Origin of the sequence: Mycoplana rhizolycopersici, from assembly GCF_013378445.1 — a bacterium.
Lineage (GTDB): Bacteria > Pseudomonadota > Alphaproteobacteria > Rhizobiales > Rhizobiaceae > Mycoplana > Mycoplana rhizolycopersici.
This window is the reverse complement of record NZ_JABXYK010000001.1, coordinates 111724-227066: the sequence shown is the minus strand read 5'-3', so window position 1 is coordinate 227066 and position 115343 is coordinate 111724. Positions and strand designations below refer to the sequence as shown.

Annotated in this window: 103 protein-coding genes, 1 pseudogene and 1 riboswitch (2 of these 105 only partly in view); of the genes and pseudogenes, 69 read left to right on the top strand and 35 right to left on the bottom strand. The window is 63.8% G+C overall.

All coding sequences use genetic code 11. The features are described 5' to 3' along the window. Together ftsY and HV823_RS01065 are read left to right on the top strand one after the other, a co-directional pair. Positions 1–1528, top strand: partial view of a signal recognition particle-docking protein FtsY gene (gene ftsY / locus HV823_RS01070; RefSeq protein WP_176947896.1) — the 3' portion only. It extends 152 nt beyond the left edge of the window; the window shows 1528 of its 1680 coding nt (coding positions 153–1680); its start codon lies off the left edge, out of view; the stop codon is at positions 1526–1528. Beyond that, positions 1525–2181 (top strand): septation protein A, encoded by a 657-nt coding sequence (locus HV823_RS01065; RefSeq protein ID WP_210270654.1) that lies wholly within the window; start codon positions 1525–1527, stop codon positions 2179–2181. The genes ftsY and HV823_RS01065 overlap by 4 nt, the downstream gene beginning before the upstream one ends. Before the next feature lie 45 nt (positions 2182–2226). Here the strand turns inward: HV823_RS01065 and HV823_RS01060 are convergent, their stop codons facing one another. Together HV823_RS01060 and HV823_RS01055 are read right to left on the bottom strand one after the other, a co-directional pair. Continuing rightward, positions 2227–3612 carry a sensor histidine kinase gene (locus HV823_RS01060; RefSeq protein ID WP_176947895.1) on the bottom strand — a complete coding sequence of 462 codons (1386 nt, stop codon included), beginning with the start codon at positions 3610–3612 and terminating at the stop codon, positions 2227–2229. Beyond that, positions 3609–4283, bottom strand: coding sequence for a response regulator (locus tag HV823_RS01055; protein WP_176947894.1), 675 nt, complete (start codon positions 4281–4283; stop codon positions 3609–3611). The genes HV823_RS01060 and HV823_RS01055 overlap by 4 nt, the downstream gene beginning before the upstream one ends. Before the next feature lie 143 nt (positions 4284–4426). Here HV823_RS01055 and HV823_RS01050 point away from each other — a divergent pair, with 143 nt between their 5' ends. From HV823_RS01050 to HV823_RS01030, 5 genes are all read left to right on the top strand, one after another. Beyond that, positions 4427–5494: an ABC transporter substrate-binding protein gene (locus HV823_RS01050; protein WP_176947893.1), complete on the top strand. Its 1068-nt coding sequence runs from the start codon at positions 4427–4429 to the stop codon at positions 5492–5494. A 238-nt stretch (positions 5495–5732) separates the two neighbouring features. Further along, complete coding sequence (locus HV823_RS01045) at positions 5733–6677, top strand: Bug family tripartite tricarboxylate transporter substrate binding protein (protein WP_176947892.1); 945 nt, start codon at positions 5733–5735, stop codon at positions 6675–6677. Then, entirely contained in the window at positions 6674–7165 is a 492-nt protein-coding gene (locus tag HV823_RS01040; RefSeq protein WP_176947891.1) for a tripartite tricarboxylate transporter TctB family protein, read from the top strand. The genes HV823_RS01045 and HV823_RS01040 overlap by 4 nt, the downstream gene beginning before the upstream one ends. 12 nt (positions 7166–7177) lie before the next feature. Beyond that, positions 7178–8695, top strand: a complete 1518-nt coding sequence (locus tag HV823_RS01035) for a tripartite tricarboxylate transporter permease (protein WP_176947890.1) — start codon at positions 7178–7180, stop codon at positions 8693–8695. A 150-nt stretch (positions 8696–8845) separates the two neighbouring features. Continuing rightward, the gene (locus tag HV823_RS01030) at positions 8846–9007 is read left to right on the top strand and encodes a hypothetical protein (RefSeq protein WP_176947889.1); all 162 of its coding nucleotides are present in this window, start codon (positions 8846–8848) and stop codon (positions 9005–9007) included. A gap of 174 nt (positions 9008–9181) precedes the next feature. Here the strand turns inward: HV823_RS01030 and HV823_RS01025 are convergent, their stop codons facing one another. Next, complete coding sequence (locus HV823_RS01025; protein ID WP_176947888.1) at positions 9182–10267, bottom strand: DUF475 domain-containing protein; 1086 nt, start codon at positions 10265–10267, stop codon at positions 9182–9184. 399 nt (positions 10268–10666) lie between these two features. Between HV823_RS01025 and HV823_RS01020 the strand changes: the two genes are divergently transcribed. The 11 genes from HV823_RS01020 (at position 10667) to ppa (ending at position 23183) form a co-directional block, all read left to right on the top strand. Next, entirely contained in the window at positions 10667–12730 is a 2064-nt protein-coding gene (locus tag HV823_RS01020) for a M3 family metallopeptidase (protein WP_176947887.1), read from the top strand. A gap of 210 nt (positions 12731–12940) precedes the next feature. Next, positions 12941–14500, top strand: a complete 1560-nt coding sequence (locus tag HV823_RS01015; protein ID WP_176947886.1) for an alkaline phosphatase D family protein — start codon at positions 12941–12943, stop codon at positions 14498–14500. 145 nt (positions 14501–14645) lie between these two features. Then, a complete protein-coding gene (gene typA / locus HV823_RS01010) occupies positions 14646–16475 on the top strand; it encodes a translational GTPase TypA (RefSeq protein ID WP_176947885.1) in 1830 nt (609 codons plus the stop codon). 219 nt (positions 16476–16694) lie between these two features. Continuing rightward, positions 16695–17201, top strand: coding sequence for a GNAT family N-acetyltransferase (locus HV823_RS01005; protein WP_176947884.1), 507 nt, complete (start codon positions 16695–16697; stop codon positions 17199–17201). Positions 17202–17479: 278 nt separating this feature from the next. Further along, positions 17480–17860 carry a c-type cytochrome gene (locus HV823_RS01000; RefSeq protein ID WP_176947883.1) on the top strand — a complete coding sequence of 127 codons (381 nt, stop codon included), beginning with the start codon at positions 17480–17482 and terminating at the stop codon, positions 17858–17860. Positions 17861–18003: 143 nt separating this feature from the next. Beyond that, on the top strand, positions 18004–18855 hold the full coding sequence (locus tag HV823_RS00995; protein ID WP_176947882.1) for a cytochrome c oxidase subunit II: 852 nt from the start codon (positions 18004–18006) through the stop codon (positions 18853–18855). 39 nt (positions 18856–18894) lie between these two features. Beyond that, positions 18895–20670, top strand: a complete 1776-nt coding sequence (ctaD, locus tag HV823_RS00990) for a cytochrome c oxidase subunit I (RefSeq protein WP_176947881.1) — start codon at positions 18895–18897, stop codon at positions 20668–20670. Then, entirely contained in the window at positions 20667–21386 is a 720-nt protein-coding gene (locus HV823_RS00985) for a cytochrome c oxidase subunit 3 (RefSeq protein ID WP_176947880.1), read from the top strand. The genes ctaD and HV823_RS00985 overlap by 4 nt, the downstream gene beginning before the upstream one ends. A gap of 12 nt (positions 21387–21398) precedes the next feature. After that, complete coding sequence (locus tag HV823_RS00980; RefSeq protein WP_176947879.1) at positions 21399–22145, top strand: heme-copper oxidase subunit III family protein; 747 nt, start codon at positions 21399–21401, stop codon at positions 22143–22145. 9 nt (positions 22146–22154) lie between these two features. Next, positions 22155–22532 carry a cytochrome C oxidase subunit IV family protein gene (locus HV823_RS00975; RefSeq protein ID WP_176947878.1) on the top strand — a complete coding sequence of 126 codons (378 nt, stop codon included), beginning with the start codon at positions 22155–22157 and terminating at the stop codon, positions 22530–22532. Positions 22533–22649: 117 nt separating this feature from the next. Continuing rightward, positions 22650–23183 carry an inorganic diphosphatase gene (gene ppa, locus HV823_RS00970; protein WP_176947877.1) on the top strand — a complete coding sequence of 178 codons (534 nt, stop codon included), beginning with the start codon at positions 22650–22652 and terminating at the stop codon, positions 23181–23183. Between the two features lie 26 nt (positions 23184–23209). On the opposite strand, the gene HV823_RS00965 is transcribed toward ppa, so the two are convergent. Together HV823_RS00965 and HV823_RS00960 are read right to left on the bottom strand one after the other, a co-directional pair. Beyond that, positions 23210–23506 (bottom strand): DUF167 domain-containing protein, encoded by a 297-nt coding sequence (locus HV823_RS00965; RefSeq protein WP_176947876.1) that lies wholly within the window; start codon positions 23504–23506, stop codon positions 23210–23212. Between the two features lie 7 nt (positions 23507–23513). Next, entirely contained in the window at positions 23514–23810 is a 297-nt protein-coding gene (locus HV823_RS00960; RefSeq protein ID WP_097141185.1) for a YggT family protein, read from the bottom strand. A 140-nt stretch (positions 23811–23950) separates the two neighbouring features. Between HV823_RS00960 and HV823_RS00955 the strand changes: the two genes are divergently transcribed. Further along, positions 23951–25198 carry an MFS transporter gene (locus tag HV823_RS00955; protein ID WP_176947875.1) on the top strand — a complete coding sequence of 416 codons (1248 nt, stop codon included), beginning with the start codon at positions 23951–23953 and terminating at the stop codon, positions 25196–25198. Positions 25199–25229: 31 nt separating this feature from the next. On the opposite strand, the gene HV823_RS00950 is transcribed toward HV823_RS00955, so the two are convergent. From HV823_RS00950 to hemC, 6 genes are all read right to left on the bottom strand, one after another. Further along, positions 25230–25946, bottom strand: a complete 717-nt coding sequence (locus tag HV823_RS00950; RefSeq protein ID WP_176947874.1) for a glutamine amidotransferase — start codon at positions 25944–25946, stop codon at positions 25230–25232. Positions 25947–26102: 156 nt separating this feature from the next. After that, positions 26103–26579: a tellurite resistance TerB family protein gene (locus tag HV823_RS00945; protein WP_176947873.1), complete on the bottom strand. Its 477-nt coding sequence runs from the start codon at positions 26577–26579 to the stop codon at positions 26103–26105. Positions 26580–26704: 125 nt separating this feature from the next. Next, positions 26705–28327 (bottom strand): heme biosynthesis protein HemY, encoded by a 1623-nt coding sequence (locus tag HV823_RS00940; RefSeq protein WP_176947872.1) that lies wholly within the window; start codon positions 28325–28327, stop codon positions 26705–26707. Between the two features lie 14 nt (positions 28328–28341). Then, complete coding sequence (locus tag HV823_RS00935) at positions 28342–29616, bottom strand: COG4223 family protein (RefSeq protein WP_176947871.1); 1275 nt, start codon at positions 29614–29616, stop codon at positions 28342–28344. 117 nt (positions 29617–29733) lie between these two features. Further along, on the bottom strand, positions 29734–30462 hold the full coding sequence (locus HV823_RS00930; protein ID WP_176947870.1) for a uroporphyrinogen-III synthase: 729 nt from the start codon (positions 30460–30462) through the stop codon (positions 29734–29736). After that, positions 30462–31391 (bottom strand): hydroxymethylbilane synthase, encoded by a 930-nt coding sequence (gene hemC / locus HV823_RS00925; protein WP_176947869.1) that lies wholly within the window; start codon positions 31389–31391, stop codon positions 30462–30464. Before hemC ends, HV823_RS00930 begins: the two co-directional genes overlap by 1 nt. A 73-nt stretch (positions 31392–31464) precedes the next feature. Here hemC and tsaD point away from each other — a divergent pair, with 73 nt between their 5' ends. From tsaD to HV823_RS00875, 10 genes are all read left to right on the top strand, one after another. Then, entirely contained in the window at positions 31465–32559 is a 1095-nt protein-coding gene (gene tsaD / locus HV823_RS00920; RefSeq protein ID WP_176947868.1) for a tRNA (adenosine(37)-N6)-threonylcarbamoyltransferase complex transferase subunit TsaD, read from the top strand. Next, positions 32556–33560, top strand: a complete 1005-nt coding sequence (locus HV823_RS00915; RefSeq protein WP_176947867.1) for an NAD(P)H-dependent glycerol-3-phosphate dehydrogenase — start codon at positions 32556–32558, stop codon at positions 33558–33560. The genes tsaD and HV823_RS00915 overlap by 4 nt, the downstream gene beginning before the upstream one ends. A 3-nt stretch (positions 33561–33563) precedes the next feature. Next, entirely contained in the window at positions 33564–33857 is a 294-nt protein-coding gene (locus tag HV823_RS00910) for a YciI-like protein (protein ID WP_176947866.1), read from the top strand. 5 nt (positions 33858–33862) lie between these two features. Beyond that, positions 33863–34294, top strand: coding sequence for an EVE domain-containing protein (locus tag HV823_RS00905; protein WP_176947865.1), 432 nt, complete (start codon positions 33863–33865; stop codon positions 34292–34294). 6 nt (positions 34295–34300) lie between these two features. After that, entirely contained in the window at positions 34301–34957 is a 657-nt protein-coding gene (locus HV823_RS00900) for a 50S ribosomal protein L11 methyltransferase (RefSeq protein WP_176947864.1), read from the top strand. A 402-nt stretch (positions 34958–35359) separates the two neighbouring features. Continuing rightward, positions 35360–38473 (top strand): helicase-related protein, encoded by a 3114-nt coding sequence (locus tag HV823_RS00895; protein WP_176948171.1) that lies wholly within the window; start codon positions 35360–35362, stop codon positions 38471–38473. Between the two features lie 4 nt (positions 38474–38477). Further along, positions 38478–38912: an RNA-binding S4 domain-containing protein gene (locus HV823_RS00890; RefSeq protein WP_176947863.1), complete on the top strand. Its 435-nt coding sequence runs from the start codon at positions 38478–38480 to the stop codon at positions 38910–38912. 194 nt (positions 38913–39106) lie between these two features. Then, positions 39107–39445, top strand: coding sequence for a ferredoxin FdxA (gene fdxA / locus HV823_RS00885; RefSeq protein ID WP_176947862.1), 339 nt, complete (start codon positions 39107–39109; stop codon positions 39443–39445). 382 nt (positions 39446–39827) lie between these two features. Then, positions 39828–40397: a CarD family transcriptional regulator gene (locus tag HV823_RS00880; RefSeq protein ID WP_176947861.1), complete on the top strand. Its 570-nt coding sequence runs from the start codon at positions 39828–39830 to the stop codon at positions 40395–40397. Between the two features lie 408 nt (positions 40398–40805). Next, positions 40806–41660: an RNA polymerase factor sigma-32 gene (locus HV823_RS00875; RefSeq protein ID WP_097141201.1), complete on the top strand. Its 855-nt coding sequence runs from the start codon at positions 40806–40808 to the stop codon at positions 41658–41660. A gap of 96 nt (positions 41661–41756) precedes the next feature. On the opposite strand, the gene HV823_RS00870 is transcribed toward HV823_RS00875, so the two are convergent. From HV823_RS00870 to thiB, 5 genes are all read right to left on the bottom strand, one after another. Then, positions 41757–43817 carry a mechanosensitive ion channel family protein gene (locus HV823_RS00870; protein ID WP_176947860.1) on the bottom strand — a complete coding sequence of 687 codons (2061 nt, stop codon included), beginning with the start codon at positions 43815–43817 and terminating at the stop codon, positions 41757–41759. Positions 43818–43973: 156 nt separating this feature from the next. Beyond that, a complete protein-coding gene (locus tag HV823_RS00865) occupies positions 43974–45482 on the bottom strand; it encodes a M48 family metalloprotease (protein WP_176947859.1) in 1509 nt (502 codons plus the stop codon). A gap of 280 nt (positions 45483–45762) precedes the next feature. Beyond that, positions 45763–46503 carry a thiamine ABC transporter ATP-binding protein gene (locus HV823_RS00860; RefSeq protein WP_176947858.1) on the bottom strand — a complete coding sequence of 247 codons (741 nt, stop codon included), beginning with the start codon at positions 46501–46503 and terminating at the stop codon, positions 45763–45765. Continuing rightward, a complete protein-coding gene (thiP, locus tag HV823_RS00855) occupies positions 46496–48109 on the bottom strand; it encodes a thiamine/thiamine pyrophosphate ABC transporter permease (RefSeq protein ID WP_176947857.1) in 1614 nt (537 codons plus the stop codon). The genes HV823_RS00860 and thiP overlap by 8 nt, the downstream gene beginning before the upstream one ends. Before the next feature lie 56 nt (positions 48110–48165). Further along, positions 48166–49176, bottom strand: coding sequence for a thiamine ABC transporter substrate binding subunit (gene thiB / locus HV823_RS00850; RefSeq protein WP_176947856.1), 1011 nt, complete (start codon positions 49174–49176; stop codon positions 48166–48168). A gap of 38 nt (positions 49177–49214) precedes the next feature. After that, a riboswitch (TPP riboswitch) is annotated at positions 49215–49325 on the bottom strand. A gap of 96 nt (positions 49326–49421) precedes the next feature. Between thiB and HV823_RS00845 the strand changes: the two genes are divergently transcribed. Then, the gene (locus HV823_RS00845; RefSeq protein WP_176947855.1) at positions 49422–50084 is read left to right on the top strand and encodes a thiamine diphosphokinase; all 663 of its coding nucleotides are present in this window, start codon (positions 49422–49424) and stop codon (positions 50082–50084) included. 3 nt (positions 50085–50087) lie between these two features. Further along, positions 50088–51914: an ABC-F family ATP-binding cassette domain-containing protein gene (locus HV823_RS00840; protein WP_176947854.1), complete on the top strand. Its 1827-nt coding sequence runs from the start codon at positions 50088–50090 to the stop codon at positions 51912–51914. A 33-nt stretch (positions 51915–51947) separates the two neighbouring features. On the opposite strand, the gene HV823_RS00835 is transcribed toward HV823_RS00840, so the two are convergent. After that, a complete protein-coding gene (locus HV823_RS00835) occupies positions 51948–52817 on the bottom strand; it encodes a hypothetical protein (RefSeq protein WP_176947853.1) in 870 nt (289 codons plus the stop codon). Between the two features lie 167 nt (positions 52818–52984). Here HV823_RS00835 and sdhC point away from each other — a divergent pair, with 167 nt between their 5' ends. The 16 genes from sdhC to lpdA all read left to right on the top strand — a co-directional run bounded on the left by sdhC (position 52985) and on the right by lpdA (position 69996). Continuing rightward, positions 52985–53377, top strand: a complete 393-nt coding sequence (gene sdhC, locus HV823_RS00830) for a succinate dehydrogenase, cytochrome b556 subunit (protein ID WP_176947852.1) — start codon at positions 52985–52987, stop codon at positions 53375–53377. An 11-nt stretch (positions 53378–53388) separates the two neighbouring features. Continuing rightward, positions 53389–53769 carry a succinate dehydrogenase, hydrophobic membrane anchor protein gene (gene sdhD, locus HV823_RS00825; protein ID WP_176947851.1) on the top strand — a complete coding sequence of 127 codons (381 nt, stop codon included), beginning with the start codon at positions 53389–53391 and terminating at the stop codon, positions 53767–53769. A gap of 6 nt (positions 53770–53775) precedes the next feature. Beyond that, positions 53776–55617, top strand: a complete 1842-nt coding sequence (gene sdhA / locus HV823_RS00820) for a succinate dehydrogenase flavoprotein subunit (protein ID WP_176947850.1) — start codon at positions 53776–53778, stop codon at positions 55615–55617. A 17-nt stretch (positions 55618–55634) separates the two neighbouring features. Then, entirely contained in the window at positions 55635–56414 is a 780-nt protein-coding gene (locus HV823_RS00815; RefSeq protein WP_176947849.1) for a succinate dehydrogenase iron-sulfur subunit, read from the top strand. A gap of 218 nt (positions 56415–56632) precedes the next feature. Further along, entirely contained in the window at positions 56633–57187 is a 555-nt protein-coding gene (locus tag HV823_RS00810) for a protease inhibitor Inh/omp19 family protein (protein ID WP_176947848.1), read from the top strand. Between the two features lie 42 nt (positions 57188–57229). Then, the gene (gene zapE / locus HV823_RS00805) at positions 57230–58411 is read left to right on the top strand and encodes a cell division protein ZapE (protein ID WP_246300674.1); all 1182 of its coding nucleotides are present in this window, start codon (positions 57230–57232) and stop codon (positions 58409–58411) included. Positions 58412–58591: 180 nt separating this feature from the next. Beyond that, positions 58592–59554, top strand: a complete 963-nt coding sequence (gene mdh, locus HV823_RS00800) for a malate dehydrogenase (RefSeq protein ID WP_176947847.1) — start codon at positions 58592–58594, stop codon at positions 59552–59554. A 30-nt stretch (positions 59555–59584) separates the two neighbouring features. Next, positions 59585–60778, top strand: coding sequence for an ADP-forming succinate--CoA ligase subunit beta (gene sucC / locus HV823_RS00795; protein WP_176947846.1), 1194 nt, complete (start codon positions 59585–59587; stop codon positions 60776–60778). A 16-nt stretch (positions 60779–60794) separates the two neighbouring features. Next, a complete protein-coding gene (gene sucD / locus HV823_RS00790; RefSeq protein WP_176947845.1) occupies positions 60795–61697 on the top strand; it encodes a succinate--CoA ligase subunit alpha in 903 nt (300 codons plus the stop codon). 154 nt (positions 61698–61851) lie between these two features. Further along, complete coding sequence (locus HV823_RS00785) at positions 61852–64848, top strand: 2-oxoglutarate dehydrogenase E1 component (RefSeq protein ID WP_176947844.1); 2997 nt, start codon at positions 61852–61854, stop codon at positions 64846–64848. 101 nt (positions 64849–64949) lie between these two features. Continuing rightward, positions 64950–66188, top strand: a complete 1239-nt coding sequence (gene odhB / locus HV823_RS00780) for a 2-oxoglutarate dehydrogenase complex dihydrolipoyllysine-residue succinyltransferase (RefSeq protein WP_176947843.1) — start codon at positions 64950–64952, stop codon at positions 66186–66188. A 12-nt stretch (positions 66189–66200) separates the two neighbouring features. Next, entirely contained in the window at positions 66201–66614 is a 414-nt protein-coding gene (locus tag HV823_RS00775; protein WP_176947842.1) for an MAPEG family protein, read from the top strand. Between the two features lie 43 nt (positions 66615–66657). Beyond that, complete coding sequence (locus HV823_RS00770) at positions 66658–67299, top strand: LysE family translocator (RefSeq protein WP_176947841.1); 642 nt, start codon at positions 66658–66660, stop codon at positions 67297–67299. A gap of 3 nt (positions 67300–67302) precedes the next feature. Next, positions 67303–67812, top strand: a complete 510-nt coding sequence (locus HV823_RS00765) for a hypothetical protein (RefSeq protein WP_176947840.1) — start codon at positions 67303–67305, stop codon at positions 67810–67812. Next, positions 67809–68564, top strand: coding sequence for an SDR family oxidoreductase (locus HV823_RS00760; protein WP_176947839.1), 756 nt, complete (start codon positions 67809–67811; stop codon positions 68562–68564). The genes HV823_RS00765 and HV823_RS00760 overlap by 4 nt, the downstream gene beginning before the upstream one ends. 25 nt (positions 68565–68589) lie before the next feature. After that, positions 68590–69996, top strand: a complete 1407-nt coding sequence (gene lpdA / locus HV823_RS00755) for a dihydrolipoyl dehydrogenase (RefSeq protein WP_176947838.1) — start codon at positions 68590–68592, stop codon at positions 69994–69996. A gap of 272 nt (positions 69997–70268) precedes the next feature. Here lpdA and HV823_RS00750 read toward each other — a convergent pair whose 3' ends face one another. Beyond that, the gene (locus HV823_RS00750; RefSeq protein ID WP_176947837.1) at positions 70269–71351 is read right to left on the bottom strand and encodes a TraB/GumN family protein; all 1083 of its coding nucleotides are present in this window, start codon (positions 71349–71351) and stop codon (positions 70269–70271) included. Between the two features lie 133 nt (positions 71352–71484). Continuing rightward, positions 71485–72420 carry a tyrosine-type recombinase/integrase gene (locus HV823_RS00745; RefSeq protein WP_176947836.1) on the bottom strand — a complete coding sequence of 312 codons (936 nt, stop codon included), beginning with the start codon at positions 72418–72420 and terminating at the stop codon, positions 71485–71487. A gap of 137 nt (positions 72421–72557) precedes the next feature. On the opposite strand from HV823_RS00745, the gene HV823_RS00740 reads away from it, so the two are divergent. From HV823_RS00740 to HV823_RS00695, 10 genes are all read left to right on the top strand, one after another. Beyond that, on the top strand, positions 72558–73460 hold the full coding sequence (locus tag HV823_RS00740; protein WP_176947835.1) for a GNAT family N-acetyltransferase: 903 nt from the start codon (positions 72558–72560) through the stop codon (positions 73458–73460). A gap of 54 nt (positions 73461–73514) precedes the next feature. Continuing rightward, positions 73515–74651 carry an AAA family ATPase gene (locus tag HV823_RS00735; protein ID WP_176947834.1) on the top strand — a complete coding sequence of 379 codons (1137 nt, stop codon included), beginning with the start codon at positions 73515–73517 and terminating at the stop codon, positions 74649–74651. 61 nt (positions 74652–74712) lie between these two features. After that, positions 74713–76917, top strand: coding sequence for a primosomal protein N' (locus tag HV823_RS00730; protein ID WP_176947833.1), 2205 nt, complete (start codon positions 74713–74715; stop codon positions 76915–76917). A 201-nt stretch (positions 76918–77118) separates the two neighbouring features. Further along, positions 77119–77502 carry an AGROH133_08824 family phage infection protein gene (locus HV823_RS00725; protein WP_176947832.1) on the top strand — a complete coding sequence of 128 codons (384 nt, stop codon included), beginning with the start codon at positions 77119–77121 and terminating at the stop codon, positions 77500–77502. Between the two features lie 263 nt (positions 77503–77765). Further along, complete coding sequence (locus HV823_RS00720) at positions 77766–78332, top strand: F0F1 ATP synthase subunit delta (protein WP_176947831.1); 567 nt, start codon at positions 77766–77768, stop codon at positions 78330–78332. After that, positions 78332–79861, top strand: a complete 1530-nt coding sequence (gene atpA, locus HV823_RS00715; protein WP_176947830.1) for a F0F1 ATP synthase subunit alpha — start codon at positions 78332–78334, stop codon at positions 79859–79861. Before HV823_RS00720 ends, atpA begins: the two co-directional genes overlap by 1 nt. A 28-nt stretch (positions 79862–79889) precedes the next feature. Continuing rightward, the gene (locus HV823_RS00710) at positions 79890–80762 is read left to right on the top strand and encodes a F0F1 ATP synthase subunit gamma (protein ID WP_176947829.1); all 873 of its coding nucleotides are present in this window, start codon (positions 79890–79892) and stop codon (positions 80760–80762) included. A 26-nt stretch (positions 80763–80788) separates the two neighbouring features. Further along, the gene (atpD, locus tag HV823_RS00705; RefSeq protein WP_176947828.1) at positions 80789–82309 is read left to right on the top strand and encodes a F0F1 ATP synthase subunit beta; all 1521 of its coding nucleotides are present in this window, start codon (positions 80789–80791) and stop codon (positions 82307–82309) included. Between the two features lie 71 nt (positions 82310–82380). Next, the gene (locus HV823_RS00700; protein ID WP_176947827.1) at positions 82381–82788 is read left to right on the top strand and encodes a F0F1 ATP synthase subunit epsilon; all 408 of its coding nucleotides are present in this window, start codon (positions 82381–82383) and stop codon (positions 82786–82788) included. 214 nt (positions 82789–83002) lie between these two features. Beyond that, entirely contained in the window at positions 83003–84430 is a 1428-nt protein-coding gene (locus HV823_RS00695; RefSeq protein WP_176947826.1) for a mannose-1-phosphate guanylyltransferase/mannose-6-phosphate isomerase, read from the top strand. 22 nt (positions 84431–84452) lie between these two features. Here HV823_RS00695 and HV823_RS00690 read toward each other — a convergent pair whose 3' ends face one another. From HV823_RS00690 to HV823_RS00680, 3 genes are all read right to left on the bottom strand, one after another. Further along, positions 84453–85217 (bottom strand): metallophosphoesterase, encoded by a 765-nt coding sequence (locus tag HV823_RS00690; protein WP_176947825.1) that lies wholly within the window; start codon positions 85215–85217, stop codon positions 84453–84455. Positions 85218–85270: 53 nt separating this feature from the next. Further along, the gene (locus HV823_RS00685; protein WP_176947824.1) at positions 85271–86062 is read right to left on the bottom strand and encodes a DUF6030 family protein; all 792 of its coding nucleotides are present in this window, start codon (positions 86060–86062) and stop codon (positions 85271–85273) included. A gap of 203 nt (positions 86063–86265) precedes the next feature. Beyond that, positions 86266–87180, bottom strand: a complete 915-nt coding sequence (locus HV823_RS00680) for a LysR substrate-binding domain-containing protein (protein ID WP_176947823.1) — start codon at positions 87178–87180, stop codon at positions 86266–86268. Between the two features lie 109 nt (positions 87181–87289). Between HV823_RS00680 and HV823_RS00675 the strand changes: the two genes are divergently transcribed. The 3 genes from HV823_RS00675 (at position 87290) to HV823_RS00665 (ending at position 91172) form a co-directional block, all read left to right on the top strand. Next, entirely contained in the window at positions 87290–88432 is a 1143-nt protein-coding gene (locus tag HV823_RS00675; RefSeq protein WP_176947822.1) for an iron-containing alcohol dehydrogenase, read from the top strand. A 17-nt stretch (positions 88433–88449) separates the two neighbouring features. Then, entirely contained in the window at positions 88450–89949 is a 1500-nt protein-coding gene (locus HV823_RS00670) for an aldehyde dehydrogenase family protein (RefSeq protein WP_176947821.1), read from the top strand. A gap of 101 nt (positions 89950–90050) precedes the next feature. Then, positions 90051–91172, top strand: a complete 1122-nt coding sequence (locus HV823_RS00665) for a mandelate racemase/muconate lactonizing enzyme family protein (protein ID WP_176947820.1) — start codon at positions 90051–90053, stop codon at positions 91170–91172. 218 nt (positions 91173–91390) lie between these two features. On the opposite strand, the gene HV823_RS00660 is transcribed toward HV823_RS00665, so the two are convergent. The 8 genes and pseudogenes from HV823_RS00660 to HV823_RS00625 form a co-directional block, all read right to left on the bottom strand. Further along, a complete protein-coding gene (locus HV823_RS00660; RefSeq protein ID WP_176947819.1) occupies positions 91391–93115 on the bottom strand; it encodes an ABC transporter substrate-binding protein in 1725 nt (574 codons plus the stop codon). A 73-nt stretch (positions 93116–93188) separates the two neighbouring features. Beyond that, entirely contained in the window at positions 93189–93608 is a 420-nt protein-coding gene (locus HV823_RS00655; protein ID WP_176947818.1) for a DUF2160 domain-containing protein, read from the bottom strand. Next, positions 93608–94393 (bottom strand): annotated as a pseudogene (locus HV823_RS00650) (carbohydrate ABC transporter permease); the annotation flags it as partial. The gene HV823_RS00655 and the pseudogene HV823_RS00650, both read right to left, overlap by 1 nt. A 121-nt stretch (positions 94394–94514) precedes the next feature. After that, positions 94515–95381, bottom strand: a complete 867-nt coding sequence (locus tag HV823_RS00645) for a carbohydrate ABC transporter permease (RefSeq protein ID WP_097141243.1) — start codon at positions 95379–95381, stop codon at positions 94515–94517. Positions 95382–95383: 2 nt separating this feature from the next. Next, a complete protein-coding gene (locus tag HV823_RS00640) occupies positions 95384–96454 on the bottom strand; it encodes an ABC transporter ATP-binding protein (protein WP_176947817.1) in 1071 nt (356 codons plus the stop codon). A 10-nt stretch (positions 96455–96464) separates the two neighbouring features. Then, a complete protein-coding gene (locus tag HV823_RS00635) occupies positions 96465–97541 on the bottom strand; it encodes an ABC transporter ATP-binding protein (RefSeq protein ID WP_176947816.1) in 1077 nt (358 codons plus the stop codon). A 40-nt stretch (positions 97542–97581) separates the two neighbouring features. Then, positions 97582–99099, bottom strand: a complete 1518-nt coding sequence (gene glpD, locus HV823_RS00630; protein WP_176947815.1) for a glycerol-3-phosphate dehydrogenase — start codon at positions 99097–99099, stop codon at positions 97582–97584. Between the two features lie 107 nt (positions 99100–99206). After that, positions 99207–99986: a DeoR/GlpR family DNA-binding transcription regulator gene (locus tag HV823_RS00625; RefSeq protein ID WP_176947814.1), complete on the bottom strand. Its 780-nt coding sequence runs from the start codon at positions 99984–99986 to the stop codon at positions 99207–99209. A 232-nt stretch (positions 99987–100218) separates the two neighbouring features. Between HV823_RS00625 and HV823_RS00620 the strand changes: the two genes are divergently transcribed. Next, positions 100219–100989: an SDR family NAD(P)-dependent oxidoreductase gene (locus HV823_RS00620; RefSeq protein ID WP_176947813.1), complete on the top strand. Its 771-nt coding sequence runs from the start codon at positions 100219–100221 to the stop codon at positions 100987–100989. 132 nt (positions 100990–101121) lie between these two features. Then, complete coding sequence (locus HV823_RS00615; protein WP_176947812.1) at positions 101122–101478, top strand: ArsR/SmtB family transcription factor; 357 nt, start codon at positions 101122–101124, stop codon at positions 101476–101478. Between the two features lie 34 nt (positions 101479–101512). On the opposite strand, the gene acuI is transcribed toward HV823_RS00615, so the two are convergent. Next, on the bottom strand, positions 101513–102508 hold the full coding sequence (gene acuI, locus HV823_RS00610; RefSeq protein WP_176947811.1) for an acrylyl-CoA reductase (NADPH): 996 nt from the start codon (positions 102506–102508) through the stop codon (positions 101513–101515). 112 nt (positions 102509–102620) lie between these two features. On the opposite strand from acuI, the gene HV823_RS00605 reads away from it, so the two are divergent. The 6 genes from HV823_RS00605 to HV823_RS00580 all read left to right on the top strand — a co-directional run bounded on the left by HV823_RS00605 (position 102621) and on the right by HV823_RS00580 (position 109929). Beyond that, positions 102621–103514 (top strand): LysR family transcriptional regulator, encoded by an 894-nt coding sequence (locus HV823_RS00605; RefSeq protein WP_176947810.1) that lies wholly within the window; start codon positions 102621–102623, stop codon positions 103512–103514. Between the two features lie 179 nt (positions 103515–103693). Beyond that, positions 103694–104170 (top strand): formate dehydrogenase subunit gamma, encoded by a 477-nt coding sequence (locus HV823_RS00600; protein WP_176947809.1) that lies wholly within the window; start codon positions 103694–103696, stop codon positions 104168–104170. Continuing rightward, positions 104167–105723 (top strand): formate dehydrogenase beta subunit, encoded by a 1557-nt coding sequence (locus HV823_RS00595; RefSeq protein WP_176947808.1) that lies wholly within the window; start codon positions 104167–104169, stop codon positions 105721–105723. Before HV823_RS00600 ends, HV823_RS00595 begins: the two co-directional genes overlap by 4 nt. A gap of 201 nt (positions 105724–105924) precedes the next feature. After that, positions 105925–108804 (top strand): formate dehydrogenase subunit alpha, encoded by a 2880-nt coding sequence (fdhF, locus tag HV823_RS00590; RefSeq protein WP_176947807.1) that lies wholly within the window; start codon positions 105925–105927, stop codon positions 108802–108804. Between the two features lie 16 nt (positions 108805–108820). After that, positions 108821–109663, top strand: a complete 843-nt coding sequence (fdhD, locus tag HV823_RS00585) for a formate dehydrogenase accessory sulfurtransferase FdhD (protein WP_176947806.1) — start codon at positions 108821–108823, stop codon at positions 109661–109663. A gap of 11 nt (positions 109664–109674) precedes the next feature. Continuing rightward, a complete protein-coding gene (locus tag HV823_RS00580) occupies positions 109675–109929 on the top strand; it encodes a formate dehydrogenase subunit delta (RefSeq protein ID WP_176947805.1) in 255 nt (84 codons plus the stop codon). Between the two features lie 45 nt (positions 109930–109974). Here HV823_RS00580 and HV823_RS00575 read toward each other — a convergent pair whose 3' ends face one another. Continuing rightward, entirely contained in the window at positions 109975–110529 is a 555-nt protein-coding gene (locus tag HV823_RS00575) for a methyltransferase family protein (RefSeq protein ID WP_176947804.1), read from the bottom strand. A gap of 348 nt (positions 110530–110877) precedes the next feature. Here HV823_RS00575 and HV823_RS00570 point away from each other — a divergent pair, with 348 nt between their 5' ends. Beyond that, the gene (locus HV823_RS00570) at positions 110878–111753 is read left to right on the top strand and encodes an alpha/beta fold hydrolase (RefSeq protein ID WP_176947803.1); all 876 of its coding nucleotides are present in this window, start codon (positions 110878–110880) and stop codon (positions 111751–111753) included. 132 nt (positions 111754–111885) lie between these two features. Here HV823_RS00570 and HV823_RS00565 read toward each other — a convergent pair whose 3' ends face one another. The 3 genes from HV823_RS00565 to rocD all read right to left on the bottom strand — a co-directional run. Then, positions 111886–113652 (bottom strand): methyl-accepting chemotaxis protein, encoded by a 1767-nt coding sequence (locus HV823_RS00565; RefSeq protein ID WP_176947802.1) that lies wholly within the window; start codon positions 113650–113652, stop codon positions 111886–111888. 430 nt (positions 113653–114082) lie between these two features. After that, a complete protein-coding gene (locus HV823_RS00560; RefSeq protein ID WP_176947801.1) occupies positions 114083–114559 on the bottom strand; it encodes a chemotaxis protein CheW in 477 nt (158 codons plus the stop codon). A gap of 114 nt (positions 114560–114673) precedes the next feature. Then, a protein-coding gene (gene rocD, locus HV823_RS00555) for an ornithine--oxo-acid transaminase (RefSeq protein WP_176947800.1) crosses the window boundary here: on the bottom strand, positions 114674–115343 show its 3' portion. The gene runs 536 nt beyond the window's last position; 670 of the gene's 1206 nt are visible here — the last part of the coding sequence; its start codon lies beyond the right edge, outside the window — the gene reads right to left on this strand; it ends in the stop codon at positions 114674–114676.

Sequence of the window (115343 nt, the reverse complement as noted above, 5' to 3'; positions counted from 1 at the left end):
GGTCGCGCTTGCCGAAGATCGCGATCTCCTGCTTGACGAAGCGGAAGCGGCCAATCCCGAAGCCGATCTGCATCGTGTCGAGCCGCAGGCGGACATCTATCCACTACCGCCCGTTGTCCACCCGCTGCCGATCACTCCTGACGAAGTGGCTGCGCCGGAAATCGAGACGGCGGGCGGACCCGCGCCAGACAGCCTCGATGCCGCCTCGGAGACGAGCACCCCGTCGGCGACGTTGACCCCCGAGGTCGAGGCTACGCGCGCTGCCGAACTGGTCAATATCGGCCTTGGCGGCGTCGAACACGCGCATGAGGAAATCGAAGCGGCGGAGGCCGCAAAGGCTGCGGCGATCGATGATTTCCGCGCGGCCGACGCAGATGCGATGGCAGAGCTTGCCGAGCCGTCGCCGCTGCCGCTCGAAGAGCCCGTCGAGCCGGCACCGGCCAAGCCAAAGTCGGCCAGGAAAAAAAAGACGGAAGCAAAGGGTGGCGGGGCAACGACGTCTGGTGCGGAGCCCGTTGCGGATGCCGGTCCAGCGCCGGCCTTGCCGAAAGGCTTTTCGACGGCTGACCAGATGCCGAAGGATGCACCTGCCGCCGTTCCCGCGCCAAGGCTCAGCTGGTTCCAGCGCCTGCGTGCCGGCCTTGCCCGCACCTCGTCGCAGCTCACCGGCCAGATCGCCAGCCTTTTCACCAAGCGCAAGCTCGACGATGCGACGTTGCAGGATCTGGAAGACCTCTTGATCCAGGCCGACCTCGGCGTCGAGACCGCATTGCGCATCACCGACACGCTGGCCTCCGAACGCTACGGCAAGGACGTCACCGGCGAGGACGTCGGCCGCATCATGGCCGGCGAAATCACCAAGGTGCTCGAACCGGTGGCCAAACCTCTGGAACTCGACCTGTCGCACAAGCCGCATGTCATTCTCGTCGTCGGCGTCAACGGCACCGGCAAGACGACGACGATCGGCAAGTTGGCAGCCAAGCTTTCGGGCGCCGGGCTGAAGGTCATGATGGCTGCCGGCGATACCTTCCGCGCCGCCGCAATCGAACAGCTGCACATCTGGGCCGATCGCACCAAGTCGGAGATCGTGTCCTCCAAACTCGGCGCCGACGCTGCCGGTCTCGCCTACGAGGCCTACGAGCAGGCGAAGGCGAAGGGCAGCGACGTGCTGATCATCGACACCGCCGGGCGGCTGCAGAACAAGGCCGAACTGATGGCGGAGCTGGAGAAGATCGTCCGCGTGCTCGGCAAGCTCGATCCGGACGCCCCACACACGGTTTTGCAAACGCTCGACGCGACCACGGGCCAGAACGCGATGAATCAGGTGGAAATTTTCCGCAATGTCGCCGGCGTCAGCGGCCTGATCATGACAAAATTGGACGGTACGGCTCGCGGCGGCATTCTTGTGGCGATCGCCGCCAAGCACAAGCTGCCGGTCTATTTCATTGGTGTCGGCGAAGGGATCGACGATCTCGAACCCTTCGAAGCAAAAGATTTCGCGCAGGCGATCGCAGGGGTTGAGGCATGAGCAACGACAGGATCATCGAAACGCTGGAGGAGACCGGCAAGCCCAAGGTCAGCCCGGTTCTCAAGCTGGTGCTGGAACTCGGTCCCCTCGTGGTCTTCTTCTTCGCCAATTCGCGCGGCGAGTGGCTGGCGGGGCATTTTCCGGCGCTCGCCGAACTTGGTGGACCGATCTTCATTGCCACCGGCATGTTCATGGCCGCGACCGCGACCGCGCTCGCCGTCTCCTGGGTGCTGACCCGGACGCTGCCGATGATGCCGCTCGTCTCCGGCATCGTCGTCTTCGTCTTCGGCGCGCTGACGCTCTATCTGCAGAACGACACCTTCATCAAGATGAAGCCGACCATCGTCAACACGCTGTTCGGCGTGATCCTGCTGGGTGGGCTCGCCTTCGGAAAGCCGCTTCTCGGCTACGTCTTCAACGCGGCCTTCAAGCTCACCGAAGAGGGCTGGCAGAAGCTGACGCTTCGCTGGGGCCTGTTCTTCCTCGTGCTCGCCGTGCTCAACGAAGTCGTCTGGCGCCATTTTTCGACCGATTTCTGGGTCGCCTTCAAGGTCTGGGGCACGATGCCGATCACCATCCTCTTCACGCTCGCCCAGATGCCGCTGATCATGAAGTACTCGGTCGAGCAGCCGGAAGAGGGCAAGGCGCCCTGAGGGCTCGCTGCCCCTGGTGAAGGGCCGCGGAGAGCCGCTACAGCTCTAACCGGCAGGAAAGGTGACGGTTGCGCAGAGGCCGCGGCCGGCCGTGCCGTCCTCCAGCGTCAAGGTCGCCCCGAACAGGGCGGCGATATCTTCGACAATCGGAAGCCCCAGCCCCATGCCGGGAGCGATGCCATCGCCGCCACGCGCGAAGCGCTGCAGCACCTCCGCCCGGCGTTCGGCCGGAATGCCTGGCCCATTGTCCTCCACGCGCAAGCAGGTCGCCTCGGCTTCTCCCCGAACGGAAACCGTCACCTCTGCGCCTCGCCCGGCATAGGCGATCGCGTTCTCGATCAGGTTGCGCAACATCTCGCCGAAAAGGAGCGGTTCCACACGGACCGGGGCCGGGCCAGCCCCCTCGAAACCGAGGTCTATGCCGGCCTGGGCCGCAAGCGGTACATAGTCGGCGGTGGTGGCCTGGGCCAGTTCGGCGATGTCGATCGGGTCGTGCCGTCGCGGCTCGGCCGAGCCGGCGGCGTCTATCTTCGCCATCAGGAGAAGCTGCGCCAGGATCCGCTCCGCATGGGCGACGGCATCGTCGCCTTTTCGTGCCGCGGCCTGCGCCTCTGCCAGCGATCCCGCCCGGCTGGCGAGCGCCAGCTGGGTTCGGATGATCGCAAGCGGCGTCCGCAACTGGTGGCTGGCATTGCCGGAAAAATGCCTCAGCGAGTTGAGGGCCGATTGCAGCCGGACCATGAAGGAGTTGACCGTGTCGACGAGCCCCTGCACCTCCTTCGGAACCTCCTGCTCGATGGGATGCAGATCGCTCGGGTTGCGTTCGGCAATGGCGTCGCTGAGGCGGTAGAGCGGACGCAGGGCGAGCGTGACGGCGATCCAGACGATCGCTGCAGCGCCCGCAATCATCAGCGCGAGCCGCAGGGCGGAGCGAAGCAGGATCGCCTGCGCCAGCTGGCGTCGCGCAATGGTCGTCTCGGCGACCGTGACCACGAAGGGTACGGAATTGACGCCGGTCGAGGCGGACCGGTGCAGCACTGCGACACGTATCGGCTCGCCGCGAAAGGTCGCATCCGCGTAGGCGGTGGGCTGCCCCCCGGTTTCGGTGATCTGCGGAAGCGACTGATAGCCGGTGATGAAGTGGCCCGGCGGCCCTTCGACGCGATAGAAGACGCGGTCCTGTGCTGCCGAGGTCAGCATCTCCAGCGCCACATAGGGGATGTCCACCTCCAGCAGGCCGTTTTCCGTCACTACGACGCGCTCGGCGATCGCGAGAGCGGATCCTGCCAGGACACGGTCGGAAACGGTGTCGGCGGTCTTCACGGCCTCGCGATAGGTGTCGATCAGCGCAAGGACGCCGAAGACGGCCGTCGCCACCAGAAGCCAGAGCAGGAGCTGCCGACGCAGCGACTGGGCCGGATGGCGCCTCAAGCCGGCGACGCCTTGTCGAGATAGTAGCCGATGCCGCGGGCGGTGCGGACGGTCAGACCGTGCGGTGCGATGCGTTTGCGCAGCCGGCTGACATATTGTTCGATCGCGTTGGCGCTCAGGTCGTCGTCAAAGGCGGCCAGCGACTGCATGATCGCTTCCTTCGACACGACCTTGCCCGCGCGCATGAAAAGGATTTCCAGAAGGCCCAGCTCGCGCGCAGGAATGTCGAGCGGCGCGCCGCCTGCGGAAAACGTGCGCGAGTTGAGATCGAGATCGACGCCGCCGAAACTCAGCGCCGAAGAGCGCAGCCCTGCCTGGCGGCGCAGCAGCATGCGCACCCGCGCCTCGAATTCCGATATGTCGAATGGCTTGCTCATATAATCGTCCGCGCCGAGATCGAGCCCCTTGACCTTGTCTTCGGCGGCTCCGCGCGCCGTGAGGATCAGTACCGCGGACCTGTTCTGGCGCGCGCGCATGGCCCGCAGCACCTCCAGCCCGTCCATTTCCGGCAGCGTCAGGTCCAGGATCACCAGGTCGAAGGCTTCGGCCGCGGTCGCAGCATTGGCCGATGCGCCGTCGCCGACCACGTCGACGGCGTGGCCGGTGCCGCGCAGGATGGCGGATAGCCCGTCGGCAAGGGCATGGTTGTCTTCGACGAGCAGGATGCGCACGTTTGATCTCCTCCTGCGCAAGCTTATCGTGGTGGCCTGCGCGGTGCAAAGGAGCTTTCGTACGCGTTGGCACGAGCTTCCCCAACCTGCCGAATAGGCCGTCCGGCTTGTGCAGTCCGCCCTGCTTTGGCAAGGTCGGAAGCATGCGCCTCTTTCTTGCTCTTGCCTTCGTTGTTTCGCTCTGTCCGGCCGCGTTTGCGGCCGAGACCTTCTATCCGGCGGCCGACAGCAAGGGTAACGCTTCGGTTCTGACGGTCTATTCCTCGCTCGACGAGCCGCTTGCACGGCCGATGATCAAGGCGTTCCAGGCCGCCAATCCCGATGTCGCGGTTCGCTACGACGAAATGCTGACCGGCGAGGTCTATGACAGGATTGTTCGGGAGACCGATGCCGGTCAGAAGACCGCCGACTTTGCCTTTTCCTCGGCGATGGACCTGCAGGTCAAACTCAGCAACGACGGCTATGCCCAGCGCAGCGACCTGCCGATGAGTGCGGCCTGGCCGCAATGGGCCAACTGGCGAAACACCGCCTATGCGCTGACGTTCGAGCCGGCGGTGTTCGTCTATCACAAACCGAGCTTCGCCCACGAGAAACCGCCGGCTTCGCGGGCGGAGTTTCTCGCCTACCTCACGCGGCACGGAAACGATATCTACGGGCGCATCGGCACCTACGACATCGAGCGTTCCGGGGTCGGCTTTCTGTTCATGGCGCGCGACCAGGAGCAGTTCGGCGATATCTGGACGGTGATCGGGGCGATGGGGTCGGCCGGCGTAAAACTCTATTCGACCAGCTCGGCCATTCTCGAGCGCATCGCGGATGGGCGCTTTGTCCTCGGATACAATATTCTCGGATCCTACGCGGCCGACTGGGCGGCAAAGCATCGGGATGTCGGCATCGTGCTGCCGAAGGACTATACGGTCGTGATGTCTCGAATCGGACTGGTGCCGCAGGCGGCGGCATCTCCGGAGCTCGGCAGGCGCTATCTGTCGTTCTTCATGTCGAAGGAGGGGCAGACGATCATGGCACGCAAGCTGCAGATCGCGGCCGTTTCGCCGGAGGTGGCGGGCGACAATACGGCAAGTCACATGCAGGCGATGCTCGGCACGCAGCTGAAGCCGGTCCCTGTCAGCCCCGGCCTGATGGTCTATCTCGATCAGGTGAAGCGCGCGCGGCTGATCACGCGCTGGAACGAAGTGTTGCGTGCCCAGTAGCGGCCCAGTAGCGGATCAGCCCTTGTCGTTCGCGCGATGTCAGGTAGATGACAGGTTGTTGTGATCGCTTTGAGGTCCCAGCCGCCCATGGAGGTGGACGGCGAGGAGACGGGGAGGAGACCCGCCAGAAAAGTTGCAGCGCCCTATCGGCAGTCTAGCCGGGCGGCGCCGTTGTTCTCCTCTTCGCAAGCGAAACGATGCGCTGCCGGGATGAGCCGCGCCTGACGGAGGACACGCCTTGAAACAGTTTTTCCTTGCTTCCATTCTAGCCGGCGCGCTCGCGTTGCCGGCCTTTGCCGCCGACTACAAGATCATCGCCCCGGCAAATCCCGGCGGCGGATGGGACCAGACCGCGCGCACCCTGCAGACGGTGATGCAGAGCGAAGGCATTTCCGGCAACGTCCAGGTGGTCAACGTGCCGGGCGCCGGCGGAACGATCGGTCTTGCCCAGTTCGCCAGCCAGGACAAGGGTAACCCGAACTCGCTGATCGTCGGCGGCTACGTCATGGTCGGAGCGATCCTGACCAACAAGTCGCCGGTGACCCTGAAGGACGTGACGCCGATTGCGCGCCTCACCGGCGAGTACGAGGCGATCGTCGTTCCGGCATCGTCGCCGTTCCAGACCTTCGGTGACCTCGTCGAGGCGCTGAAGAAGGATCCGGGCGCCGTCTCCTGGGCCGGCGGTTCGGCCGGCGGCACGGACCATATCGCGGTCGGCCTCATTGCCAAGGAGGCAGGCGTCGATCCGAAGAAGATCAACTACATCGCCTATTCGGGCGGCGGCGAGGCACTGGCGGCCATTCTCGGCGCGCAGGTCAGCGCGGGCATTTCCGGTTATGGCGAGTTCGAATCGCAGGTGAAGGCGGGCACGCTGCGTCTGCTCGCCGTTTCCAGCGACGAGCGCATCGAGGGTGTCGATGCTCCGACCATCAAGGAGAGCGGTCTGGACGTGGTCGTGGAGAACTGGCGCATGGTTGCCGCGGCTCCGGGCCTGACCGACGAACAGAAGGCCGCCGTGTCGGCCGACATCGAAAAGCTCGTGAAGTCCGCCGCCTGGCAGGAGCAGCTGAAGACCAAGGGCTGGCAGGACACCTACCTCGCCGGCGCCGCCTTCGATGAGCAACTGGCCAAGGATGTTTCGGCGACCGAAGGCATCCTCAAGGAAATCGGACTGGTCGAATGACGAACGGCAGCAAGCCTGTACATGTAAAGCGTCGCCCCGATGGGGCGGCGCTGGTCATTGCCGCCGTACTGGCGGTGATCGCCGGCGTGATGTTCTGGGACGTGTCACGCCTGGCCGGCGCGGCCGGCTATTCGCAGGTCGGGCCGACCACGGTTCCCTACGTCATCGCCATCTGTCTTCTCGGGCTTGCCGTCTGGACGGTGTTCGAGGCATGGCGTGGCGATTTTCCCGAACGCGAGCACCAGCAGCTCGGGCCGATATTCTGGATCGTTGCCGGCCTCGTTGCGCAGATGCTGCTCCTGAAGATCGCCGGGTTTTCCATCGCCACGGGGCTTCTCTTCGCCTTTACCGCTGCCGCCTTCGGCCAGCGCAAGCTCTGGAAGACAATTCCCATCGGGATCGTCTTTGCCTTCGTCGTGTGGGTCATCTTCTCGAAGCTGCTGCAGCTGTCACTGCCTGCAGGCCCGCTCGAGCACCTGTTCTTCTAAGGGGACCGGCGGATGAATACGTTTGAATTTCTCCTGCAGGGGCTGGTGATCGCAGCCCAGCCGATGAACCTGCTCTATGCGCTGATCGGCGTGACGCTTGGAACGGCAGTCGGCGTGCTTCCCGGCATCGGTCCGGCCCTGACCGTGGCGCTGCTGCTGCCGGTGACCTATCAGCTCGATCCGGCCGGTTCGCTGATCATGTTCGCGGGCATCTACTACGGTGGCATGTATGGCGGTTCGACGACGTCGATCCTGTTGAACACGCCGGGCGAAAGTGCCTCGATCGTGACGGCGCTCGAAGGCAACAAGATGGCCCGCGCCGGCCGCGGCGGACCGGCACTGGCAACTGCCGCCATCGGCTCCTTCGTGGCGGGGCTGATTGCAACGCTCGGTCTTGCCTTCATCGCGCCCTTCATCGTCAAGGTCGCGCTCGTCTTCGGTCCGCGCGAGTATTTCGCACTGATGGTGCTGGCCTTCGTCACGGTCTCCTCGGCCTTCGGCGATTCGACGCTGCGCGGACTGACGTCGCTGTTCGTCGGCCTGGCGCTCGCCATGGTCGGTATCGACCAGCTCAGCGGTCAAGCGCGGCTTTCCTTCGGCATACCCGACCTTCTCGACGGCGTGGAAGTGACGACGCTGGCAGTGGCGATGTTCGCCATCGGCGAATCCCTCTACATTGCCGCACAGGGCGATCGCGGACCGGACAGGATCGAGGCCGTGAAAGGGTCGGTCTGGATGAGTGCCGCCGACTGGGCGCGTTCATGGAAGCCGTGGCTCCGCGGAACCGCGATCGGTTTCCCGATCGGGGCGATGCCGGCCGGCGGGGCGGAGATCGGCACATTCCTCTCCTACGCGACAGAAAAGCGGCTGACGAAGCACCCGGAGGAATTCGGCAACGGCGCCATCGAGGGCGTGGCCGGACCGGAAGCCGCCAACAACGCCTCGGCCGCCGGCACGCTCGTCCCGCTTCTGACGCTGGGCCTGCCGACCACGGCGACGGCTGCGATCATGCTGGCAGGCTTCCAGCAATACGGCCTGCAGCCGGGCCCGCTGCTGTTTGCCACCAATCCGCAGCTCGTATGGGGGCTGATTGCCAGCCTGCTGATCGCCAACCTGATGCTGCTCGTCCTCAACCTGCCGCTGATCGGGCTTTGGGTGAAGCTGCTCAGCATTCCAAAGCCTTGGCTGTATGCTGGCATCCTGCTGTTTGCCACGCTCGGTACGATCGGCGCCAATCCTTCGGTATTCGAACTCGGCATGCTGCTCGCCTTCGGCCTGCTCGGCTACGCCATGCGCGTTTTCGGCTATCCGATCGCGCCTGTCGTCGTCGGCCTCATCCTGGGGCCGCTGGCCGAGCAGCAGTTGCGCCGCGCACTTGCTATCAGCCAGGGCGACCTGACGACGCTCGTCGCCTCGCCGGTCGCCGTGGTGTTGCTCCTGATCGCTGCGGCAGCCCTGATCGTGCCGCTGATCCTGCGCGCCCGCGGCAGGGGGCAGGTGCTTTCGCAACTGGCGGCGAGCGAAGACTGACCTTAAAAAATTACCCGATGAAAACGAAATCAGGCCGCAAGCAATTGCGACCTGATTTCATTGCATGGCTGCCCTGTGAATCTGTGCATTGTGCGCAAGGCTCTTCGGTATCATTTATGTTCGTGTAGAGAGAGAAAAGAGAGAAACACGATGAGCCAGTTCAACAGCGCAGTCCGCCAGGGGTTCCTGGGGCGCGCATTCGCAGTCCTGGGCGCGGCCAGTGCCGCTGCCGCGGCAGTCGAAGGCCGCCGCCGTCCGCGGGACCGGGATCTGAAGATCCTCGGGATCGATCCGGCCTCCTTCCCGAAGTAAGGACGTCCGCAAAGGACAGGAAAGCCGAATTCGGCTTTCGATAAGAGTTTCAAGCGCATCGTTCGAATGCGCAGTGCAGTGACAGATTGACCGGAAAAGGCCCGACGATCAATGATCGCCGGGCCTTTTCATCGTTGGGGTCACAATGGCGGCGCGCGGGCGCCGCCATTCGTGTCAGACGTTTTCCAACGCTCTCGCGTCGGCGTCCTCGGCCTTTTCGCGCCGGTTGTAGCGGATCGACGACCAGAGAGAGATGCCGATAAGGCCGGCGCCGCCGAGGCCGGTGATCACTTCGGGAATGTGCACGAGCGTCTGGCAATACATGATCACCGACAGGATCAGGATCGCGTAGAAGGCACCGTGCTCCAGGTAGCGATATTCGGCGAGCGTGCCCTTTTCCACCAGCATGATCGTCATCGAGCGCACATACATGGCGCCGATACCAAGGCCGATCGCGATGATGAAGAGGTTCTGCGTCAGGGCGAAGGCGCCGATTACGCCATCGAAGGAGAAGCTGGCATCGAGCACTTCGAGATAGATGAAGGCGCCGAGGCCGCCCTTGGCCGCAGCACTCATCGTCTCCTGCGAGGCGTCGAGCAGGCCGCCGACAATCTCGACGCCGAGGAAGGTCAGGAGACCGTAGATCGCCGAATAGACGAAGCTGTCCGCCGCTTCGCCCTCGAGGAAGCTGGAAAACACCAGAACCAGGATCAGAACAAAGGCGATCTCGACGCCCTTGATTGTCGCATAGCGGGCCATGCGCTTTTCGAGGAAGGCGATCCAGTGCACGTCCTTCTCATGATCGAAGAAGTAGGTGAGACCGACCATCATGAGGAAGGTGCCGCCGAAGGCGGCGATCGGCAGATGCGCCTCGTGCATGATGCGCGCGTATTCCTCCGGCTGCCTGGCGGCCAGGACGATCGCCTCGATCGGGCCGATCTTGGCGGCGATCACGACGATCAGAAGCGGGAAGATGATGCGCATGCCGAAGACGGCGATGATGATGCCCCAGGTGAGGAACCGGTGCTGCCAGACCGGCGTCATGTCTTTCAGCTTGTTGGCGTTGACGATCGCGTTGTCGAAGGAGAGCGAGATCTCCAGCACCGCGAGCACGGTGCAGATGAAGAAGACCGTCGCCATGCCGCCGATCGTGCCGGTGGTCTGCCAGCCGAGCCAGGCGCCGAGCGCAAGGCCGACGGCTGTGACGATGAAGGCCCACTTGAAGTAGCCGAGGCTTGACTGATGGGTGTGCGCTTTCATGCCCGCACCTCGTTTTCCGGTGCGATTGCGTTCAGCGCGGTGCAGAAGTTGAGAATGCGCGTGCCGGAACGGGCATGCGCGTCAGGCATGGTGAGGATTTTCATGTTTTTGAATCCGCCGGCTCAAATGCTGGCGGTACCGACATCACGAGAGCGCCGTAAAACTCTCGCCAGAGGGGCCCGGCACCAAAGTTTGTGCTGCGGCGGGATGTCCGGGGCCGCAACACCTATGTATTTCACCGAACATCACCTTTTCGTCAAGTGAATTTGAAGAGGGGCGCGGGCGGGGCGCCTGTGCCGAAAGGCTTGAAGCAAGAAATGCATCGGGAAGCGTACACAACTGCGGATTCTGTTCCTATATTCGGCTCCTCAACCTGCCGCGACGACGAGGACAACCAGCATGAGCGCAAATTCGAAAATCAGCCCCGCTTTGGTCGACTGGAGCGGGATCAATGGCCTGCCGCGCTTCGACCTCGTCTCCGACGACAGTTTCGCCGATGCCTTCGACGCAGCTCTTGTCCTGCACGAAGCGGAGATCGAGGCGATCGCCAAGAACCCGGTTGCGGCCAGCTTCGACAATACCGTGGTGGCGCTCGAGATCGCCGGCGACGAGCTTTCCCGGGTGTCGGCTCTGTTCTGGAGTCGCGCCGGAGCCAATACCAACGATGTCATCCAGGCGCTGGAACGCGAGATCGCGCCGAAGATGTCACGGCACTACTCCAAGATCGGCAACAATGCCGAGCTCTTCGCCCGTATCGATTCGCTCTGGGAGCAACGGGATGCGCTCGGCCTTTCCGTCGAGCAGATGCGGGTGCTGGAACGACACTGGAAGGGCTTCGTCAAGTCGGGCGCGAAACTTGAAAAGCCGAAGCAGGAACGCCTGTCTGCCATCAACGAGCGGCTCGCCGGCCTTGGCGCGCAGTTCGGCCAGAACGTGCTTGCCGACGAGAAGGACTGGTCACTGCTTCTTTCCGAAGTGGCGGACCTCGAAGGGCTTCCCGACTTCCTGAAGGATGCGATGGCGGCCGCCGCGCGCGAGCGGGGCGCGGACGGCAAGTACGCGGTGACCCTGTCGCGTTCGATCATCGAACCTTTTCTCACCTTCTCCAGCCGCCGCGACCTGCGCGAGCAGGCGTTCCGGGCGTGGATCGCGCGTGGTGTGAATGGCGGCGCTACCGACAATCGCGAGATCGTGCGCGAGACGCTGGCGCTTCGGGCGGAAAAGGCAGAATTGCTGGGCTATGAAAACTACGCTGCGCTGAAGCTCGACAACACCATGGCGAAGACGCCCGAGGCGGTGAACGATCTGCTGACGCAGGTCTGGGACAAGGCGGTGGCGCGGGCCAGCGAGGAGGAGCAGGAGCTTGCCCGCCTCGTGGCGGCCGAAGGCCGCAACCATCCGGTCCTGCCGTGGGACTGGCGATACTATGCCGAAAAGCTGAGGGCGGAGAAGTTTGACTTTTCCGAAGCGGAGCTGAAACCCTACCTGCAACTTGAAAAGGTCATCGAGGCCTGCTTCGACGTCGCCGAACGGCTGTTCGGTATCCACGCCGTGCCGCTTGCGGGCGTGCCCGTCTATCATCCAGACGTGCGCGTCTTCGAGATCCGCAATCGCGACGGCAAGCTGGTCGCCATGTTCCTCGGCGACTACTTTGCCCGCCCGTCCAAACGCTCGGGTGCCTGGATGAGCGCCTACCAGAGCCAGCACAAGCTGCCGTCGAAGAACGGGTCGATCGGAGAGCTTCCGATCATCTACAACGTCTGCAATTTCGCCAAGCCCGCGGAGGGCAAGCCGGCGCTGCTTTCGCTCGACGACGCCCGCACGCTGTTCCATGAGTTCGGCCACGCGCTGCACGGCATGCTCTCCGATGTCACCTATCCGTCGGTCTCGGGCACGGCCGTCTCCCGCGACTTCGTAGAGTTGCCCTCGCAACTCTACGAGCACTGGCTGACGGTGCCGGAAATCCTGAAGACCTATGCGGTGCACTACGAGACCGGCGAGCCGATGCCGCAGGCCCTGCTCGACAAGGTCCTGGCCGCGCGGACCTTCAATGCCGGCTTCAACACCGTGGAGTTCACCTCCTCGGCGCTGGTCGACATGGCGTTCCACACGCAAGGCGCCGTCGAGGACCCGATGGTGGTGCAGGGCGAGGTACTGAAGAAGATTGGGATGCCGGCCTCGATCGTCATGCGCCACGCCACCCCGCATTTCCAGCATGTCTTTTCCGGCGACGGCTATTCGGCCGGCTACTATTCCTACATGTGGTCGGAGGTGTTGGATGCCGATGCGTTTGCCGCTTTCACCGAAACGGGCGACGCCTTCGATCCCGGCATGGCGGCAAAGCTGAAGGCCAACATCTACTCCGTCGGGGGCGCCATCGATCCCGAGGATGCCTACAAGGCCTTCCGCGGAAAGCTGCCGACGATCGACGCCATGCTGGAGAAGAAGGGACTGGCGGCCTAGGCATTGTTATTGCCGCATGATCCGACGCCGAAGCGATGCCGCTTCGGCGAAATGCTCCAGCCGCCGCCCGCTGGTCGAGCCCTCGTCACCTCCCCGTCACCGAACTGTATCCCCCGCGTCATCGATCCGTAACGCCGCTGACACGTGAGCCCCCGATGGTCGGCCGTGCGCGGATCGGGCGGCGATTCGCACCCTACCGACGGGGGATCCATGGCGAAAGCGGCCGACGTCCTGACACGGCGCTCCTTCCTTGCGACGGCCGCGGCCGCGGGTTTGGCTGCATCCTCGGCGCTTGCAGTGCCGCACTATGCCCGCAGGCACGGCAGCCCGGTCTTTACCCACGGCGTCCAGTCCGGCGACGTCGATACGTCGTCGGGCATGATCTGGGCGCGGGCAGACAGGCCGGTGGAGATCGCAGTCGAATATTCCACCACCGAGAGTTTTACGAACGCGACCCGCGGCCCGGTGTTGAAGGCGGGGCGCGAGACCGACTTCGCCGCCAAGCACCTCCTGACCGATTTGCTGCCGGACCAGGACATCTTCTATCGGCTGACGGCCAGCGATCCCACTTCCAGCCATCTCGTCTCCGAGCCGATCGTCGGCCGGTTCAGGACGGCGCCGCTGCGCCGGCGGTCGGTCCGCTTCGTCTGGTCCGGGGACACGGCCGGGCAGGGCTGGGGCATCGACGACGTCGGCATGAAGACATATTCGACCATGGCCCTGCACGAGCCGGATTTCTTCATCCATTCCGGCGACACGATCTATGCGGACAATCCGATCCCTGACGAGATCAGGCTTCGCGACGGCACGATCTGGAAGAACCGCATCGTCACCGACGAGAAGCGCGAGGTGGCGCGCACGCTGGACGAATATCGCGGGCAGTGGAAGTACAACCTGCTAGACCGGCATCTTCTGGATTTCAATGCGCAGGTGCCGACCTTCTTCCAGTGGGACGATCACGAAGTGCTGAACAACTGGTCGCCCTCGACGGACCTGCGCGACGATCCGCGCTATCCGGACAAGGACGTTGCCGTCTATGCCCAGCGCGCAATGCGGGCGTTTCAGGAAATGACGCCGATCCGCTATTTTCCGACCGAGCCGGGACGGATCTTCCGCAAGGTCGCCTACGGCCCGCTTCTCGACGTCTTCTTCGTCGATCTTCGCTCCTACCGCACGGCGAACAGGGGCAACGAGCTCGGCCTGTTCGGCTGGCGGCAGGCGGCGTGGCTCAAGCGCGAGCTTGCCGCCTCCCGGGCCACCTGGAAGGTGATCGCCTGCGACATGCCGCTCGGCGTCGTGATCTGGGACGACTATGGCAGCAAGCTCGGCTATGAAGGCGTGGCGGACGGGCTGAACGGGCCGCCGGCGGCGCGCGAGCGCGAGATCGCCGACCTGCTCTCCTTCATGCGCGACAATGCCATCCGCAACGTCGTGTGGCTGACGGCGGACATCCACTATACCGCCGCCCATCACTACGACCCGGTCCGGGCGAAGTTCAAGGAATTCGAGCCGTTCTGGGAGTTCGTCTCCGGACCTCTGCATTCGGGCACTTACGGGCCGCATCCGCTGGATATGACCTTCGGGCCGGAGGTGCGCTTCATGAAGGCGTCAGGCGGAGGCGTCGACAGCAACCTGCCGCCGTCGGCAGGCCTGCAGTTCTTCGGCCTTGTCGATATCGACGGCTCGAGCGAGCAGATGACGGTGCGGCTGATGGACCGCGAGGACCGTGGGCTGTGGAGCGTGACGCTCGATCCGGCGGTGACGTCGTGAAGGACTGCGACCTGCGGGCTGCATGGAGCGCAAGACAGAGTTTCCGCCGGCCTCTTTCGCAATTGCGTAAAACCATGTATGGAGCGCGCCAAATGCACGTGGCGCCTCTTCTTTCGTGCGCGCCCCAAAACTCAGAGATTTAGATATGTCCATTCGCAATATCGCGATCATCGCGCACGTCGACCATGGCAAGACCACGCTCGTCGACGAACTTCTGAAGCAGTCCGGCTCGTTCCGTGAAAACCAGCGCGTTGCCGAACGCGTGATGGACTCGAACGATCTCGAAAAGGAACGCGGCATCACGATCCTGGCCAAGGCCACCTCCGTCGAGTGGAAGGGGCATCGCATCAACATCGTCGACACGCCCGGCCACGCCGACTTCGGCGGCGAAGTCGAGCGCATCCTGTCGATGGTGGATGGTGCGATCGTTCTGGTCGACTCGTCGGAAGGCCCGATGCCGCAGACCAAGTTCGTCGTCGGCAAGGCGCTGAAAGTCGGCCTGAAGCCGATCGTCGCCATCAACAAGATCGACCGTCCGGACGGCCGTCACGAGGAAGTGCTGAACGAGGTTTTCGACCTCTTCGCCAATCTCGACGCCACCGACGAGCAGCTTGACTTCCCGATCCTCTACGGTTCGGGCCGCAACGGCTGGATGAACGTCAACCCGGAAGGCCCCCAGGACGAGGGCATGGCGCCGCTGCTCGATCTCGTGCTCAAGCACGTGCCGGAGCCGACGGTCGCTGAGGGTCCGTTCCGCATGATCGGCACGATCCTGGAAGCCAACCCCTTCCTCGGCCGCATCATCACCGGCCGCATCCATTCCGGCTCGATCAAGCCGAACCAGGCCGTCAAGGTTCTGGGCCAGGACGGCAAGCTGATCGAGAACGGCCGCATCTCGAAGATCCTCGCCTTCCGCGGCATCGAGCGCACGGCGATCGAGGAAGCGCAGGCAGGTGACATCGTCGCGATCGCCGGCCTCACCAAGGGCACTGTGGCTGACACCTTCTGCGATCCGTCCGTCTCCGAGGCGCTGAAGGCGCAGCCGATCGATCCGCCGACCGTTACCATGTCCTTCATCGTCAACGACAGCCCGCTTGCAGGCACCGAAGGCGACAAGGTCACAAGCCGCGTCATCCGCGACCGTCTCTTCAAGGAAGCCGAAGGCAACGTCGCGCTGAAGATCGAAGAGTCTGGCGACAAGGATTCGTTCTTCGTCTCCGGCCGCGGCGAACTGCAGCTCGCCGTTCTGATCGAGACCATGCGCCGCGAAGGCTTCGAGCTTGCCGTATCGCGTCCGCGCGTCGTCATGCACAAGGACGAGGCGACCGGCCAGATGCTGGAGCCGATCGAGGAAGTCGTCATCGACGTCGACGAAGAGCATTCCGGCGTGGTCGTGCAGAAGATGTCCGAGCGCAAGGCCGAGATGGTCGAACTGCGTCCTTCCGGCGGCAACCGCGTCCGCCTCGTGTTCTTCGCGCCGACCCGCGGCCTCATCGGCTACCAGTCGGAACTTCTGACGGATACGCGCGGCACGGCGATCATGAACCGCCTGTTCCACGACTACCAGCCCTACAAGGGCGAGATCGGCGGCCGGGTCAACGGCGTGCTGCTGGCCAACGAAGCGGGCGAAGCCGTCGCCTACGCGCTCTTCAACCTCGAAGACCGCGGCCCGATGGTCATCGACGCGGGCGAGAAGGTCTATGCCGGCATGATCGTCGGCATCCACTCGCGCGACAACGACCTCGAAGTGAACGTGCTCAAGGGCAAGAAGCTGACCAACATCCGTGCCGCCGGCAAGGATGAAGCCGTTCGCCTGACGCCGCCGATCAAGATGACGCTGGAGCGTGCGCTTTCCTGGATCCAGGACGACGAACTCGTCGAAGTCACGCCGAAGTCGATCCGCCTGCGCAAGCTCTATCTCGATCCGAACGATCGCAAGCGATTCGAGAAGTCGCGTACTGCCGGCGCTGCCTGATTCGCGCCGAAACTACGCCAGGCCATCCCCAAATCGATCGAGGCCCCGGTAGAAATGCCGGGGCTTTTTCATGTGTGTGCAGCCCTGTTACGCCTTGTCGGCAATCTTAAAAAAGCGTTAACTTTCCGGGACGCCGCAAGCTAACTTGCCTGTGGGCAAGAGGGTCCCTGGATTCGCCCGGGATTCCGGCGGAGTCGGTGCGGGTTTAGAGTCATTTCGATGAAAACACTATCGATCGATGTGCGGCGCGCCGAGCCGCAGGATGCAGGGGCCATCTCCGAGGCTCACCGCGCGTCCTGGCTCCAGGCCTATGGCGGGATCATCCCGCACAAGCAGCTGACGCAGATGGTGCAGCGGCGCGATGAGACCTGGTGGCGCAAGGCCACGCGCGGTCCGGCGACGCTTCTGGTTCTGGACGTCGCCGGCGTCGTCGCCGGCTATGCGACGCTCGGCCTGAACCGCGCCCGCGCCCTGCCGCAGGACGGCGAAATCTACGAGATCTATCTGCGTCCCGAATATCAGGGCATCGGGCTCGGCCGCCTGCTGTTCGGCGAAAGCCGCAGACTGCTGAAGTCGCTCGGCTGCGAGGGCTTCGTCGTTTGGTGCCTCGAAGACAGCGAGCTTGCCAGCAGCTTCTTCCGCTCCGCCGGCGGCGTTGATATCGCCGAGGGCATGGAGAACTTTGCCGAAAAGGAACTGAAGAAGATCGGCTTCATCTTCCGCTGAGTGTGCTGGTGCATTTCCGTTGGGCCGGGATTGCGGATAACTCGCTATCTCTTTCGCAATTCCGTGTGTGAAGCAATTCGTGCTTGCTGAAGCTGCTCTACCGGCATCCTCCGAATGCGGTAGATTGACTTCCTCGCTCGCGGCGTTACCTGATTAACAGTCGCATGCGTTGCCATCTTCAGTGACGGCGGTGTCTGCGGCGGGGAGCTGCCGGTGACGGTGGGTTCGTGCATCGGCGTGCAGGCTCTCTGGCAATCTCCAGGGAGGAGAAGCTTGCTATGCGTCGTGTGGTTTTGTCTTTTGCCATCTGTCTTTGCGTAAGCCTGCCTGTTGAGGCCCAGGAGGGCGATGCGGCTGCGGGCGCCGTCGTCTTCAAGAAGTGCGCGATATGCCACGCCGCAGACACCGACACCAACAAGGTGGGGCCATCGCTTCACGGGGTGATCGGACGTACGGCCGGGACACATCCGGATTTCAAGTACTCGACCGCCATGGTGGATGCGGGCGCTGGCGGCCTCGTCTGGGACGAGGCGACATTGCGGGATTACCTCCACAATCCTAAGGCCAAGCTGAAGGGCACGAAGATGGTGTTTGCGGGGCTGAAGGACGATACCGACATATCCAACTTGCTCGCCTACCTTAAGCAGTATTCGCCGTGAAAAGGGCTGGTCGGGCGACTGGCCTGCGCGCAGCGAACGCCATCCTGTAATTGCTTGTCTTTTTCGTTCATGAGATAATTCACATGTAACACGGTTGAGATTGCAGCTTCGTGTCCGCGGCCGACAGGGCGGGAGGGACGGATATGGCAGTCGTACTGGTACTCGTTGTGATTGCGGTCGGCTCGGTGCTGTTTCACCTCCTGAGCCCGTGGTGGTGGACTCCGATCGCATCCAACTGGAGCTATATCGACCACACGCTCGTCATCACCTTCTGGATCACCGGCGTCGTGTTCGTCGCCGTCGTGCTCTTCCTTGCCTATTGCGTCTGGCGCTTCCGCCACGATCCCGGCCGCCGTGCCGCCTACGAGCCGGAAAACCGCAGGCTGGAGGGTGGGCTTGCCGCCGGAACGGCGCTCGGCGTCGTCGCCATGCTCGCGCCGGGGCTGTTCGTCTGGCACCAGTTCATCACCGTTCCCCCCGACGCGGCACAGGTCGAGGTCGTCGGCCAGCAGTGGCTGTGGAGCTTCCGGCTTCCGGGCGCGGACGGCAAGCTCGGGCGGGCGGAGACGCGTGACGTCTCGCCGGACAATGCGCTGGGGATAGACAAGGCTGATGCCAGCGGGCTGGACGACATCGTCATCGAGGGAGGAGAGCTGCATCTGCCGGTCGGCAAGCCGGTCAAGGTGCTGCTGCGCTCCATCGACGTTCTCCATAATTTCTACGTGCCGGAATTTCGGGCCAAGATGGACATGATTCCCGGCATGGTCACCTATTTCTGGCTGACGCCGACGCGTACCGGGACGTTCGATATTCTTTGTGCGGAGCTCTGCGGCGTCGGTCATTCGCTGATGCGCGGCACGGTGGTCGTCGACAGCGAAGCGGACTACCAGACCTGGCTGGCTGAACAGCCGACATTCACACAATTGCAGGCGCAGGCCGAGCCGGTAGGGACGCCGGTGCCGGCGGAGATAGCGCAAGCTCCGGGAGAGCGATGAGCACTGGGCACGCTGGGCAATGCCCGGCAGGAGGAGAACATGGTCGATGCCAGCCACGACGGAAACGACGTCATAACGCCGGCCGCAGTCGAGGACGTGGAACTTTATCATCCGCATAGCTGGTGGACGCGCTACGTGTTCAGCCAGGATGCGAAGGTCATCGCCATCCAGTATGCCTGCACGGCGATCGCGATCGGGCTGGTGGCGCTGGTGCTCTCCTGGCTGATGCGCATCCAGCTCGCCTTTCCCGGCGCTCTGCCGTTCATCGATGCCGACCGCTATTACCAGTTCATCACTATGCATGGGATGATCATGGTGATCTACCTGCTGACGGCGCTCTTTCTCGGCGGTTTCGGCAACTACCTGATCCCGCTGATGGTCGGCGCGCGCGACATGGTGTTTCCCTATGCGAACATGCTGAGCTACTGGCTCTATCTGCTGGCGGTTCTCGTTCTTGTCGCGAGCTTCTTCACGCCCGGAGGGCCGACGGGCGCCGGCTGGACGCTCTATCCGCCGCAGGCGATCCTGTCCAATACGCCAGGCGGGGAGTGGGGCATCATCCTCATGCTCGTCTCGCTGATCATCTTCGTCATCGGCTTCACGATGGGCGGGCTGAACTACGTGGTCACGGTGCTGCAGGGGCGCACACGCGGCATGACGCTGATGCGCCTGCCACTGACCGTCTGGGGCATCTTCACCGCCACGGTGATGGCGCTGCTGGCCTTTCCGGCGCTGTTCGTTGCCTGCGTGATGATGCTGTTCGACCGGATGGCCGGCACCAGCTTCTTCATGCCGGCCATCGTGGAGATGGGCGAACAGCTCAAGCATGGCGGCGGCAGCCCCATCATGTTCCAGCATCTGTTCTGGTTCTTCGGCCATCCGGAGGTCTACATCGTCGCGCTGCCGGCCTTCGGCATCGTTTCCGACCTGATCTCCACGCATGCGCGCAAAAACATCTTCGGCTACCGGATGATGGTGTGGGCGATCGTCATCATCGGCGCGCTCTCCTTCGTCGTCTGGGCGCACCACATGTATGTCAGCGGCATGAACCCGTATTTCGGCTACTTCTTCGCCACCACGACGCTGATCATCGCGGTGCCGACGGCGATCAAGGTCTATAACTGGGCGCTGACGCTCTGGCGCGGAAACATCCATCTCACCTTGCCGATGCTGTTTTCGCTCGCCTTCATCGTCACCTTCGTCAATGGCGGGCTGACGGGGCTGTTCCTCGGCAACGTCGTCGTCGACGTGCCGCTGTCCGACACCATGTTCGTCGTCGCGCATTTTCACATGGTGATGGGCGTGGCGCCGATCCTCGTCATCTTCGGGGCGATCTATCACTGGTATCCGAAGGTCACCGGGCGGATGCTGAACGAGGCCATGGGGCAACTGCATTTCTGGATCACCTTCCTCGGCGCCTATCTGATCTTCTTCCCGATGCACTATGTCGGGCTCGTCGGCGTGCCGCGCCGCTACTACGAGATCGGCGAGACGAGTTTCGTGCCCGCGTCGGTACACGACCTGAACGTGTTCATCACGGTCGTGGCGCTCATCGTCGGGGCGGCGCAGATGCTGTTTCTGTTCAACCTCGTCTGGAGCCTCAGGCACGGGCGCGAGGCCGGCGGAAATCCCTGGCGGGCAACGACGCTGGAATGGCAGACGCCGCAAACGCCGCCCGTGCACGGCAACTGGGGCAAGGAACTGCCGATCGTCTATCGCTGGGCCTACGATTATAGCGTGCCGGGCGCCGCGGAGGATTTCATCCCGCAGAACCAGCCTGGAACGCTCGGCGTCACGCGGGAGGCCGTCGCATGAGCGCCATGATCCTCTTTCTCGTCGTCATCGCCGCGATCATCGCATGGTGGCTGGCAGGGCAGGGGCTGATGGCCAAGCCCTGGCTTGAGGTCGGGAGCATCGGGGCCGCAAGCGCCGGAGATCATCACGCGGGCAGCCCGCGCCTGCCGGCGCAGAAGATCGGCCTTGGCGTGTTTCTCGCCGTGGTCGGCGCGCTTTTCACGCTCTTCGTCAGTGCCTATCTGATGCGCGTCAGCACGCAGGACTGGTGGACCACACCGGTGCCGCGGCTGCTTTACGTCAATACCGGCATCCTTTTCGCAAGCAGTCTCTGCCTTCAACGGGCCGCAACGCAGGCCGCGCGCGGCCGGCTGGAGGGTTTGCGCACCGCGCTTCTCGCCGGCCTTGCGACCGCGCTCGCCTTCGTCACCGGGCAGGTCTTCGCCTGGCGGCAACTGGTGGCGGCCGGCTACACGCTGAGCGACGACGCGGCCGCCAGCTTCTTCTATGTGATCAGCGGTCTGCATGGTTTGCATATTCTGGGCGGAATGGTCGCGCTTGCCCGCGCAGTCCGGTTCGCGGGCAGGGAGCAAGCCGTCTCCCCCCGTCTTCGGCTCGGCGTGGAACTCTGCGCCGTCTACTGGCACTTCATGCTTGCCGTATGGCTGGTGCTTCTGGCGCTGTTTGCCGGCTGGGCCGGCAGCGTCGTCGAATTCTGCCGGCAACTGATCACGTGAGGAGAGCGGGTGATGGTAGAGAGCGTGCAAACCCCTGTCCCACAGGCGCACTCACAGGCGCACTCACAGGCACATCGCCAGCCTGGCGGCATGCGCGGCTTCGTCTCCGATTGGGCCTCCGACCAGCAGGCGTTCAAGAACGTCTCCTGGGGCAAGGCGATGATGTGGATCTTCCTGCTCAGCGACACTTTCATCTTCGGCTGCTTCCTGATCGCCTACATGACCGCGCGCATGTCGACCACGGTACCGTGGCCCAACCCCAGCGAGGTCTTCGGGCTAACGATCGCCGGTCACGAGATCCCCTTGCTCCTGATCGCCATCATGACGTTCGTGCTGATCACCTCCAGCGGCACCATGGCGATGGCAGTCAATTTCGGCTACCGCCGCGAGCGGCGAAGAACGGCGCTGCTGATGATCCTGACGGCGATCCTCGGCGCTGCTTTCGTCGGCATGCAGGCGTTCGAATGGACCAAGCTGATCCATGAGGGCGTGCGGCCGTGGGAAAACCCGTGGGGGGCGGCCCAGTTCGGCTCGTCCTTCTTCATGATCACGGGCTTTCACGGCACGCACGTCACGATCGGCGTGATCTTCCTGTTCATCGTCGCTCGCAAGGTCTGGCGCGGCGACTTCGATACGGGGAGGCGGGGTTTTTTCACGAGCCGAAAGGGTCGCTACGAAATCGTCGAGATCATGGGCCTCTACTGGCACTTCGTCGATCTCGTCTGGGTGTTCATCTTCGCGTTCTTCTATCTGTGGTGAGGCAGTGCAATGGCGCAGGCAACCGTCGATAACTCCGCACACGTCCAGGCTCCGGCCGCTCTGTCCGCCGAGCATCAGCAGCATCCGATCAAGCTCTACCTTGTCGTATGGGGGCTGCTGTTCGTCCTCAGCGTCTGCTCATACTTCGTCGATTACTTCCAGTTCCAGGGTTATCTGCGCTGGTCGCTGATCATCGTCTTCATGCTTTTGAAGGCGGGGCTCATCGTTGCGGTGTTCATGCACATGGCCTGGGAGCGGCTGGCCTTGATCTACGCAATCCTGCTGCCGCCGATAGCCGTGCTCGTCTTCGTGGCGCTGATGGCGCCTGAGGCGCACTACACCATGCTGACGCGGCTTGCATTCTTCGGCGCCGCACCCGGTAATTGAGGCGGCAACGGGCCCGAACCCGCCCACGTCGGTTCCATCGCTACCAATGGCTTGTTGCGTTGCAGCGGGTTTCGCTTTACGAAGCCGCGGAATTCCACTGCACATAACGGAGCCCTCATGCGTATCGATGCAATCTCCATTGGCAAGAACCCACCGAAGGACGTCAACGTCATCGTCGAGGTTCCTGTCGGCGGTCATCCGATCAAGTACGAAATGGACAAGGATGCCGGCACGCTTGTCGTGGATCGCTTCCTCTACACCCCGATGACCTATCCGGGGAACTACGGCTTCATTCCGCACACGCTGTCCGAGGACGGCGATCCGGCGGACGTGCTGATCGCCTCGACCCGTCCGCTGGTGCCGGGCTGCGTCATCAACGTGCGCCCGATCGGCGTGCTGCTGATGGAAGACAATTCCGGCAAGGACGAGAAGATCATCGCCGTCCCGTCGTCGCACCTGACGCTGCGCTATGAGAAGGTCAAGGAATACACCGATCTGCCGGAAATCACGCTGAAGCAGATCGAGCACTTCTTCGAGCACTACAAGGACCTCGAGCCCGGCAAGTGGGTGAAGATCTACGGCTGGAAGGATGCGGAGACCGCAGGCAAGCTTATCGAGGAAGCGATCGAGCGCGCCAAGGCCGCGAAGTAAGCCGGCACACGGCTTCTGCCTTCATTTCAGAGGCCAAGCCTCTGGACAATGTCCTCCGGATCGCCCTCGATCCGGAGGATTTTCTTTCTCTGCGTGTCGCCGCTGAGGATCGAGACGTTCGACTTCGCCACACCGGCCGATTTCGCGACGAGCGCGATCAGAGCCTTGTTCGCAAGACCTTTTTCCGGCGCCGCGCGGACACGCGCCTTCAAATGACGCTCTCCCGCGGCATCGGTTTCAACGCCGTCAATAGCATCGCGGCTGCCGTTCGGCGTCAGGCGAACGGTCAGGCTGATGTGGTGCTCGTGCCGCCGATAAGGCAACTGCGGTTCAGAGGCCGAGCAGCGCCGGTGCCAGAACGCTGCGGATGATCTGCTCCAGGAAGAACAGGATGATCAGCACCACGATCGGCGAAAGGTCGACGCCGCCGAAGTCCGGCAGGAAGCGTCGGATCGGGCGATAGAGCGGCTCGGTCAGGTTGTAGAGCGCGCGGCCGATCGAGGCGATGACCTGGTTGTTGGTGTTGATCACGTTGAAGGCATAGAGCCAGGAAAAGATGGCCGATGCGATGATGATGAACCACGCGATGCTGATGATGAACAGCAGGGTGTTGATGATCGCAATCATATTGGTCTCGTTGTCTCCGGTTGGTTGCGTCCACATGTAGCCATTGGCCGCCTCGCCAGCAAGTAGGCCCTGTTCCTGCTCCCGCAAACATGTTTAATGCGCGGCGCCGCGTTCGTCCGCCGAGATGAGAGTCAATCCGCATGTCCCAGCCCCCCGAAGGCCACCGGTTCGCCGCCTTCCGGCACGCTTCCTACGCCCGGTTCTTCGTTTCCCGCTTCTTCAATTCGTTCTCGACCCAGATCGTCAGCGTGGCGGTCGGCTGGCAGATGTACGACCTCACCGGCGATCCCTTCATGCTCGGCCTGATCGGGCTGGTGCAGTTCGCGCCTGCGCTGCTGCTGATCCTCGTCACAGGGTCTGTGGCCGATCGCTACAACCGCCGCATGATCATGGCGGTCTGCCTGGTGGTCTGCACGCTTTGCGCCGCGGCACTTCTGGGGCTGACGGCGTTCAGCCTGTTCGCACCGCTGGCCGTCTTCGCGGTCCTGGCCGTATTCGGCGTCGCGCGGGCGTTCCTGGGGCCCGCCATGCAATCTCTGGCGCCTAACCTTGTGCCTGCGAAGGATCTCTCCAACGCGATCGCCTGGAATTCGACGGCGCAGCAGACGGCAACGATCGTCGGGCCCGTGACCGGCGGCCTGCTTTATGGGCTCGGGCCGAACGTACCCTACGTGGTCAGTATCGTTCTGTTCCTTGTGGCATCGGCGGCCGTCATCTCCATTCCGAAACCGCCGCAGCGCATGGCTGGCGCTGCGAAGAGCTGGGAAAGCCTCGTTGCCGGGTTTCGATACATCCGAGCGGAGAAGGTGGTGCTGGGCGCGATCTCGCTTGATCTCTTCGCCGTACTGCTCGGCGGCGCCATCGCGCTCATGCCCGTCTTCGCCCGCGATATCCTTGCGCTCGGTCCGTGGGGTCTTGGGCTGCTGCGCTCGGCGCCGGGTGTTGGTTCCGTGGCCATGGCGGTGTGGCTCGCCGCCCACCCGCTCCGCCACCGGGCAGGCAGGCTGATGCTCATCGGGGTCGGCCTTTTCGGCTTCGCCACGGTCGTCTTCGGTTTGTCGCAATGGGCGTGGCTGTCGATCGCGGCACTGGTTCTGATGGGGGCGTCCGACATGATATCGGTCTACGTACGCAACACGCTCGTGATGCTCTGGACGCCGGACGAGCTCCGAGGGCGGGTGACGGCGGTCAACATGGTCTTCATCGGCGCATCGAACGAACTGGGCGAGTTCAGAGCCGGCACGATGGCATCGGCGATCGGCGCGGTGCCCGCCGTGGTGGTCGGCGGCATCGGCACCATGGCGGTGTCCATTCTTTGGGCCTTCTGGTTCCCCAAGCTGCGCAAGATCGATTCCCTGGCCGTTCCGGACAAGCATCTCTCCGGATGAGAGGGGCGTTGGATGATCTGGGTGCGCGCACTCAGTTTTCGTGAAAGACGCGGTCCAGGAAGCCCATCATCCACTGCCTGAGGGCGGCATCGTATACCAGCCGGCCATCGAGATGGGCGCGGCCGACCTGTGCGCCCGGCAACTCGAAGCGGTGCGCGCCATGAACCACCCAGCGATGCATCATCGCGAGCGTCAGTTCGCCATGAAACTGTATGCCCCAGGCATTGGCGCCATACTTGTAGGCCTGGTTCTCGTAGTGCTCGCCGGTGGCCAGAAGCGTGGCGCCGGAGGGGATCGTGAAGCCCTCGCGATGAAACTGGTAGACCATGGACGGCCAGGCCATCATCTCGCGGCCGTGCTCGGTCGGGCATAGCGGATACCAGCCGATCTCCGTCATGCCGTCGACATGTGGCCCGACCTCGCCGCCGAGATGTCGGACCAGCATCTGCGCACCCAGGCAAATACCGAGAAATGGCCGGTTCTCGGAGAGGGGCACGGACAGCCAGTCAATCTCGCGTTTGACGTAGTCGAATTCGTCGTTGGCGCTCATCGGCCCGCCGAAGACAACGGCGCCGGCATGGCCATCGAGTGTGTCTGGCAGCGGATCTTCGAGCACCGGCCTGCGGATATCCAGCGCGTAGCCCATCTGCTGGAGGATCTGGCCGACCCGACCGGGACTGGAGGTCTCCTGATGGAGGACAACGAGGATCGGGCGTTTTTCTCCCGGGTGGCGTGTTTTCTGCAGCATATGGTCCAGGTCCTGACGCACCCTCGCTCTGCTGACGATTTGCGCGAGATGCGTTCTCGGGTTGCAAAATGTCAGAGGCCAGTGCCCCTGTCCACCCGATTGCCGAAGATGCACCTGCACCTGCCAGCATCCGACACCTTGGCCGGTCCCGCCAGGCTACTCGTCTCGATCCGGGGTGCCGTCCGCGCGCCGGCCCGCCACCTCCTGGCGCTTCATGATCCGCTCGCGGCCGGAAACACCCAGAAGTTCGGCAATCCGCCAGATGGCGTCGTCTTCGAGTTCGCTACGTTCTCCGTCCGCATAGACGATCTCCCACAGCAGCCCGACGAGATCCACCCGCTGGTCCTCCGACAATTGCCGCTTCAGCTCGGACGTGAACTGGAAGAAGTCGATCGCTTCGTTGGCGGCAGCCGTTCCTGCTTCCACCAGGTCGTCCAGTTCACCCTTGTCGAGGCCGTAGAGCGTGCGGAACCGCTCGCGGAGTGCCGCGCGCTCTGCGTCGAGTACCCGGCCGTCTGATTCCATGACCTGAATGCAAAGCGCCATCACGGCCAGCCGCGGATCGCCGGGGGCAAAGGTCTTCTTATCGCCGCCCGAAAGGCCGGAGAGGAAACGCTGCAATCGTTCGAACATATTGCCCCTTACGTCATGCACTAAGGCTGCACCCATCAAAAGCGGCCGCAAACCGAGAGGTCTGCGACGCGCTCTTTCCAAGCATATACGGCAAATGCTTCCAAGTGATTGTCGGAAGCATCTGCCTAGAAAAGGCGAAAGCTGCTGCTGCCGTTGCTCGACGCCCGGTGGCTTTCATTCTTGACCCCGGGATCGTCCGGCAGCCCGCCGAAGAACGGCTTCGGCTCGTCCTGCGGCGACACCGGCGACGCTGGCGATTTCGCCGGGGTGGCCGGCGCTTCCGGCTCGCTTCCTGCTGTCCGCCGGACTTCGATCGGATCCGGCACGAGGGTTGCCGGCTTTTCCGGCTCGGCCGGCCGGTCCTTCGGGCGGCTGTCGGGTATGGCGACCGGCGGCAGCGTGCGGATTGCCTCCTCGGCGGGGTTGGCGGCTCCTTCTTCTACAGGCCCCTGCCACTCGCTGACTGGCGTCTTCCACTCGAAGGCATCCAGCTTACCCGTCACCGGTGACACTGGCAGCCATTCCGGCGAGGTGATGCCGTCCGCCGTCCATGCCGGATCGCGCGGCGCCTTCAGTGCCTGGTTCATCCAGTGTCGGATGCGGCCCTGATCGCCCGTCTCTGCATCCTCGATGTCGGCAAGGAGCAGATAGGCGCGCTCGCTCGGCGCCAGCCGCGCAGCCGCCTCGGCCTTTGCCCGTGCGACGGCAAACTCGCGTGCGTCCAGTGCGGCCTGCGCCACGGCAAACAGCGTCTCCGCGTTGTTCGGGTGCAGTGCCTCCAGCTTCTGGGCACGCTTGAAGCGGTCGAGCGCTGAATCGCCGGCGCGGGAATGGATGAACAGGCGCGCCACGTCCGGATGCGGCGTTGCCTTCCAGAGGCGTTCGAGAATGTGGGAGGCCTTGCGCAGGTTGCCTTCGCGCAGATAGGCCTTGGCGGCGATCAGGCCCGCGGGAATGAACGTCTCGTCTATCTTCAGGGCAGCCTGCGCATCGTCCCTTGCCCCCTTGGGATCGGTTTCGCTTTCCAGCTTTGCGCCGGCGCGGGCCGTCAGGATCACCATCTTGCGCCGATCGAGCTGCTTGCGTTCTTCCGGCGAGGCCGCCTTGTGCTGGTCCAGCAGTTTCAGGGCGTGGTCCCACTCGCCGGTCTGCGAGCGATGCTCGAGAACCGCATCGGCGGCCCAGGGAAGCTGCGGCGCATTTTCGGCGGCGCGTTCGGCATATTGCCGCGCGGCCTCGGTAGCGCCCAGGCGGCGTGCTTCGAGATAAAGTCCGCGCAATCCAAGCTCGCGCGTTTCCGGATCGTCGGACATCAGCTCGAACTTGCGGCGGGCGTCGTCGTGATGCCCCTCGATGAGGGCGGCCTGCGCTTCAAGCAGATGGACGAGCGGCTCCTGATCGGCGTTGATGAGGCCCTTGGTCCGGGCCAGCATCTTGCGGGCAGACGCCGCGTCGCCTGCGCCCGCCGCGATTAGCCCGGTCGACAGCGCCTGATAGCCGCGGTCGCGCTTGCGGGCGCGGAAATGGCGCTGCAGCGCATAGGGCGAGGTCAGTACCACACGCAGCACCCACCAGCAAAGCAGAATGGCTGCGATCACGGAGACGGCAATGGTCGCCGCAACCATCAGGCTCATCGCAATGCGCTGGCCTTGCCATATGATCGACAGCTCGCCGGGCCGGTCGGCCAGCCAGGCAAAGCCTGCGCCGAGCGCCAGGACGATCAAAACGAAGAACAGCAATCTTGTCATTTTCGCTTCGCCCCTCAGCCCTGATTGCCGTTCTGCGCCATGGCGCCGGAAACGATGGCGCCGACGCTTTCCTCGACTGCGATGCGCTGGTCGAGCGCCGTCTTGAAGTCTGCGCCGGCATTGCGGGCGACCTCGGGCAGCGTCTGCCATTCGATCTGAGCGCCTTTCAGGTCGCCGTTCTGCAACTTGTTCTCGATCCGCGCGACGATGGCCTCGGGCGTGTCGCCCTCGACGCTGCCGACGGGACGCACGGTGATAGCGGACGATGCGCTGGCCATCAGCCGCGCGACGATGCCCTGATCGCCGGTCGGCTGATGCACCGCTTCGATCATCCGGTCGGCGATCGGCTGGAAGTCGCGAACGAGATCGGAGCGGGACTGCACGCCGGTAGCGGCCTGGGCCCGGAGTGCTGCGGCCGCCGGATCGTCGGGCGAGACGCTGACATAGGCTTCGAGCTCGGCCAGATAGGGGCCCCCGCGATCGATTGCCGTCTTCAAGGCGGTCGCGGCCACGGCACGTGCCATCGCCACGTCGCTGCGCGGCTCGTCCAGCTTCTGCTCCGCCGCGTCAATCCGCTGGCCCAGCTGCGCCGAGCGATCGGCAGCGGCGCGCTCGGCTGTAGCCGCCTGCTCCCGCAGCGCGGCCATGTCCGAGCTCAACTTGGCGACGATCGCCTCCAGCGTCGCGATCGACTGCTGGGCCTCTTCGCCGAGCGCTGCGCCGGCGGGATTGTCCGTCGCCGTCCTTTCAAGCGCCGACAGCCGCGTCTCGATGGGCTGAAGGTCGGCGGCCGCCGAACTTGCGGAGGACTGCAGAGCTGCAAGGCGCGACTTCAGCGTTTCGACTTCGGCCGTGACCGCGGTCATGTCGCCGCCGTTCCGTCCCTCCGGGCCAAATGCCGGGAGGTAGCCGCCATACTGCAGGGCGCCGGCACCTGCGAGCGCCACCAGGCCACCGACGATGGCCGCTGCGAAGGCGCCGGCCTTTCCAGCCCGGTGCTCGGGCTTGGGTTGCTCGTCGAAACGAGGCTGCGAGAAGGTTTCCGTCGAGCGGCCGCCAGCGGAGGAATGCGGGGCGGGGGAGGGATCTTCGATCGGCGTCGCCGCCGCGGTCGAAACGGGCTCATCCGCCGCGGTGGCGGACGTGGTATCCTCGGTCGGCTGCACGTCGGAAGGCGCATCCGACTGGATAGTTTCCTTTGCGTCCTCCGTGGACGGAGACGCTTCGAGGTCTATGGTCACGGGCGGCTCGCCTGCCTTCTTTCGGCGTGTCGGCTTTTCCGGTTCCATGACGGCCTCCTTGTTTTGCAATGCGATACGTAAAACTAGTAAGGGAAGGTGGCGAGGGAAAGCCCTTCCTTCGATTTATGCGGCCGTCGATCGGCGGAAGCGGGCCGAGTGCAACTCTCAGAGCAGGTCCAGCAGTGCTTCTTCGGTCGGCATCGCCGCCACGACGACGGATTTCGAAAAGCGCTCCGGCACCACGGAAGCGACGTTGCGGCTGATGCACATGAACAGCGTATTTTCGAGGCTGTCCAGATGCTCGTTCACCAGTGGCAGTTCGAAGAAATGCCGCGCCGCCTCGCGCGAATAGAGAAGCACGGCATCGGCATGCTCGTCGACGATAAGCGGGCGCAACTCGGTTCGCTTCGGGCGGATCGCCTCCATGCGGTAGCATTCGGCGACATCATAGCTAACGTCCTCTGCATCCAGGCGCTTCTCGAGTTGCCTGGAACGGGGCACGCCCGCGAGATAGAGCAGCGGATCGGCCGGCACCCCGTATTGCTGGCGATGGGAGAGGATCAGGTCCGCCAGGCTGTTGCCGTCGCTGCCCTCTGCGGCGAGAACGGTGCGAAAGCCTGATTCGCTCGCCGCCCGTGCGGTTGCGCGGCCGACCGCGAAAACGGTCGTCAGGAGATGGCGGTCGATGTCGGGTTCGATGGATCGCAGCACCCTTGCCGCTTCCGCACTTGTGATAGCGATGGCTGAATGCTGCCGGGACAGGCCGGCCATTGCCGCCTGCGGATCGTGCACCGGCTTTACCAGTGCGACGACGGCCGGCGTGTGGCCGAGGGCCGAAAGTTTCGTGGCGGTCCGTTCTGCCGAAGCCTGCGGTCGCACGACGAGGACGCGCATCAGCGCCACCCGTCGAAGAAGGACGTGCCGGCCGCGTCGCGGACGGCATGGCCCGCCTTTTCGCCAAGTTCGGCGGCGTCCGTTGCCATTCCCTCGCTGTGCGCTTCGTGGAAGCGCGCGCCGTCGGGCGTCAGGATCATGCCGCGGAAGTGGAGGCGCCCGGCGTCGCAGACGGCATATCCCGCGATCGGCGTCCGACAGGAGCCGTCGAGCACGCCCAGGAAGGCGCGTTCGCATGTCACCGCGTCGCTCGTCGCCCGGTCGTTGATCGCGGCCAGCAGGTCGCCGATCCGGCGGTCGCCGATCCGTGCTTCGACGCAGATCGCGCCTTGCGCGGGGGCGGGCAGGAACATGTCCGTATCGAGAATTTGCGTGGCAACGTCCTGCTTGCCGATCCGTTTGAGGCCGGCATAGGCGAGCAGGGTGGCATCCGCCTGCCCTTCGGCGAGCTTGCGCAAGCGCGTATCGACCTGGCCGCGGAACGTCACCACATTGATGTCCGGCCGCAGTTTGCGGATCTGCGCCTGCCGCCGCAGCGATGCGGAGCCGACGGTCGCCCCGGGCGGGAGGTCGAGGAGCTTTGCCGCCGTCCGGCCGACGAAGGCGTCGCGCGGGTCTTCGCGCGGCAGGAAGGCGGCGAGTTCCAGGCCGTCCGGAAGGCGGGTCGGCATGTCTTTGGAGGAATGCACGGCGAAATCGAGGTCGCCCGAAAACAGCTGCGCCTCGATCTCCTCGGTAAACAGGCCTTTGCCGCCGATCTCGGACAGCGGCCGGTCGGTGATGCGGTCGCCTTTCGTGGACAGCACGACGATCTCGAACATCTCCTCTGGCAGGCCGTGCGCATGCATCAGGCGCGCGCGCGTCTCGTGCGCCTGTGCCAGTGCGAGCGGGCTGCCGCGCGTGCCGATCCTGAAAGGTTTTGTTTGCATCCGCCTTGATCCGTTGTTACCGGAAGCTCTCGTAACCGGCTTTTGCCACCATCGCAATGAAACAGCGTGCTTCATGTCGTCCCACCTGACCATCCTTGGCATCGAAACGAGCTGCGACGAAACTGCCGCTGCTGTCGTCGTGCGCGACGAGGCCGGGCAGGGGACGATTCTCGGCGATGTCGTGCTCAGCCAGCTGGACGAACACAGCGCCTATGGCGGCGTCGTTCCGGAAATTGCGGCGCGCGCCCATGTGGAAGCGCTGGACGATCTGATCCGTCAGGCCCTGGCGAAAGCGAACATGACACTGGCCGACATCGACGCTATTGCCGCGACCAGCGGGCCGGGGCTGATCGGCGGTCTCATCGTTGGACTGATGACGGGGAAAGCGATCGCGCGCGCCACCGCAAAGCCACTCTACGCCGTCAACCATCTCGAAGGACATGCGCTGACGGCGCGGCTTACCGACAAGCTGGACTTCCCCTATCTGATGCTGCTCGTATCCGGTGGGCATACGCAGCTCGTTTTGGTGCGCGGCGTGGGTGAATACGAGCGCTGGGGCACGACCATCGACGATGCGCTCGGCGAGGCTTTCGACAAGACGGCCAAGCTTCTGGGCCTTCCCTATCCCGGCGGACCTGCCGTCGAACGGGCGGCCGCATCCGGCAATGCAGACCGCTTCTCCTTTCCGAGGCCGCTGGTCGGCGAAAAGCGGCTGGATTTCTCCTTTTCGGGATTGAAGACCGCCGTTCGCCAGGCGGCGCAGTCGATCGCGCCGGTATCCAGGCAGGACGTGGCAGACATCTGCGCCTCGTTCCAGAAGGCCGTTTCCCGCACGCTGCAGGACAGGATCGGACGCGGCCTGGAACGCTTCCGCCAGGAGTTTCCGGACGTCTCCCAGCCGGCGCTGGTGGTCGCAGGCGGCGTTGCCGCCAACAAGGTCCTGCGCGCGACACTGCAGGAGCTTTGCGACCGTAACCGCTTCCGCTTCGTCGCGCCGCCGCTCGCCCTTTGCACCGACAATGCGGCAATGATTGCCTGGGCCGGCCTTGAGCGCATGGCCGCGGGCCTGGCCGCAGACGAATTGTCGGTATCTCCGCGCTCGCGCTGGCCACTGGATGCCGACGCTGCTGCCATCCTCGGCTCCGGCAAGAGGGGGGCGAAGGCATGAGCTCGAACCCGCATGTCGTGGTTGTCGGTGCCGGTGCGTTCGGCACGGCCCTTGCCACCGTGGTGGCGCAGACAGGGGATGTTCCCGTTGCCCTGCTAGCGCGGCGTGACGAGACCGTTGCCGAGATTCGCGACACCCGGCGCAACGAGGCCGTTCTGCCGGGCATCGCATTGGCCGCGTCCCTCTCCGTTACGACCGATCCGGCCGTCCTGAGGCAGGCGTCGGTCGTTCTCTTCGCCATGCCGTCGCAGGCGCAGCGTGAGGCTGCGCGCGAACTCGCCGCGCTTCTTGCCGACGGGGCCTCGGTCGTCGTCTGCGCCAAGGGCATGGAAAAGGCGAGCGGGCGCCTTCTGACCGACGTTCTGGAAGAGGAACTGCCGCGCCAGCATGTCGCCGTTCTTTCCGGTCCCGGCTTTGCAGCCGACATTGCCCGCGGACTGCCGACGGCCATGGTCGTCGCAGCGGCGACGATGGAGAAGGCCGCCGAGCTTGCGCGCGTCCTCTCCGGCCCGACCTTCCGGCTCTATCCGTCCGCCGACCGGATCGGGGTACAGCTCGGCGGGGCTTTGAAAAACGTGCTTGCGATCGCCTGCGGCATCGTCGAGGGCGCCGGACTGGGCGATTCCGCCCGCGCCGCGCTGATTTCGCGCGGGCTTGCGGAGATGTCACGCTTCGTCGCCGCACATGGCGGCGATGCCGCCACCGTGACGGGCCTGTCGGGGCTCGGCGATCTCGTTCTCACTGGCACCAGCCACCAGTCGCGCAACCTGCGCTTCGGCATCGCGCTCGGGCGGCAGGGCAATGCCGATGGCTGGTCGGGCGACCTCGTCGAAGGCGCCTTTGCCGCCGGCGTCGCCTCGCAGGTGGCCGCCGAGCGCAAGATCGACATGCCCATTACCGATGCGGTCGCCGCCATCATCGATGGCAGGCTGGATCTGCCGACGGCGATCGGAAAACTGATGACCCGTCCCATTACCCAGGAATTCAGAGAGAAAGGATAAGTCGTGCTTTTTGCTATCCTCTGCACCGACAAGCCGGGCGCACTGCAGCTGCGCCTCGACACCCGCCCCGAACATGTCGCGCATCTCAACACGCTGAACGAGGAGGGCAAGCTTGCCTTCGCCGGCCCGTTTCTCGACGCCGACGGCAAGCCCAATGGCAGCCTCGTGGTCGTGAAGGCCGACAGCATCGAAGCGGCCCGTGGGCTGGCCGAAGCCGATCCCTATGCCAAGGCCGGGCTGTTCGCCACGGTCGACGTAAAGCCCTGGAACTGGGTCTTCAACAATCCGGGGGCCTGACGTCGATGGCATACTGGCTATACAAATCCGAGCCCTTCAAATGGTCGTGGCAGATGCAGAAGGATGCCGGCGAGAAGGGGACGGAATGGAACGGCGTGCGCAACTATCTTGCGCGCAACAACATGCGGGCCATGAAGATCGGCGACAAGGGCTTCTTCTATCATTCCAACGAGGGGCTCGATATCGTCGGCATCACCGAGGTCTGCGCCCTTTCACATCCTGATTCGACGGCGGGCGACGATCCCCGTTGGGACTGCGTCGACATCCGCGCCGTCTGTGACATGCCGAAGCCGGTCTCGCTGAAGGAGATCAAGGCCAATCCCAAGCTCCACAACATGTCGCTGGTCACCTCCATGCGGCTGTCCGTCCAGCCTGTGACGGAGGAGGAATGGATCGAGGTCTGCCGCATGGGCGGGCTCGAAGATCCCCCGCGCTGACCCCTCGTGAAGACCGATCCCGAACGCTTCATCCTCGACAATACCGCGATCCTGTCGCCCCCGCACGTGCCGGAAATCCGGCTGCGGCTTGCGTCAGAGGCACATGACCTCTGGCTGAAGACGGAAGAGGAGCTCGAGGAGATCGGCCTGCCGCCGCCGTTCTGGGCCTTCGCCTGGGCCGGCGGGCAGGGGCTGGCACGCTACGTCCTGGATCACCCGGACGTGGTTTGCGGCCGCACGGTGCTGGATTTTGCCAGCGGCTCCGGCCTGGTGGCGATCGCGGCGAAGCGTGCGGGTGCTGCAGACGTGCTGGCGGCGGACATCGATCCGTGGAGCGGGACGGCAATCCGCCTGAACGCGCAATTGAACGACGTCGCCGTGCGGACCGGCCTCAAGAACATTGTCGGCGAGGATGACGGCTGGGACGTCGTCCTCGCCGGCGACGTCTTCTACGACGAGAGTTTCGCAGACGTTCTGATCCCCTGGTTTTCCACGCTTTCGGCGAGGGGAGCCACGGTGCTGGTCGGCGATCCGGGGCGGTCCTACTGTCCGCGGAAGGGTATGGCGCAGCTTTCGACCTATGAGGTTCAGGTGACCCGGGCGCTGGAAGACAGCGAGGTCAAGCGCACGACGGTGTGGCGTTACCTGCCTGCGGCCAGCTAGAGACGCGCGTCCCGTCAGGTGCTACGTCGAAAGAAGTATTAAGCATACCTCGCGAAGGGGCTTTACAGCCTTTTGGCGCAAAGTTGCGGGCACTGCCGCAGGACTCGGCTTGCTGGAGGGCCGGATTCAACATCTGGGGAGCGAAATCGGCTGGCCACCAACATGCTGTAGGGAACAAAACCTGAATCGGCCAGAGTCTTCGTTTCGTCTCCGATTCGTTCGCAGACTGTTCCAAACCGGGATCTGCGGACATGCAATCGCCTGAATATCCGAGTGAAATGGCCCGCAAATCCAAACCTGCCCTTGCTATCTTGCGCTGCGATGGGCATTTGTGTTGCCGGCGACGGGCCACCGTTGCTGGACGATCGATACTCTCCGAGGCAAGCCTTGTCTGCTGCACCGATGATATTGAGCGGCCGCGGTGTCACCGCGGTGCTCGGGCCGACCAATACCGGCAAGACCCATTACGCAATCGAACGCATGGTGGCGCATGAAACGGGCGTGATCGGACTGCCGCTCCGCCTGCTGGCGCGCGAGGTCTATACGCGGCTCGTCGAGAAGGTTGGTCATCACAACGTTGCGCTCGTCACCGGCGAGGAGAAGATCACGCCGCATATGGCGCGCTACTCCGTCTGCACCGTGGAGGCCATGCCGCGCGAGACGCGTGCCGCCTTCGTGGCGATTGACGAGGTGCAGCTCGCCGGCGATCTGGAGCGCGGCCACATTTTCACCGACCGCATCCTGCATCTGCGTGGCCGAGAGGAGACGCTGCTGCTTGGGGCGGCGACCATGAAGCCGATCCTCGAACACCTTCTGCCCGGCATCACCGTGGTCGAGCGTCCACGCCTTTCGCAGCTGTTCTATGCGGGTTCGAAGAAAATCACGCGCTTGCCGCAGCGAACGGCCATCGTCGCCTTTTCCGCCGACGAGGTCTATGCGATCGCCGAATTGATCCGCCGCCAGCGGGGCGGCGCCGCCGTCGTTCTGGGGGCGCTTTCGCCGCGTACCCGCAACGCCCAGGTCGGCCTCTACCAGGAGGGCGACGTCGAATATCTGGTTGCGACCGATGCTATCGGCATGGGGCTCAACCTCGACGTCGACCACGTGGCGTTCGCGCAGGATCGCAAGTTCGACGGCTATCAGTACCGCAATCTCAATCCGGGCGAACTCGGGCAGATCGCCGGCCGCGCCGGCCGCCACACGCGCGACGGGACCTTCGGGGTGACGGGGCGGGTTGATCCTCTCGATCCGGAGCTGGTCGAGCGGATCGAGGCGCACGAGTTCGATCCCGTCCGCGTGCTGCAATGGCGCTCAAAGCGGCTCGATTTTTCGTCGATCGCCAACCTCAAGGCGAGTCTCGATGCGCCGCCGGCGGTCAGCGGGCTGGCGCGTGCGTTGCCGGCCGTCGACCAGCAGGCGCTGGAGCACCTGTCGCGCTATCCCGACATCAGGGAGATGGCGACGACGCCTGAGCGGGTGGAAAAGCTCTGGGAGGCCTGCGCGCTACCGGACTATCGCCGCATCGCGCCGGCGCAACACGCCGATCTCATCTCCACCCTCTATGCCGATCTCGTCCGACGCGGTACGGTGAACGAGGATTTCCTCGCCGAGCAGGTGCGGCGTGCGGATCGCACCGATGGCGAGATCGACACGCTTTCGGCACGAATCGCGCAGATAAGAACATGGACCTATGTGTCGAATCGCCCCGACTGGTTGGCCGATCCGACACACTGGCAGGAAAAGACGCGGGAAATCGAGGATCGATTGTCCGACGCGTTACATGAAAGGTTGACGAAACGCTTTGTTGATCGCAGGACATCTGTGCTCATGAAGCGCCTGAGAGAGAATGCGATGCTGGAAGCGGAAATCAGTGTGAATGGCGATGTCTTCGTCGAAGGACATCATGTGGGGCAATTGGCCGGTTTCCGGTTCACGCTTGCTTCGGGCACGGAAGGGCCCGATGCCAAGGCGGTGCAGGGCGCGGCCCAGAAGGCGCTCGCGCTCGAATTCGAAGCGCGCGCGGCCAGGCTTCACGCGGCCGGCAATGGCGATCTTGCGATCGGCTCCGATGGCACGGTTCGCTGGCTCGGCGATCCGGTTGCCCGTCTTGCGGCCAGCGAGCATGTCATGCGCCCGCGCGTCATCGTGCTTGCCGACGAGCAACTGACCGGCAGTGCCCGCGATCACGTCGCTGCGCGCATCGAGCGCTTCGTCAATCACCATATTGCCACCGTGCTCAAGCCGCTCGACGACCTGTCGCGCGCAGAAGACCTCCAGGGTCTTGCAAAGGGGCTGGCGTTCCAGCTCGTCGAGAGCCTCGGCGTTCTGTTCCGGCGCGACGTCGCAGACGACGTGAAGTCGCTGGACCAGGAGGCGCGCGCCTCGATCCGCAAGCACGGCATTCGTTTCGGCGCCTATCACATTTTCATGCCGGCGCTTTTGAAGCCGGCCCCTGCCGAGCTGATCACCCTGCTCTGGGCGCTGAAGAACGACAGCCTCGACAAACCGGGATACGGGGAACTGATCCCGGCGCTGGCGGCCGGACGCACCTCGATCGTCACCGATCCGGCCTTCGAGCGGGCCTTCTACAAGCTTGCGGGCTTCCGCTTCCTCGGCAAGCGCGCCGTGCGCATCGACATTCTCGAGCGGCTTGCGGACATCATCCGGCCGCTGCTGCAGTGGAAGCCGGGTACAACGCCGCGTCCGGAAGGCGCCTATGACGGCCGCCGCTTTACGGCGACCACGTCGATGCTCTCCATTCTCGGTGCTACGCCGGACGACATGGAAGAGATCCTGAAGGGGCTCGGCTATCGCGCCGACAGCGTCAAGGCGGAAGAAGCAGCCGCTTTCCTTGGTGCGGAAGATGCGAAGGTCGCAGCGAAGCCCGAGGGCGAAGTCGCGCCAGAGGCGCCCGCCGACGAGGCTGCGGCGCCGGTGGAAGACGCCGACGCGGAAGGCGAGACCGAGGCCGAGACCGCCGCCGATTCTGCGCCCGTAACCGAGGCTGCAGAAAACCAGGCAGCCGAGGCTCCCGTGTCCGAGGAAGTGCCGGCTGCCGCCGAAACTCCGTCGGAAGCAGCTCCGGCCGCGGACGAAACGCCGGCAGAAGTGCGTCCCGTCCTCCTGTGGCGTCCAGGTGGCCGCAACGACAATGCCCGCCAGGGCCAGCGCAATCATGGCCAGCGCAATCATTCCCAGGGCGGCCAGGGCCAGGACGATCGCCGTGGCGATCGCGGCCAGAAGCATGGCGGTGGGCGACGCGACGGTGAACGCCGTGACGGCGACCGGCGAGACGGACCCCGCCAGGGCGGACGTCCCGAGTTCGCCAAGGGGCGCGACGGAAAGCCGCAGGGCGGCAGGCCTGACCGCAACGAGCGGAACGATCGTCCGCAGCGGGATGATCGTGGCGGCAAGCCTGTCAAGTTCGAGGCGCGCCCGCCGCGCAAGGAGAAGCCGATCGATCCGGATTCGCCTTTCGCCAAGCTGGCCGCTCTCAAGGAGCAGATGAAGAAGTAGCGGCATGAACGACGGGCGCGAACAGCCATCTGATCGACGCGAGCCCGGCCAGGGCCGCCAGCGGATCGACAAATGGCTGTTCTTCGCCCGCCTGCGAAAATCCCGCTCGCTGGCTGCGAAGTCGGTTGAGCAGGGCGACGTGTCGGTGAACGGCCAGTCGGTGCGGCAACCGTCTTTCAACGTCAAGGTCGGCGACACGATCATCCTGTCGCTTGACCGTCGCGACATGGTGGTGAAGGTGCTCCTGCCGGGGGCGCGTCGCGGCCCCTACGAGGAAGCCCGCACGCTTTACGAGGATCTGACGCCGCCGCCACTTCCGCGCGACGAACGCAATCTTTTCGAACAGGTAGCGCGCGAGCGTGGCGCCGGCCGCCCGACGAAACGGGAGCGACGCGAAACCGATGCGCTACGCGGGCGTTTCGAACCGCCGGACGATTAGAAAACTGTCCCGCAACGGGCCGATTTCGCGGACGCTTTATTCTTGCAAACACGTACCAAAGCCTTTACCTCCACAGCAGAAGCGGAGGTTGTCGGGCGTGATTTGTCGAGCTCGTTTCCCTGCTTCGCGCCGGGATCTCCCGGCAGAGGTGACGGTCGCCCGCCCTCGGTGAAGGAAATTCGCTGGAGTTATTCATGACGTACGTCGTGACCGACAATTGCATTCGCTGCAAGTATACGGATTGTGTCGAAGTCTGCCCGGTGGACTGTTTCTACGAGGGTGAGAACTTTCTCGTCATCCATCCGGACGAATGCATCGATTGCGGCGTGTGCGAACCGGAATGTCCGGCCGAGGCCATCAAGCCGGATACCGAGCCGGGGCTCGACAAGTGGTTGAAGATCAACGCGGAATTCGCACAGATCTGGCCGAACATCACGGTCAAGAAGGATGCGATGGCCGAAGCCAAGGCCTTTGACGGCGAGGAAGGAAAGTACGAAAAGTACTTCTCCGCCGAGCCCGGCCAGGGCGACTGACCCGGCTGCAGGCGCCGGCAGAGCGACGTTCGAACTGGGGAAAACACGACAAGCCAGCCCGAAAGTGATAGGGCAGGCTTGATGACCCATGCGAAGCAAATTATTGATTTCCGCACTTTTTTGTGGTAGGGTCTCGAAACTGATCCACGTTGAGGCACTTGGTGTGCCCGAACACCACCACGAAAGCAAACGATCCTAAAGGCGCCGCTCACCTTCATAAGACACGTCAGCGTTGCTGTTTCGTGTTCGCGCCGCCACTTTCGTTTGTGCCTTGTTGGCCGGACCAGGAATGGTGTCACTCCGACGGTGTCTCCGTCTTTCCCGGGCCTTCTTGACCCGGCCCCGGCCATGCCGGGAGCGTTACAGGGAGTATTTGAATAGAATGACGATCCAGCAGAAGAAATCTTCCACGCGTCAGGGTTTCAAGACCGGTGAATCCATCGTTTATCCGGCTCACGGTGTCGGACAGATCGTCGCCATCGAAGAGCAGGAAGTCGCCGGCATGAAGCTCGAGCTTTTTGTCATCGACTTCGAAAAGGACAAGATGCGCCTGAAGGTTCCGGTCGCCAAGGCCGTTTCCATCGGCATGCGCAAGCTCTCCGAAACCGATTTCGTCGACCGCGCGTTGAAGGTTGTGCAGGGCAAGGCCCGCGTGAAGCGCACCATGTGGTCGCGCCGCGCGCAGGAGTACGATGCCAAGATCAATTCCGGCGACCTGATCTCCATCGCAGAAGTCGTGCGCGACCTCTACCGTGCCGAGAACCAGCCTGAGCAGTCCTATTCCGAGCGTCAGCTCTACGAAGCTGCCCTTGACCGCATGGCGCGCGAAATCGCCGCCGTGAACAAGATGTCGGAAACCGAGGCCGTTCGTCTAGTCGAGGCCAACCTGAACAAGGGGCCGAAGCGCGGCAAGGTCATCGAAGAGGACGACGCGCAGGACGAAGCCGCCTAAGGCGCTGTCATCCGCTTCATTATTCAACCCGGCTGGTCCCCCAGCCGGGTTTTTTATTGGAACTTTTTTGCACCGCACGAATTCCGGTCGAATGACAATCCGTGCTGGCACGTCTGTTTCTTTGCGGCAGTTCACCCTTTGCCGCTCGTTCGTCCAGAAATCGAAAGGATCGACAAGCCGGGAGAAGGCCGTACCGGCTACAAGATTTCACCACTCGCTCACCAGCTGGGAGCAGTGTAACATGCCTTGCAGGTGACAGATCCCAGGGAGATTTCTCCTCCAAGGCCTTCGGTCTTCGCAGCCGCACGAGGTACCCAGCGAAGATTTCGCAGACGCATGCATTGTCAGGTGAATACCGCGGTCGGGTTGATCGTGGATCCTTTCAATCCCGGCTCAGGGGAGACGCCAATGGCTACCACCGCCGCAGATCGTCGCATGATCAAGATCGCCATGTCCGCACCGTATCTGGAGCGTGACGAAGAGCAGGCTCTCGCCGTGGCGTGGCGGAAGGATCACGATCAGGAAGCCCGAAATCGGATTGCAATGGCGCACATGCGCCTCGTCATTTCGATTGCGGCTCGGTTTCGCAATTTCGGCCTACCCTTCAACGATCTCCTGCAAGAGGGATATATCGGTCTTCTGGAGGCCGCCGCCCGTTTCGAGCCGGAGCGGGAGGTACGTTTCTCGACCTATGCCACCTGGTGGATCCGTGCGTCCATCCAGGACTATGTACTGCGCAACTGGTCGATCGTGCGCGGCGGCACAAGCTCGGCGCAGAAGGCGCTGTTCTTCAATCTGCGACGGTTGCGCGCGCGCATAGCCCGCGGAGACGTGAACCTTACGTCGGAGACGATCTACAACGAGATCGCGGGTGCGCTGAAAGTCAGCACCGCCGACGTACGTAACATGGACGCGCGGCTGGCCTCGTCCGACGTTTCGCTGCAGGCACCGGTTTCGGGCGGCGAGGAAGGCGGTGCGAGCCATCAGGACTTCCTCGCCAGCGATGCGCCGCTGCCTGATGAGGAGGTCACCGAAATGATCGACGGCGAGCGCCGGCGTGCGTGGCTGCAAAGGGCGCTGTCGCGGCTCAACGAGCGCGAGATGAAGATCATCCGCGCCCGAAGGCTGGCCGACAGCAGTTCGACGCTGGAAGAACTCGGTGCCGACCTCGGCATATCCAAGGAACGGGTTCGCCAGATCGAGAACCGTGCGATGGAGAAGCTCAAGATTGCGCTCTGCGAGGCGTCCCCGGCATTCGCCTGAACAGGCTTGCCTTCTTTCTGCCTTGGGCCTCTACTGTGACCGGTGCCGGCGCGGGGGTGCGCCGTCATGCGATCTTGCTGATCAGTGCAGGCAGGATCACGGTCCCCCGGACGCTCCGCCGCCGGCTGCTGCTGCCGCTTGGGCCGCGGCGTCGGCCTGCCGCTTGTAGAGTGCTGCAGCCGCCGCTTCCTTGTCCTCGCCGCCGACCTGGAAGGTGGGCTGGGCGAACGCGATGTCGTTTTCCGCAAAGGCCTGCGTGATCATTGTGTAGGCGCGGCGCCTTATTGCGGCCTGCTCGCCTGTGGGGCGTGCGGTAAAGCCGAAGCTGATCTCGATGCCGAATTCGCCGATCTGCTCGACGCCCTTCAACTTCAAGGGCTTGATGAAGTGCGGCCCGAGTTCCGGATCCTCCAACAATTGCTTGCCGATCTCCTTGGCGATCTTGCCGACCTTGTTCATATCGGTCTTGAACGGCACACGGATGCGGAATTTGTCAACGACCCAGTCGCGGCTGCCGTTGCGGATGGCGCCCAACTCACCGAAGGGGACGGTGAAGACCGAGCCGCGGTGATGCCTTAGGCGGATCGAGCGCAGGCTGAAGGATTCCACCACGCCGTTATAGCTGCCGCTTTCGATCCATTCGCCAACGCGGAAGGCGTCGTCCATCAGGTAGAAAACGCCGCTGACGATGTCCTTGACGAGGGTCTGCGACCCGAAGCCGATGGCCACGCCGAAAATGCCGGCGCCTGCGATGATGGGACCGATCTGGACGCCCATTTCGGCAAGCACGGTCATGGCGGCGACGCAAATGAGCACGGCTGCCAGCGCATTGCGGAAGATCGGGAGCAGCGTGCGCATGCGTGCCCGCCGGGCGACGACGTCCGGGGGGAGGCCGAGGTCGGTCTCGGCGGATGGCAGCCTGCTGTCGATGTAGGATTTGGCAAGCTGCCAGGCAAGATCAGCGATCAGCAGGATGATGATGCTCTTGAACAGTCCATAGACCAGCGTCTGGAAAAGCGGATTGTCGCGCGCGATGACGTTCGGATTGTAGCGCCAGACAAGACCGAGCCAGCCGAGTGCGAGCAGGATGATGATGGCGCGCACGCCCCTGACAAGCAGGACCATGCGCGGCGAGTTGACAGCCTCTTCGCTCCAGCGTGTCAACGCGAAGGCACTGGTGATGTGTTCCGCTCCCGAAAGAATTCTGGGAAGAACAACTGCATAGATGCCGATCCAGAAGACGCCGCCGAGATTGATGCACCAGAGCAGCCAGAGGGCTGCGACATAAAGGGAGGCGAGGATGTTGCCGGTGCGCGTCGGTGGATTGCCTTTTCGATCGAACGGCCGGTGCCAGATCGTCTCCAGCGCGATGAGGAAGAGCGCCAGGGAAAAGACATAGACAATCACCGATCGTGCATCGGGATCCACGCCCAGCGGGCGGCACATGGCCCAGATCGCAATGCCGGAAGCAAGAACCGCGGCAAAGATCCGGATGCGGCTGTAGTGAAACCGAGAGGTACCGCCGACATCCATCGAAATGCGAAAGAGTCCGAGCACCAGCCGGTATGCGATGACCGAGAGCAGGGAATAAAGCACGACGACGCGCAGCAGCGGCGGCCACTCGACGGCGAAGAACACCAGCGCCGATACCACGGCGAAAACGATCAGCGGGCCGAACTGGGCGTAGGCCTGCGCCAAAGCCGGGCTTTCGAACTTGGTCCTGTGAAGCGTACGGCGAAACAGCCACTCGAATACTGCGCCCACGCAGAGGATGCCGAGGAGAAGGATGGCGGCAGGGGCAAATCCATTTTCGCTTGCTTGCTGGTGGACCCGGCGAGCCGCTTTCGCGATCTCGGAGGGAACGGTCGGAACGGCGGCACGCAAGGCACGAAAACGAGAGCGCGCCTGCGCCTCGATGTTCTCGACCTCGAGGGTGGCCTCCTTCTCGGCCGTCTCGATCGTCGTTGGCGGCCTGTTTTGCAACCAGGTCTTCACCTCGGGGTCGTCGAGCAGCTTCAGAAGCTGGGCGACCTTTTCGGGCGGCGGGGCTGCGGCAGGGGCGTTGCCGGCAGACCCTGACTGGGCCACGACCGGGAAGGCGACAAACACCATGAGACAAAAGACAAGCGAGGACAGAAATGCGGGCAATTTCGACATGCAACCAGCGCCTTCGATTAACTTCCAGGAAGTCACTCTGCCCGCCGCTCCTTGCGAGCGGGAGTATTTAACTAGCATTTACGCGGGGTAAGCCGGAAGATGGTATAATTGAAGTAATCTTGCAATGCAGATTGGTTCGCGCACAGGCGCGCATGGCTACTCGGTAATGATCTTCACCTTTTCGCCGGGCTTGATCGTGCTCGTCGGCGTCAGCGCGTTGATGAGGCGGAAAAGATCGAGCTTGCGATCCGTTCCCATCATCCGGGCGGCTAGGGACGCAACGGTGTCGCCCGGGCGCGCGGTGACGATGCGCACGCGCAGCGGCTTCAGCGAGGCCACCTCCTGCGCCGTCAACTGGCGGAACGAACTGCGCAGCACGTTAGCCGTCGGCTCCAGCGCTGGCGAGCCCTGCGGGACCGCCGTCAGGAAGCGGTAGATCTGGTCGCCGATGCGGATGACGGTGACATCGAATTCCCAGCGATCCGCTGCCGCGCGCGCAGTTGCGGCCTCCAGTCCGTTGACCGAGATCGGCCGGATCGTGTCCGGCTTCAGGCCCGTGACCCAGCCGCTGGAGATATAGTTCACCAGGCTCTGGCGCTGGTTGTCGGCGACGCCGTCGAAGCGGATGGCAATGTCGCCGGGACCGGTCGCAAGCACCGCATCCGCCTTGTTGTCGATCTGGAAGCCCTGGGGCACGTCGAAGCGGATGCCGAGCTTGCCGTGCAGGAAGGTCTGGCCGCGGACATACCCCTCCTGCGGGCTGTCGCCGTAGAGCAGGCCGTCGATGCCGGCGAGGTAGTAGTCCCGGCCGCGGTCGCCCACGGTCCCCTCCGCGCCGAAGGCACGCGCGTGGCGCCGCGCCAGCTCGACGCGCTGGGGGGCGTTGGGGTGGCTGGAAAGGAAGTCGAGGCTCTGGTCCGATTCCGGATCAACGGCTGTAAACTGTCCGTAGGCCGCCATGCTGTCGAGGAAGCGCGCGGCGGCATAGGGGTCGTAGCCGGCTTCGCCGAGCATGCGCACCCCGATGACGTCGGCCTGGAGCTCCTGGTTGCGCGAGAACGCGGCGAGCCGCAGCTTGCCGCGGGCGAGCGCCTGCTTGCCGGCAATGTTGCTGGAGAGAACCTCGGCCACCACGCGGCTGGCGATGACTTCGGCCTCCTCCTTCTTCTGCCGCTCTATGCCGTGATTGGCAGTGACGTGCGCCATCTCGTGCGACAGGACAGCGGCCACCTCCGAGGCGTCGTTCGCGAGCGCCAGCAGCCCACGCGTGACGTAGAGATAGCCGCCGGGCAGTGCGAAGGCGTTGATCGCCGGCGAGTTCAGGATCGTGATGCGATAGGACTGGTTCGGGTTCTCCGACACGGCCGTCAGCGCGCCGGCGATGCGCGCAACGAGGCGCTCGGTCTTGGCATCCTTGTACTCGCCGCCATAGCTTGCGACGATACGCGGATGTTCGCGCGCGCCCATGGCTGCGCGGGGATCGTTCTTCTGGACCTCGTCGACGATCTGCGGGTTGGACGACGGCGCCACCGTCGGCTCATAGGTCTGTTCCAGCGCAGACTGGCAGGCCGTCAGAAGACCGGCGAGCAAAAGCACCAGCCCGGCGCGCGTGCCCGCCGACCTGCGTTTCCTCACCAGCCCTGCGTGCCGAAGCTCGTCCAGCATTCGCCCCATGCCCTTTCGCAGCACTATCCTTGGTCCAGGAAGCAGTCAGCGCTTCGACATTCGGACCGTAACCGATTCGACGTCGAAGACCTCGTCTGTTCGGAATGATTTACGGCTGTCCGATATATCGAGCGCTGGCCCGATCGGTCCTGTCTGGACCCTTAGTCGAGAGATAGACGCCACGCCCCTTGCCGACAACTCCCGATTCCAGAATCGACTTCCGATGTGGCTGCGGTGACACAGCGGGGCGTCCAAAATAAGGCAACTGCGTCGAAAACCATTATCTATCAATGCCGAGGAAGTCGTTGAGCGCCGGCAACCGGCGATGTTCGAGGAAGGTTTCGAGCGGGGCGGCAAAGGCAATCAATCCCCGGTCGATGAACATCGCCCGGTCGGCAAGGCGCTGCACGTCCTCGAGTTGATGGGTGATGAAAAGCAGCGTGCTGTTCGTCTCTTCGCGTAATTGTGCAAGCAGTGCAGCCATGTCGGCGCGCATGGCCGGATCGAGGGCGGCGAAGGGCTCGTCGAGAAGCAGGATCGGCCGGCGGCGCACGATCGCGCGCGCCAGCGCGACCCTTTGCCGCTCCCCGCCGGAAAGCTGCGCGGGCTTGCGCTGCCCGAACCCGCCAAGGCCGGCGCGGGACAAGGCATCGTCCACGCGCCCTCGGCCATCAGCGTCCAGACGCAGCGACGGATCGATGCCGAGTCCCACGTTCTGTTCGACCGTCAGATGCGCAAAGAGATTGTTCTCCTGAAAGACGATGGAAACGGGGCGCTCCGCCGGGTCGCGACCGGCCATGTCCTTGCCGAAGATCTCGACGCTGCCGGACCGGATCGGCTGGAAGCCTGCGATCACGTTGAACAGGGTCGACTTGCCCGCCCCCGAAGGACCGGTGACCGCGACAGACGCGCCTTGCGGGATCGTGCAATCGAAGACGAGGTTCTTGTCCTTGAACGATACTGTCGCCGCCGCAAGGCGGATGGCGTGGATATCGGGCTTAGGGCTCGACGGCTCAGGCATCGTGTTTACTCGTGGTCTTTTCGGACGCAGTGGAGGGAAGGGTGAGCAGCAGGCAGACGATGCCGAGAAGCAGCGCGACACCGGCAGCATCCGCCGTGCGATAGCTGCCCATGCGGCTGAAAAGCAGCCACGGCAGCGTGACGATGCCGTCGGCGCCGAAGATCGCGACGGCGCTGAGGTCGCCGAGCGAGAGCGCCATGGCGAAGGCGAAGGCCGTCATCAGCGGACGCCGCAATGCGGGCAGGTCGATCCAGCGGATACGGTGCCAGGCGGTGACGCCGAGGCTCACCGACAGGCGTCCCGTGCGGGCGACATGGGTGCGATAGGCCGGGGCAAGCACGCGAACGACGAAGGGTAGCGCCATCAGTGCATTGATGACAACGATGACGAAGGGCGCAAATCGCGCCGTGCCGCCAAGACCGCGCAGCATCAGGAACCATCCGGTTGCCACAACGACCGGCGGTACCAGTAGGATGAGCGAACTCGCCGCGTGCAGGCCGCCGGCGAGGAGGCGGAGCGGTGTTTCCGGACGGTTTTCCGAGGCGGGGCCGATGGCCACGGTCGGAATGGCGATGACGAGGCAGAGCGTAGCGGAGGCGAGCGAGATCAAAAGGCTCGTGATCAGTGCCCGGTGCAGCAGCGGATCAACAGCCAGCCGCGGCAGGTCGGCGGCAAGGCCGGATGCGACGACGGCAAGGAGCGGTGCTGCGGTAAAGGCAACGAAGGCGCCGATGACAAGCGCATCCGTCAGCCGTTCGCGTGCTCCATCGAAGCGGCGGATGGTGCGGCCGGTTGTCGGCGCCTCTTCCGCCGGCGTGCCGAGCAGGCGCAGCACAAGCAGGAGCGTGCCCGTCAACAGGATCTGCAAGGCGGAGAGGATCACGGCGCGCGGCGGGTCGAAGTCGAAACGAAGCGCCTGGTAGATCGCGACCTCGATCGTGGTGGCGGCCGGTCCGCCGCCGAGGGTGAGCACGATCGTGAAGCTCGTGGCGCAGAGCATGAAGACGAGGCCTGCCACGCCCGGCAGCAACCCACGGATGACCGGCCACTCGATCAGGCGGAATACGGCGCCCGAACGCATGCCCAGATTGGCGGAGGTCAGCCAGTACTCGGCCGGAATGCGCTCAAGGCCAGCGAGCAGCAGGCGCACCGCCAGCGGCAGGTTGAAGAAGACATGGGCGATGAGAATGCCGGCGAGGCCATAGACGCTGACGGGATTTGCGAGCCCCATCGCAGCCAGAAGCTCGTTGATGACCCCGCGCCGACCCCACACCTCGACGATGCCGAGGGCTGCGACGAGCGCGGGCAGGCCCAGGGGAAGGGCGGAGAGCCGGATGATCCAGCTTCTGCCTGTGAATGCGCGGCGGCGCGCCAGGGCGCGTGCCACCGGAATGGCGAGCACCACCGACAGCAGCGTCGAAACCCCCGCCTGCAGGAGCGTGAAGCGCGTGATGCGGAAGAGATAGGCATCGAACAGCGTGCCGCCCGCCCCGTCCTGTGCATGGAGCAGAAGCACGCCGGTTGCGAGTCCGGCGAACAGCACGATGAAGGCGAGCGTGAACCCGCCCGCCCCCGTGATCGCCCTGCGCTCGCTGGTCGTATACATGCCGTGCCCCGAAATGCGGCGGCCGTTTCCCTGCCCCGGCCGCCGGCGTGCGATCCTTACTTCGCGCTCATCGCCGCCAGCCACTCGTCGATCCAGGCCTTGCGATTGGCCGCGACCTCGTCGGCGGAGTAGAGGAAGGTATGTTCAGGCTTCACGAGCTTGTCGAAAGCCGCGGGAAGCGGCTCCTTGGTGGCCGCCACCGGCATCATCCAGTTGGTTTCGGGGATGATGGACTGGAAGTCGGGGCCGGTCATGAAGGCGAGGAACTTGCGCGCCAGTTCCGGATCGTGCGACGTCTTCGTCATGCCGGCGACCTCGATCTGCACGTAATGACCTTCCGAGAAGGCAGCGGCCTGATAGCGTTCGGTGTCTTCGGCGACCATGTGGTAGGCGGGCGATGTGGTATACGACAGCACCATCGGCGCCTCGCCCTTGGTGAAGAGGCCGTAGGCTTCCGACCAGCCGGGCGTGACCGTCAGCACGCGATCCTTCAGTTTCGCCCAGGCGTCGGCCGCCTGGTCGCCGTAGACGGACTTCACCCACAGAAGCAGGCCGAGGCCGGGCGTCGAAGTGCGCGGATCCTCGATGACGATCTTCTCGTTCGGATCGCCCTCTACCAGTTCCTTCAGGCTCTTTGGCGGGTTCTTCAGGGTCCCGGTATCGTAGACCACGGCGAAATGGCCATAGTCGTAGGGAAGGAAGGTGTCGTCGGCAAAGTTTCCAGGGACAGTCAGGCCCTCTGGCGAAAGCTGATGGGGCGTAAAGAGGCCGGTCGCCTTGGCTTCGGCCACGAGATTGGTATCGAGGCCGAGCACGATATCGGCCTTGGTGCCTTCGCCTTCCAGCTTGAGACGGGTCAGCAGCTCGACGCCGTCGGCAACGCCCACCCATTCGATCTTGCAGTCGCAGGTCTTCTCGAATTCGGCGGCAACTTTCGCCCCCGGCCCCCATTCGGTGACGAAGCTTTCATAGGTGTAGATCGACAGCGTCTTTTCGGCTGCAAGCGCCGGCAGGGCTGCGGAAGTCGCTGCGAAAAGCATAAGGGCGGTGAGTGTGGTCCTGCGCATCGGCGCCTCCTTCAAATCCATATGAACGGGAATAGGCGCTGAGTGAGCCGTCTAATCCCTCCGCCGGTACAAACCGGATCAGGTTCCGCGGGTTGGCAGATGCCTCTCAGCCTTTCGTTTTATGAACGAAGGCACCCCGTTAGAGCGAGAGCAAGCATTAGTCCCAGCGGGCAGCGCTTGCAAGCGGCTTGGCAGGTCGGAAAGGCGTTTCCATTCGCGGGCGACATGCGCTAGACGGTGTGCCCATGACGATTGCCGCCACTGACCAGCTTTTTGTCGTTCTCCTCGGGGGAACGCTCGAACCGACCCCGCGGTTCAGGGCGATGGTGCACGGTGCGCGCTTCATCGCCGCCGACGGCGGAATTCGCCATGCCGCTGCGCTCGGCGTCACTCCGGAAATCTGGGTCGGCGACTTCGATTCCTCGTCCGCCGAAGAGCTGCAGGCCTGGGCGCATGTGCCCCGCGAACCCTATCCCGTCGCCAAGAACGCGACGGACGGCGAGATCGCCGTCGGCGCCGCGCTGGAGCGGGGGGCGACGCGGCTGATCCTGGCCGGCGCGCTGGGCGGAGAGCGCAGCGACCACGCTCTGATGCATCTTCTGCATGCCGCCGCCCTCAGGGAGGCGGGCGTAGACGTCATGCTCACCTCCGGCATGGAGGAAGCCTGGCCGCTTGCGACCGGGCGGACTGCGGTCGACCTGCCGGCAGAAAGCCTCTTCTCCGTCCTCGGCCTGACGGCGCTCGCCGGCCTCTCCATCGAAAACGTTCGCTATCCGCTGCACGGCTTCGACCTGGCGTTCGGCTCGTCGCGCACCGTCTCCAACGTGGCGCTTGGCCGCGTCACGATCACCCTCGATTCCGGCCGGGCGATCCTTCTCGCCCGGCCGCACGATTTTTCAGGAGCCTGACGCTTGGCACCGCCCATCCTCAAACTCGACGACATCACGCTCAGCTTCGGCGGGACGCCGCTTCTGAACGGCGCCAGCCTGCAGGTGGAGCCGGGCGACCGTATCTGCCTCGTCGGCCGGAATGGCTCCGGCAAGTCGACGCTGCTCAAGATCGCCGCAAGCCTCGCAGAGGCGCAGTCCGGGGAGGTCTTCCGCCACCCCTCCGCCACCGTGCGCTATCTCGAGCAGGCCCCGGATTTCGACGGATTTTCCACCGTTGCAGCCTATGCCGAAGCCGGGCTGGGACCGGGCGACGATCCCTATCGCGTCACCTACCTGCTGTCGCATCTCGGCCTGACGGGTGCGGAGGATCCAAACACGCTGTCGGGAGGCGAGGCGCGCCGGGCAGCGCTTGCCCGGGTGCTGGCGCCGGAACCGGACATCCTTCTGCTCGACGAGCCGACCAACCATCTCGACCTGCCGACGATCGAGTGGCTGGAAGACGAGCTGATCCGCAGCCGCTCCGCCCTCGTCGTCATCTCGCACGACCGCCGCTTTCTCGAGAAGGTCTCCAATGCGACGGTGTGGCTGGACCGGGGAACGTCGCGGCGCCTCGATCGCGGCTTTGCCCATTTCGAAGCGTGGCGCGACGAGGTGCTGGAAGCCGAAGAATTGGAGCAGCACAAGCTCGGCAAGGCGATCCAGCGCGAGGAGCACTGGCTCCGCTACGGGGTGACGGCAAGGCGCAAGCGCAACATGCGCCGTCTCGGCGAGTTGCAGGACATGCGCGTGCGCTATCGGGGCCACAAGGGCCCGCAGGGGGCGGTACAGGCGACGGCATCCGAGGCGCAGGAGTCCGGCAAGCTGGTGATCGAGGCGGAGAAGGTCACGAAGGCTTACGGCGAGCGCACCGTGGTGGCACCGTTCTCCATCCGCGTCCATCGTGGCGACCGCATCGGCCTTGTCGGACCCAACGGCGCCGGCAAGACGACGCTTCTGAAAATGCTGACGGGCCAGCTCGTGCCGGACAGCGGCAGCGTCAAGCTCGGCACCAATCTGGAGATCGCGACGCTCGACCAGCGGCGCGAGGACCTCAATCCCGACGATACGCTGGCGCACTACCTCACAGACGGGCGGGGCGAGAGCCTCATAGTTAATGGCGAGCAACGGCATGTGACGGGCTACATGAAGGAATTCCTGTTCCAGCCCGAGCAGGCCCGCACGCCGATCCGCAACCTCTCCGGCGGCGAGCGCGCGCGGCTGATGCTGGCCCGCATCCTGTCACGGCCGACAAACCTGCTGATCCTCGACGAGCCGACCAACGATCTGGACATCGAGACGCTGGACCTCCTGCAGGAGATCGTAGCCGGCTTTGTCGGCACCGTCGTCCTCGTCAGCCACGACCGCGATTTTCTCGACCGCACCGTAACGTCGACGATCGCGCCGGCAAATCCGGAGGCGCCCGACGGGCGCTGGATCGAATACGCCGGCGGCTATACCGACATGATGGCGCAGCGTCGCGGTGCGATCGAGGAACGGCGCAAGGCGGAAAAGGCGGACAAGGCTAAAGTCGCCGACATCGCTTCCAACGAAAAGCCGGCGGAGAAGGCCAAGGGCAAGCTGTCCTACAAGCAGAAATTCGCACTGGAGAACCTGCCGAAGGAAATGGCGAAGAGGGAAGCCGAGATCGCCGCCCGCGAGGAAAAGATGGCCGATCCGGCGCTCTTTTCGAAGGATCCGGCGACATTCAACCGGCTGGCCGCGGAGACGGAAAAGTTGCGGGCAGAGGTCACCCGCATGGAAGAAGAATGGCTTGAGCTGGAAATGCTGCGCGAGGAACTGGAGGGATAGGCTGGCCTATCCCTCTTCTCGAGGTCCTCTTGCTCAGGGCCTGATCACGCAGACGCCCGCTTCGAAGCTGCAGGCGGCAGTTTCGGTTTCGGGTGTTACGACGACGACCTTGGCATTGTTGGCAGCACGAAGCGCGGGCATGTAGTTGCCGCCCGCATCACCGATCTCGTCATAGTAATTGTCGACATAGAAATAGTTGCCGTTGCCCGGGTCTTCGTAGGCGGAAATCGAGCCGCCGTAGAAATTGTTGGTGAAGTGCTCGCGGCCGGCGCTTTGCCCGGCGTAATACGGTCGGGCCGAGCCTTCGTAATAGGGGCGGGCATAGTAAGGCCGCGCAGGACCGCGCCACGCGTCGTTGCGCCAGATCGATCCGGCATGGCGGCGGTTCGCATCGTTGCGCCAATCGTTTCTCTGGCCCCGGTCGTTTCTCTGGCCCCAGTCGTTTCCGGCACGCCAGTCGCGCCGCCAGCGCCAGTTGTCGGTGAAGACGTTGCCGCCCTGGACGTCCCGGCCCGCAAAGTTCCGATCGCGGTTCCAGTGGCGATCGCGCCGCCCGTCTCGGTCGTTGTTGCGGGCGTCGTGCTTGCGCTTCCAATGGCGATCACGGGGCATGTTGCCGCCGCTGACGTTCGAGTTGGAAAAGCTGCGGTTGCCGCCGCCCTCATGACGGTCCCGCGCCGCTGCAGGTTGTGCCAGCATCAGGGGAAATGTGGCGGCGAGCGCGATTGCAGTCATGCAGGCTCTGGAAAACAGACTCATTCTGTTTCGCCTCCGGTTTACGCTGAACGGTTCCTGGAAGCCACTTTTGCCCAGTTTCTCAGGAAAGTCACGGGTTTGGTTAACGCGGCGGTCATATTCGTTAACAATGGTTAACGCCGCAATGGCTCGCGCGGGGTGCCACAATTTCGTCCTAATCGATTAAATTGATTTTGCAGTGCAATGACACTTGTGGTTCCGCATTCCTGTGATTAAACGTCGCAATCACTGCATACTGCACAAACCAAGTGCAATTCCGGAGTAAAATCGTCCAGTTTTCGCGGCCGTTCTCCGGAATTTCCGTGAGGGTTCTGATGACGAATGTCACAAAAGGCCGGCCGCTCTCGCCGCATCTCCAAATCTACAAGCCTATCCCCACCATGGTCATGTCGATCGTGCATCGCATCACCGGCGGCGCACTCTACTTCGGCACCGTCCTCGTTGCCTGGTGGCTGATCGCGGCGGCGATGGGGGAGGGCTACTACAACTGGGTCAGCTGGTTCTTCGGGACCTGGATCGGCATGGTGATCCTGTTCGGCTACACCTGGGCCCTGTTCCATCACATGCTCGGAGGCCTGCGCCATTTCGTCTGGGATACGGGGCACGGCTACGAGAAGCACCTCTCCACGAAGATCGCCAAGATCATGCCCATCGTCTCGGTCGCGCTTACGGTGCTGACCTGGGTGATCGGCTTCCTGGTGCGCTGAGGATTACTGACATGGACATGCGTACACCTCTCGGCCGCGTCCGCGGCCTCGGCTCGGCCAAGGACGGAACGGAGCACTTCTGGCGCCAGCGGCTGACGGCAGTCGCTAACGTGCCGCTGCTTCTCTTCTTCATCGGCTTCGTCGTCTGCTATGCCGGCGCACCTTATGCGGAAGTGCGCGCGGCGCTGTCGCATCCGGTCGTAGCCGTCGTCATGGCGCTCGTCGTGATCTCCGGCATCTATCACATGAAGCTCGGCATGCAGGTCATCATCGAGGACTACGTCCACGCGGAAGGCCCGAAGATCGGACTTCTGATGCTCAATACCTTCTTTGCGGCTCTCATCGGCGGGCTCTGTCTCTTCGCCGTCCTGAAGATCGCTTTCGCAGGATAATTCACCATGGCACCGAACTCCTCGCCGGCGACGAACGGCAAAGCCTATCAGTATGTCGATCACGCCTATGACGTGGTCGTGGTCGGCGCGGGCGGCGCGGGTCTTCGCGCCACCCTCGGCATGGCCGAGCAGGGTTTCCGCACGGCCTGCATCACCAAGGTCTTCCCGACCCGTTCGCACACGGTCGCAGCCCAGGGCGGCATCGCCGCCTCCCTGCAGAACATGACGCCGGACAGCTGGCAGTGGCACCTCTACGATACCGTGAAGGGTTCGGACTGGCTCGGCGACGTCGACGCCATGCAGTACCTCGCCATGGAAGCGCCGAAGGCGGTCTATGAGCTCGAGCACTACGGCGTTCCCTTCTCGCGCAACGAGGAAGGCAAGATCTACCAGCGGCCGTTCGGCGGCCACATGCAGAACTACGGCGAAGGCCCGCCGGTGCAGCGCACCTGTGCGGTCGCCGACCGTACCGGCCACGCCATCCTGCACACGCTCTACGGCCAGTCGCTGCGCAACAACGCCGAGTTCTTCATCGAGTACTTTGCGCTCGACTTGATCATGTCGCCCGACGGCCGCTGCACCGGCGTCGTCGCCTGGAACCTGGACGACGGCACGATCCATCGCTTCTCGGCCAAGATGGTCGTGCTGGCGACGGGCGGCTACGGCCGCGCCTACTTCTCGGCGACGTCGGCGCACACCTGCACCGGCGACGGCGGCGGCATGATTGCCCGTGCCGGCCTGCCGCTGCAGGACATGGAGTTCGTGCAGTTCCATCCGACCGGCATCTACGGTTCCGGCTGCCTGATCACCGAGGGTGCCCGCGGCGAGGGCGGCTATCTCGTCAATTCCGAGGGCGAGCGCTTCATGGAGCGCTATGCGCCGTCGGCCAAGGACCTAGCCTCGCGCGACGTCGTCTCGCGCTGCATGACGCTGGAAATCCGCGAAGGCCGCGGTGTCGGCAAGAACAAGGACCACATCTTCCTGCATCTCGACCATCTCGATCCGGCCGTGCTGCACGAGCGTCTTCCCGGCATTTCGGAAAGCGCCAAGATCTTTGCCGGCGTCGACGTCACCCGCGAGCCGATCCCGGTTCTTCCGACCGTCCACTACAACATGGGCGGCGTGCCGACGAACTTCTGGGGCGAGGTTCTCAATGCCGACAGCGCCAATCCTGAGCGCGTCGCACCCGGCCTGATGGCCGTCGGCGAGGCCGGCTGTGCCTCGGTACACGGCGCGAACCGCCTGGGCTCCAACTCGCTGATCGACCTTGTGGTCTTCGGCCGCGCGGCTGCGATCCGAGCCGGCGAGGTAATCAACCGCGAAGAGCCCATCCCCGCCCTCGACAAGGCGGCCTGCGACAAGATCATGGAGCGCTTCGACAAGCTGCGCTACGCCAGCGGCGGCACGCCGACGGCGGTGCTGCGCGACAAGATGCAGCGCACCATGCAGGAAGACGCGGCCGTCTTCCGTACCCAGGAATCTCTCGAAAACGGCTGCCGCCGCATGAAGGAGATCTGGGACGAGATGGCCGACATCAAGGTCACCGACCGTTCGCTGATCTGGAACTCCGACCTGGTGGAAACACTGGAGCTGGAGAACCTGATGGCCAACGCCATCACCACCGTCGTCGGCGCGGAAGCGCGCAAGGAAAGCCGCGGCGCGCATGCCCGCGAGGACTACAAGGACGGCCCGCTCGGCGGCCGCGACGACGTCAACTGGCGCAAGCACACGCTGTCCTGGGTGGATGCGAACGGCAACGTCAAGCTCGACTACCGGCCGGTCCATACCGACCTCATCGCCGAAGGGATCGATCCGAAGAAGATCGCGCCCAAGGCTCGCGTCTATTGATCCCGAGGTAGCTGGACATGGTTGAACTCGCTCTCCCGAAGAACTCGCAGATGACCGAAGGCAAGGTCTGGCCGAAGCCGGCCGGCGCCACCAACACCCGCGAGTTCCGCATCTACCGCTGGAGCCCGGACGACGGCAAGAACCCGTCGATCGACACGTTCTATGTCGATGTCGACGACTGCGGCCCGATGGTGCTGGACGCGCTGCTTTACATCAAGAACAAGATCGACCCGACGCTGACGCTGCGCCGCTCCTGCCGCGAAGGCATCTGCGGCTCCTGCGCGATGAACATCGACGGCACCAACACGCTCGCCTGCACCAAGGGCATGGACGAGGTGGACGGGACGGTGAAGGTCTACCCGCTGCCGCACATGCCCGTCGTGAAGGATCTGGTGCCCGACCTGACGCATTTCTACGCGCAGCACCGCTCGATCGAGCCGTGGCTGAAGACGGTTTCGCCGACGCCGGCGAAGGAATGGAAGCAGAGCCACGAGGATCGTCAGAAGCTCGATGGCCTCTACGAGTGCATCCTTTGCGCCTGCTGCTCGACCTCCTGTCCGAGCTACTGGTGGAACGGCGACCGTTATCTCGGCCCGGCCGTGCTGCTGCAGGCCTATCGCTGGTTGATCGACAGCCGGGACGAGGCCACCGGCGAGCGTCTCGACAATCTCGAGGATCCGTTCCGCCTCTACCGCTGCCACACGATCATGAACTGCGCGCAGGCCTGCCCGAAGGGACTGAACCCGGCCAAGGCAATCGGCGAGATCAAGAAGATGCTGGTCGAGCGTCGGCTCTGACGGGCTGCGGCTGCCGCTATCGCATGAATGGGAAATGCCGGGCTCGTTGCCCGGCATTTTCATGTCCGGCAGTCGCAATGCTTGCCGAGCCGGGCGCGGTCGCAGTTGTGCCACGATGAAACATTTCCGGCCAACACTTGATTTAAACGGGCGATTCACGTTAAGCCGCCATGATTGTCGCTTATCCAGGGCATCGACGAAGGGGCAGGAGTTTCGACATGCGGATTGTACATATGGCAGGTGGACTGATGATGGCGCTTGCGGTGACGGGTTGCCAGCGGACCTCCTCCATGGGCGGCATCGACACGCAGCCGACGGCTCCGTTGCAGCCCGCACCGGTCGGCTCGGTCTCCTCCAGCCAGCTTCCCGATCCCTCCACCAGCACGACCGGCGGCTCGCAGTTCCCCGTGGCGCCCACGACCGATACAGCGATGGCGACGCCGGGCGCCGGCGGCATGCCGGGCGCTGACGGCGGAGCATCCGCCGCCGGCATGGACGTCAAGAAGGAAGCCATGGTCGGCAACTGGCGGGTCAGCAACGGCCCGACCTCCTGTGACATGTTCCTGACGCTGACCAACCTCGGTTCTGGCTCGCGCGGCGGCACGCGCGGCTGCGCCGGCGAGCTGACGCAGATGGGGTCCTGGGAAGTGGCCGGCAAGCAGGTCGTTATCAAGGATCGCGACGGCAACGCCATTGCACGGCTCTACAGGACCGCCGATTCCCGGTTCGACGGATCGACCACGGGCGGCCAGCCGGTTAGCCTGTCGCGCTGATCGAAGCGAAATAGACTGTCACGGAGATCTGCTGCGGTGCCCATGAAACAGGATTGGGACAAGGTCTCCGCTCATCCCGAGCACGGCGTATCCGACAAGCTGAAGGCGATGGTTGCTGCCGGCGACCTGCAGCCCGATCCGGTGCAGGCGCATATGGCGCTGCGGTTCGACGCGCTGCTGCAGGCGATCCAGGCGCAGCGGCCGGCGCGAAAGTCGAGCGCGCTGGGCTGGCTTTTCGCCGCACGCAAGCCCGAGAAGTCGGCCGTTCCGCGCGGGCTCTACATCCATGGCGGCGTCGGTCGCGGCAAGACCATGCTGATGGACCTGTTCTTTTCGCTGGTGCCGATCAAGCGCAAGCGCAGGGCGCACTTCCACGAGTTCATGGCCGATGTGCACGACCGCATCCACAAGCATCGCCAGAAGCTGAAAAACGGCGAGACCAAGCAGGCTGACCCGGTGCCGCCGGTAGCGGAGGCGCTGATCGGGGAGGCGCGGCTGCTCTGCTTCGATGAATTCTCCGTCACCGACATTGCCGACGCCATGATCCTGTCGCGACTGTTCGGCGAATTGTTCGCACGTGGGTGCATTCTTGTCGCGACCTCGAACGTTGAGCCCGACAATCTCTACAAGGACGGCCTCAATCGCGGCCTGTTCCTCCCTTTCGTCGATCTCCTGAAGAAGCACGTCGATATCGTCGCGCTGGACAACGGTACGGACTACCGGCTGGAGAAGGACGAGGGCCTGCCGGTCTTTCGCTATCCGCTGGGCGCTGATGCGGACCGGGCAATGGACAAGGCATGGCTGCGCGAAACGGCGGGCCAGGCGGCGGAGCCCTCGGCGATCGCGTTCCGCGGGCGGAAGATCGCGGTTCCGGCCGCCGCCGGGCGAGCCGCGCGCTTTTCTTTTTCCGACCTCTGCGAAAGACCGCTGGGGGCTGCCGACTATCTGGCGGTGCTGGAACGCTACGATACCATCTTCCTCGATCATATCCCCTTTCTCGGACCGGATCGACGCAACGAGACGAAGCGTTTCATCAATCTCGTCGACACGATCTACGATCACGGCGCTCGGTTGTTCGCGTCCGCCGCGGCCGCGCCGGAAAGCCTGCTGGTGGCCAAGAAGGGGACCGAAGGTTTCGAGTTCGACCGCACGGTTTCGCGCCTGATCGAGATCCGCAGCGTGGAATATGCCGAGAACCATCACCGCAGAATGAATGAATTGTGACGATCTCGCGACATAAATTCTTACGTTTACGTAAGAATTTTGTCATCTAACCGATTGAAATACCTACCTCAAAAAGTATTAGTTGATATTTAAGGCTTTGGGCGCTAATCCGTTCAGCCGGACGGTCCTGGCGTTTGCGACGCTGGCCGATCGGAGATGGATCGCAAAGGAAGCACTTTCATGGCGCGCAAGAAGATCGCACTTATTGGTTCTGGAATGATCGGTGGCACGCTGGCGCATCTGGCCGGCCTGAAGGAATTGGGCGACATCGTCCTGTTCGACATCGCCGACGGCATTCCGCAGGGCAAGGGCCTCGACATCGCCCAGTCCTCGCCCGTCGAAGGCTTCAACGCCTCGCTCACCGGCGCCAGCGACTACGCGGCGATCGAGGGCGCGGACGTCTGCATCGTCACCGCCGGCGTTGCCCGCAAGCCGGGCATGAGCCGCGACGACCTGCTCGGCATCAACCTCAAGGTCATGGAACAGGTCGGCGCCGGCATCAAGAAGTATGCCCCGAACGCCTTCGTCATCTGCATCACCAACCCGCTCGACGCGATGGTCTGGGCGCTGCAGAAGTTCTCCGGCCTGCCGAAGAACATGGTCGTCGGCATGGCAGGCGTGCTGGACTCGGCCCGCTTCCGCCTGTTCCTCTCCGAGGAATTCAACGTTTCCGTCCAGGACGTCACCGCCTTCGTTCTCGGCGGCCACGGCGACACCATGGTTCCGCTACCGCGCTACTCGACGGTTGCCGGCATCCCGCTCACCGACCTCGTCAAGATGGGCTGGTGCACGCAGGAACGCCTGGAGCAGATCATCCAGCGCACCCGTGACGGTGGTGCGGAGATCGTCGGCCTGCTCAAGACCGGTTCGGCCTATTATGCGCCGGCGGCATCCGCCATCGAGATGGCCGAATCCTACCTGAAGGACAAGAAGCGCGTGCTGCCCTGCGCGGCACACCTGTCCGGCCAGTACGGCGTGAAGGACATGTATGTCGGCGTTCCGACCGTCATCGGCGCCGGCGGCGTCGAGCGCGTCATCGAGATCGACCTCAACAAGAACGAGCAGGAAGCTTTCGACAAGTCGGTCGGCGCCGTCGCCGGCCTGTGCGAAGCCTGCATCAACATCGCTCCGGCGCTGAAGTAATCGCTTCGGCCAAGAGAGAGGAAATTTTCCATGAACATCCATGAATACCAGGCCAAGGCTCTCCTGAAGGGCTATGGCGCACCGGTCGCCGAGGGCGTCGCCATCCTCAAGGTCGAAGAGGCCGAGGCTGCCGCGAAGAAGCTTCCCGGGCCGCTCTACGTGGTCAAGAGCCAGATTCATGCCGGCGGTCGCGGCAAGGGCAAGTTCAAGGAACTCGGCCCCGACGCCAAGGGCGGCGTCCGCCTGGCGAAGTCGATCGACGAAGTCGTGGCGCATGCCAAGGAAATGCTCGGCAATACGCTCGTGACCGCGCAGACCGGCGAAGCCGGCAAGCAGGTGAACCGCCTCTACATCGAGGACGGCGCCGACATCGACCGCGAACTCTATTGCTCCCTGCTGGTCGACCGCTCGGTCGGTCGCGTTGCCTTCGTCGTCTCGACCGAAGGCGGCATGGACATCGAGGCCGTCGCCCACGACACGCCGGAGAAGATCCACACGATCGCCATCGACCCGGAAACCGGCGTCACGGCTGACGACGTTGCCAGGATTTCCAAGGCTCTGGAACTGACCGGCGCTGCAGCCGAAGATGCCAAGTCGCTGTTCCCGGCGCTCTACAAGGCGTTCGGCGAAAAGGACATGGCGCTTCTCGAAGTGAACCCGCTGATCGTCATGAAGGACGGCCATCTGCGCGTTCTCGACGCCAAGATGTCCTTCGACGGCAACGCGCTGTTCCGCCACGACGACGTCAAGGCTCTGCGTGACGAGACCGAGGAAGACGCCAAGGAAATCGAGGCCTCCAAGTGGGATCTCGCCTATGTCGCTCTCGACGGCAACATCGGCTGCATGGTCAACGGCGCGGGCCTCGCCATGGCGACGATGGACATCATCAAGCTCTACGGCAAGGAGCCGGCAAACTTCTGTGACGTCGGCGGTGGCGCCGGGAAGGACAAGGTTGCTGCGGCCTTCAAGATCATCACGGCCGACCCGAAGGTCGAGGGCATCCTCGTCAACATCTTCGGCGGCATCATGAAGTGCGACGTCATCGCCGAGGGCGTTGTCGCCGCCGTGCAGGAAGTCGGTCTCAAGGTTCCGCTCGTCGTCCGCCTGGAAGGCACCAATGTCGAGCTCGGCAAGAAGATCCTCAACGAATCCGGTCTCGCGATCACCGCAGCTGACGATCTCGACGATGCCGCCAAGAAGATCGTCGCGGCGATCAACGCCTAATTTGAGGACCTGATACATGTCTATTCTCGTCAACAAGAATACCAAGGTTCTCGTTCAGGGCCTTACCGGCAAGACCGGTACCTTCCACACAGAACAGGCGCTCGCCTATTACGGCACGCAGATGGTCGGCGGCATCCACCCGAAGAAGGGTGGCGAAACCTGGACCGGCTCGAAGGGCGAAACCCTGCCGATCTTCGCTTCGGTTGCCGAAGGCAAGGAAAAGACCGGCGCAGATGCTTCCGTGATCTACGTTCCGCCGGCAGGTGCCGCGGACGCGATCATCGAGGCGATCGACGCCGAGATCCCGTTCATCACCTGCATCACCGAGGGCATCCCGGTCATGGACATGGTGCGCGTCAAGGCCCGCCTCGACCGTTCCAACTCGCGCCTGCTCGGCCCGAACTGCCCGGGCATCCTGACCCCGGAAGAGTGCAAGATCGGCATCATGCCGGGTTCGATCTTCCGCAAGGGTTCGGTCGGCATCGTTTCGCGCTCAGGCACGCTGACCTATGAGGCCGTGTTCCAGACGTCGAACGAAGGCCTCGGCCAGACGACGGCTGTCGGCATCGGCGGCGATCCGGTCAAGGGCACCGAGTTCATCGACGTGTTGGAGATGTTCCTCGCCGACGAAGCCACGACCTCGATCATCATGATCGGCGAAATCGGCGGATCGGCCGAAGAGGACGCAGCCCAGTTCCTGATCGACGAAGCCAAGAAGGGCCGCAAGAAGCCGATGGCCGGCTTCATCGCGGGCCGTACGGCGCCGAAGGGCCGCACCATGGGCCACGCCGGCGCTGTCGTCTCCGGCGGCAAGGGCGATGCGGAATCCAAGATCGCAGCCATGGAAGCGGCAGGCATCAAGGTGTCGCCTTCCCCGGCGCGTCTAGGCAAGACTCTCGTCGAAGTCCTGAAGGGCTGAGACTGACAACTTTGGCGGCCGGTACGATGCCGGCCGCCTGTTCTTCCCATCGCCTGGGGCCGTCGAGGACGGGAGCCCGGGCGGGCGTTTCTCCCGGACGCTTTCCCCGGGGTGGATTACAGTCAGGAGGCGGGCGCGGCGCCCGCGAGCGACCATGGCAAGACAAGACGCCAACGAACAGTTTCAGGTGACGTCGTTCCTCGACGGTGCCAATGCGGCATACATCGAACAGCTTTATGCGCGCTTCGAACAGGATCCCTCCTCGGTAGCTCCCGAGTGGCAGGGTTTCTTCAAGGCGCTCGACGACAGTCCGGCCGATGTCCTCAAGGCGGCCCAGGGCGCGTCGTGGAAGAAGAAGAACTGGCCGATCGCCGCGAATGGCGAGCTCGTATCCGCACTGGATGGCGACTGGGGCACGGTCGAGAAGGTCGTCGAGAAGAAGATCAAGGCAAAGGCCGAGGAAACCGCCGTTGCGACGGGCGTTCCGGTCAATGCCAGCGACGTCCAGCAGGCGAGCCGCGACAGCGTCCGCGCCATCATGATGATCCGCGCCTACCGCATGCGCGGCCACCTGCATGCCAAGCTCGACCCGCTCGGCCTTGCCGATCCGGTGGAGGATTATGACGAGCTGTCGCCGAAGTCCTACGGCTTCACGGAAGCCGACTACAGCCGGCCGATCTTCCTCGACAACGTGCTCGGCCTCGAATACGCGACCATTCCGCAGATGCTCGAAATTCTCGAGCGCACCTATTGTTCGACGCTCGGCGTCGAGTTCATGCACATCTCCGATCCGGAGATCAAGGCGTGGATCCAGGAGCGCATCGAAGGCCCCGACAAGGGCGTCGACTTCACGCCCGAGGGCAAGAAGGCGATCCTGCAGAAGCTGATCGAATCCGAAGGCTTTGAGCAGTTCATCGACGTCAAGTACAAGGGCACCAAGCGGTTCGGCCTCGACGGCGGTGAAGCGCTAATCCCGGCGCTGGAGCAGATCATCAAGCGCGGCGGCCAGGAAGGCCTGAAGGAAATCGTTCTCGGCATGGCCCATCGCGGCCGCCTGAACGTGCTTTCGCAGGTCATGGCGAAGCCGCACCGGGCGATATTCCACGAATTCAAGGGCGGCTCCTACGCCCCTGACGACGTCGAAGGCTCGGGCGACGTGAAATACCACCTCGGCGCCTCTTCCGACCGCGAGTTCGACAACAACAAGGTGCACCTGTCGCTGACGGCGAACCCGTCGCACCTGGAGATCGTCAACCCGGTCGTCATGGGCAAGGCCCGCGCCAAGCAGGACCAGATGGCGACGGTCTTCGAAGGTGACATCATTCCCTTGCGCGAACGCGCCAAGGTGATGCCGCTCCTGATCCATGGCGACGCGGCCTTTGCCGGCCAGGGCGTCATCGCGGAGATCCTCGGCCTTTCCGGCCTGCGCGGCTACCGCGTTGCCGGTACGATGCACGTCATCATCAACAACCAGATCGGCTTCACCACCAATCCGGCTTTCTCGCGTTCGTCGCCCTATCCGTCCGACGTCGCCAAGATGATCGAGGCGCCGATCTTCCACGTCAACGGCGACGATCCGGAAGCGGTCGTCTATGCCGCCAAGATCGCCACCGAATACCGGATGAAGTTCCACAAGCCGGTCGTGATCGACATGTTCTGCTACCGCCGCTTCGGCCACAATGAAGGCGACGAGCCGGCGTTCACGCAGCCGAAGATGTACAAGGCGATCCGCGCCCACAAGACGGTCGTGCAGCTCTACGGCCAGCGGCTGATCGAGGAAGGCCTGATCACCGAGGGTGAATTCGAGAAGATGAAGGCCGACTGGCGCGCCAGGCTCGAACAGGAGTTCGATGCCGGCCAGTCCTACAAGCCGAACAAGGCCGATTGGCTGGATGGCGTGTGGTCGGGCCTGCGCACCGCCGACAATGCCGACGAGCAGCGTCGCGGCAAGACATCGGTGCCGATGAAGCAGTTGAAGGAAATCGGGCGCAAGCTTTCGACCATTCCGGAAGGCTTCAAGGCACACCGCACGATCCAGCGCTTCATGGACAACCGTGCGCAGATGATCGAATCCGGCGAAGGGCTCGACTGGGCGATGGCCGAGGCGCTTGCCTTCGGGTCGCTGGCCGTCGAGGGCACGAAGATCCGCTTGTCGGGCCAGGACTGCGAGCGCGGCACGTTCTCGCAGCGCCACTCGGTCCTCTACGACCAGGAGACCGAAGACCGCTATATCCCGCTGGCGAACCTGTCGCCGACCCAGGCGCGCTACGAGGTCATCAACTCGATGCTCTCCGAAGAAGCCGTGCTCGGCTACGAATACGGCTATTCGCTGGCGCGCCCGAACGCGCTGACGCTGTGGGAAGCCCAGTTCGGCGACTTCGCCAACGGTGCACAGGTGGTGTTTGACCAGTTCATCTCGTCGGGCGAACGCAAGTGGCTGCGCATGTCTGGTCTCGTCTGCCTACTGCCGCACGGCTACGAAGGCCAGGGTCCGGAACACTCCTCCGCCCGCCTCGAGCGCTTCCTGCAGCTTTGCGCGGAAGACAACATGCAGGTCGCCTATTGCACGACGCCGGCTAACTACTTCCATGCCCTGCGCCGGCAGATCAAGCGCGACTTCCGCAAGCCGCTGATCCTGATGACGCCAAAGTCGCTGCTGCGCCACAAGCGCGCGGTCTCGAGCCTGTCGGAGCTAGCCGGCGAAAGCTCGTTCCACCGCCTGCTGTGGGACGACGCGGAAGTCATCAAGGACGGGCCGATCAAGCTGCAGAAGGATGCCAAGATCCGACGCGTGGTCATGTGCTCTGGCAAGGTCTACTACGACTTGCTCGAAGAGCGCGAGAAGCGCGGCATCGACGACATCTACCTGCTGCGTCTCGAGCAGCTCTATCCGTTCCCGGCCAAGGCGCTCATCAACGAGCTGTCGCGCTTCCGTCATGCGGAAATGGTCTGGTGCCAGGAAGAGCCGAAGAACATGGGTGCATGGTCGTTCATCGATCCGTACCTGGAATGGGTGCTCGCCCATATCGACGCCAAGCATCAGCGTGTTCGCTACACCGGTCGTCCGGCAGCCGCGTCGCCGGCAACGGGCCTGATGTCCAAGCACCTTGCACAGCTGGCCGCGTTCCTTGAGGATGCGCTCGGCGGTTAACGGGAGGTGGGCGCTATGGCATGGTTCCCCATCAGGGAAGTGCCACCGCGCCCCGCTTCCCGCAACAGAATTCAACCATTCAACATTTCAGGACTAGAACAATGGCTACTGAAATCCGCGTTCCGACCCTCGGCGAATCCGTCAGCGAAGCGACCGTCGGCACCTGGTTCAAGAAGGTCGGCGACGTCGTCAAGGCGGACGAGCCGCTCGTCGAACTGGAAACTGACAAGGTGACGGTCGAGGTGCCGGCACCGGCTTCGGGCGTGCTGTCTGAAATCGTCGCGCCGAACGGCGAGACCGTCGGCCTCGGCGCCCTGCTCGGCCAGATCGCGGAAGGCGCAGCTGCCGGTGCCGCCGCGCCGGCCGCAAAGGCCGCCGAACCTGTGCCTGCAGCAGCTCCCGCTGTTGCGCCGGCTGCAGCACCTGCAGCTGCCGCATCCTCCATGCCGCCGGCACCGGCCGCAGCCAAGATGCTGGCAGAGAACAATCTGTCCGCAGAGCAGGTGGACGGCTCGGGCAAGCGCGGCCAGGTGTTGAAGGGCGACGTGATCGCCGCTGTCGCCAAGGGCATCTCCGCTCCGGCAGCGCCCGCAGCACCGATCCAGATCCAGGCCCGCGCGCCGTCGTCGGAAGCCGATGCGCCGCGCGAGGAACGCGTGAAGATGACGCGCCTGCGCCAGACGATCGCCAAGCGCCTGAAGGATGCGCAGAACACGGCTGCCATGCTGACCACCTACAACGAGGTGGACATGAAGGCCGTCATGGACCTGCGCGCGAAGTACAAGGACATCTTCGAGAAGAAGCACGGCGTGAAGCTCGGCTTCATGGGCTTCTTCACCAAGGCCGTGACGCACGCGCTGAAGGAACTGCCGGCCGTCAACGCCGAGATCGACGGCACCGACATCATCTACAAGAACTACTGCCACATCGGCATGGCTGTCGGCACCGACAAGGGCCTCGTGGTCCCGGTCATCCGCGACGCCGACCAGATGTCGATCGCCCAGATCGAGAAGGAACTCGGCCGCCTCGCCAAGGCCGCCCGCGACGGTTCGCTGTCGATGGCCGACATGCAGGGCGGCACGTTCACGATCACGAACGGCGGCGTCTACGGCTCGCTGATGTCCTCGCCGATCCTGAACGCACCGCAGTCCGGCATCCTCGGCATGCACAAGATCCAGGAGCGTCCGGTCGCCATCGGCGGCCAGGTTGTCATCCGGCCGATGATGTACCTCGCACTTTCCTACGATCACCGGATCGTCGACGGCAAGGAAGCCGTGACCTTCCTCGTGCGCGTCAAGGAAAGCCTGGAGGATCCGGAACGCCTCGTTCTGGACCTTTAAGGACGGGCAAAGATGGACGCAGCAGCGCTTGCCGCTTCGCCTTTCATCACGCTGGTGGCGTGGAGCGCGGCGCTGCTCGTCTTCCAGGTAATGCTGCAGGGGGCGCTGAGCACGAGCGATCGCGGGCAGGCCTGGAATGCCGGTCCGCGGGACGGCGAAGCCAAGCCGCTTGGCCGGCTTGCCGGACGGGCGGAACGGGCCTCGGCCAACCTGCGGGAGAGCTATCCCGCCTTCGTCGGCCTCGCGCTCTGCCTTGCCCTTGCCGGCGATCCGACCGGCTGGGGCTATCGTGGCGCGCTGCTCTGGTTCGCCTGCCGGCTTCTCTACATTCCACTGTATCTCGCGGGCGTCGCCTACGTCCGCTCGCTGATCTGGCTCGGCTCACTTGCCGGGCTTTTCATGATGTTCGCTGCAATTCTGTTGTGATCGACGCGCCGCGTCCGCGGGCTGGACGCACCGGAGACCTGAGATGCACACATATCTGATCGAACTCGCCTCGCTGATGGCGATCTTTGCCTTTGCCATCGTTTCGCCCGGTGCCGACCTTGCGATGGTCATACGCCAGTCGATCATGCACGGCAGACGGTCGGCGGTCATCACCTCCTTCGGGATCGGTGCCTCGCTTATGGTGCATGTGACCTACACGATCCTGGGGCTCGGCCTGATCATCTCCCAGTCGATCTACCTCTTCAACATCGTCAAATGGTGCGGCGTCGCCTATCTCGTCTATATCGGTGTCAAGGCGCTGAAGGCAGGAAGGGCGGAAATCGATGCGCCCGCCGCCGGCGCACCCGCAGGCGGCCGGCGCCAGTCGGCAGCCCGCGCCTTCGGGCTCGGTTTCATGGCCAATGCGCTCAATCCCAAGGCGGTGTTCTTCTTCCTGTCGATCTTCTCGACGGTCGTCAGCGTGCACACGCCGATGACGATCAAGTTCGGATACGGATTGGTGATGGCGACGTGCCTGATCGCCTGGTTCGTCGGCGTCTCGCTGTTCATGACGACGCCGACAATGCGCGCTGCCTTCTCGCGCGCCAGCCAGTGGATCAATCGTGCCAGCGGCGTGGTGTTCATCGCGCTCGGCATCAAGCTTGCGACCGAGCGGGCTGTCTGACCGATGCGCGTTCTCGCTTCCCTTCTCCTGGCATCGACTGTTTCGGCTGCCTGTGCATCTGCCGCGCTTGCCGCGGAGTGCCGGCAGGCGCAGGCGGTCTATACGGACAGGGACGGGGCCTATGAACTTTCCTTCGAACCGGTCGGATCGGAAGCCGCGGTCGTCAGCCACCACTTCAAGATCCGGCAGGTTAAGGGCGACCTTCTCCTCAATGGGCACATCATGACCGGCGACGAAGTGGCGCGCTCCAACGCCATGGTCATGCACAATTGCCCGACGGGAGACGTGACCGGCGAAGAGATCGCCGCCTGCACGGTCTGGGAGGGCGTGATGTATCCGGTGGCGCCGGATGGGGCGATCGGCGAGCTGGTGCCGGAGGAGGGGGCGAAAGCCGCCCCTGCACTGCTGCTTGCCGGCTTCGGCCCGGCACTGCGTTATTCCGGCGCCTGGGAAGAGAAGAAGCTGACTGACGTTCCCTGGGATCTCCTGACCTTCAAGGAGTGTGCGAAATGACGACCTTGCATCCCGTCCTTCTCGTCACCGGCGGAAGCCGTGGCATAGGGGCCAGCGTCTGCCGGTTGGCGGCAGCCGCCGGCTGGCAGGTCGCGGTGAACTACGCCGCGAACGCTGCGGCCGCCGAGGCGGTGGTCGACGATATCCGCAGCGCCGGCGGCTCGGCAGTTGCGATCGAGGGCGACGTCGGGACGGAGGCGGGGCTCGCCTCGATCTTCTCCGCGCTGGATGCGACGTTTTCCAGGCTCGACGGTCTGGTGAACAATGCTGGCATCGTCGGTCATCCGGCGCGCGTCGACGAGATCTCGGTCGAGCGGCTGGACCGGATGTTCGCAGTCAACGTCATCGGATCGATCCGCTGCGCCCAGGAGGCGGTGCGACGCATGTCCACGCGCCACGGCGGCCGCGGCGGGGCGATCGTCAACATCTCGTCGATGGCGGCGATACTCGGTTCGGCCGGGCAATATGTCGACTATGCGGCCACCAAGGGCGCGATCGAAAGCTTCACGACCGGCCTTGCACGCGAGGTCGCAGCCGAAGGCATCCGCGTCAATCTGGTGCGTCCCGGTATCATCGACACCGACATTCACGCCTCCGGCGGTTTGCCGGAGCGCGCCCGCGACATGGCGCCGGCGATCCCGATGCAGCGGCCGGGCTCGCCCGACGAAGTTGCGCAATCTGTTCTCTATCTACTCTCCGACGCGGCATCCTATGTGACGGGTGCCGCCCTCAACGTCAGCGGCGGCAGATAGTCGTCCCGCACAGGAAGGATAATTCATGGCATATGATCTCGTTGTTATCGGTTCCGGCCCCGGCGGCTATGTTTGCGCCGTCAAGGCGGCGCAGCTCGGCCTGAAGGTCGCTGTCGTCGAGAAGCGCGCGACCTATGGCGGGACCTGCCTCAACGTCGGTTGCATCCCCTCCAAGGCGCTGCTGCATGCTTCCGAAATGTACAGCCACGCCGCCCACGGCATGGACGCACTCGGTGTCGAGGGGCTGACGCCGAAGCTGAACCTCGAAAAGATGATGGGCCACAAGGACGCGACGGTGAAGTCGAATGTCGATGGCGTCGCCTTCCTGTTCAAGAAGAACAAGATCGACGGCATCGTGGGCACCGGCAAGGTGCTCGGGGCCGGCAAGGTCGCCGTCACCAGCGACAAGGGCGAGGAGCAGGTGCTCGAGACCAAGGCGATCGTGATCGCCACCGGCTCCGACGTCGCCGGCATTCCGGGCGTCAAGGTCGATATCGACGAGAAGGTTGTCGTCTCCTCCACCGGCGCGATCGCGCTCGACAAGGTGCCCGAGAATCTGATCGTTGTCGGCGGCGGTGTCATCGGCCTGGAGCTCGGCTCGGTCTGGATGCGCCTCGGCGCCAAGGTCACGGTCGTCGAATACCTCGACACGATTCTCGGCGGCATGGACGGCGAAGTCTCCAAGCAGTTCCAGCGCATGCTGGCTAAGCAGGGCATGGATATCCGCGTCGGTGCCAAGGTGACGGCGGTCGAGAAGACCAAGACCGGCGCCAACGTGACCTTCGAACCGGTGAAGGGTGGTGAGGCGACGACGCTGGATGCCGATATCGTGCTGGTCGCGACCGGACGCCGGCCCTACACCGATGGCCTGGGTCTCGCCGAGGCCGGCGTGGCGCTCGACAATCGCGGCCGCGTCGAGATCGACGGCCATTTCCAGACCAATGTGCCGGGCATCTACGCCATCGGCGACGTCGTGCGCGGCCCGATGCTGGCGCACAAGGCCGAGGACGAGGGTGTGGCACTGGCCGAGATCCTCGCCGGCCAGGCCGGCCACGTGAATTACGACGTCATCCCGGGCGTGGTCTACACCCAGCCGGAAGTCGCCTCCGTCGGCAAGACGGAAGAGGAACTGAAGGCTGCGGGCGTTGCCTACAAGGTTGGCAAGTTCCCGTTCTCGGCCAATGGCCGCGCGCGTGCCATGCTCGCCACCGACGGCTTCGTCAAGATTCTGGCGGACAAGGAGACCGACCGCGTGCTCGGCGGCCATATCGTCGGCTTCGGAGCGGGCGAGATGATCCACGAGATCGCCGTGCTGATGGAGTTCGGCGGCTCGTCGGAAGATCTCGGCCGCACCTGCCATGCGCATCCGACGATGTCCGAAGCCGTCAAGGAAGCCGCCCTCGGCGCCTTCTTCAAGCCGATCCACATGTGATCCGTTTCACGGCAGACCCTTCAACGTCCCTTGAAGCCCGGCGCAAGCCCTTGCGCCGGGCTTCATCATTTCTTGCCTGTGCCTTGGCGGCAGTTCGCCTCATTCACTCCGCTGGCCGGATCGCCATCATGGGCCGGACATGCAAGGAGTGCTTCGGTATGGACTTCAACGTATCGTCATCTCTCGTTTCGGCCGACTGGCAAGATCGCTTCGAAGGTGAATTTGCGGCGGGCGGGCTAACGCACGAACGTCCGTCCTGCCTGAACGGGCCGTTACTGGACGCGGCTGACCGTGAAGCCCTCGCCGCGCAGCAGTTCCACCACGCCCTCCTTGCCCGGCAGGTGAAGCGCGCCAACGGCGATGAAGACATTGCCACCGGACAGGATCGGCGCCGCGCGCTCCGCCATGCGATGGTTGCGGTCGATGATGACGCGCTGCTCGAATTCAGCGTAGCCGGCAGCCTCGTCCTCGCCCTCAGGCACGGCTGCACGCATCAGCGGCATGATCATTCCGACGTCGCCGGCGAGGTAAAGCTGGCTCATCGTCTCGATGATGTCTTCCATCGTTTCGCCCAGCTGGACCATCTGGACCAGGCCCGCAAGCTGTGGGGCCAGCGGCAGGCCGTCGAGCGTGCTGATCTGTTCGACGATCGTTTCAAGTCCCTTGAGCGTCTTGCCGTCGGCAATCGCGTCTTTTGCCAGTTTCTGGTCGAGAAAATAGGCGCCGGCCTGCTTGCGCGCCATCTCGCAGGCGGGGAGGGCGACGAAGCTCATGATCAGCCAGGGTTTCATGCGCGAAACGGCAGCCAGCGACATGCCGCGCTTCTTCAGGCCCTCCGCGAGGATGGCCGAATCCTTTTCCCCCAACAGGCCGGTGATCGTGCGTCCGTCCATGAACATCGTCAGGTCCGGGCGGGCGAGCAGCGTCGCGCTGGCCTTTTTCTCGTCGGCGATCTCGTCGGACTCGATGACGACGGTCTCGGCCTCCCGGTAGGCGGACTGGGCTGCCGGCGGCATGGCGAGCACGCGGGGATCGGTGACGTGCATCGTGCCGAGCAGATAGGAGGGGCGCGTCCCGTCCCTTTCGATCTTCCACAGGATTCCGTCGCCGTTCGGCGTCGCCTTCGCTTCTTCGACCAATGTCGCGTAAGCCGCCGGATCGCTTGCCTCCAATTGCGGTAGCAGGCTCTTGCCGCCGCAGACGGGCAGGTCGTTCGCGCTTGCCGGCGAAAGCGACAGGAGAAGGAAGAACATTGCGGCGGCCGCGATCACGTGAAGCGTGGCAACGAGCCAGAGCGTCGTGTCGGCGATGCGGTCTGCTAGGGTGATCCGTTCTAGGGCGGACGAGTGGTTCATGACGCGGCTCCCGGCAATCTACGCAGGAACCTAGCCGTCGAGCCCTCACAATCCCTTAACGGGTGGCTTCCGGATCCACGCGAGCATGCGGCTTTCCACTGCGACACATGTCTGCGGCATTCCGATGACGAAATCAGGCGCGGGGATGGGCCTTGTCGTAGATTTCGAGCAGCCGTGCCGAATCGACGCCGGTATAGACCTGCGTCGTCGACAGGCTCGCATGGCCGAGCAGTTCCTGGATGGTGCGCAGGTCACCGCCGCCCGCCAGCAGGTGCGTTGCGAAGGAATGGCGCAGCGCGTGCGGCGTGGCGCTGTCCGGCAGGCCGAGGGCGCCGCGCATCTTCTGCATCTCCCGCTGGATGATCGCCGCCTGCAGCGGGCCGCCACGGGCGCCGCGAAAGAGCGGTCCGTCTGCCGCAAGGGGATAGGGGCACAGGCGCCGGTAATCCTCGACGCCGCGCCGGGCTGCATCCAGCAGCGGCACGATGCGCGTCTTGCCGCCCTTGCCGGTGATGCGCAGCGCGCTGGGGCTGCCGGCAAAATCGTCCGGCGTCAGCGACAGCGCTTCGGAAATGCGCAGTCCGCAGCCGTAGAGCAAGGTCAGGACGGCGGCGTTGCGGACGCTGATCCACGGCTCGTCGGCGAGTTGGGCGTCGGTGCCGACGACTGAGAGCGCCTGACTGTCCGTCAGTGGTTTCGGCAGGGACTTCGGCTGCTTCGGCGAGCGGATCGCAGCGGCACCTGCGGCGTTTGCCATGCCCTTGCGCTCGAGATGGCGCAGGAAGGAGCGCAGCCCCGCGAGGCCGCGTCCCAGCGTGCGCGCGCCCGCGCCGTCGCGCCGACGGGCAGCGAGAAATCCACGCAGGTCCGCCGGACGGAGGTCGCCGATATCCTTCAGCCGCGCCGGGGATGCGAGGTGCCCGGTCAGGAACGTCAGGAACTGGCGGGTATCGCGCTCATAGGCCTCGAGCGTGTTTTCCGACAGCCGCCGCTCGGCCGCCAGCGTCGAAAGCCACGCCGTGCGCTCCCTCAACAGTGCTTCGTCGGCGATGATGAGCAACTGGTCCACGGTCGCCTCTTTAGTCGGATTCTCAGGCGCGCAATCTAGCGGTTGCCGGGTTAGCGTTTTGTTAACGTTGACTTCGCGCCTGTCACGCTTAGATCATACGAAACTGCGATACGGGGGCTAAATGAACAGGCGGACCCATGGCTAGACGCGATTCGGCAACGGAATTCGCACATCTTGCGGAAACGCTCGCACTCGTTTCCCAGGGGCAGCCGGGCCATATTGTCGATACTCTGATTGCGGAGCGCGGCACCCGCATCGTCAACCATCCGCTATGGCCCGTCGCGCGGCCCATTCTTCACACGGTTCTCAACTATCGCCGCGCGATCGAGTTTGCCGATGCCGTGGCCAACATGCCGGGCTTCCAGGCCTTCGAGTTCCTGAGCGGCGCGCTCGACCTGGATGTCGCCGTCTGCAAGGCGGAACGGATACCGGAGAAGGGCGGCTTCCTGCTCGTCAGCAATCACCCCACCGGCATTGCCGACGGGGTCGCCGTCTTCGACCTTCTGAAGCAGCGCCGCCCGGACATGATGTTCTTTGCTAATCGGGATGCCATCCGCGTCAATCCCCGCTTCGTCGAGATGATCATTCCGGTGGAATGGCGCGAGGAGCACAAGAGCATACTCAAGACGCGCGAGACCCTCCAGATCACCAACCGCGCGATTGCCGAGGGGAAGGCGGCGGTCCTCTTTCCTTCGGGCAGGATTGCTTATTGGGCGGACGGGCGCCTGAACGAGCGGCCGTGGAAGATGTCGGCGGTATCGCTTGCGCGAAAATACGATCTCCCGATCCTTCCCGTCCATATGAAGGCGCGCAATTCGGGTCTGTTCTACTGGCTGGCGAAATGGTCGACGGAACTGCGCGACATGACCGTCTTTCACGAGCTTCTCAACAAGAAGAGCAACCGCTTCGAGTTCACCGTCGGATCGATGATCAGGCCCGAGCAACTCGCGGGCGACCCTGTGGATGTCACCAAGGCACTGGAGCGCCATTGCGTCTTCTCGCTGGCCGACGACGCGGACGCGCGATTTTCCCCGGCCTGAGGCTGCTGCACATTTTCCCTTTTGTCCGGCCGCCGGAATCGCTTAGTTGAAGCGATGATGCTGCGCTCGCTGCTTGCACAGAACTACCGATCGCTGCGGTCGATCCGGATGGATCTCGGCCGGGTGAACCTTTTCGTCGGCGAGAACGGTGCCGGAAAGTCCAATCTCTATCGCTCGCTGCAACTCGTCCAGGCGGCGGCGCGCGGGACGCTCGCCTACGAGATCGCGGCGGAGGGCGGCATGGCCTCGGCGCTATGGTCGGGCAGGCGGCGCAACGAGAAGAATTTTCGTATCAAGCTCGAAGTCGAGGTGATCGACGAGGAACGCGCCGTTACCTTTCGATATCGGGTCGAGGCCGGCCTGAGGCCGCCCATCGATGCGGCAGGCTTTGCGTTCGAGCCGCAGATCAAGGAGGAGGAGCTTTCGATCGAGACCGGGTCGCGGCCAGTGACGATGATGAAGCGGGGTGGCCCGGGCATCATGGTGCGCGGCGCGCAGGGACGAATGGAGGAGTATCCGGAACAGGCGATGACGTCCGAGACGGCGATCGCGCTTCTGGGCGATGCCGGGCACTATCCGGAGATGGGCGCCTTCCGACGTATGATCGACGGCTGGCGGTTCTTCCACGGCTTTCGCACGGATCGCGATTCGGCGCTGCGCCGGCCCTGCCTGGCCGTCACCTCGCCCTTGCTGGACCAGGACGGGGGCAACATGGCCGCCGTATTCGCGACGCTCGTTCATACGCGCGGGGATACGGTCGATCTCGACCGGGCGGTGGCGGACGCTTTCGGAGGTGCAAGGCTTGTCGTGCCCGAGCCCGGCGAGTATGCGGAATTCGGGCTGGTTTTCCCGGATTTTCCGCAACGCGTCTTCCAGCCGCGGGAACTGTCTGATGGACAGATCCGGTTTCTCGGTATTGCCGCAGCGCTGATGTCTTACCGCCAGCCGCCGCTGATCGCGCTCAACGAGCCCGAGGCGAGCCTGCATCCGGACATGCTGAACCCGCTCGCCGAGATGGTCGCGCAGGCGGCGCGTTCCAGCCAGATCTGGCTCGTCACCCACTCTGAGCAACTGGCATCGGCGATCGAAGACCGCTGCGGCACGCGGGCGAAGCGCGTGATTCGTAACGACGGCGCCACCTGGATCGACGGCATGCGCCTGACCGGCGAGATTGCGGAGGACGACGCTTGAGCGCACTCCTTCGCACCTTCGAGCGCATGGGCATCTTGCCGCCCTGCGGAGAGCCGGCGTGATGGAACGCGTGACGGACGATCTGTTCGGCGGGGCGCCGGCGCTGCGGACGGTACCGGTGCTGGTTCCCATGCCGGCGCCGCGACCTTATTCCTATGCGGTGCCGGAAGACATGGCGGTCGAGCCCGGCTCCATCGTGCAGGTGCCGCTCGGATCGCGTCTGGTGGCAGGTGTCGTCTGGGACCGGGAAAGCGACGACAAGGTCGATCCGAAGAAGTTGCGGCCTATCGAGAAGGTGTTCGATTGTCCGCCGCTGACGAAGGAAATGCGGGCGTTCGTCGATTGGGTGTCGGCCTATACGCTGACGCCGCCGGGGCTTGTGGCGCGGATGGCGCTGCGCGCGCCCGCAGCCTTCGACCCGGAGCCGATGGTGGAGGGCTTGCGCTTTACCGGCGTGCGCCCTGAGCGGATCACGCCGGCGCGCGAACGGGTTCTTGCGCTGGCGGAGGAGGGCGTGCCGTGGACGCGCTCCGGTCTTGCCCATGCGGCAGGCACGTCTTCCAGCGTCATCGACGGCCTGACGGCGCAGGGCAGTTTCGAGACCATCTTCCTGCCACCGCCGCCGGTCGTGGCGCTTCCCGATCCGGACTATGCCGCCCCACGGCTGGAGGGGCCGCAGACGGGTGCGGCCGCCGATCTCGTGGAGCAGGTGCGCGCAGACAGCTTCGCCGTGGCGCTGATCGACGGGATCACCGGTTCCGGCAAGACGGAGGTCTACTTCGAGGCCATTGACCAGACGCTGCGGCAGGGGCGGCAGGTGCTGATCCTTTTGCCCGAGATCGCGCTGACGGCGAGCTTCCTCGAGCGCTTCCAGGATCGGTTCGGCGCCAAGCCGGCGGAGTGGCATTCCGACCTCGCGCCGCGCATGCGCGAAAAGGTGTGGCGCCAGGTGGCAACGGGCGAAGTGCGCGTCGTCGCCGGCGCACGATCCGCCCTGTTCCTTCCCTTCGAGGACCTCGGGCTCATCGTCGTGGACGAGGAGCACGACCCGGCCTACAAGCAGGAAGACCGTGTCTTTTACAATGCGCGCGACATGGCTGTCGTCCGCGCCCGCATAGGCAATTTTCCCGTCGTGCTCGTTTCGGCCACGCCTTCGGTGGAAAGCCGGGTCAACGCCGACAACGGCCGCTACCAGGCGCTGCACCTGCCGACGCGGTTCGGCGAAGCCGCGTTGCCGGATCTCCATCTCGTCGACCTGCGCCGCCATCCGCCGCAAAGGGGCGGCTTTCTCTCTCCCGTCATGCTGCGGGCGATCGGCAAAACAGTGGAGAAGGGGGAGCAGGCGCTGCTCTTTTTGAACCGTCGCGGCTATGCGCCGCTGACGTTATGCCGCGTCTGCGGCCATCGGTTCCAGTGCCCGCAATGCTCGAGCTGGCTGGTCGAGCATCGTTTCCGCGGCCAGATCCAGTGCCATCACTGCGGCTACGCCGAGCGCACGCCGGAAGCCTGCCCGGAATGTGGGACATTCGATCATCTGGCGGCCTGCGGCCCCGGTGTCGAACGCATCGCAGAGGAAGTCGAAAGGCATTTCCCGGACGCGCGCACCATTGTCCTGTCCTCGGACCTGATGGGGGTAAAGCGGCTGCGGCTCGAACTGGAGGCTATCGCCAGGGGCGAGGCCGACATCGTCATCGGCACCCAGCTTGTCGCCAAGGGCCACAACTTTCCGCTCATGACGCTGGTCGGGATCGTGGACGCGGACCTTGGCCTTTCGAATGGCGATCCGCGGGCGGCCGAGCGGACATTCCAGCTCCTGTCGCAGGTGACGGGCCGCGCCGGGCGAACCGGGCTCAAGAGCCATGGGCTGATCCAGACCTACCAGCCGCTGCATCCCGTGATGCAGGCCATCGTTTCGGGGGATGCGCGGGACTTTTACGAGCGCGAGATCGGCGAGCGGGAAAAGGCGCTGCTGCCGCCTTTCGGCCGGCTGGCCTCCGTAATCGTCTCCGCCGACAGCCGGGTGGAAGCCGAGACCCATGCACGCGGATTGCGGCAGGCCGCCCCCGGCGTGTCGGGAATCGCCATCCTCGGACCGGCCGAGGCGCCGCTGGCGCTGATTCGCGGGCGGCACCGGTTTCGCCTGCTGGTGCACGGCCAGCGTTCGAGCGACATGCAGGCCTATCTGCGCGCGATGATTGCCAATGGACCGAAGGAAAGAGGATCCATTCTCGTGCAGGTCGACATCGATCCGCAGAGCTTTCTCTGAGGACAAACGTGCGGCGGGGCACTTTGTCGCACTTCGTGACGTGCAACCCACTGGCAAGAAACCGGCGGCGCCGCATTGCACGGTTTGGCTTTCGGAAAGCGATCGTGCAATCGCAGTGCAAAATGAAACGGGGCGGATTCCTTGCCGCCTGCGATTGTGCCATAAGGCGGGGCAATTCAGGGCTTGCGGCGGAGCGCGTCGATGGAATTCTACATTCCGACCGAGACAGGGGAATTTCTTGCCTTCAGCGGCGCCGTCGCTGCACTCCTGCTTGGTCTCGTCGGGCTCTTTGCGCCCCGACTTTCACTGAAATTCAACGGCCTGCAACTGCGCGACGGCAGCACGGAGGGCTGTGCGGCGGCCCGCTCGCTCGGTGGGTTTCATGCGGGACTGGCGCTCTGTGCGATCATGGTCGCGCAGGACTGGACGTATCTGGCCGTCGGTTCGGCCTTCGCGCTTGCCGCGTTCGGGCGCATCCTGTCCATGATGTCGGACGCCTCGTTCGGCTGGAAGGGGCTCCTCCTGCTGCTCGTGCAGTTGCTTCTGGCGATGCTGCCGCTCGCGCATGTTTTCGGTTTCGTTTGACGTTGCATTTCTTCGTTCGTCAGCCGAATCCGAAAGGCCGGTTCCAATTTTGACAAAATTCGGGAGAAGGCTGCTCCACTTATCACGGATTCCTGTGTCTGCCCTTGTTGCGAGTCCGAAGTTCCTATGCTAGACGAACCGCGAATTTCAGAAAGAGCGGGCGTTCTGCCTGGCGAGGACTGAAAATAATCGCAACGAATTCAGGGTGTTGAGTTTACGGGATTCCCGCAAGCTGCTGCTCTGGATGAAAATAAGAGAAGCTTGTGCCCGTGGCAGACACATCCCAGCTTATTTCCGGTGTTGCAGAAAGGTACGCGTCTTCGCTTTTCGAGCTTGCGCTCGAAGCCGGTAGCGTCGACGCGGTGGGTTCCGACCTTGGTCGCTTCCAGGCGATGATCGACGACAGCGAAGACCTGAAGCGCCTGATCCGGAGCCCGGTATTCTCCGCCGAAGAGCAGGCGAAGGCGGTTGCCGCCATCGTCGAGAAGGCAGGTTTCTCCCCTCTCGTTGCAAACTTCCTCAAGGTCGTGGCCTCGAACCGCCGGCTTTTCGCCGTGCCGGGCATGGTCAAGGCCTATCGCGTGATTGCCGCCCGTCATCGTGGCGAGATCACCGCAGAAATCACCTCCGCGCATGCGTTGACCGCGGCGCAGGAGGCCGAATTGAAGGCGGCGCTCAAGGGCGTCACCGGCAAAGACGTGGCGATCGCCGTCACCGTCGACCCGTCCATTCTCGGTGGTCTGATCGTCAAGGTCGGGTCCCGCCAGATCGACACTTCGCTTCGCACCAAACTCTCTACCCTTAAGCTTGCACTGAAAGAGGTCGGCTGATGGATATCCGCGCCGCGGAAATTTCCGCAATTCTCAAAGATCAGATTAAAAACTTCGGCAAAGAGGCGGAAGTCTCGGAAGTCGGCCAGGTGCTCTCCGTCGGTGACGGTATCGCCCGCGTTTACGGCCTCGACAATGTTCAGGCCGGCGAAATGGTGGAGTTCCCCGGTGGTATCCGTGGCATGGCGCTGAACCTGGAAAGCGACAACGTCGGTGTCGTTATCTTCGGTTCGGACCGTGACATCAAGGAAGGCGACACCGTCAAGCGGACCGGCGCCATCGTTGACGTTCCGGTTGGTCCGGAACTGCTCGGCCGCGTCGTTGACGCGCTCGGCAACCCGATCGACGGCAAGGGGCCGATCAATGCCAAGCAGCGCTCGCGCGTTGACATCAAGGCTCCGGGCATCATTCCGCGCAAGTCGGTGCATGAGCCGATGTCGACCGGTCTCAAGGCCATCGACGCCCTGATCCCGGTCGGCCGCGGCCAGCGCGAGCTGGTCATCGGCGATCGCCAGACCGGCAAGACCGCGATCATCCTGGACGCGATCCTGAACCAGAAGGCGATCCACGACAGTGGTCCGGACAGCGAGAAGCTGTACTGCGTCTACGTCGCTATCGGCCAGAAGCGTTCGACGGTTGCCCAGTTCGTGAAGGTTCTCGAAGAGCGTGGCGCTCTTCAGTACTCGATCATCGTTGCTGCAACCGCCTCCGACCCGGCGCCGATGCAGTACCTGGCACCGTTCGCAGGTTGCGCCATGGGCGAATACTTCCGTGACAACGGCAAGCACGCCCTCATCGGCTACGACGACCTTTCCAAGCAGGCCGTCGCCTACCGCCAGATGTCGCTGCTGCTGCGCCGTCCGCCGGGCCGCGAAGCCTATCCGGGCGACGTCTTCTACCTGCATTCGCGCCTGCTCGAGCGCGCTGCAAAGCTCAACGACGAGATGGGCGCTGGCTCGCTGACGGCTCTGCCGGTCATCGAAACCCAGGGCAACGACGTTTCGGCGTTCATCCCGACCAACGTGATCTCGATCACCGATGGCCAGATCTTCCTTGAAACGGACCTGTTCTACCAGGGTATCCGCCCGGCCGTTAACGTCGGTCTGTCGGTTTCCCGCGTGGGCTCTTCCGCCCAGATCAAGGCGATGAAGCAGGTCGCCGGCTCGATCAAGGGTGAGCTTGCGCAGTATCGCGAAATGGCAGCCTTCGCCCAGTTCGGCTCGGACCTCGACGCCGCAACGCAGCGCTTGCTGAACCGTGGTGCACGCCTGACCGAACTCCTGAAGCAGCCGCAGTTCTCGCCGCTGAAGACGGAAGAGCAGGTCGCGGTGATCTTCGCCGGCGTTAACGGCTACCTCGACAAGATCGCCGTTGCCCAGGTCGGCAAGTTTGAGCAGGGCCTGCTTTCGTACATGCGCACGGAAGGCAAGGGCATTCTCGATACCATCCGCACGGAGAAGGCCATCAGCGACGACACCAAGGGCAAGCTCAAGGCTGCTCTTGACGCCTTCGCAAAATCCTTCGCCTGAACGGGTTCCAGTCTAGGACGGATAACGGATGCCTTCACTTAAGGATCTGAAGAACCGGATCGCCTCCGTCAAGGCGACGCAGAAGATCACCAAGGCGATGAAAATGGTCGCCGCGGCGAAGCTTCGGCGTGCGCAGGAGGCGGCCGAGGCCGCCAGGCCCTATTCGCAGCGCATGAGCGCGGTGCTGGCCAATATCGCCCAGGCGGTAGGTCAGGACGACAGCGCGCCGCGACTGATGACGGGCACCGGCAAGGACGACGTGCACCTGCTCGTCGTCTGCACGGCCGAGCGCGGTCTCTGCGGTGGTTTCAACTCGCAGATCGCCCGCCTTGCCCGCGACCATACGCGCAAGCTTCTGGCGAACGGCAAGACGGTCAAGATCATCTGCGTCGGCAAGAAGGGCTTCGACATCCTTCGTCGCGAGTACGCTTCGCTGATCATCGACCGCGTCGACCTGCGTGAGGTCAAGAAGATCGGCTTTGCCAATGCGGACGAGGTCGGCCGCAAGGTGATCGCTCTGTTCGACAAGGGCGAGTTCGACGTCTGCACGTTGTTCTATTCCGAGTTCAAGTCGGTCATCGCGCAGATCCCGACTGCCCAGCAGCTCATTCCGGCCTCGGCCGAAGGGCCGGTCGAGCAGTCCGATGCGATCTACGACTATGAGCCCGATGCGGCCGCCATCCTCGGCGATCTCATCCCGCGCAACATCTCCGTCCAGATCTTCCGGGCCCTGCTCGAGAACGTCGCAGGCGAGATGGGTGCCAAGATGAGCGCCATGGACAATGCGACCCGCAATGCCGGTGAGATGATCAACAAGCTGACGCTCAACTACAACCGCCAGCGTCAGGCTCAGATCACCAAGGAACTCATCGAAATCATCTCGGGCGCTGAAGCGCTCTAAGGACCAGGACAAAGAGGGTAAGAATCATGGCTAAGGCAGCTACCCCGAAAGAAACCGTAGCGGAGAAGAAGCCCGCTGCTCCGCGCAAGACGGCAGCCGCCAAGGCCGCTTCAACCGCAGTCATCGCCAAGGGCGCACAGGGCCGCGTCACGCAGGTCATCGGCGCTGTCGTCGACGTCGCCTTCGAAGGCGAACTGCCGCTCATCCTCAACGCGCTGGAAACCGATAACAACGGCAACCGCCTCGTTCTCGAAGTCGCCCAGCACCTCGGCGAAAACACCGTTCGCACGATCGCGATGGACGCGACCGAAGGTCTCGTCCGCGGTCAGCCGGTCGCCGATACCGGTGCTCCGATCTCCGTTCCGGTCGGCGACGAAACGCTCGGCCGTATCATGAACGTCATCGGCGAGCCGGTCGACGAAGCCGGCCCGCTCGTCACGTCCGCCAAGCGCGCCATCCACCAGGATGCTCCGGCCTATGTCGAGCAGTCCACGGAAGCGCAGATCCTCGTCACCGGCATCAAGGTCGTTGACCTTCTGGCTCCCTACGCAAAGGGCGGCAAGATCGGCCTGTTCGGCGGCGCCGGCGTCGGCAAGACCGTTCTCATCATGGAACTGATCAACAACGTCGCCAAGGCGCACGGCGGTTACTCGGTGTTTGCAGGCGTGGGCGAACGTACCCGCGAAGGCAACGACCTCTACCACGAAATGATCGAGTCCGGCGTTAACAAGCTCGGTGGCGGCGAAGGCTCCAAGGCCGCGCTCGTCTACGGCCAGATGAACGAACCGCCGGGCGCGCGCGCTCGCGTCGCTCTGACCGGCCTGACCATCGCTGAAGACTTCCGCGACAAGGGCCAGGACGTTCTGTTCTTCGTCGACAACATTTTCCGCTTCACCCAGGCTGGTTCGGAAGTGTCGGCTCTGCTCGGCCGTATTCCTTCGGCCGTGGGCTATCAGCCGACGCTTGCGACCGACATGGGCCAGATGCAGGAGCGCATCACCACGACGACCAAGGGTTCGATCACCTCGGTTCAGGCCATCTACGTTCCCGCCGACGACTTGACCGACCCGGCACCGGCCACCTCGTTCGCGCACCTTGACGCAACGACCGTTCTGTCGCGTTCGATCGCCGAAAAGGGCATCTATCCGGCCGTTGACCCGCTCGACTCGACCTCCCGCATGCTCGACCCGATGGTCGTCGGCGAAGACCACTATGAAGTCGCCCGCAAGGTCCAGACGACCCTGCAGCGCTACAAGGCGCTTCAGGACATCATCGCGATCCTGGGCATGGACGAACTGTCGGAAGAAGACAAGCTGGCCGTGGCCCGCGCCCGCAAGATCGAGCGCTTCCTGTCGCAGCCGTTCTTCGTCGCCGAGGTCTTCACCGGCTCGCCGGGCAAGCTCGTGGCTCTCGAAGACACGATCAAGGGCTTCAAGGGCCTCGTCAACGGCGATTATGACCACCTGCCGGAAGCGGCCTTCTACATGGTCGGCTCGATCGACGAAGCCGTCGAGAAGGCCAAGAAGCTGGCTGCCGAAGCCGCTTGATCCGAAATACCGGGCGCCTGCCTGCCGGGCGTCCGTTCCTGACCTGATGAAATCAGAAGAAGTGAATGGTCATGGCCGACAGTTTCCAGTTTGAACTCGTTTCCCCAGAGCGCCTGCTGCTTTCCGGCAGCGTGACCTCGGTCGTCATTCCGGCCTCGGAAGGCGAGATGACGGTCATGGCCAATCATGCGCCGACGATGACGACCATCAATCCCGGTATCGTGACGGTCACGTTCGTCGATGGAAAGACGGATCGCTACGTGGTGTTTGGTGGCTTCGCCGATATCCTGCCGAGCGGCTGCACGCTTCTGGCCGAATCCGCAGTTCATGTCGACGAGATCAGCCGCGACGATATTGTCAAGCGTATAGACGTTGCGCGCGGTGAACTGGAAGCGGCTCTGAATGACGAGCACCGCGCGGGTATAGAGCGCTACATCGCGCAACTCGGTACGGTTCAGGGGACGATCCTTCCCGCCTGAAGCGAGAATTGAAGTCGCAAGTCATGGAACCCCGCTTCGGCGGGGTTTTTTGTTGTCACACAGGAACTTCATGGCTGAAAATGCCTTAACTAAGAGGCAAGGTAGCTGCCCCCTTCGGGACTATTTGCTTTGAAATGAAGCAGTTTGCTGCTTCTATGCCGGTCCGGCGGGGACGCTGCCCGGCCTATCGCATCATTTGCTGGAATGAGGATCGATGTCTGAAAAAATAATCCCGGTCATCATGGCGGGCGGCAAAGGTACCAGACTGTGGCCGCTTTCGCGTTCGACCGCGCCCAAGCAGTTCATGTCGCTGCTTGGAAAGAACACGCTGTTTCAACGGACCCTCGCGCGTGTCGCCGACACCGAGCGCTATGAAGCGCCGATCGTGCTGACAAATGCCGAGTTTCGCTTTCTCGTCGCAGAGCAGGCGCGCCAGATCGACCAGCCGGTGTCCAAGATCCTGCTTGAGCCGGTCGCGCGCAATACGGCGCCTGCGCTGGCGGCCGCCGCGCTGATCGTCGCCAGCGAATTTGGCGAGCGCGCTGTCATGCAAGTGCTGGCCTCCGATCATGATATCCTCGAGAACGAGGTCTATGCCGATTGTGTCGCACGTGCGGCGGAGGCGGCGCATGCCGGGAGGCTCGTCACCTTCGGGATCACGCCGACCGAGCCGGCAACGGGCTATGGCTACATCGAGGCTGGTGAAGAACTCGGCGGCGGTGCGTTTGCCGTCAAGCGCTTCATCGAGAAGCCCGATCGGGAAAAGGCGGAGCAACTCGTGGCCGCTGGCGGCTACCTCTGGAATTCCGGTATGTTCATGCTTCCGGTCGGCATTTTCCTGCAGGAATTGCGCCAGTTCGCACCCGAGGTGCTGGACGCGGCGACGCAGGCCATTGCGGGCGCAAAGGCGGACCTCGATTTTGTCCGGCTGGACGAGGAGGCCTTTTCCAAGGCGCCCGACATCTCCGTCGACTACGCCATCTTTGAAAAGACGCCCATTGCAGCCGTGGTTCCCTCGCCGATCGAATGGTCGGATCTGGGCAGCTGGGATTCGGTGTGGAAGCTCGGGGAGCAGGACGAATCGGGGAACGTCGCTGATGGCCGTACGACGCTTTTCGATACGCATAATTCGCTCGTACTGTCGAAGGACATACATGTCGCCGTGCAGGGCATGTCCGACATCGCGGTGATCGCCAGCGAGGATGCCGTCTATATCGGCCGCATGGAAGACAGCCAGAATGTCGGCAAGCTGGTCAAGCACCTCGCCTCGATGAAGGAGACGGCACCTCTGACGGAAACGCATCGGACGTCCTACCGCCCTTGGGGCGGCTACACGTCCGTCCTCAACGGCGACCGTTTCCAGGTGAAGCGGCTGTTCGTCAAGCCGGGGCGCAGGCTTTCGCTTCAGAAGCATCATCATCGCTCCGAGCACTGGATCGTCGTGCGTGGTACCGCTGAGGTAACCGTCGGCGAGAAGGTCATCCCGCTCCGCGAGAACGAATCCGTCTATATCCCGCAGGGCGAGTTGCACCGCCTTGCCAATCCCGGAAAGATCCTGCTGGAACTGATTGAGGTCCAGACCGGTTCCTATCTCGGCGAGGACGACATCATTCGTATCGAGGATGAATTCGGCCGGGACTAGCCGAATATCGCCCATCGCTCGCTTAAAGCAGGCGGGCGCCCGCGGCATCGACTTTCAGGACGGTGAGTCGGCCGGTGGCGAAACAGCCGGTGTCGATACCTATGCGGCCGGCGGCGAACTCCGGTTCGCCGCACGGCGTATGGCCGTGCACGACCACCAGAGGTAGCTCCGGTCCGTTTGTCAGAAACGGCTCACGGATCCACAGCATGTCCTCGTTGTCCTGCTGCTCGAGGGGAATGCCGGGTTTCACTCCGGCATGCACGAAGAGATGGCGCCCGGCTTGCAGGAAAATGGGCAGGCCTGCGAGAAAGGCGATCTGATTGACGGGAACCGCCCGAGTCAGGCTCGCGTCGTCCTGAAAAAGAGCCTCTTCGACATCGATGCCGAAGGATGCCAGCGTCGCCAATCCGCCAAAATTCGGGCCGAGCCAGTGAAGCCAGCCGGACGGATCGCGCAGAAACTTCAAGAATGTATCGTCATGATTGCCGCATAACGCCACCCGGGCAAGCCCATCGTCGTGGCGGCCTGCGAGATAGCGGAGGACGGATGCAGAGTCTGGGCCACGATCGACGTAGTCGCCAAGATAGACGATCAAAGCGTCGCCGTCCGTTCGCCTTGCATCTTCGCGAATTCGTTCCTCTGCTTCCATCAGTTCGCGGAAGCAGCCATGCACGTCTCCGATCGCATAGATGGTCGGTAGCCGGCCTTCCAGCTTGAGACGCACGCGCGCGCGCTTCTTGCCGGTTAACGGTGGAATCTCGACGATGCTGTAGGACGGCGTCTGCATCGTGCCAGTTTATCGCATTGCCGCATTGCGGAAAACGTTATCGGCAATGGGTATCATTTCGCCGCCATCGGGGGATCCGGCATCGGAAGCCATTTCTCCCGATCGAAATAGGGTGGCAGGTAGGTGTTCTTCGGGCGCGATCTGTCCGGCGTGATGATGAAGTTGAACCGCGGCGTATCGCCGAACTCCCGCTTCAGCTGGATGCGGTTGCCGAACACGACGACGTCGAATTCCTTGAGTGCGCGCAGATTGTCGAGGATTTCCGGGGCTTCGTTCCACCGTACCTCCTCGAAGAAGACGCCGACGGTGGCGATCGCCGCATCGGTCAGGGCTGCCCGCGTCGCCTCGTCCTCCAGATTGAGTTTGATCCGGAACGAGGTCAGGCGCTCCTCATTGCTGCCGCGGATGGACAGGTAGGCCGAGGTCTTCGGGCTGTCCTCATTGGCATCGGCCGCAAATTCGCGGAAGGAGGTGCATTCCCAGCCGCCGCCGGCGAGCCCCTCCTGCCAGCCGGAATTGGCAAAGCCGGTGCGCTGCAGCGCGGAACACAGCTCCTTGGGGTCGCGCCGGACCGTGCGTGCGAACTTCGTCTCCATGGGAACGATGGGCGAGACGAGGCGCTCGGGAATATCGACCTTGGGACGGGGGATCCGCCTGCCGCGGCTATCGGGCGAGAGCGCCTCTGTGGCCGCCGATGTCTTGGCGATCGGCTCGAAGCCGAAATGCACGAGCGCGCGGTTCAGGTTGCGGTGATTGTTGGCCAGCAGGAAGGTTGCCACGATCGCGGAAAGGATGCCCAGCGTCAGCAGCGCAAACAGGAGCTTGCCGTATCTGCCTTTTTTCACGTCCGGCATGCCGCAATGACGTTACCCGATCGCTGCAGGATCCACCGGGCCGGTTCGGGACGGTCGGCCGATGGTGCCGGGGCTTCCGGTGGCTTCGTGATAGGGCACAAATACGTTCTCGGCAAGCGGGCGGCGCAGGGGGCAGCGATGACGCCTGCAGCACGCATTCGTGATCGGGCTGCACCGGCGGCGCCGCAGGTCGCTCAGCCGGGTTTCGCCTCGCGGCCGGACAGTGCCGCGTGCAGCTTCAGCACTTCCTGCGGCGATGGCCGGAACCGTGGCAGGCCCAGATAGTAGCCGTAGCCGGTTTTCAGGCTGCTTGTGCCAAGCATCACAAGCCGGCCGTCCGTAAGCGGCTCGCCGAGAAGACCGAGGCTGCCCAGCGCTACGCCGTCGCCGCGGGTGGCGGCGTCGACGGCCATTACATAGGTGGAGAAGGTCAGGTTCGCCCGCGCGCTTCTCGCCTCGTTGTGTGCGCCCAGCCTTTCGAACCACTGGCGGAAGGAGATCCAGTTTGCATTGAAGCGGTCGTAGTCGATGAGGTCGAGGGCTGCGAGGTCCGTCGGTGTCAGCGACGCCGCGTCTTCGATTTCGCGGCTGCGCAGGTAGTCAGGCGAGGCGACCGGCGCGAGCTCTTCGGCCAGAAGGGGGGTAAGCGACCAGCGCGGATGTTCGCCGCGACAATAGAGGATGACGAGGTCGTTGCTCTCGGAAGCGAGGTCGGAAGGGCTGTCGGAGGTGAGAAGACGGATCGACAGGCCAGCATCGGCCTTGCCGAATTCGCGCAGCCGCCGGCCGAGCCAGAGGTGCGAGACCGAGCCGCTGGCGGCAATCGAGATCGTCTGACCAAAGCCGGCGCGGAAGGGTTCGAGGCTTTCCTCCAGATAGTCCAGCGTCGCCCGGATACGCTGGAACAGCCGCTCGCCGCCGGGCGTCAGCGCCAGGTTCTTGCCGCGGCGGGTGAACAGGTCGGCGCCGAGATGCCCCTCCAGCCCTTTGATGCGGCGGCTGACGGCGGCCTGGGTTATGTTCAGCTCGCGGCCGGCGCGCGAGAAGTTCATGTGCCGGCAGGCGGCGTCGAAGACGCGGAAGGTTTCGAGGGGGATCTTGTCGAGCATGAATCCATCATGATTTCAGATTATCAAAATTCCCGAGAATTCGATGGATTTGAAAATATCAGATCGTGATGCAGGGTAAAGCGTTCGCGTTTGCGCACGGGAGACGACCTTGCAGTTCACCACCTCCTTCGTCCCGGAGATCCGGTTCGGGAATGATCTTCACCGGACGATCGGCGAGGCCGCCGCCGCGTTCGGCGCAAGGAACGCTGCCGTCGTCATCGACGGGTTTCTGGCGCAGTCCGGGCTTGCGGGCAGGATCGCGGCCCAGCTTGCCGGCGAGGGCATCGCAAGCCGGCTCTTTTCCGCCTTTTCCGGCGAGCCGAAGCTGAAACATGTAAGAGAGGCAACGGAGGTTGCGTCCGGCTGCGACCTCGTGATCGGCGTCGGTGGCGGATCGGCGCTGGATATCGCCAAGATCGCTGCCTGCTGCGCGGTCTCCGGCGAGGATGCGATGCACTATGCGCTCGCCGCCCATCCGCTGCCCCGCGACCCCTTGAAGAAGATCATGGTGCCGACGACGGCCGGTACCGGCTCGGAAACTTCGGCGACGAACATCTTCGCCGGGCCGGAGGGCAGGAAGCTCTGGATCTGGGGGCCCGAGACGAAGGCTGATCTCGTCCTGCTCGATCCGGTGCTGACGATGACGCTGCCCGCAAGTCTCACCGCGTGGTGCGGACTCGATGCCTTCGTCCATGCCTTCGAGGCGGCGACCAATCGCAATGCGCATGCGGGCGGCAAATTCTACGCGCACGAGGCGCTGCGGCTGATCGGGGGCGCACTGGAGACGGCGGTGCGGGAACCGGAAAACCTTCAGGCCCGCGGCGCGGTGTTGCTCGGCTCCTGCTATGCCGGCATCGCCATCGACAATTGCGGCACGGCGATCGCACACAACATCAGCCACGCGCTGGCGGGCCTGGCACCGGTGCATCACGGGCTTGCGACGGCACTCGGCTTCGAGATGACGATCGGCTGGCTGGCCGAGGCGAATACGGCAGATCTGAACGCAGCGGCGCGTGCCCTTGGGCTGCAATCGGCATCGGAGCTGTCGGCCTTCGTGTCAGGCCTGATGGATCGCACCGGGATCGAACGGGCGTTGCCGAAGGCGTTTGTCGAGTTCGACACCGCCGCCCTTGCCGCCGAGATGCGCGCGCCGGAAAACCAGCCGATGCGGCGTTCGACGATCCGCGAGATCACGGACGCAGACATCGACGTCTTTGCCGCGCGCGTCATGGCGCTGCCGAAGACGCTCTGACGCCTGGAGGATGACGGATGACCACGCAACATAGTCGAGACTACTGGGAAAAGCTGCTGGCCGGGCTGAGGTTGGAAGGACGTCACTTCATCGACGGCGACTACCGGCTGCCGCTTTCCGGCGAGACCTTCACCCGTATCCGACCGATGGACGGCAGGTCGGGTGGAGTGCTTTCGCGCGGGAACGCCGCCGATATCGATGCCGCCGTCGCCGCGGCGCGCGCCGCCTTCGCAAGCGGGATCTGGCGCCAAAAGGAGCCGGGCGAGAAGAAGAAGATCATGCTGAGATGGGCGGACCTGATCCGCGCCCATGGCGAGGAACTGGCGTTGCTGGAGACGATCGACGTCGGCAAGCCGGTGATGGCGTCGCTCAATGTCGATGTCCGGCTCTGCGCCGACGGCATCCAGTATTATGCCGAAATGATCGACAAGATGTATGACGAGATCGCCCCCACCGGACCCAAGGCGCGTGCCCTTGTGCGGAAGGTGCCGCTGGGCGTCGTGGGCGTGATCACGCCGTGGAACTATCCGATGATCATCGATGCCTGGAAGGTCGGGCCGGCGATCGCGGCGGGCAATTCGGTGGTGCTGAAGCCGGCGGAGCAGTCGTCACTCTCGGCGCTGCGGCTTGCTGCGCTCGGTCTCGAGGCGGGGCTGCCGGCCGGGGTGCTGAACGTGGTGACCGGTTATGGCGAGGAGACCGGCAAGCCGCTATCGCTGCACATGGACGTTGACATGATCGCGTTCACCGGTTCCACCGAGGTCGGCAAGCTCATCATGGGCTATGCGGCCCAGTCCAACGTCAAGCGCGTTGCGCTGGAACTCGGCGGCAAGTCGCCGCTCGTCGTCTTCGAGGATGCCGATCTCGACGCCGCCGCCTCGGCCGTGGCCTGGGGCTGCTTCTACAATTCCGGCGAGACCTGCCATGCCTCGACAAGGCTGATCGTCCAGCGTTCGGTGCAGGACAGGCTGATCGAAAAGATCAGGGAGGTTACTGATCGGGAGATCGCGCTGAAACATCCGCTCGATCCTTCCGCGCAGATCGGGGCAATGATCGAGGAAGCGCATTTGGAGAAGGTGCTCGGCATGATCGCCGCAGGCGAGAGGGAGGGCGCGCGTCGCGTCTTCGGCGCCGAGCAGGTCCTTTCGGAGACGGGCGGCTACTATGTATCGCCGGGTGTCTTTGTCGACGTCAGCAACGACATGAGCCTGGCGCGGCAGGAAATCTTCGGACCGGTGCTGGCGGCCATCGCCTTCGATACGGAGGAGGAGGCGCTGAGGCTCGCCAACGACACGATCTACGGCCTCGCCGGCGCCGTGTTCACCACGGACATGGATCGCGCGCACCGCTTTTCGGAACGCCTGCATGCGGGGACGGTCTGGATCAACACCTACGACATGTCCAACTTCGCCACGCCGTTCGGCGGCTTCAAGCAATCCGGGTTCGGGCGCGACCGTTCGGTGCATGCGATCGACAAATATTGCGACTACAAGACGATCTGGCAGCAGTTCGCATAGCATATGCCCCTTGCCCTAGCCTTCTCCCCGCTTGCGGGAGAGGGTGCCGGCGGGCGGATGAGGGGCGGCGGGGAGCCAACAAACAAGAGGACGGAGAACGCATGAGCCTTATTGCCTCGATCGAAATCACCCACCATCGACTGCCGTTGGACCCGCCGTTCAAGGCGAGCTGGGACGGGCGGCCGCGCCGGCATTTCGACGCCACCATCGTGCGGGTGCGGGACGACGAGGGGCGCGAGGGCATTGGCTCCGGTGATCTGATGAAGGGCTTCGAGGGGCACGAGGACCTGTTCGTCGGCCAGGACCCGCGCCATCTCGAACGGCACTACGAGGTGCTGTCGCACATCAATTTCCACTACGGCCGCTGCTGGCCGCTCGACCTCGCGCTGTGGGACCTCTCGGGCAAGATCACCGGAGAGCCGGTCTGGCGGATGCTCGGCGGCCGCGCCGACCGCGTTCGGCTCTATGCCTCGTCGGGCGTGCTGCGCGAGCCATCGGCGATGGCCGACCAGGTGGAACGGTATGTCGAGGAAGGCTTTCCGGCGATGAAGGTGCGCTTTTCCTCGTCCGCCGGCGGACGGGATGGCTGGCGCGACGATGTTGCCGCGCTGGAGGCGATCCGCGCGCGCGTCGGCGACCGGCTGGAGCTGATGGTCGACTGCAATCAGGGCTGGCGGATGCCCTGGGACACGACGCTGCCCTGGACTTTCAAGGATGCCTTGACGGTGGCGCGGGAACTGGAGCGGCTCGGGATCTACTGGATGGAGGAGCCGCTGTTCCGCTCCGACCGCAAGGGCATGAAAGCGCTCAAGGAGGCGACCTCGGTTCGGATTGCGGGCGGGGAGATGACGCGAGAGCTTTACGAGTTCCGTGACCTCATCGAGGAGCGCGCCTTGGACGTGATCCAGCCGGACGTGGCACTCGTCGGCGGCATCACCGGTTGTCGCAGGCTGGCCTATCAGGCACGCGAGGCGGGTGTGACCTTCACCCCGCACAGCTGGACCAATGGCATCGGCGTGCTCGCCAATGCGCACCTGACCGCCGGCTGCGGCGACGCGCCGTTCCTGGAATACCCTTACGACAATCCCGAATGGAACGAGGCCCGGCGCGACTATCCGATGATCGCGCCGCTGCGACACCGGGATGGGTGGCTGGAGCTTGGCGAAGCAGCCGGGCTTGGGATCACCCTCGACGAGGAACGGCTGAAGGCGACACGGATCTGAGCTGTCCGGTCTGGAGACTGGCGCCGGTCATCCAGCATGCCGATAGGCAATGATGCCCACTCAAACACGCAGTCATCCCGCAGGTTGCGCTCGGGGCTTCGGCCGATGTTCCACCGCCCCGTGGGGCGAAACGAGAACCGCCCGGACGTTTCCATCCGGGCGGCTTCTTCGGGCTCAGGTCCGCGTGGGCCCCGTTCCGGTGATCACTGTTGCGGTGATCAATTTGCCTGCCAGCTCTTGACGAGTTCGTCGTAGTTGACGGTGAGGGGCTTTTCCTTCTCGTCGGCGATCTTCAACTGCGGAGCGAGGTTGCCCTTGGCGATGGCGTCCTTGTTCCAGTAGTCGATGTCGTGCTCTTCGGCGAGCTTCGGGCCCATGTCGCCCATGACGCCGGCGCGTTCCAGGCGTTCGAGCACCTTTTCCTGCTCGGCGCAGAGCGAATCCATGGCTTCCTGCGGGGTCTTCGCACCCGACGACGCATCGCCGATCGCCTGCCACCACAGCTGGGCGAGCTTCGGATAGTCCGGAATGTTCGTACCGGTCGGCGACCACTGAACGCGGGCCGGCGAACGGTAGAATTCGATCAGACCGCCGAGTTTCGGCGCCCGCTCGGTGAACGACTCGTGGGCGATCGAGGATTCGCGGATCAGCGTCAGGCCGACATGGCTCTTCTTCACGTCCACGGTCTTCGAGGTCACGAACTGCGCATAGAGCCATGCGGCCTTGGCGCGGTCGTCAGGCGTCGACTTCATCAGCGTCCAGGAACCCACGTCCTGGTAGCCGAGCTTCATGCCGTCCTTCCAGTAGACGCCGTGCGGCGAGGGAGCGAAACGCCACTTCGGCGTGCCGTCCTCGTTCACGACCGGAAGACCCGGCTTCACGAAGTCCGCGGTGAACGCCGTGTAGGTGAACATCTGCTGGGCGACTTCGCCCTGCGAGGGAACCGGGCCCGATTCGGAGAAGGTCATGCCCTGGGCGGCGGCCGGCGCGTAGGCCTTCAGCCACTGCAGGTACTTCTCGATCGAATAGACGGCAGCCGGACCGTTGGTGTCACCACCGCGGGCCACGCACGAGCCGACCGGACGGGAGTTTTCATCGACCTTGATGCCCCATTCGTCGACCGGCTTGCCGTTCGGGATGCCCTTGTCGCCGTTACCGGCCATCGAGAGCCAGGCGTCGGTGAAGCGCCAGCCGAGCGAAGGGTCCTTCTTGCCGTAGTCCATGTGGCCATAGACCTTCTTGCCGTCGATTTCGCGACCGGTGAAGAATTCGGCGATGTCCTCGTAGGCCGACCAGTTTACGGGAACGCCGAGGTCGTAGCCGTACTTGGCCTTGAAGTCGGCCTTGTTCTTCTCGTCGTTGAACCAGTCGTAGCGGAACCAGTAGAGGTTCGCGAACTGCTGGTCCGGAAGCTGGTAGAGCTTGCCGTCCGGAGCAGTGGTGAACGAGGTGCCGATGAAGTCGGCGAGGTCGAGGTTGGGGTTGGTGACGTCCTTGCCCTCGTTCGCCATGAAGTCGGTCAGGCTGCGCGCCTGCTGGTAGCGCCAGTGGGTGCCGATGAGGTCCGAGTCGTTGACATAGGCGTCGTAGATGTTCTCGCCCGACTGCATCTGCGTCTGAAGCTTTTCGATGACGTCGCCTTCGCCGATCAGGTCGTGGGTGATCTTGATGCCGGTGATCGCGGTGAAGGCCGGTGCAAGAACCTTGGACTCGTATTCATGCGTGGTGATCGTTTCGGAGACGACCTTGATGTCCATGCCGGCAAAAGGCTTGGCGGCATCGATAAACCACTGCATTTCCGCTTCCTGGGCGGCGCGATCGAGACTGGAGAGATCGCCGATCTCGGCATCGAGGAATTTCTTTGCCGCGTCCATGTCGGCAAACGCCGTGCCAGTCATTGCCAGCAGCATGGCTGCCGTCGTTGTCAAAAGGTGCCTTCGCATCATAATCCTCCCTTGGGTTGTGCGACTGCTATTTGAAAGGCCGGATCCTCCCTAGCCCCCCGTTTTCATTGCCTCATACGTATCGGAATACGCCGATGACGTAGACCACGCACAGGGCAAGTGCCCACCACAGGTTGGGACCGACCAGCCCCAGCCATGCGAGATTGATGTATGCCGAGCCGAGCAGCGACACGAACAGCCGGTCGCCGCGCGTCGTCTCGAAGCGCAGGATGCCGATGCGCGGATTGCCCCCCGGACGGGCATATTCCCAGACTGCCAGCAGCGCCAGCAGCGCGAAAATAGTCAGGAAGAACATCGCCGTCGGGAATGTCCAAGCCATCCATCCGCCGGGAATGAGCGGTGCGAACCAGTCGCGCGCGCCGTCCTTGACCGGCAGCGACATCATAAGCATGCCGGCGGCTAGCGCGTAGATGAGCAGCACGGCGGCGAGCGGCAAGGGCCAGCGATTGTTGTGGTTGGCGTTGGCGGCCATCAGACCCTCCCCAGGGCAAAGCCCTTGGCGATGTAATTGCGGACGAAGTAGATGACGAGGGCGCCGGGGATGATGGTCAGGACGCCGGCAGCAGCCAGCACGCCCCAGTCCATGCCGGAGGCCGAGACCGTGCGCGTCATCGTGGCGGCGATTGGCTTGGCATCCGTCGTCGTCAGCGTGCGGGCGATCAGCAGTTCGACCCAGGAGAACATGAAGCAGAAGAAGGCGGCGACGCCGATGCCCGACGCGATCAGCGGCACGAAGATCTTGGCGAAGAATTTCGGGAAGGAGTAGCCGTCGATATAGGCGGTCTCGTCGATTTCCTTCGGCACGCCCGACATGAAGCCTTCCAGGATCCAGACGGCGAGCGGCACGTTGAACAGGCAGTGCGCCAGGGCAACCGCGATGTGCGTGTCGATCAGGCCGAAGGCCGAGTAGAGCTGGAAGAAGGGCAGGGCGAAGACCGCCGGCGGCGCCATGCGGTTGGTCAGCAGCCAGAAGAACAGGTGCTTGTCACCGAGGAAGCGGTAGCGCGAGAAAGCATAGGCTGCCGGCAGTGCCACGGCGACCGAGATCACCGTGTTCATCACCACATAGAGGATCGAGTTGATGTAGCCGGAATACCAGGCCGGATCGGTGAAGATCACCGCATAGTTCCTAAGCGTCGGGTCCTGCGGCCACAGCGAGAAGGTGCCGGTGATCTCGGTGTTGGTCTTGAAGCTCATGTTGACGAGCCAGTATATCGGCAGCATCAGGAAAATGATGTAGAGCGTCGGCACCAGCCAGCCGAAGTTGCGGCGGGGTGTGCTGTCGGCGGCAAGGGCTTGCGGCACGGACTTGGCCATTGCCGCCGGTGCGGCCGGGGTGGAGGTTTCGGTTTCAACGCGGGCGGTCATCTTTTCCTCCTCACGCCTGGTCGTCGCTGCTGGTCATGACCGTATAGAAGATCCACGACAACAGCAGGATGATGAGGAAGTAGATGATCGACATGGCCGCGGCCGGTCCGAGGTCGAACTGGCCGATCGCCATCTTGACGAGGTCGATCGACAGGAAGGTGGTCGAGTTGCCCGGGCCGCCGCCGGTGACGACGAAGGGTTCGGTGTATATCATGAAACTGTCCATGAAGCGCAGCAGGAAGGCGATCAGAAGCACGCGCTTCATCTTCGGCAGCTGGATGTGGCGGAAGACGGCCCAGCGCGAGGCGCCGTCGATCTTGGCGGCCTGGTAGTAGGCCTCGGGGATGGAGACGAGGCCGGCATAGCACAACAGCACGACGAGGCTCGTCCAGTGCCAGACGTCCATGACGATCAACGTCACCCAGGCGTCGAACACGTCGTTGACGTAGTTGTAATCGAAGCCGAGCGCCTTCAGCGTGAAACCGAGCAGCCCGATGTCGACGCGACCGAACACCTGCCAGATCGTGCCCACCACGTTCCACGGAATGAGCAACGGCAACGACATAAGGACGAGGCACACCGGCACTCCGAGCCCCTTCTTCGGCATGTTGAGGGCGATCAGAATGCCGAGCGGGATCTCGATCGTCAGAATGATGGCGGAAAAGAGCAGGTTGCGGCCGAGTGCTGCCCAGAAGCGGTCGGAGTGAAGGATTTCTGTGAACCAGTCGGTGCCGGCCCAGAAGAACTGGTTGTTGCCGAAGGTGTCCTGGACCGAGTAGTTGACCACCGTCATCAGCGGGATGACGGCCGAGAAGGCAACCAGCAGCAGCACCGGCAGGACCATGAACCAGGCCTTGTTGTTCCAGGTTCTTTCCATGGTCAGGCCTCCCTGCCGACGCGCCAGCTGTCGGCGTAGATATTGATGGCGGACGGATCGAAGGTGATGCGTGGCTCGGCGGGGATCTCGCCATCCTCCGGCACGACGATCGCGATCGACTTGCCGGCGAATTCGGCGCGGACGATCTTCTGCCGGCCGATGTCCTCGACCTTCTTTACGTGCACGTGCATGCCCTCTCGGCCGAGACGGATGAATTCCGGGCGGATGCCGAGTTCGGTCCTGGCCCCTGCGGCAACCTTCGGCTGGTAGTCGAGCGTGATCGCGTCGGTGCCAAGCGAGACGGTGCTGCCGTCGATGCGCGCTGGCAACAGGTTCATGCCCGGCGAGCCGATGAAGTAGCCGACGAAGGTGTGGCTCGGACGCTCGAAGAGTTCGGCCGGCGTGCCGATCTGGACGATCTGGCCGTCATACATGACGACGACCTTGTCGGCGAAGGTCAGCGCCTCGGTCTGGTCGTGGGTAACGTAGACCATGGTGAAGCCGAACTGCCGGTGCAGCTTCTTCAACTGCGAGCGCAGCACCCATTTCATGTGCGGGTCGATCACCGTCAGCGGTTCATCGAACAGGATGGCGTTGACGTCGTTGCGCACCAGCCCGCGGCCGAGCGAGATCTTCTGCTTCTGGTCGGCGGTCAGACGGCGCGCCTTGCGATCGGCCCAACCGGAGAGGCCGATCATATCGATGGTCTCCCGGACCCGGCGGTCGACCTCAGCTTCCGGGACGTGGCGGTTGCGCAAAGGGAAAGCGAGGTTGTCGTAGACCGTCATCGTGTCGTAGATGACCGGAAACTGGAACACCTGGGCAATGTTGCGCTGCTGCGTCGAAAGCTCGGTGACGTCGCGGCCGTCAAACAGGATCCGTCCCTCGGAAGGCTGCAGCAGCCCGGAGATGATGTTCAACAGCGTGGTCTTGCCGCAGCCGGAAGGCCCCAGCAGCGCATAGGCGCCGCCGTCGTTCCACTCGTGATGCACTTCCTTCAGCGCATAGTCGTCTTCCGACTTCGGTCGCTCGCCGTAGGCGTGGCGGATATGCTCGAGATTTATGCGTGCCATGGCTTCCTCCTCAGGCCGCCGCCGGACGGGCGATGGCCCTGCCATCCGGGGCGAACGCCATCAGATGGCGCGTGTCGACATAGACGGTGATCGTCGCATCGGGTTCGATGTCGTGGATGCCGGGCGCCAGCATGACCCAGCGCGTGTCGGCGAATTCGACATGGACGAAGCTTTCGGAACCGGCGATCTCCGAGATCGCCGTGCGCACCGTCACCGGTGCTGCCGAGGCCGACTGCGGCGACAGCGACAGGTGATGCGGCTGGAACGCGACCGTGCAGGGTCCGTCCGCGATGCCGGCGAGATGGGCGGGAACGTTCAGTACCCGCTCGCCCTCCAGGACGAAATGCCCGTTCGCCTTGGTCAGCGCAAAGGTGTTCAGCGGCGGGTCGGCGAAGGTCTCGGCGGTGATCAGATCCACGGGGCTGCGATAGACGTCGATCGTCGGCGCGAACTGGGTGATGCGGCCTTCCGCCATGGTCGCGGTGTTGCCGCCCAGCAGGAGCGCCTCGGAAGGTTCGGTCGTGGCATAGACGAAGATGGCGCCGGAGGCTGCGAAGATCTTCGGCAGTTCCTCGCGCATTTCCTCGCGCAGCTTGTAGTCGAGGTTCGCCAGCGGTTCGTCGAGGAGGACGAGGCTCGCATTCTTGACGATGGCGCGCGCAAGCGCCGTGCGCTGCTGCTGGCCTCCGGAAAGGTTCAGCGGCGTGCGGTCCAGATAGGGGGTGAGCCTGAGCAGGTCTGCGGCCTTGCGTACTTCGCGGTCGATCGTCTCGCGGTCGGCGCCCTTGATGCGCATCGGCGAGGCGATGTTCTCGTAGACGGTCATCGCCGGATAGTTGATGAACTGCTGGTAGACCATCGCGACGCTGCGATCCTGTACGCGCAGGCCGGTGACATCCTTGCCGTCGAACCAGACCGAGCCGAAGGTCGGCTTGTCGAGACCGGCCATCAGCCGCATCAGCGACGTCTTGCCCGACAGCGTCGGGCCGAGCAACACGTTCAGCGATCCGCGCTCGAGCACGAGGCTGGTGGGGTGGATGTGCGTCTCCCCTCCCACGACCTTGGCGGTATCTCTCAATTCAAGCATTCATGTCTCCAATGTTCCTCCCAGCCATTGGAAACCCCCGTCAGTTCGGGGGTTGCAACGCCTTGGTCATATAGTCTTCCAATGCCTCCGCCTCCGCGGCTGTCAGGTGCAGGCCGCGCTTGGTACGGCGCCACAGGACATCGTCTGCGTGCCGCGCCCACTCCTCTGCCATCAACCAGCGTACCTCGATTTCGTAGAGATCGCTGCCAAAATGACGGCCGAGGTCCTCGATTGTCTTCGCACCGCCCAGAAGTCTGGTCGCGCGGGTGCCGTATAGGCGGATCAGCCGCCTTGCATGGGCAGAAGTGACAAAGGGATAGAGCTGGGCGAGGCGGGCGACCTCCTTGTCAAATTCGCCGGTGCCGAAATCGCCGCCTGGCAGCCGCGAGCCGGCCGTCCACTTGCGCCCCTTCTCGCCGATCGCCTCGCCGATCTTTTCCAGTGCCGATTCGGCCAGCCGGCGATAGGTGGTCAGCTTGCCGCCGAAGACGTTGAGCAGCGGCGCCTTTTGGGAATTGCCGTCCACCTTCAGCACGTAGTCGCGGGTGGCCTCCTGCGCCTTGCTGGCGCCGTCGTCGAACAGCGGGCGGACGCCGGAATAGGTCCAGACGATGTCGTCGCGCGTGACCGGTTCGACGAAGTACTCGCTGGCTGAACGGCAGAGATAGTCGATCTCCTCGTCGCTGATCCTGGCTTCGTGCGGGTCGCCCACATAGTCGCGGTCGGTGGTGCCGATCAGGGTGAAATCGTCCTGATAGGGTATGGCGAAGATGATGCGCCCGTCCGGATTCTGGAAGAAGTAGGCGCGCGGATCGGAAAACTTCCGGCGGACGACGATGTGGCTGCCCTGGACGAGGCGCACATTGTGCACGTCGTTCTGGCCGAAGGCGCCGGCGAGAACCTTGTCCACCCACGGGCCGCTGGCGTTCACCAGCATGCGGGCCTTGACGACGTCGCGTTCGCCGGACGCCATATTCTCGGTCTCGACATCCCAATGGGCGTTCTCGCGCCGCGCTGAGACGACGCGGGTTCCGACGCGGATGTCGGCGCCGCGATCGGCGGCGTCACGCGCGTTCAAGACGACGAGACGCGCATCGTCCACCCATCCGTCGGAATACTCGAACGCCTTGTCGAAGAGATTCTTGAGCGGCTTGCCGGACGGATCGCGGCGCATGTCGAGCGTGCGCGTCGCCGGCAGCAGCTTGCGGCCGCCGATATGGTCGTAAAGGAACAGCCCGAGCCGGATCAGCCAGGCGGGCCGGATGCCGCCCTTGTGGAACGGCAGGACGAAGCGCATCGGCCAGATGACGTGCGGAGCCATGGCCCAGAGCACCTCGCGCTCCATCAGCGCCTCGCGCACCAGCCGGAACTCGTAGTGTTCCAGATAGCGCAGACCGCCGTGGATGAGCTTGGTGGAAGCGGAGGAGGTGCCCGAGGCGAAGTCCTTCATTTCGGCGAGCACGACGGAATAGCCGCGACCGGCAGCGTCGCGGGCAATGCCGCATCCATTGATGCCGCCACCGATGACAAAGATGTCCTTGACCGCGTCGTCCGCCACTTTACCCCCCTGCACTTTCGCAGTGCACAATATTGCGCAATTGCGAAAGCACGGGAAGTTAAAACGAAAATATTACGAATGTCAAACGAAGGGTGAAGGAAAATCGATCAGGGGTGGGGGGCTTTTGAGGCGGTCTCGACAAGCCTGACGTCGTGCTCGGCGCAGATCGCGCGGACATTGTCGAGCGGACAACTGTCGGTAATGAAGGTGTGGACCTGCGAAAGGTGGCCGATGCGCACGGGTGCCGTGCGTTCGAACTTGGTCGAATCGGACACGAGGATGACGTGGCGGGCATTGGCGATGATTGCCTGCGCAACCTTCACCTCGCGGTAGTCGAAGTCGAGCAAAGCCCCGTCATGGTCGATCGCGGACACGCCGATCACGGCATAATCCACCTTGAACTGGCGGATGAAATCGACGGCAGCCTCGCCGACGATGCCGCCATCCGCGCCGCGCACGACGCCACCGGTGATAACCACCTCGATCGAGGGAAATCCACGCAACCTGTTGGCCACGTTGATATTGTTGGTGATGACCATCAGTTCCTTGTGGTCCAGCAGCGCTTCGCTGACGGCTTCGGTCGTTGTGCCGATGTTGATGAAGAGCGAGGAGTTGTTCGGGATCATTGCGGCTGCGGCCTGACCGATCGCCTGCTTTTCGGCGGCTGCGATCGAACGGCGTGCCTCGTACTTGACGTTCTCGTTGCCGCTCGGGAAGAGGGCGCCGCCGTGGATGCGCGTCAGCGCCTTGTTGTCGCAGAGATCGTTGAGGTCCTTGCGGATGGTCTGCGGGGTGACGGAGAAGCGGGCGGCGAGGTCCTCGACGAGCACGCGGCCCTCCGCCTTGGCAAGCTCCAGGATGTCCGCTTGCCGACCTGTCAGAAACATCGAATCCTCCCATGCTTTCGTTTTGGTTCATCATATGCAAAAACGAAAGCGCCGCAATTCCGCTGCAAGCAAGCAGATGTTGACAGCGCGTCGTTCAGAGAAATTGCGGTCCGGCCTTGCACAGTCCGCCTCCTCTCTGTGAATATAGTTTCGGCCGTGCGTCCTTCGGTTGCCGACCGGATCGGTCGCTGCGACACGGGCGTCGTGGCGCGAGATCGATTGGGAGAAAGCCATGTTTCATCCGGCCTTGTTCAAGGGCGCCAATGTCGTCGTAACCGGTGCGGGGCGGGGCATCGGCCTCGAAATCGCCCGGCAGTTCCTGGATTGCGGCGCGCATGTCCTGCTGCACGGCGGCCGCAAGCCGCTTGAAGAGCTGCCCGATTTTCTCACCCAGGCCGTCGTCGAGGCGCGAGCGCATGTCGTCTATGCGGATTTCCTGGCCGGACATGGCGTTCTGGATGTCGTCCGCTATGCCGAAAACCTGTTCGAGCAGGTGGATGTGCTGGTCAACAATGCCGGGACGATGGTCGGCCGTTTCCCGGCCGATGCGCTGACGGACGAGCAATACCAGACGGTCGTGCGGCTGAACCAGACGTCGGTCATGGAGATGACGCGCGGCATGCTTCCCTCGCTCAGACGCGCTCCGTCGGCTGCGATCGTCAATACGGTTTCCATTTCGGCGCTGACCGGCGGCAGCCCGGGATCGGCCATCTATTCGGCGACGAAGGCTTTCGTCACCACCTATTCGAAGGCGCTTGCGCGCGAGCTCGCCCCGGACGGCATCCGCGTCAACTGCGTCTCTCCGGGGACGATCACGACTAACTTCCACGAGCGTTATTCCACGCCCGAGAAGCTGGAGGCGACACGTAAGTCGATCCCGCTGCAGCGGCTGGGCACCGCGCAGGATTGCGCGCCCGCCTACCTCTTTCTCGCCTCCAATGCGCTTTCCGGTTATGTTACCGGACAGGTGCTGGAGGTGAACGGCGGCCAACTGATCTGCTGATGCTAATTGGCAACGCTCGCAAAAATCCTGCGTGCAGTTGCCACTTTCTGCTTGTCGCGTCCTTTGGCTGCCCCAGATCAGTCTCACAGTTGAGCCCGTGCTGAGTAATGCGTTCACGAGTCGGGAGTGAATATGAGGCAAACTGCGGGTCCGGTCATGGAGGCCGGCGGAAGTTTTGACATCTTCGCCAATCAGGCCGGGAAGGCCAGTCGTCTCCTCAAGGCGCTGTCGCACGAGACGAGGCTATTGATTCTCTGCCTGCTGACGGAGAGCGAAAAGACGGTGGGCGAGATCGAGGCGATCCTCGATCTTCCGCAAGCCGTCGTCTCCCAGCAACTCGCACGTCTGCGTCAGGACCAGCTCGTTGTTACGCGCCGTGACGGCAGGCAGGTCTACTATCGTCTCGCCGACGAAAACGTCACGGCGATCATGGGCACGCTCTACGACATCTATTGCCGGCCGATCATGCTGCGCGAACAGGGCGTCTGAAGCGGCGGGGCGCCGTGCGGCGTCCCCTTTTGCATTATCGCCGCACGTTGATGACCGGCCGTCCGCGAATTTTTCCGTCGAGAATGGCCGGTGCGAGTGCCGGCAGATCGGTAAGCCCGTATTCGGTGATCATGTCGTCAAGCTTTTCGAGCGGCAGATCGGTGCCGATGCGGCACCAGGCGTCGAGGCGTTCGTCGCGCGGCCGCATCACCGAATCGATGCCGAGCAGGCTCACGCCGCGCAGGATGAACGGGATGACGGTGAAGGAGGGAATCGTTGCGCTGGCGGCCAGCCCGATCGCCGCGACCGCGCCGTCATATTTCACCTGCTTTAGGACCCGCATCAGCATGTCGCCGCCGACGGCGTCGACGGCGGCCGCCCAACGCTCGGATTCCAGCGGCCTTGCCGATGGCTCGGCCAGTTCGGCGCGGTCGATGACGGTCTCGGCGCCAAGGCCAAGCAGGTAGTCGGCTGTTTCGGTCCGGCCGGTGACCGCAGCCACGCTGTAGCCGAGGCGACCGAGAATGGCGACGGCGACGGAACCGACGCCGCCGGCAGCCCCGGTGACCAGAACCTCGCCCTTCGGCGGGGACAGCCCGGCCTTTTCCAGCGCCATCACCGCCAGCATGGCCGTAAGGCCGGCGGTTCCGACAGCCATCGCTTGCCGCGTCGTCAGCGCTTCGGGCAGCGGCACCAGCCAGTCACCCTTCACTTTCGCGCGGGTCGCATAGCCACCCCACCATATCTCGCCAACCCGCCAGCCGGTCAGGATCACCTTGTCGCCGGGGCGGTAGCGGGGGTCGGCCGATGCCTCCACCGTCCCCGAGAAATCGATGCCGGGAACATGGGGATATGCGCGGACGAGCCCGCCCTTGCCGGCAACGCACAGCCCGTCCTTGTAGTTCAGCGTCGAATATTCGACTGCGACGGTCACGTCGCCCTCCGGCAGCCGTTCGTCCGGCAGATCCTGAACCGAGGCTGAAATGGCGCCGTCCGCGCCCTTGTCCACCAGAAGTGCCCTGAACGTCATTCCTTCGCTCCTCAACCTCTCGTTCTCTTCCTGCCTCCACCTATAGGGCGGTAAAGGTTTGTCGCGCCACCGTTCTTTTGTATGAATGGGAGAGCGCTGGGGTGGAATGCGGATGATCGACAAGCTTGAATATTTTATCGCGCTGGCACGGGAGCGGCACTTCGCCCGGGCGGCGGAGGAGCTCGGCATCTCGCAGCCGACGCTGTCTGCGGCCGTTCGCCAGCTGGAAGACCAGCTCGGCGTCGTGCTCGTCAACCGCGGCTCGCGCTTTCAGGGGCTTACGCCGGAAGGTCAGCGCGTTCTCGAGTGGGCGCGGCGCATCGTCGGCGATGCGCGGACCATGCGCGAGGAGATGCGGGCGGCGCGTAAGGGGCTTTCCGGCCATATCCGGCTTGCCGCCATCCCGACGACGCTTGCGATGGTGCCGCGCATTACGGCGCCCTTTCAGGAGAAGCATCCCGACGTGACTTTCTCGGTGCTCTCCACGACATCGCTCAAGATCCTGAGCCTGTTGGAAAATCTCGAAATCGACGCAGGCCTGACCTATCTCGAGAACGAGCCGCTCGGCCGGGTGACCAGCGTGCCGCTGCACGTCGAGCGCTACCATCTGATCACCGCGAAGCATGGTCCGCTGGCCGATCGCGAAAGCGTGACATGGCGCGATGTCGCCAACCTTAGCCTTTGCCTATTGACTTCCGACATGCAGAACCGCCGGATCATCAACAGTCACTTCGCCGAAGCCGGCGTCACGGTGAAGCCCACGCTCGAATCGAACTCGATGATCGTGTTGTTCTCCCATGTGCGGACGGGGCGCTGGTGTAGCATCATGCCGGAAAATGTTGCCCTTTCCTTCGGATTTCATGATGAAATCAGTATAGTTTCCATCGTCGATCCGTCACCGCATCACATCGTCGGCCTGGTGGCGACCCATCGCGAACCCTTCACGCCGCTGGTATCGGCGCTGCTGCATGAGGCGCGGATTCTCTCGGAACAGGCGCAATATTGATAGAAAAAAACTATCGATCGACGGCACGACTTTATTGACCCCTTTCGGCTTCCCTGAGAAGCTTTGACGGTGTGGTATCGGTAAACGGGAGGGTTTGCCTTTGCCGAGCCGTTTCAAGGCATTGAGGATCATTCTGCCCTGCGGGCGTTTTGCTTCGGTGCCGTTCGGGAGGATTGCGAATGAACCTGCACGTTTCCGGTGACGTCGGAACGCGGACCCTGGCCATCATCGATGCGATGAAGGATCTGGAAGGACCCTTGCTGCCGATCCTGCACGAGGTCCAGGCCGAATTCGGCTATGTCCCGCAGGAAAGCCTGCCGGTCATCGCGAAGGAACTGAACCTTTCGCGCGCCGAGGTGCACGGCGTCGTCACCTTTTATCATGATTTTCGAGACCATCCGGCCGGGCGGCATGTGCTGAAGCTCTGTCGTGCCGAGGCCTGCCAGTCGATGGGGGCGGATGCGATCGCCGATCGGGTCAAGGCGCTGCTTGGCATCGACTTCCACCAGACGACGCTCGACGGCGCGGTCACGCTGGAACCCGTCTACTGTCTGGGGCTCTGTTCCTGCGCGCCGTCGGCCATGCTCGACGGCGCGGTGCATGCAAGGCTGGATGCCGCCTCGGCCGCCGAACTCGTGCAGGAGGCGCGCCGATGACCGTCAGCATCTACGTTCCCAGGGATGCGGCAGCGGTCGCGCTCGGCGCCGACCGGGTCGTGGCTGCGATCGAGAGCGAGGCGTCCGCGCGCGGTCTCGACGTTGCCATCGTGCGCAATGGCTCGCGCGGCATGCATTGGCTCGAGCCGCTCGTCGAGGTCGTCGTCGGTCACGAGCGCATCGCCTACGGCCCGGTGAAGCCCTCGGACGTGGCTTCGCTGTTCGATGCCGGATTGCTGTCGGGTGCGGATCATCCGCTCTGTCATGGCGCCGCGAAGGACATTCCCTTCCTCAAGCAGCAGACGCGGCTGACCTTTGCCCGCTGCGGCATCACCGATCCGCTTTCGCTCGATGACTACCGTCGTTACCGCGGCCTCACCGGTCTGGAAAAGGCGATCGCCATGGCGCCGGAGGCGATCGTCACGGAAGTGACCGACAGCGGCTTGCGCGGTCGCGGCGGCGCGGGCTTCCCGACCGGCATCAAGTGGAAGACGGTGCTGGAGGCCACGGGAAGCCGGAAGTATATCGTCTGCAATGCCGACGAGGGCGATTCCGGCACTTTCGCGGACCGGATGATCATGGAGGGGGATCCCTTCGTGCTGATCGAGGGCATGGCGATTGCCGGCCTCGCGACGGGCGCGACAAAGGGCTTCATCTACACCCGCTCCGAATATCCGCATGCGATCGCGACCATGAGCGAGGCGATCGAAATCGCGCGGCGCGAGGGCATTCTCGGCCCTTCGGTGCTCGGCTCGGGACGGGCTTTCGACATGGAAGTCCGCGTGGGTGCCGGGGCCTATGTCTGCGGCGAGGAAACGGCGCTGTTGAACAGCCTCGAGGGCAAGCGCGGCATCGTTCGCGCCAAGCCGCCGCTGCCGGCCCACAAGGGTCTGTTCGACTGTCCGACCGTGATCAACAACGTCATCTCGCTTGCCTCCGTGCCGGTCATCCTCGACCGCGGGGCGGCGTTCTATCGCGATTTCGGCATGGGTCGTTCGCGCGGCACGATCCCGATCCAGATCGCCGGCAACGTCAAACATGGCGGCCTGTACGAGACAGCCTTTGGCCTGTCGCTCGGCGAGATCGTCGATCATATCGGCGGCGGCACGGCAAGCGGGCGGCCGGTCAAGGCGGTCCAGGTCGGCGGGCCGCTCGGGGCCTATTTCCCGCGCGCCCTGTTCGACACGCCGTTCGACTACGAGTCTTTCGCGGCCAAGGACGGGCTGATCGGCCATGCCGGCATCGTCGTCTTCGACGACACGGTCGACATGCTGCAGCAGGCCCGGTTTGCGATGGAATTCTGCGCGATCGAGAGTTGCGGCAAATGCACGCCCTGTCGCATCGGCTCCACCCGCGGGGTGGAAGTCGCCGACCGGATCGCGCAGGGCATCGAGCCGGAGAAGAACCGCGAACTGCTGGGCGATCTCTGCAACACGATGAAGTTCGGCTCGCTCTGTGCGCTCGGCGGTTTCACGCCCTATCCGGTGCTGAGCGCCATGGCACATTTCCCGGAGGACTTTTCGCCGGCGCCAAGGGTGGAGGCTGCGGAATGACGCGATCGTCCTTCAGGAAATTGCCTCTCACCCTAGCCCTCTCCCCGCAAGCGGGGAGGTGGGGTGTGCCTGGCGCATGCTTTGCAAAGACTGGCGGCGCTACAGCTTTCGCCCTTCTCCCCGCTGATACGGGGAGAAGGTGCCGGCAGGCGGATGAGGGGCGCGTGCCCCTGAATAAGAATTTTCTCGGAGGAGCGGTCCATGTCCCTTATTCATGAAATCGACTACGGCACGCCCGCCTCCAAGTCGGAAAAGATGGTGACGCTGACGATCGACGGTCGCGAGGTCACGGTGCCCGAGGGGACTTCGATCATGCGCGCCTCGATGGACGCGGGGATCGAGATTCCGAAACTCTGCGCGACCGACATGATGGACGCCTTCGGCTCCTGCCGGCTCTGTCTCGTCGAGATCCAGGGGCGGGCGGGCATGCCGGCCTCGTGCACGACGCCGGTGGCGCCGGGTCTCGTCGTCTCGACACAGACGCCGCGGCTGAAGGACGTGCGCCGCGGCGTGATGGAACTCTACATCTCCGACCACCCGCTCGACTGCCTCACCTGTGCGGCCAATGGCGACTGCGAGCTGCAGGACATGGCGGGTGCGGTCGGACTGCGCGACGTACGCTACGGCTATGAGGGCGAGAACCACGTCCGCGCGCGCAATGACGGGGCGATCAACATCAAATGGCAGCCGAAGGACGAGTCCAACCCGTATTTCACCTTTGACTCCTCCAAATGCATCGTCTGTTCGCGCTGCGTGCGCGCCTGCGAGGAGGTGCAGGGCACGTTTGCGCTGACGATCGAGGGCCGCGGCTTCGACAGCCGCGTCTCCGCAGGCATGCACGAGGATTTCGTTTCGTCCGAATGCGTCTCCTGCGGTGCCTGCGTGCAGGCCTGCCCGACGGCGACGCTGACGGAGAAGTCGGTGATCGAGATCGGCCAGCCGGAGCATTCGGCGGTTACCACCTGCGCCTATTGTGGCGTCGGCTGCTCGTTCAAGGCCGAGATGCGCGGCGAGGAACTGGTGCGCATGGTGCCGTGGAAGGACGGTCAGGCCAATCGCGGCCATTCCTGCGTCAAGGGCCGCTTCGCCTATGGTTACTCGACGCATCGCGACCGGATCCTCAACCCGATGATCCGCGAGAAGATCTCCGATCCGTGGCGAGAGGTCAGCTGGGAAGAGGCGTTTGCCCATGTGGCAAGCGAGTTCCGCCGCATCCAATACCAGTACGGCCGCGATTCGATCGGCGGCATCACGTCCTCGCGCTGCACCAACGAGGAGACCTACCTCGTCCAGAAGATCGTCCGCGCCGGCTTCGGCAACAACAACGTCGATACCTGCGCCCGCGTCTGCCATTCGCCGACCGGCTACGGCCTTGGCCAGACCTTCGGCACCTCGGCGGGCACGCAGAATTTCGATTCGGTCGAGGAGACCGACGTCGTCATCGTCATCGGGGCCAACCCGACCGACGGCCATCCGGTGTTCGCCTCACGGCTGAAGAAGCGGCTGCGGCAAGGCGCCAAGCTGATCGTCATCGATCCGCGCCGGATCGATCTCGTCAAGGGACCGCATGTCGAGGCGAGCTACCATCTGCCGCTACGACCCGGCACGAACGTCGCCGTCGTCACCGCCCTTGCTCATGTGATCGTCAGCGAGGGGCTCTTTGACGAGACGTTTATCCGCGAGCGCTGTGACTGGTCGGAGTTCGAGGACTGGGCTTCCTTCGTCTCTGAGGAACGGCACAGCCCGGAGGCGGTCGAAGGACTGACCGGCGTTCCTGCCGAGCTCATCCGTGGTGCGGCACGGCTGTTTGCCACGGGCGGAAACGGCTCGATCTACTACGGCCTCGGTGTCACCGAGCACAGCCAGGGTTCGACGACGGTTATGGCGATCGCCAACCTTGCGATGGCGACCGGCAATATCGGCCGGCCGGGCGTCGGCGTGAACCCGTTGCGCGGGCAGAACAACGTGCAGGGCTCCTGCGACATGGGCTCATTCCCGCATGAGCTTCCCGGCTATCGCCACATCTCCGACGACGCGACGCGCGAGACCTTCGAAAAGCTCTGGGGCGTGTCGCTCTCCAACGAACCGGGCCTTCGCATACCCAACATGCTGGATGCCGCCGTCGAAGGCTCGTTCAAGGGCATCTACATCCAGGGCGAGGACATCCTGCAGTCCGACCCGGACACGAAGCACGTGTCGGCGGGTCTCGCCGCGATGGAGTGCGTGGTCGTCCAGGACCTGTTCCTGAACGAGACGGCGAACTACGCCCATGTCTTTTTGCCGGGCTCCACCTTCCTGGAGAAGGACGGGACGTTCACCAATGCCGAGCGCCGGATCAACCGCGTCCGCCGGGTGATGACGCCGCGCAACGGCCTGGCCGACTGGGAAGTGACGCAGAAGCTGGCACAGGCGATGGGCCTTGCGTGGAATTACCGCCACCCGTCCGAGATCATGGATGAAATTGCCGCGACCACGCCGAGCTTCGCGCTGGTCTCCTACGACTACCTGGAGAAGATGGGCTCGGTGCAGTGGCCCTGCAACGAGAAGCACCCGCAAGGATCGCCAATCATGCACGTCGACGGCTTCGTGCGCGGCAAGGGCAAGTTCATCCGCACCGAATATGTCGCCACCGACGAGAAGACCGGGCCGCGCTTCCCGCTGCTTCTGACGACCGGCCGCATCCTCAGCCAGTACAATGTCGGCGCGCAGACGCGGCGGACCGACAACGTCGTCTGGCATGAGGAGGACCGGCTGGAGATCCATCCGCACGACGCCGAGAACCGCGGCATCCGCGATGGTGACTGGGTGCGCCTCGCAAGCCGTTCGGGCGAGACGACGCTGCATGCGCTGATCACCGATCGCGTGTCGCCGGGTGTCGTCTACACCACCTTCCACCACCCGGATACGCAGGCGAACGTGATCACGACGGACTTTTCCGACTGGGCCACCAACTGTCCGGAGTATAAGGTCACGGCGGTCCAGGTTTCGCCTTCCAACGGTCCGTCGGACTGGCAGGTCGAGTATGACGAACAGGCCCGCCGTTCGCGCCGCATCGCCGGCAAGCTGGAGGCGGCGGAATAGAGAGCAACAGGCCCGCATGACTGTCTTCAACACCACCGCCAAGGTGCCCGAACTCGCCCGCCGTGCCGGCCGCCTCGCCGCCGGCGAGCGGATCGTGCCGGAAGAGATGCCGGTCGCCTTCACCTATCACGGCTCCACCCACGCCGTGATGATGGCGACGCCGGCCGACCTCGAGGATTTCGCCGTCGGCTTCAGCCTGACGGAAGGCATCGTCGCGGATGCGGCCGAGATCGAACTCGTCGAGATCGTCGGCGAGGAGAGGGGCATCGACCTGCAGATCCGGCTGGCTGATGCACAGAGCGAAGCGCTTGTGTCGCGTCGCCGTCACATGGCAGGTCCTGTCGGTTGCGGCCTCTGTGGCATCGAATCGATCGAGCAGGCCGTTCGGGTGACACCTTCGGTTCGCGCCTCCACGCTGACGATGACGCAGGACCAGGTCGTCGAGGCCGTCCGGCTCCTGAACGGGCAGCAGCCGCTGCACATGGAGACGCGGGCCGTGCATGGCGCGGGCTTCTTCGTTCCCGGGAAGGGCCTGATCGCCGTTCGTGAGGACGTGGGCCGCCACAACGCCTTGGACAAGCTGACCGGGGCCGCTGCCCGGGCCGGCTATCGCGGCGCGTCCGGCGCCGTCGTCGTCACAAGCCGCGTCTCGGTCGAGATGGTGCAGAAGACGGCGGTGGTCGGCAGCCCCTTCATTGTCGCCATATCCGCGCCGACCGTCCTTGCCATACGCACGGCAGAGGAGGCGGGTATGACCCTGATCGCGCTCGTGCGCGGTGACGAGTTCGAGATTTTCACGGGCGCCGAGCGCGTCGTTTCCTCCTCCGGGGAAACCGCGCGCCGGGCAGGAAACGGGTAGGAAGCACATTTATGTCCAACGACGCCAAGCTGGTCCGCATGGCCAACCAGATCGCGACCTTCTTCCATTCTCAGCCGGCGGCGGAAGGGCCGCAGGGGGTCGCCACGCATATCAACAAGTTTTGGGAACCGCGCATGCGGCGGCAGCTTTTCGACATCGTCGATCATCGCAGCGGCGAGGGGCTCGACCCCATGGTTCTGGCGGCCGCGCCGCTGATCAAGCGCCCCGCACCCAGCGGATCGACCGATCATCCGCCTGCAGCATAGTCGAGATATCGGCTTCAGGCCGCGGGCCACGCGGATCGACTGCTCTTACGCGCCGACGAACCTGGGAACGAGGAAGCCGGTCCGGCGGCGATAGGCGTCGTACTCTGCCGCCAGCGGCGTGGACGCGAACTTCTTCTCCTCGCCCTTCGCCGCGATCACGTAGATCACCACGAAAGCAACGACCGGAATAGCCGCCCAGGCTGTCCAGGTGGCAACGCCCCATCCGGCCCAGAAGATGATGTAGGAGGTGTAGAATGGGTGGCGCACGTAGCGATAGGGACCCGTCGTCACCAGGCTGTCCGGATGATCGGGGTCGAAGGCGTAGCGAAGACGCGCCTTCTTGGATGCGGCGATCGCCCACCAGAAGATCGCGGTGGCGAGGGTTTCGAGGGCGAGGCCGAGCAGTTGCGCAGACACCGGCTGGGTGATGCTCCAGACTAGGTAGAGGAAGTAGAAGGTGGTCAGCGCGACGGCCAAGGAGACGACCTTGAAGCCATCGGGCACGCGCGGCGATGAAAAGTGTCCGCGCAGCGACCAGCTGTAAAAGCCGACGACCACGAGGCTCATGCAGGTGATGACGATATCGAGCGCTGTTTCCATCTCATTACCGGGCAAGCCGGTTCCCCTCTCGCCCGTCCCTGTGCCGGCGGTATCCGGGCGTACGCAACGGCTTCACTTTGGCCCGGAGCACATCGGGCGTTGGATTCCGCGCGGGCGACGCATGCGTTTTGCGCGATCCCCGTTCAGTCCCATATGAACCATAGCGGGCGTTAGCAGCCGCTGCAATGCGGGTTCTCCGCCTTTCCGCATCTTGTGATTGCGGGACGGCCGATGATGGCGTGCGTCTGATACAGCGCGCAGATTGAGGGATTGTTTACCATCCCTGGCGTAGCCTCCTGCGGTGATTCTGTGCAGGCGTGCACATATCCTGCTTGGAAGTTGACCGTGATGCCCGACAGCCAGATGATCGTGACCAATCACGGGGCCGTGCGCTACACGGACACCGGCGGCTCGGGCTTTCCCGTGCTTCTGATCCATGGCTCCAGCTTTTCACGGCGCGTCTTCGAACGCCAGTTCGACAGCGAACTGGTGCGGCGGTGGCGTCTGATCGCGCTCGACCTGCCGGGGCACGGCGGCTCGGACAACGCCGCGCAGCCAGGCTCGACATACACGGTGACAGGCTTTGCAGATTGCCTGGAGGCGTTCGCAGAGCAGCTGAACCTGAAGAGGCTCGCGGTTTTCGGCTGGTCGCTCGGCGGGCACGTGGCAATCGAATGGATGAGCCGGAGCACGAGGATCCGCGGGCTGATGCTCAGCGGCGCTCCGCCGATGTCCCGCGGCATCATCGGCATGTTGCGCGCCTTCCATCCCTCCTTCGACCTGCTGCTGACGACGAAGCAGACCTTCACCGAACGCGACGCTGTGCGGTTCTCGGCCTTGTGTTTCGGTGCGACGGAACCAGCTCCATTTACGGACCTGATCCTGAGAACGGATGGTCTCGTCCGGTCGACGTTTGCGCAAAGCTTGGCGCGCGGCGATGGTGCCGACCAGCGCCGGACCATCGAGGCATCGGACGTTCCGGTCGCTTTCGTCGACGGGGCCGACGACCCGTTCGTGCGCCTTGGCTACCTGTCAGGTCTCCACGTTCCCGAGCCCTTCGGTGACGGTCCCACCGTCCTTGCCGGCGTCGGGCATGCACCGTTCTGGACCCGGCCGGACGCTTTCAACCGTCTGCTTGACCAGTTCCTCGAGACCGTTGCCGCCGGAGCGGCGTCGGCCTGGCAGGCCCATGTGCGCCGGGTGACGGCGCGGGCACGAGCCTGAGCCAACTGCGGCAGGCGATTGCGTGCCTGACGGAGGGAGCTTCTCTCTCCCTCGTCTCTGTCTAGCCACCCTTACACGCAACGACGGCCGCCCGAATGCGACCGTCCCGCGGAGTTCGAATAGAGAGTGGGATTAGAAGTCTTCCCAGCGCTCTGGGGCGGAACCGCCGGCGTGAACCATTCGAAGCGGGCTCTGCGCCTTTGGCGGCTGACGCTGAGCGACGACGGGACCTGAATCCGACGTCGCGATCGTCTGTTTCTCGTCCATGCGAAACTGTCGCAACAGTTCGTGCAGCGCATCGGCCTCGCGGGCCATGGTGTGGCTCGCCGCAGTGCTCTCCTCCACCATTGCCGCGTTCTGCTGCGTCGCCTGGTCCATCGCGTTTACTGCCTGGTTGATTTCGCGCAGACCGGTCGACTGCTCGCGGGCTGCCTGAACGATCGCGGTGACGTTCCCGTTGACTTCCTGCACCTGGACGAGGATGTCCCGCAGCGCTTTGCCGGTCTGGTCGACGAGCGTCACGCCGTTCTTCACATGACCGTTCGAGGCGGTAATCAAGGCCTTGATATCCTTTGCCGCACTTGCCGAGCGCTGCGCCAGTTCCCGCACCTCCTGAGCCACGACGGCGAAACCCTTGCCGGCCTCGCCGGCGCGGGCAGCCTCGACGCCGGCATTCAGTGCCAGCAGATTGGTCTGGAAGGCGATGTCGTCGATGACGCCGATGATGTTGGAGATCTCGCGTGAGGATTGCTCGATCTGCCCCATCGCTGCGATCGCGCTGGCGACGACGTCGCCGGAGTGCTCGGCGCCGGCCTTGGTCTGAGCAACCAGCGTGCCGGCTTCTTCGGCACGGCGGCTGGAATCGGCGACCGTCGTCGTGATCTGGTCGAGGGCGGCGGCGGTTTCCTCTACGGATGCGGCCTGCTGCTCGGTGCGCCGTGAGAGCTGGTCGGCTGCATCGCGGATCTGCTGGGCGCCTGCTGCGATCACGCTGGCATTTTCGCCGACGGCGTGCATCGCACCGTTGAGTTTTGCGACGGCCTCGTTGAAGTCCTTTCGGACGCGCTCCATGGAGGGGACGAAGGCGGTGGCGATGTTCTGGGTAAGATCGCCAGCAGAAAGCGCCTTCAGACCGCCGCCCAACGCGGTGATCGCCGACATGCGCTCGGTCACGTCTGTGGCGAACTTGACCACCTTGTAGACTTTGCCGTTGAGGTCGCGGATCGGGTTGTAGGCCGCCTGTATCCAGATCTCCTTGCCGCCCTTGCCATAGCGGACGAATTCGTTTGAGTTGAAGCGGCCCTCCGCCAGGCTTTTCCAGAAATCGGCGTACTCGCCCGATCGCGCGTAGTCCGGATCGCAGAACATGCTGTGGTGCCTGCCCTGGATTTCGGAAAGCTGATATCCGAGCGTCGCGCAGAAATTCTCGTTCGCGGTCAGGATTTCCCCCGTGGGCGTGAATTCGATCACCGCTTGCGACTGCGAAATTGCGTCCAGCTTGCTGGCATCCTCCCGCGCGCGCCTCTTTGCTTCGGTGATATCGGTGGCGAACTTTACAACCTTGTACGGCTTGCCGTTCTTGAAAACGGGGTTGTATGAGGCCTGGATCCAGATTTCGCGACCGCCCTTACCCAGACGCTTGTAGGCGCCGGCGTCGTAGTCGCCACGGCCGAGACGGACCCAGAATTCGCGATACTGCGGTGTCTCGGCATAGTCCGGTTCGCAGAAGATGCGGTGATGCTGGCCGACGATCTCCTTGAGTTCGTAGCCAAGCGCGCGACAGAAAATTTCGTTTGCTGTGAGAATGCGACCGGTCAGGTCGAACTGGATGACCGCCTGCGACTTCGAGATGGCTTCCAGTATACGGTCAGAATCTGCTGATGTACCGAATGAAAGCATGTTGTCCCTCATGGAGATTGAGCAGCGCATTCAAATGCGAGAGGCGCGGACTTCCACGTCCGCGACGGCGCTAAGCGGCCTCCGCCGCGCATTCGCTGCGATGGTGCTGCGACCTTGTTATTCAGCCGGCCAGGCCGTGGCGGCGGCCGGGACGCATCGCGTATAAGGCGTGTGAGATCTCTGGGATTGCGGCCTCATGCCGAAAAGGCGCTCTCAAGGGGCGCTCATCATCATATATAGAAACATATATAAAAATAAATGAAGACAGAGGGGCGACAAATTGCGCTCCGTCAATATTCCTTCACGCGCCCGCGGCTGCTTGACAGTGGTACGAGCCAAAGCAGATGGCGCCGGGAAGGGCCGGAAACGAAAAATGGCCGGTCAATAGCCGGCCATCTCAATGCGTGTACTTTTGCTGAACAGCGAGACTTCAAGCGGCGAGTTCGTCGATCTCCCGTTCCTTGAACATGCGTGAAAGGTTGAGGAAGCAGATCATGCCGTTCTCATGGGCGATGATGCCTTCCGCATAGACCTTGTCGAACGATGTCGTGACTTCCGGGACCGGCTGGATCTGATCGGCGCCAATGGTGAGGATGTCGGAAACGCGATCGACGACAAGGCCGACGACCATATTGTGGACCTCTGCGACGACGATGGCGCTGCGTTCGTTTGCCACCGTTGTTTTCATGCCGAGCTTGTGCGCCAGATCGATGATCGGGATCACGGTGCCGCGCAGGTTCATCACGCCGATTACTTCAGGCGGCGAATGCGGAATCGGCGTCGACGGCGCCCAGCCGCGGATTTCCCGGATCGTCGTCGTCTTGACGCAGAATTCCTGATCATGCAGGCGGAAGGCAATGATCTCGAGGGTGTCGCCGGCGAAGCCGGTGGTCTTGATAGTCGTCATCAGGTGTCGCCCCAGTTCGTCATGCAATTGAAAACTCTGGGCGAAGGATAGCAGCGACCGGGTTAAGGATTTGCTCAAACCGCGGGGCACTGAAGTGTAAGCCTTGCGTCTGCGTCAGACCCGCAGGACGGCCTCGAACTGCTCCAGCGCCCAGTCGACCTGGTCGGCGGTGATGACGAGTGGCGGAGCAATGCGGATCGTGTCGCCGTGCGTATCCTTTGCCAGGATGCCGCGCTCCTTCAGTGCCTCGCAGTACTTGCGTGCGCCGCCGGCTGCCGGGTCGAGTTCGACGGCCAACATCAGGCCGCGACCGCGCACTTCCCTGACGATGTTGGAGCGGATTTCGCCAAGGCCCTTCTTGAAGCGCTCGCCCATGCGGGCGGAGTTGCCGATCATGTCCTCCTCGGTCAGGACGCGTAGCGAAGCGCGGGCAATGGCGCATGCCAGCGGGTTCCCGCCGAACGTCGATCCGTGCTGGCCCGGCTTGAGGACACCGAGTACTTCGCTGTTGGAGAGGACTGCCGAGACCGGATAGAAGCCGCCGGAAAGCGCCTTGCCCACGAGCGTCACGTCCGCCTCGATCTGCTCATGCTCTTCGGCGAGCAGCTTTCCGGTACGGCCGAGCCCGGTCTGGATCTCGTCGAGGATGAGGGTGATGCCGTGGCGGGTGCACAGCTCGCGCACCTCGGTGAAATAGCCGGCGGGCGGAATGAGAACGCCGGCCTCGCCCTGGATCGGCTCGATCAGGAAAGCCACGGTGTTTTCATTGATTGCCGCGCGGAAG

Bases quoted from the DNA above. Each gene is read 5' to 3' on its own strand.
- HV823_RS00765 (WP_176947840.1), top strand. From the start codon at position 67,303: ATGCGCGTTCTCGCTTCCCTTCTCCTGGCATCGACTGTTTCGGCTGCC.
- HV823_RS01040 (WP_176947891.1), top strand. From the start codon at position 6,674: ATGACGAACGGCAGCAAGCCTGTACATGTAAAGCGTCGCCCCGATGGG.
- typA (WP_176947885.1), top strand. From the start codon at position 14,646: ATGTCCATTCGCAATATCGCGATCATCGCGCACGTCGACCATGGCAAG.
- fdxA (WP_176947862.1), top strand. From the start codon at position 39,107: ATGACGTACGTCGTGACCGACAATTGCATTCGCTGCAAGTATACGGAT.
- HV823_RS00980 (WP_176947879.1), top strand. From the start codon at position 21,399: ATGGTAGAGAGCGTGCAAACCCCTGTCCCACAGGCGCACTCACAGGCG.
- fdhD (WP_176947806.1), top strand. From the start codon at position 108,821: ATGACTGTCTTCAACACCACCGCCAAGGTGCCCGAACTCGCCCGCCGT.
- HV823_RS00595 (WP_176947808.1), top strand. From the start codon at position 104,167: ATGACCGTCAGCATCTACGTTCCCAGGGATGCGGCAGCGGTCGCGCTC.
- sdhD (WP_176947851.1), top strand. From the start codon at position 53,389: ATGGACATGCGTACACCTCTCGGCCGCGTCCGCGGCCTCGGCTCGGCC.
- HV823_RS00575 (WP_176947804.1), bottom strand. From the start codon at position 110,529: ATGGAAACAGCGCTCGATATCGTCATCACCTGCATGAGCCTCGTGGTC.
- HV823_RS00815 (WP_176947849.1), top strand. From the start codon at position 55,635: ATGGTTGAACTCGCTCTCCCGAAGAACTCGCAGATGACCGAAGGCAAG.
- fdhF (WP_176947807.1), top strand. From the start codon at position 105,925: ATGTCCCTTATTCATGAAATCGACTACGGCACGCCCGCCTCCAAGTCG.
- sucC (WP_176947846.1), top strand. From the start codon at position 59,585: ATGAACATCCATGAATACCAGGCCAAGGCTCTCCTGAAGGGCTATGGC.
- HV823_RS00695 (WP_176947826.1), top strand. From the start codon at position 83,003: ATGTCTGAAAAAATAATCCCGGTCATCATGGCGGGCGGCAAAGGTACC.
- odhB (WP_176947843.1), top strand. From the start codon at position 64,950: ATGGCTACTGAAATCCGCGTTCCGACCCTCGGCGAATCCGTCAGCGAA.
- HV823_RS00565 (WP_176947802.1), bottom strand. From the start codon at position 113,652: ATGCTTTCATTCGGTACATCAGCAGATTCTGACCGTATACTGGAAGCC.
- HV823_RS00665 (WP_176947820.1), top strand. From the start codon at position 90,051: ATGAGCCTTATTGCCTCGATCGAAATCACCCACCATCGACTGCCGTTG.
- HV823_RS00600 (WP_176947809.1), top strand. From the start codon at position 103,694: ATGAACCTGCACGTTTCCGGTGACGTCGGAACGCGGACCCTGGCCATC.
- HV823_RS00955 (WP_176947875.1), top strand. From the start codon at position 23,951: ATGTCCCAGCCCCCCGAAGGCCACCGGTTCGCCGCCTTCCGGCACGCT.
- HV823_RS00995 (WP_176947882.1), top strand. From the start codon at position 18,004: ATGGCAGTCGTACTGGTACTCGTTGTGATTGCGGTCGGCTCGGTGCTG.
- HV823_RS01015 (WP_176947886.1), top strand. From the start codon at position 12,941: ATGGCGAAAGCGGCCGACGTCCTGACACGGCGCTCCTTCCTTGCGACG.
- HV823_RS00660 (WP_176947819.1), bottom strand. From the start codon at position 93,115: ATGCGAAGGCACCTTTTGACAACGACGGCAGCCATGCTGCTGGCAATG.
- lpdA (WP_176947838.1), top strand. From the start codon at position 68,590: ATGGCATATGATCTCGTTGTTATCGGTTCCGGCCCCGGCGGCTATGTT.
- HV823_RS00775 (WP_176947842.1), top strand. From the start codon at position 66,201: ATGGACGCAGCAGCGCTTGCCGCTTCGCCTTTCATCACGCTGGTGGCG.
- HV823_RS01025 (WP_176947888.1), bottom strand. From the start codon at position 10,267: ATGAAAGCGCACACCCATCAGTCAAGCCTCGGCTACTTCAAGTGGGCC.
- HV823_RS00845 (WP_176947855.1), top strand. From the start codon at position 49,422: ATGACGATTGCCGCCACTGACCAGCTTTTTGTCGTTCTCCTCGGGGGA.
- HV823_RS00935 (WP_176947871.1), bottom strand. From the start codon at position 29,616: ATGGAACCGGAAAAGCCGACACGCCGAAAGAAGGCAGGCGAGCCGCCC.
- HV823_RS01020 (WP_176947887.1), top strand. From the start codon at position 10,667: ATGAGCGCAAATTCGAAAATCAGCCCCGCTTTGGTCGACTGGAGCGGG.
- HV823_RS01035 (WP_176947890.1), top strand. From the start codon at position 7,178: ATGAATACGTTTGAATTTCTCCTGCAGGGGCTGGTGATCGCAGCCCAG.
- HV823_RS00580 (WP_176947805.1), top strand. From the start codon at position 109,675: ATGTCCAACGACGCCAAGCTGGTCCGCATGGCCAACCAGATCGCGACC.
- HV823_RS00645 (WP_097141243.1), bottom strand. From the start codon at position 95,381: ATGGAAAGAACCTGGAACAACAAGGCCTGGTTCATGGTCCTGCCGGTG.
- HV823_RS00725 (WP_176947832.1), top strand. From the start codon at position 77,119: ATGGAATTCTACATTCCGACCGAGACAGGGGAATTTCTTGCCTTCAGC.
- sdhA (WP_176947850.1), top strand. From the start codon at position 53,776: ATGGCACCGAACTCCTCGCCGGCGACGAACGGCAAAGCCTATCAGTAT.
- HV823_RS01000 (WP_176947883.1), top strand. From the start codon at position 17,480: ATGCGTCGTGTGGTTTTGTCTTTTGCCATCTGTCTTTGCGTAAGCCTG.
- HV823_RS00785 (WP_176947844.1), top strand. From the start codon at position 61,852: ATGGCAAGACAAGACGCCAACGAACAGTTTCAGGTGACGTCGTTCCTC.
- HV823_RS00750 (WP_176947837.1), bottom strand. From the start codon at position 71,351: ATGAACCACTCGTCCGCCCTAGAACGGATCACCCTAGCAGACCGCATC.
- zapE (WP_246300674.1), top strand. From the start codon at position 57,230: ATGAAACAGGATTGGGACAAGGTCTCCGCTCATCCCGAGCACGGCGTA.
- mdh (WP_176947847.1), top strand. From the start codon at position 58,592: ATGGCGCGCAAGAAGATCGCACTTATTGGTTCTGGAATGATCGGTGGC.
- HV823_RS00890 (WP_176947863.1), top strand. From the start codon at position 38,478: ATGAACGACGGGCGCGAACAGCCATCTGATCGACGCGAGCCCGGCCAG.
- sdhC (WP_176947852.1), top strand. From the start codon at position 52,985: ATGACGAATGTCACAAAAGGCCGGCCGCTCTCGCCGCATCTCCAAATC.
- HV823_RS00860 (WP_176947858.1), bottom strand. From the start codon at position 46,503: ATGCCTGAGCCGTCGAGCCCTAAGCCCGATATCCACGCCATCCGCCTT.
- HV823_RS00960 (WP_097141185.1), bottom strand. From the start codon at position 23,810: ATGATTGCGATCATCAACACCCTGCTGTTCATCATCAGCATCGCGTGG.
- HV823_RS00730 (WP_176947833.1), top strand. From the start codon at position 74,713: ATGGAACGCGTGACGGACGATCTGTTCGGCGGGGCGCCGGCGCTGCGG.
- HV823_RS00950 (WP_176947874.1), bottom strand. From the start codon at position 25,946: ATGCTGCAGAAAACACGCCACCCGGGAGAAAAACGCCCGATCCTCGTT.
- ctaD (WP_176947881.1), top strand. From the start codon at position 18,895: ATGGTCGATGCCAGCCACGACGGAAACGACGTCATAACGCCGGCCGCA.
- HV823_RS00870 (WP_176947860.1), bottom strand. From the start codon at position 43,817: ATGTCGAAATTGCCCGCATTTCTGTCCTCGCTTGTCTTTTGTCTCATG.
- HV823_RS00625 (WP_176947814.1), bottom strand. From the start codon at position 99,986: ATGTTTCTGACAGGTCGGCAAGCGGACATCCTGGAGCTTGCCAAGGCG.
- HV823_RS00810 (WP_176947848.1), top strand. From the start codon at position 56,633: ATGCGGATTGTACATATGGCAGGTGGACTGATGATGGCGCTTGCGGTG.
- HV823_RS00655 (WP_176947818.1), bottom strand. From the start codon at position 93,608: ATGGCCGCCAACGCCAACCACAACAATCGCTGGCCCTTGCCGCTCGCC.
- HV823_RS00770 (WP_176947841.1), top strand. From the start codon at position 66,658: ATGCACACATATCTGATCGAACTCGCCTCGCTGATGGCGATCTTTGCC.
- tsaD (WP_176947868.1), top strand. From the start codon at position 31,465: ATGTCGTCCCACCTGACCATCCTTGGCATCGAAACGAGCTGCGACGAA.
- HV823_RS00760 (WP_176947839.1), top strand. From the start codon at position 67,809: ATGACGACCTTGCATCCCGTCCTTCTCGTCACCGGCGGAAGCCGTGGC.
- hemC (WP_176947869.1), bottom strand. From the start codon at position 31,391: ATGCAAACAAAACCTTTCAGGATCGGCACGCGCGGCAGCCCGCTCGCA.
- HV823_RS01005 (WP_176947884.1), top strand. From the start codon at position 16,695: ATGAAAACACTATCGATCGATGTGCGGCGCGCCGAGCCGCAGGATGCA.
- HV823_RS01050 (WP_176947893.1), top strand. From the start codon at position 4,427: ATGCGCCTCTTTCTTGCTCTTGCCTTCGTTGTTTCGCTCTGTCCGGCC.
- HV823_RS00735 (WP_176947834.1), top strand. From the start codon at position 73,515: ATGATGCTGCGCTCGCTGCTTGCACAGAACTACCGATCGCTGCGGTCG.
- HV823_RS00975 (WP_176947878.1), top strand. From the start codon at position 22,155: ATGGCGCAGGCAACCGTCGATAACTCCGCACACGTCCAGGCTCCGGCC.
- atpA (WP_176947830.1), top strand. From the start codon at position 78,332: ATGGATATCCGCGCCGCGGAAATTTCCGCAATTCTCAAAGATCAGATT.
- HV823_RS00670 (WP_176947821.1), top strand. From the start codon at position 88,450: ATGACCACGCAACATAGTCGAGACTACTGGGAAAAGCTGCTGGCCGGG.
- HV823_RS00930 (WP_176947870.1), bottom strand. From the start codon at position 30,462: ATGCGCGTCCTCGTCGTGCGACCGCAGGCTTCGGCAGAACGGACCGCC.
- HV823_RS00905 (WP_176947865.1), top strand. From the start codon at position 33,863: ATGGCATACTGGCTATACAAATCCGAGCCCTTCAAATGGTCGTGGCAG.
- HV823_RS00570 (WP_176947803.1), top strand. From the start codon at position 110,878: ATGCCCGACAGCCAGATGATCGTGACCAATCACGGGGCCGTGCGCTAC.
- HV823_RS00635 (WP_176947816.1), bottom strand. From the start codon at position 97,541: ATGCTTGAATTGAGAGATACCGCCAAGGTCGTGGGAGGGGAGACGCAC.
- sucD (WP_176947845.1), top strand. From the start codon at position 60,795: ATGTCTATTCTCGTCAACAAGAATACCAAGGTTCTCGTTCAGGGCCTT.
- HV823_RS00875 (WP_097141201.1), top strand. From the start codon at position 40,806: ATGGCTACCACCGCCGCAGATCGTCGCATGATCAAGATCGCCATGTCC.
- HV823_RS00865 (WP_176947859.1), bottom strand. From the start codon at position 45,482: ATGCTGGACGAGCTTCGGCACGCAGGGCTGGTGAGGAAACGCAGGTCG.
- HV823_RS00710 (WP_176947829.1), top strand. From the start codon at position 79,890: ATGCCTTCACTTAAGGATCTGAAGAACCGGATCGCCTCCGTCAAGGCG.
- atpD (WP_176947828.1), top strand. From the start codon at position 80,789: ATGGCTAAGGCAGCTACCCCGAAAGAAACCGTAGCGGAGAAGAAGCCC.
- HV823_RS00945 (WP_176947873.1), bottom strand. From the start codon at position 26,579: ATGTTCGAACGATTGCAGCGTTTCCTCTCCGGCCTTTCGGGCGGCGAT.
- HV823_RS00895 (WP_176948171.1), top strand. From the start codon at position 35,360: ATGATATTGAGCGGCCGCGGTGTCACCGCGGTGCTCGGGCCGACCAAT.
- HV823_RS00605 (WP_176947810.1), top strand. From the start codon at position 102,621: ATGATCGACAAGCTTGAATATTTTATCGCGCTGGCACGGGAGCGGCAC.
- HV823_RS00620 (WP_176947813.1), top strand. From the start codon at position 100,219: ATGTTTCATCCGGCCTTGTTCAAGGGCGCCAATGTCGTCGTAACCGGT.
- HV823_RS00690 (WP_176947825.1), bottom strand. From the start codon at position 85,217: ATGCAGACGCCGTCCTACAGCATCGTCGAGATTCCACCGTTAACCGGC.
- HV823_RS00700 (WP_176947827.1), top strand. From the start codon at position 82,381: ATGGCCGACAGTTTCCAGTTTGAACTCGTTTCCCCAGAGCGCCTGCTG.
- HV823_RS00560 (WP_176947801.1), bottom strand. From the start codon at position 114,559: ATGACGACTATCAAGACCACCGGCTTCGCCGGCGACACCCTCGAGATC.
- HV823_RS00615 (WP_176947812.1), top strand. From the start codon at position 101,122: ATGAGGCAAACTGCGGGTCCGGTCATGGAGGCCGGCGGAAGTTTTGAC.
- HV823_RS01030 (WP_176947889.1), top strand. From the start codon at position 8,846: ATGAGCCAGTTCAACAGCGCAGTCCGCCAGGGGTTCCTGGGGCGCGCA.
- HV823_RS00680 (WP_176947823.1), bottom strand. From the start codon at position 87,180: ATGCTCGACAAGATCCCCCTCGAAACCTTCCGCGTCTTCGACGCCGCC.
- thiP (WP_176947857.1), bottom strand. From the start codon at position 48,109: ATGTATACGACCAGCGAGCGCAGGGCGATCACGGGGGCGGGCGGGTTC.
- HV823_RS00740 (WP_176947835.1), top strand. From the start codon at position 72,558: ATGGCTAGACGCGATTCGGCAACGGAATTCGCACATCTTGCGGAAACG.
- ppa (WP_176947877.1), top strand. From the start codon at position 22,650: ATGCGTATCGATGCAATCTCCATTGGCAAGAACCCACCGAAGGACGTC.
- HV823_RS00640 (WP_176947817.1), bottom strand. From the start codon at position 96,454: ATGGCACGCATAAATCTCGAGCATATCCGCCACGCCTACGGCGAGCGA.
- HV823_RS00940 (WP_176947872.1), bottom strand. From the start codon at position 28,327: ATGACAAGATTGCTGTTCTTCGTTTTGATCGTCCTGGCGCTCGGCGCA.
- HV823_RS01065 (WP_210270654.1), top strand. From the start codon at position 1,525: ATGAGCAACGACAGGATCATCGAAACGCTGGAGGAGACCGGCAAGCCC.
- HV823_RS00880 (WP_176947861.1), top strand. From the start codon at position 39,828: ATGACGATCCAGCAGAAGAAATCTTCCACGCGTCAGGGTTTCAAGACC.
- thiB (WP_176947856.1), bottom strand. From the start codon at position 49,176: ATGCGCAGGACCACACTCACCGCCCTTATGCTTTTCGCAGCGACTTCC.
- acuI (WP_176947811.1), bottom strand. From the start codon at position 102,508: ATGACGTTCAGGGCACTTCTGGTGGACAAGGGCGCGGACGGCGCCATT.
- HV823_RS00915 (WP_176947867.1), top strand. From the start codon at position 32,556: ATGAGCTCGAACCCGCATGTCGTGGTTGTCGGTGCCGGTGCGTTCGGC.
- HV823_RS00985 (WP_176947880.1), top strand. From the start codon at position 20,667: ATGAGCGCCATGATCCTCTTTCTCGTCGTCATCGCCGCGATCATCGCA.